The sequence below is a fragment of the Alteromonas sp. V450 genome (assembly GCF_001885075.1).
GTDB lineage: Bacteria > Pseudomonadota > Gammaproteobacteria > Enterobacterales > Alteromonadaceae > Alteromonas.
On sequence record NZ_MODU01000004.1, the window covers coordinates 519,043 to 634,385 of the forward strand.

A 115,343-nucleotide genomic window follows, 5' to 3' on the forward strand; every position below is an offset into this window, starting at 1 on the left:
GTTAAATTGTCCCACGCCAAGCTCATCGGGCAAATCTGCCTGATGCTTTGCCATGATAGATTGGGGCGAAACGGCAACACGCAAGCCCATTTCACTTTCTCTGCGCACAACTTCGCCACGCAGTGAATTGGTAAATACGTCTGTGATGTTGACATCAACGAATTCGCCTATCATGTCAGGCGTACCCTCAAAGTTTACTACTCGGTTATTCTCAGTACGTCCTGAAAGCTCCATCGGGTTTTTCTTCGACGGGCCTTCAACCAAAATTCGCTGCTCTGTGCCAACCATGTGACGAGCAATACGAAGCGCTTGCTGTGTTATACGTTGCTGCAATAAATGAAGGCGCTGCTTCTTTGTTTCTTCGCTTACGTCATCTACGGCGTCTGCTGCCGGTGTACCCGGGCGAGCACTGTATATGAAGCTGAAGCTAAGGTCGTAATCTACTGCCTGAATCAAATCCATGGTGGCTTCAAAGTCAGCATCGGTTTCACCTGGGAAACCAATGATAAAGTCGCTAGACAAACTAATGTTCGGGCGAATTTTCTTTAGCTTGCGCATTTTAGATTTGTATTCGATCGCTGTATGGCCACGCTTCATTAGGTTCAGTATACGATCAGAGCCGCTCTGAACTGGCAAATGTAGGTGGTCTACTAATTCCGGAATAGACGCGTAAGCTTCTATAATGTCATCGGTAAATTCAACCGGGTGTGACGTGGTGTAACGAATACGGTCGATGCCATCGATGGCCGCTACTAATTCAAGCAGCTCAGAGAAACGGCAAATAGTACCGTCGTAATTTTCACCGCGGTATGCGTTAACGTTTTGACCTAGAAGGTTTACTTCACGCACGCCTTGACCTGCAAGCTGAGCAATCTCAAGCAATACGTCGTCAACAGGGCGGCTTACTTCTTCACCACGGGTGTAAGGCACCACACAGAATGTGCAGTATTTTGAACAGCCTTCCATGATTGAAACGAACGCCGTTGGACCTTCAGCACGTGGCTCAGGCAAACGGTCAAATTTTTCAATTTCCGGGAAGCTTACATCAATAACCGACTTCGCGCCGCCTTGAAGTTCGTTGATCATTTCAGGTAAGCGATGCAGCGTTTGAGGGCCAAATACCAAGTCTACGAACGGTGCACGCTGACGAATGGTATCGCCCTCTTGAGAGGCAACACAGCCGCCTACACCGATAATAAGTTCAGGTTTATCTTGCTTAAGTGTTTTCCAACGGCCCAGCTGGTGGAACACCTTTTCCTGTGCTTTTTCACGAATAGAGCACGTGTTAAGCAAGATAACATCGGCCTCTTCAGCACTTTGTGCAGCACTGTAGCCATGCGTTGAGTCTAGTAAGTCTGCCATTTTCTCCGAGTCATACTCGTTCATTTGGCAGCCCCAGGTTTTGATATACAGCTTTTTAGTCATAACAACTATTCGATAACCTGTTAGTGTTCTTGTAAGTGAATTAAACAACGTTGTTGGTACCAAAATAGCTAATTGCTTGGTTGTCTCAGGCGCAAAAAGCAGTGGTATCTGTCAGTTACAAGAAGATGTTCAAAATAGCCGCATATTTTACCTGTAATGCAAACATATTCCCAGTGTCTTGCGACGATTCATGGATATTTGATGAGGGGCGCACTATTTCTCGGTATGGCCGCTATGTATAGCGATCAGATATGGCCCAATGATAGGTTTTTGTTTATTCGCTGCATAAAAGCCGAACTTAATACACTGAAGACTATTTAATAAGCCGATACCGATCCCTTTTTGTACTTTGCTTCGTTTTACTTCACACACCAAGGTGTTTTAAGACATAATGCTTGCGTGTTACAAAGGAGAGTAAATGGTAGATTTTTGTATCAACGGTGGCGGCATGGTGGGCGCTGCACTCGCGCTTGGGCTTGCTCAGCAGCACTACAATATCGTGGTCATTGAACCACACTTACCTGAAGACTATCATTTAGACGATGGCCCAGATTTACGCGTTTCTGCTATTAGCGATACGTCGGTTAATCTTCTTCAAGCGCTCGGGGCATGGGACTTTATCAAAGCAATGCGCGTGAAACCATACACGGGTTTAAGCGTGTGGGACGACCCAGCTCACAGAACCGATTTCACTGCCTCAAGTATCGATATACCTCAACTGGGCTTTTTTGTTGAGAATCGTATATTACAGCTTGGCTGTCACGCGGCGTTAAAGCAGTATAGTAACGTTACGCTGGTTGCCGGAAAATCGGTATCAGATATTTCGCTTGACGATAGAGCAACCATTTCACTCTCTGATGGCTCGGTTATTCAGGCGCAGTGGTTGGTTGGGGCAGATGGAGCTAATTCACAAGTAAGAGCGGCCTCGGGTATAGGGTGTTCTGGATGGCAGTACGCGCAACAGGCAATGGGAATTACGGTTAAATTAAACAATCCCGTTGAGGCGATTACGTGGCAACAGTTTACGCCAACCGGCCCTGTGGCATTTTTGCCAATGTTTGACAACTACGCGTCTTTGGTTTGGTATAACTCCGCGCAAGAGTTGCAACGATTAAAGGGGTTGAACAATACCCAGCTCACTAATGAAATTCTTAAGGCTTTTCCAGCAGACCTTACAGCCAACAACAACCACTTTTCAGTAATTGATAAAGCCGTATTCCCCCTTACACGCTCTCACGCTCACCAGTACATCAAAGGACAATGTGTGCTGTTAGGCGATGCCGCGCATACTATAAATCCACTGGCGGGGCAGGGCGTTAACTTGGGCTTTAAAGATGTTGAAGCATTTTTAACGGCCACTGCTAAACGTCATCCCCTTTCATCTAACGCATTTGTGCAGGCGCTGGAAACTTCGTTTGAATCACCGAGAAGACGAGAAAATTTAATCATGATGACGGCAATGGATGGTTTTTATACCTTGTTTAGCAATGATATTGGCCCCATTAAATGGGTTAGAAACCAGCTGCTATCCGTTGCTCAAAGAATGCATGGGCCTAAGCGGGAAGTGCTGAAATATGCAATAGGATTACGTTAATGGAAGTACTTATTTTACTTGCTGTGTTATTTGGTGCGCTGGCAATTGTTGTCCCGCTGATAGAGCGCTCTAAAATGCGTATCAGTAACGAAGATGCTGCAAAGTGGTCGAAGTGGATTTGGCCACTAATGGGAATTTTGTTAGTGGCACAGCTGTTAAGAATGTTATTTTCTTGAACATAAAGCGATGAAGTGTGTCATTGCAACGTGATTAATGTACTTGCTCGGCTGGCCATCGTCCTTTCAAGTCTGATAACACCTTTTCTATCATCGCGTTAACTGTTTTAACGTCATCGTTCATAACTGCAAAGGCGCGCATGCCTACGAATTGATTCTGTAACCAGTCAGCGGCAAAGGCAACAGGGGTTGTTTGCGGTATTTCGCTCGCATCTATTGCCGCGTTTATTATATCTACAAAACACAATTTAAGCTTGTTCATGCTTTCAATTACCACCGCACTTGCAGCGTCGCCAATAACATCAAGCTCTGCAATTGATCTAACTAACAAACACTGTCGCATGTAACGTTGTTCATTGGGGCTAATTAAAGCATTCTGGAAAAAATCTTTTAGTGCCAACATAGGAGAGTCCGCTAAAGCAACACGCTTTAGTTTTGCCTCGCTATTAGCTGCGTAGTGCTCAATAACTTTTTTAAAAAGTCCTTCCTTGCTTTGGAATTTCGCATAGATACTTCCGGGACGCATATCTAGTGCTTGCTGTATGTCGCGCATACCTGCAGCTTGAAAGCCACGTTGCCAAAATAATGTGGTTGCTTTTTCAATAACGTCAGTTTCATTATATTTCATAACCGAATACCTTATGCGCGATTGCTTTGAACATATGTTCAATTATCGCTTGAACGATCGTTCAAGTAAACCTATTATTCTCCTGACTAATAAAGTTGAAGACAACGCTTGGCTTTTCTTCACACTTCGAATTCATTTACAGGAGAGTGATATGAGCGAATTTACATTACATACAAAAGATACTGCGCCAGAAGCTTCTAAAGCTTTGCTTGATAACTCACAGGCAGCATTTGGCATGATCCCGAATCTTCATGCAGTTATGGCAGAAGCGCCAACGCTTCTTGAGGGGTATCAGGTTTTACACAAGCTTGCACAAGAAACATCATTTAATGCCGAAGAGCTTACCGTGGTATGGCAGGCTGTAAACGTTGAGCATGCTTGCCATTATTGTGTACCAGCACACACAGGTATTGCGAAAAGCATGAAGGTTAGCGATGACCTTATAGAGCAACTACGCAATGATGAAACGCTGAGCGATGCTAAGTTAAATACTCTAAAGAACACTGTCCTTGCGGTTACACGTGGACGAGGAAACGTGGATAAAAGTACGCTTAATGCATTTTACGAGGCAGGGTACGAGCATAAGCAGTTGCTTGAAATTATTTTGATTTTAGCGCAGAAAGTAATGAGTAACTACACAAACCATTTGGCGGATACGCCAGTTGACGAACCGTTCAAAAAGTTTGATTGGAAACCAGCGAAAGGCTAAGTATATTGTTGTTACAGTCGCTTATAACGTCGTGATTAACTTTGTTTACCTAGATTGCCAAGGGCTAAAAAGTCCTTGGCTTTTTTATCAAATTCAGTAGACCAAGCTGACGGAATAGCCGTTTTAACGTCGTTTAATATCGCTTCAGCAGGTGCTTTACTCTTGTTACCGGAGGCATAAGCGACGGTTGCCCACAGGTACGCCTTCGATATCAACGTCTCATGATGGTTTGGGTAGCGCGAACTAAGTTCGTAATATAAAAGTGCAGTTGGCAGATATGCTGGTTCAAAATGTTGACTTGCTGCCGTCTCATACCAATAAGCCGCTGTGGCAATATCTTTACTTATCGTTAACCCTCGATCATAAAATTGTGCCAAATACCATGCCGCTTCTGGTTGATTCATTGGGTCTGACAATGAAAGAAGGTTGTAAGCCGCGGTATAATCTTTGGCTAACAGCGTGCCATGAAAATACCACTTAGCCAAAACAAGTGATGCATTGGTATTTCCCGAATTGGAGGACTGTATAAGAAGCGCCACCGCATCTTTCTTGTCTTGCGGCGAGCCGTGTATTTGGATTTTAGCTATCTCAATTGAAGCGCTCAAAATACCCAAGCCTAAGGCTTTATTAAACGCGTTTAACGCACTGCTCAAATCAGGAGTTTTCCACGTTGCATCTTGGTAGCACTCACCTAATTTAAAAGCTGCCATAGGAACATCAAGCTGTGCAGACTTTAAGTACCACTGGCAGGATGAAGCACGACTAACAGGCACACCCCAACCGTAGTCGTTGATTAACCCCAAAGTAAATTGGGCTAGGCCATTGCCTCGTGTTGCCGCGTCAGTAAAAGCGATAATTGCTTTGTCAAACTGTTCGTTTTGCAAATATTGCTGTGCTTGTGACAATTCCCCATTCCAGTCTGTCTGCGTATTATCTGCTAAAACCGGCATTGGAAATAGCCACAAGCTCAGTGTAACGGCTGCAATTTGGCAGAATTGCATGGTTAACTTCTTGATGGGAATATTCCGTTTAGTACGATAACCTGGTACATACCAATGTACGGGTCTCGGATATTAACTGGCTGTCCTGTCCCAACAGATTGCTCGTTCACAGTAACATTGTGAGAAGATTCAACGTCAAGATTTAAAACAATACTATCAGCCGACATATCAACATTGGGAATGGCGTTGCTAAACTGCTCGCTTCTTCGTGGTGCATTAGACAGCACCGCACCAGTTGGATCGGTAGTGGTTGAGCGTGCGGCTAAAGCTTTTAATATTGCACTGCTGCCACTTGTGTCATTCGTTGTGCTAATTTGAACTTGAACACCGTGATTATGTGCAGGCATATTAAACGTTTGCAAAACAACGGTCTCGGCACCGCCTTTTTGCCCCCAACGAATGTCTTGCAATCCAGGCCCTCTGCCAACACCTACAATGCTCCTTCCTCTTGTGTCAGGTAATGCAAACGTCGTCCTGCCGTCGCCGCCATAAGTTGTGCCGAGTAATGAAAAAAGCGCTGTATATTGCGCAATGGGTAAAAGTTGCCCTTGAGTTAATGCAGTGCCGCGCGGCGCAAAGTTAAATCCTACGGTACATACCTCACCAATGTATGCATCGCTACCACATGCAAAGGTTTTGCTTGGAATAAAAGCGGTAATCAGCGCTGTTAACAGTGCAGTGTTTATTAAAGGTTTGTTGAGCTTGAAAGACATAGTGTTACCTTTTGCGTTTTAGTTGCATTTTAAAAAGTACTGTTAACAGCCCAATACACAGCACTATGAAAGTGTTTGGTGCGTTTACCGGCGAAGGGTCTTGAAGTTTTTCAGCGCTGTTTAAACCTATAGATAATATCGCCGTCCCAGCGGCAAAATCTCCGTCGACATAAGCGCCTAAAGACGTTGTAATTTGACTTTCAAGGAAAAGAGACTGACCTGGGGTAATAAGTACGTTAATGCTAACACCACCGCGCTCATTCATTGGCCCACCAAAATCAAGGAGATCTTGGTCGTTTCTGTAATTACCAAATGTAGTGTCAGACGAAATATCTAAAAACCACAGGTCAGTCAAATCGTTAATAAAATCCATTTCAATATCCGAATATGCATCATCACCTCCTGCTTCAAGCGCGACGCTATAAGCGATATTAAAAGTAAGTAAATAAGTATCAATAAGCGACGTGTTCTTTATGTCGAAGAAGGCATCAAAACCAAAGCCGGGTAGAATCGATTCATCAACTTGGCTGTCATTACTTACTTGCGTTCTAGAATCAATGGAAAATCCATCGTTCAAGTCTGTCAACACGGAAGAAACTCCGCTTGAGGGTGTACTTTGCGTACCGTCAACACTGAAACCATCGAATACGCCACCAACAATTACACCAGCACTGGCGATTTGTGTGCCGTTACCCTCAATTTCTCCACCCGGGCTATCGTCGAAATTAACTGAGACTACTACGTCGAGGTCTGAGGGTATAAGGGCAGCATTTGCGCCCACACCCCATAGAAGTAGAAGTGCTAACGCGAGTTTGGCTTTAGTTCCCATGGTATTATCCCTAATAGCAGTTGTGTGTTTTTTGGCCTGTATATTTATTAAGCATCTTATAAGCCACTATTTAAAATTGCTTAAGGTTCGGCAGCTTACGAAAGGAACATCTTTTTTTACGGCAAATGTAAACAGAATGTGTAAAAAATGTTGACGGCATAGAGTGCGAGATTGTGGCTAATAACATTACTGCGATTTGTTGAAATTAGAAGTGTCAGGTTTTTTAACACTGAATCGCGTGGCTATTGTGTTAAATTGTTAACGCTATGAAATGAATGCGTTTTTTACAGCGGCCTGTATTTTGCTTACAGAATTTTACTGACTACTTATTCAATGAATGTTGATAGATGTAGTAAAAGGTATGCTGCAGACACTTGCATGTGCTTCGCCCCCTTATTATTAAATTTAACGGAAATATCATGAAAAACGTTAAGATTTTCTTTTTCTTTTTGCTCTTATGCTCATCGTGCAAAACCCATGCGGGTTTAATAAATATAGAAATTGTGAATAAAGGAGGTTTGTCAGCATCACAAGCAAGTTTATACGACTCTGCCGTAAACTTTTGGGAGTCTTTTCTTATTGGCACGCAAGAAGATATCGACGTAAATTTACAAATTATTGCCCAAGGTTTATCCATTGACGGCGTGGGAAATATTTTAGGGCAGGCTGGCCCGCGTCAGGGGATATTTCATTCAAACGGTGTATACGTAACTTTAGGTGTCATGGAGTTTGATACTGCAGATTTAAACGCTTATGAACAGGCGGGTTTGCTTTTCGATATTATTGTGCATGAAATGGGGCATGTTATAGGGTTTGGAACGATATGGTCGTTCTTTAACGGCTTGTATGAAGATGGTACAGGGGAGTATAACGGGAAATATGCGCTGGAAGCTTATCGTGAAGAATTTGATGCTAGTGCCACCTTTGTACCGGTTGATATCGTCAGTGGGCCAGGGACAAGAGACGGCCACTGGGCTGAAGACTGGGCAGGCCCACAAAGTGACTTACTTACTGGGTTCTTAGAGGGGCCGACAACAATTAGTAACACTACATTGGCCTCTTTCGCCGACATCGGCTACGTAGTTCAACTTCCTAACGGTAAAATTATAGGGCGGGTAAATGCCCCCACTATGCTAAGTATGTTCATTTTATTTTCCTTTTTTGCTATTCGTCGGCGTAAACTCAAACTGTAAGTGGCGCCCTTTGGTCATTGAAATGTATATACATCTGTAATACATTCGCTATACGGACCGTGTTGTTATGCCAGTAGGCAGTGTATGTCTGATAAGAGAAGTAAAAAGAAGAAAAAGAATAGTCAAATGATTATTCGGATTAACGACGAAGAGCGCGCCCAATTTATAGACTTGTGTGAAACGCTTGATACGTCGGCCGCCCGAGAAGTAAGGCGCTTTATCAGAGAGTTCATTGAAAAGCATGAAAGTGCGCAGTAAGCGGTTTCATTAAAGCGCTCCATAAACAATAAGGATTAAAGAATGTCTAAGAAAAAAGAGCTTAAAAAAGAAATCAAAGTAACAAAAGCTAAAATTTCAAAGCAAGAAGGGAAGTTAAAAAAATTGAAGAAGAAGCTTAAAAAAGCCTAAGTATTCTTGTTCAAATAAAGCCTTGGTTAGTTCACTTATTCTGCCAAGGCTTTTTTGTTTTAAATACTTCTTCAACAAGCTAAATCTTCGCCTTACGTTGAAAACTTAACTTCGTTCGTCTAAACAGTTTACCGATATGATTTACTGTGCTTTCGAAGCGTCTTGTCGCTATAGCCTATTGTGGAAATTTAGGTGAGCTGCCAATTTTCACTCTTATTTTTTCAACCACCTTCGCATAACCTTTCTCTTCAAACCTTGAAAAACGCTAAATGAGTGTTCATATCGTATAGATCTTATTTCGCGATTTATAATAAGGAATAATTTTGGCACACACGCACTTTTATAAGCCTAGTGAAGGCCATGGTTTGGCGCACGACCCTTTTAATGCGATTATTGCACCACGCCCAATAGGTTGGATATCAACACAGTCAAAAGCTGGCGTACTCAATCTTGCGCCTTACAGTTTTTTCAACGCATTAAACTATACGCCACCTATTATTGGTTTCTCTGTAGTGGGTAGTAAAAAAGATTCGTTAATTAATGTGCAGGAAACAGGAGAGTTCTGTTGGAATCTTGTGTCGGAAGACTTGGTCAATGCTATGAATACGACCAGTAAACCTCTAGCGCCGGATGAGAGTGAGTTTGAAGATGCTGGCCTTCAAACGGTAGAAAGTGAAGTGGTACAAGTCCCGCGTGTAAAATCCAGCAAAGTGAGTATGGAGTGTAAACTTACACAAATAGTACAGCTTAGGTCAGCGTCCGGCGAAGACGTAAACAGTTGGTTTATTATGGGGGAAGTAGTAGGCGTACACATTGATAAATCACTTATCGAGAATGGCGTGTACAACACGTTGAAGAGCGCACCTGTTACTCGTGGTGGAGGGCGTGGCGATTACTACACGATATCTCAAGATAATTTTTTCGAACTACTAAGGCCTGAATAGGGGGGGCAGGAAATCATAATGTTGAATATGAATTTTGATGAGCGCTTATCTATTCATACGCAAACCCTTGACTGGCAAGCCTCGCCATCATCAACGGTATGGCGTAAGCCATTAGAGCGTGAAGCAAAGGAGTCAGGCCATACAACCAGCGTAGTGAAGTATGAGGCGGGGGCAAGCTTCAAACAGCATAGGCATCCATACGGTGAAGAAATATTCGTCCTTGAGGGGGTATTTTCCGACGAGCACGGCGACTATCCGGCGGGTACTTATTTACGCAACCCACCAGGCAGCAAGCACAGCCCATTTAGTAAAGAAGGCTGCGTGATCCTAGTTAAGTTAAACCAGTTTGATAAGCATGACTTAAGTGAAGTGCGTGTAAACACCAAAACAGCACAATGGCTTCAAGGTCAGGGCGGTTTACAAGTAATGCCGTTACACAACTTTGAACATGAACATGTCGCGTTGGTCAAATGGCCTGTTGGTGAAGTATTTAAGCCTCACAAACATTTTGGTGGTGAAGAGATTTTCGTACTCTCTGGGACATTTAAAGATGAACATGGTGAATATCCGAAAGGTACATGGATAAGAAGCCCGCACATGAGCCAACATCATCCTTATGTCGATGAAGAAACTGTTATTTGGGTGAAAACAGGGCACCTACCGGTGGCGCTTTAGATTACTATAAGTTGTTATAGCAGCACTATTGTGTGGTTTTTGTTTAAATAGCTAACTTTTAAGGTTTATCACCAGAAACCAAAAACCAAAAACCAAAAAGGCTAACAACGGTTAGCCTTTCATAATAAAAATTAACGGAAACTTTGTGATCTTAATCCCACACACCGTCTTCAGATTTGCCTTGTATTTCACAGTCGCCTGCTTTGTACTCGACACTTTGGCCACTGTCTTTTTTCTTAAAGTAATCTTTACTTATAGACACGATGGTAGGTGTCATCCATACAATAGCGATGATATTGATTACCGTCATTAAACCTAAAGCCATATCGGCCATTGCCCAAACCTGAGGAAGGGCTGCCTGAGCTCCCCAGTAAATCATGCCAAGATAACCGACGGTGTAAACGGCACGGCCGACTTTATTATCTAGCTTAAACATATGTAGGTTACTTTCGCCATATGCGTAGTTGGCAACCACAGACGTGAACGCAAACAGGCTAATTGCTGCTGCCACGAAGTCAGTGCCGCCTTCGCCTAAGTGACTGCTCATTGCATCTTGTGTTAAACGGATCCCTTCCATTTGCTCCGAGCTAGAACCACCAGCAAGTAAAATAATAAACGCAGTAGACGTACACAGCACTAACGTATCTAAAAATACGCCTAGCATCTGAATATAGCCTTGTGATACGGGGTGGTTAGGATTTGGTACTGCACTCGCTGCTGCATGTGGAACTGAACCGCTGCCAGCTTCGTTAGAATACAGGCCGCGTTGTATGCCGTTTTTAATGGCCGCACCTAATGCGCCTGCTCCGGCTTCCTGTAGCCCAAATGCTGATTTTATAATGTCTAGCAGCATGGCGGGAAGCTCTGAAATATTTATAAACGTGATAGCCAATGCCACAAGCACGTAACCTATGCCCATAAACGGCACCACAAACTCAGCAAATCGAGCAATGCCTCTAAGCCCGCCCACAACTATTAACGCTGCTAATGCTATGATGGCTAGGCCTACATATTCACTTGGAAAAGCGTAAGCATTATTTAACGCATCGGTAATTGTGTTCGCTTGAACTGCGCTAAATACAAAGCCATACCCAAAGAATAAACACAAGGAAAATGCCACAGCAAGCCATGTTTTATTAAGGCCCTGTTTAATGTAATAAGCGGGGCCGCCACGAAACTCACCGTTTTCGTCACGCACTTTGTATAGCTGACCTAATACACTTTCTGCAAAGCCTGTAGCCATACCTAAAAGTGCTATCATCCACATCCAAAAAATAGCACCAGAGCCACCTAGCGATATCGCCACTGCCACACCGGCCAAATTGCCTGTACCTACGCGTGCAGAAAGGCTAGTACACAAAGCTTGGAATGAGCTAATGCCGTCTTTGGTTGATTTGTTGCTACCTTTAAGTAGCGTAAACATGTGGCCAAAGTGTCTTAGCTGAACGCCGCCAAGTCTAACGGTAAACCAAATACCGCATGCAAGTAGCATAATGATAAGTACCTGGCCATCTCCCCACAGAATGTTGTTAACTAATGAAACGAATTCGTTTATCACGCACTTTCCTTCGTTATTGTTTTAATTGTTACTCGGCGTTTGAAAATGACCTGAACCTAAATTTTGAGGTGCCAGAACACACGCTTTGGTAAATGCATAACAAATGTTTGCTAAACCGCAGAATAAGCCGAGATAAATAGATAAAACCCCAATACTAGCACGACAGCCAAATTATTTGGCAGTGAAAACTCACATAACGAAAACGATTTACGCATGTTCACTATAAAGTAAGGGGATAGTAAAGCCGTGCCATCTTAAACGTAAAAAGCCGCATGATGCGGCTTTTAAATTCAATTAACTTTTTTTGTTGTAGCAAATTAGCTTTTCTTTGAACGGGCTCTAAAACCTGCAAAAGCTAGCGACAACCCAAAAAGTGCAAGAGTTGCGGGGGTGTTTACATTGACAGGGGTGTTGTCATAAACGTAGTTGATATCGATTGACGCAGCAGAACGAACAGAGTTCGACGTATCGATATCACCGCCAAAGTTACTTGTGCCGCCACCCGAAAGGGCAAACACGTTCAGGTCAATTTGGCCTGCACCAACAAATAAACTTAGTAAGCTGCTGTCTGTTAGCGTAACAGACTCTGTTGCTGTAATTGGGTTTGGTGCGGTTTCTACTGTTGCGCCAGAGGTGCCATTAAAGTCATTCGCGCCATCGAATACGTCAAGTGAAATTAAGCCCGTTTCAAATTCTGGCAGAACGTTAACTAAGCTTATACCACCAATGGTGAAAAGCTCTAAAAACGAAGACACAGAACCTCTTACTCTTGATGTTGCATTTTGGCTTTTGTTTTCAAAACCCAACGTGCCTTCCATAAATCCGTTTAGTGAAATATTAACACTGACAAGACTTCCTAGGCGCTCATCGAACTTGTCAACAGACAGCGTATAGTCGAAGTTAGGGTTAAGGTAATCTGCACTGGTAAGAACATTGTCGTTATTAACATCATTGAATGCAGATTGTGTTGGAGTGCTTATAAGCGCTGCATTAGCGTTAGCTGCAAACGCTAGCGTAAGTATCATCGCTGACAGCTTTAGCGATTTTTTAAACATCTTATGATCCTTAAACTAATTACTTCTTATTATATCGGTTTAACAACAAAATCATTGTATTGCCTCTTGTTTAGCAAAATTGATGCCTGTTTTTATATTTATGATTTTATTGGTTTTTTTGCTGTTGTTTGGAAGGTGTGTAAATTATTCTGACACCAAAGTGGTTAGTGTCATCCCTAACGGGGAGTGTCGATGTACAACCCATGCTAAGCAATCAAATGCAGCGTGGAGCAAAAAGGAAAACACGACAGGAGCGTTGAATAAAAAACAAGGTGCTGTGTTGGTGCTAGTTGAATACGCGGGGACAAATGAAAAAGCCGCTCAGAAGAGCGGCTTTTTCAGAAAATTGGCTGGGGTAACAGGACTCGAACCTATGAATGGCGGGATCAAAACCCGCTGCCTTACCAACTTGGCTATACCCCAATATTGGTGCGGAAGGAGAGACTTGAACTCTCACGCCGTGAAGCACTGGAACCTAAATCCAGCGTGTCTACCAATTCCACCACTTCCGCGTAGACGCTAGCTATAAAGTCATTCAAAAAAGAATGGCTGGGGTAACAGGACTCGAACCTATGAATGGCGGGATCAAAACCCGCTGCCTTACCAACTTGGCTATACCCCAATATTGGTGCGGAAGGAGAGACTTGAACTCTCACGCCGTGAAGCACTGGAACCTAAATCCAGCGTGTCTACCAATTCCACCACTTCCGCGCAGCTAGACTTTCCTAAAAGAGATAATTGAGAATTGGTGGCTACGGCGAGATTCGAACTTGCGACCCCATCATTATGAGTGATGTGCTCTAACCAACTGAGCTACGTAGCCTTACTATTCTCTTCCCTCTCAGGAAGTGGCGCGTATTATGCGTATATGACTGGCAACCGTCAACCCCTTTTTTACTAACTTTTTTTAAATGCTCATTATGTGCGCGCATTAGGATGAAATACGCACAAAAAGCCGTGAAATTGAACAACTTGCACGAAATAAGTTAGCTATTTACCACGCTTTGGTACTGGTTTTTGTTTGGTAATAACATACGTCAATAGGGCGCGGACCATACGTATTGTCATGAAAAAACGGGTTATCTAAGTTTCTTCCTGTGTTTGCCCGTTTTTTATATTCTTCATGATGCGGTGTTTGCAGAAAATAAGGTGTAGCGTTGTTTGCATGCACAAAAGCCTGCTTAATTTTGCTTTCTTGCGTTATATCATCTAACACACCACCTCTGTCCATATTTCCTCGCGGCAATTTTTGAAGTACATCCATGCCTTCGACTACACGACCAACGACCGACATATTTCTGTCTAAGTGACGTGGCGCTTGCCCAATCACAATATAAAACTCCGTACTGGCCGTATCTTTCTCGCTATTGCGAGCAAAAGCCACAACGCCTGGGCAGTGAAGCCCCCACATTTCTTTACGGCTTTGATCAATGCCTACTGGAAAGCCATCTAAAAAGCCGGTGTTAGGCGCAAACATGTCCTTGTTCTCAACTACGTTCACATTGCTGTTAAGTGGTTGGGTAAATTCGGCGTTAATTGGCTTAAGCAGTGCCGGAGGAAATTGTGAGGCGTCGTGACTATCGTTGCTGCCTGCCTGTGCCACAAATCCGTCTACCACACGATAAAACGCTTGTTCGTTATAAAAGCCTGCGTCTATTAAACTTTTAAACCTGGCCACATGTTTCGGCGCAAGGGTAGGGTGGAGCGCAATAATCACATCACCATACGCTGTCTTAAACGTCACTGTATTACCCTGAGGTACTTGATGCCACCTAGCGGTATTACTCGCCATTACTGGCTCTTTTTCAATAGCATCATTATTGATTTGCGAATTCACTGGGTTAGCTTGAAGTTCACTGGCAAAAGCAAAATTGGCAAGGCTTAAAAAGCACAACGTTTTAATTGAGGTTCTTAATAGTGAAAGTCGTCTGGCTCGCTGTGATTTGCCCAACGTAAAAGTAAAAGGGTGCGACAAGGTAAACTGATTTAAAGTCATTGCAAAGGCCATTAATTTTTTACTAGTTATATCAGGCCTATGTGCGCTTCACAATTGTTCATATGAAACAAAAAAGCCACCTTGCGGTGGCTTTAGTAAACAGTGCTAATTTCTACATCGAAATTACACGTTAAAACGGAAGTGAATAACGTCACCGTCTTTAACAATGTAGTCTTTACCTTCTAAACGCCATTTACCTGCATCTTTTGCACCTTGTTCGCCATTAAACTCAACGTAGTGGTCGTAGCTTACGATTTCAGCGCGAATAAAGCCTTTTTCAAAGTCGGTATGAATTTTACCTGCCGCTTGGGGAGCAGTTGAACCTTCAGGGAACGTCCATGCACGTACTTCTTTTACACCTGCGGTAAAGTAAGTTTGCAGTGTAAGTAGGCTGTAGCCAGCGCGGATAACACGGTTAAGCCCCGGCTCTTCTAAGCCCATGTCTTGCATGAATTCTTCGCGTTCGTCATCTTCAAGCTCGGCAATGTCAGCTTCAATAGCGGCACATACTGCAACCACGGTTGCATTTTCGCCAGCTGCAATTTCACGTACTTGATCTAGATATGGGTTATTTTCAAAACCGTCTTCGTTAACATTCGCTACATACATGGTCGGCTTAAGCGTAAGCATGTTCATGTAGCTAATGGCAGCAAGCTCTTCTTTTGAAAGCTCAAGTGAACGAAGTAGTAAACCTTCATCTAAATGCGGTTTAATTTTTTCAAGTACTTTCATTTCGTACTTGGCATCGGCGTCACCACCTTTAGCACGTTTCGCTACGCGATGAAGGGCTTTTTCAGTGGTTTCAAGGTCTGCAAGTGCAAGCTCAGTGTTAATAACATCAATGTCATCTTTAGGGCTAACGCGACCGGCAACATGCACAATGTTTTCGTCGTCGAAGCAGCGAACAACGTGACCGATGGCGTCAGTTTCACGGATATTTGCTAAGAATTTGTTGCCAAGGCCTTCACCTTTTGATGCGCCCTCAACCAAACCTGCTATATCTACAAATTCCATCGTCGTTGGAATTACACGCTGAGGGTTAACAATCTCAGCTAGCTTGTCCAAACGAAGATCTGGTACAGGTACAACACCAGTGTTTGGCTCGATAGTACAGAAGGGGAAGTTCGCCGCTTCAATACCTGCTTTAGTTAATGCATTAAAAAGTGTTGATTTACCTACGTTTGGTAGGCCAACAATACCGCATTTGAAACCCATGGTATGGATCCTTGTCTGGAAAAGTATTCACTGATGTAGGTTACGCTTTATGCGAGTGTAACCTGTTTTGCGCTTGCTTTAAGTCTTCTTTTAGCAGAATTTCTGTACAGCGAACCGCCTCATCGATGGCGCTTTCAATAGCTGCTTTTTCATCTGCTGGTGGCTTACCAAGCACGTGGCCAGTAACACGGCTTTTATGCCCTGGGTGACCTATGCCTATACGCAAACGCAAAAAATTCTTATTGTTACCCATTTTCGCCACAATATCACGCACGCCATTTTGACTAGAGCTGCCGCCTACTTTGTATTTTGCTACACCAGGGGGTAAATCTAACTCGTCAAACGCTACTAATATTTGTTCTGGTTCTATGCGGTAAAAGTTAGCCAGTGCTGCTACGGCCTGTCCACTTTTATTCATAAATGTAGTGGGGTAGAGCAAACGGATATCTTTGCCTGCAATCGTGATGCGAGCAGTTTTACCGAAGAATTTGGTTTCTGGTTTTAGCGGGGCGTTATAGGTGTCGGCAAGTTGGTTTAGGAACCATTCACCGGCATTGTGTCGGGTATTGTCATATTCGGGGCCTGGATTACCCAGACCCACGATAAGGCGGATATCAGCCAAGAGGATTATTCCTCAGAAGCTGCTTCTTCGCCGTCTTCTTCTGCATCAGCCGCTTTAGGCGCAGGCTTAACAGTTACAACCGCTAGGTCGTGAGCTTCGTCGTTCTTCGCAAGTTCTACAGAAGCAACGCCAGCTGGAAGCGTAAGGTCAGAAAGGTGAAGAGTTTGACCCATTTCAACCGCTGCCATGTCTACTTCGATGAACTCAGGAAGGTTCTTAGGTAGACAAGTTACTTCGATTTCAGTTACGTGGTGCTCAGCAATACCGCCAGCTTTAACCGCAGCAGACTTCTCTTCGTTTACGAAGTGAAGTGGAACGTTAGTGTGTACGTCTTGACCAGCAATAACACGTTGGAAGTCAATGTGCATGATTTTTGGCTTGTACGGGTGACGTTGCATGTCTTTAACCAGTACTTCAACTGCTTTACCGTCAACGTTCAAAGTAAGAACGTGAGAGTAGAACGCTTCAAAATCAGCAGCGTTGTTAACTTTGTTGTGGTCTAGCGTGATAGAAACTGGCGCTTCTTCACCACCGTAGATGATACCAGGAAGCTTTTCTTCGCGACGTAGGCGGCGGCTCGCACCTTTCCCTAGGTCTGTACGAACAGAAGCGTCTAGGTTAAAAATTGCTTCAGACATTGTCTGTCTCCAATATATAAGTCGAGTGATGTGAGTTTTTGCGACCAAAACTCACTGTAAATTGATGTTTAATGCGTACTTACATGACTTGTAAAGTACAACTAAACAACACCCCAAAATTTAAGGGCGGCGAATTCTAACACCACCTGCTAAAACATACAATTGAAACGCGCACAGAATTTATAGTTACGCTTATACTTGCGATGAAGTGGTTTATTATTTCGTCAGCACGATCCTGTAATGGGCTTTTCCTTTCCTTAATCGCGCAATTGCGTCATTCACGTCATCGAACTTGAACGTTTCGGTCACCGGTTCAATATTGTGTTGTGCTGCGAAATCTAGCATGGTTTTAATGGTTGCGGGGCTTCCCACTGGCGAACCCGACACACTTTTCTGACCACCAATTAAATTAAACGCACCAATATCAAGCGGTTCAAGGGTGGCGCCTACAAAGTGAAGTCGGCCTTTCGGTGCCAATGTAGATAGGTACAAATTCCAGTCTAGCTTTACATTTACGGTAGAAATAATTAAGTCAAACCGACTGCGCGCTTTTTTAATCTCGTTTTCATCGCGGCTGTTAATTGTATCTGATGCACCTAGCTGTAGTGCTTCCTTCTTTTTAGATTCGCTTGAGGTGAAAGCGACCACTTTGCATCCCCATGCATTTAAAAACTGCAAAGCGAGATGGCCTAAACCGCCAATACCCACTACACCCACTTCGCTGGTTGGGCTAATGCCAAACTGGACAAGAGGGTTGAATACAGTAATGCCGCCGCAAAACAAAGGGCCTGCTTTTGCACTGTCGATAGAATCGGGTAGGGGGATAACTGCACGGGCCTGGGCGCGCACTTTATCTGCGAATCCGCCGTGACGACCACCGATGGTCATCGTGGCGTCAGCACATAGATTATGATCACCTTCTTCGCAGGTTCTACAGCTATTGCAATAACCTGAATGCCAGCCTAAACCTACACGCTGGCCCACTTTGAGTGAAGTGACATGCTCACCTATTTGACTAATAGTACCAATAACTTCGTGGCCCGGTACAAATGGGTACTGGGTCATGCCCCATTCGTTGTCCAACATACTTAGATCGCTATGACAAATGCCGCAGCTTTCCACGTCTATCTCGACATCATGCGAGCTTAGTTTACCGGGGTCATACTGAAATTTTTCCAGCTTTCCACCCACTTTCATGGCGGCGTAGGCATTAATCATAACGGTATCCTCTTAAACGTTACTTATCATTTATGAGTTTGCTAGTGTCGAGTATTTTCACTTCCGTCACGTGAAGCACTGTGCCAAATTGTGTGAATGTCATCGCGTTGGGGTCTTTAATACCTTTTATTTCGGCTATTAACCCATTTTTTTTATATTCATCCCCTAAGTTGTAAAGCGTAAATCTCTCGCCCTGTTCGCTAATAAAGGCGTAAAAGCCGCCTTCTAATTCTTTGAAGATGATAGTGCCTTTTAGTGTCGTACTTTGTTGAGCTTTATCTTCTAGTTCGGCTTGTGATGTTGGCTCTGCCTTTAACGCTTTCGGGGCCTTTTCTATAGGCTGAGTAACCGTGACTTTCTTTTCACCCATGTCGGCGTTCTCCTGCAGTTCGTCTTGTGAGCACGCAGTAATACAAAATAATGTGGTAATACCAATGCTTAGATATGTTTTTAGATAGCGCATAATGAACCTATAGAGTAAAAAAACTGTTAAGAAGCTTTACGTTATATGTAACTTTTTGAAAAGGGAAGTGATATGTGATTTAAGCGGGAAGAAAGTAGGGGGTTATAATACCAGAGTAAAAACAGTATCTTTTAGGGGGAGATACGACAACGCCAAACACAAAATATGCATTTGGCGTTGTTATTCAGCAAATTGTGTTGCTTTTAATATTCAAACATTGCTGATATAGACTCTTCGTTACTAATGCGACGAATAGTTTCTGCAAGCATTTCAGATAAGGTAAGTTGTTTAACTTTACCCATCTTTTTCATTTCACTGCTTAACGGGATTGAATCAGTAACAATAATTTCGTCGATTACTGATTCTTTCAAGTTGGATACAGCGTTCCCAGAGAAAATAGCGTGAGTCGCATAAGCATAAACGCGACGTGCGCCATGTGCTTTAAGCGCTTCAGCAGCTTTCGCCAGAGTACCGCCTGTATCAATCATATCGTCTACAATAATGCAGTCTCTATCTTTAACATCACCAATGATATTCATTACCTGAGCCACGTTCGCCTTTGGGCGACGCTTATCGATAATAGCAAGATCGGTATCGTTAAGTAGTTTAGCAGTAGCACGTGCACGTACAACACCACCGATATCAGGAGAAACGACTACAGGATCGGCAAAGTCACGTCTTACCATATCGGCAAGCAAAATTGGTGTACCGAATGCGTTATCCACCGGAACATCAAAGAAACCTTGAATTTGTTCGGCGTGTAGGTCGATAGTAAGAACGCGGTCAACACCTACGTTAGACAGGAAATCAGCCACTACTTTCGCAGTAATTGGCACCCGGGCTGAACGTACACGACGGTCTTGGCGTGCATAACCAAAGTATGGAATTACGGCTGTGATACGACCAGCTGATGCGCGACGTAGAGCGTCGATCATCACGATAAGTTCCATAAGATTATCATTCGTTGGGGCACACGTAGATTGGATAATAAAAACGTCCGAGCCACGGACGTTTTCATGAATTTCTACGCTGATTTCACCGTCACTGAAACGGCCTACTTTGGCATTTCCAAGTTTGGTGTAGAGGCGATCGGCAACTTTCTGGGCAAGTTCTGGTACGGCATTACCTGCAAAGAGCTTCATATCTGGCACAAGTGGTTCCTCAGTGCGTTGATAAAAGAGGTTTGGCTGGGGTAGCAGGACTCGAACCTACGAATGGCGGGATCAAAACCCGCTGCCTTACCAACTTGGCTATACCCCAATATTTTTTAGTAATTGTCCGATGTGGCGTACACGCTATTTTTGTTGTTCTAATTTATCTAATAGTGGTGAGCGGTTCACACCTTTTGCGACGAAACTCTGCCAAGTTTTAGGCATTTGAGCCCTAACTTGTTCGGCTAAAGTGTAGTCAGAAAAAGTGGCAAACACACATGCACCTGTGCCCGTCATTCGCGACGGTGCGTAGTGTAACAACCACTGTAATAATTTTGCAACTTCGGGATAGCAATTCGCGACTAATTGCTGACAATCATTCCAAGTTTTTTCAAATTTGTAGTCTTCCCAGCGTATTGCGGGTGTATTTCTGGGCAAATCGGGAGAAGTAAATACTTCAGCTGTACTGACATGAACATTGGGATTGGCTACTAGAAAATACTGTTCTTTTTGAGGGGCTGGCGTGATGTCCTCTCCCACGCCGCCTGCGAAAGCCGTTAATCCTCGCACGAATATAGGTACATCTGCACCTAATGCTAGTCCTAAGTCGGCTAATTCGTCTTCGCCTAGCCCTGTACTCCATAAGTGGTTCAATGCTACCAGCGTCGTCGCTGCATTCGACGACCCCCCACCAATACCGCCGCCCATGGGAAGTCGCTTATCAATTGAAATAATGACGCCTTTATTACATTGTGTTTTTGTTGCCAGCAGTCGCGCTGCCTTTACTATTAAATTGTCATCGTCTGGTACGCCATCCAGTGGTGTTTCCATGCGAATGGTTGTGTCGTCTGTGCTTACATTAAAGGCGAGTGCATCGCCATAGTCGAGCATTTGAAATAAGCTTTGAAGCTGGTGATAACCATTGTCATATCGGCCGAGTATATGTAGAAAAAGGTTTAATTTAGCGGGCGAAGGCCACCAATCTTTTTGTTTAGAAACAGATGTGTTCACTACAAAGTCCACTGATAAATTTTAATTTTAAGCTGTGTTTTGGGCATATCTGGTATTTCTTTCTGGGTAAGCGTTATGCTGTGAGGCAGCCATACAGAAGTTCCATCATCTAGCTCAACACTACCGTAGTTGCCGTAAGCTACCTGCCAATTGCGGCAACCTTGGCAGTAACTTTCAAGGGTATCAACCAACCCTTTCTCGGTTAACGTGAATTTATCCCCCTTTAACGGTAAGCCTTTTACCCAAGAAAGAAGTGAATCTACGGGAATGATCATGCCCGTAATTTGATAAATAAGTGGTTCAGGTAGAGCGTCAACATAGGTTTCACCATCAGCCTTTAAAATCGACTGGTGCTGACTTACATCAAGATTAACTAAGCTTACCCCTAAAAAATTTGTTAATCGAAAATCAAAATCGCCGGAATCGTTTTTCCAGACTAAATTAAGGCTTGCCGCATCTTTTCCCTGACGGAATGCAATTTTTCCGCGCATTTCCCACTGCTGTACTTGGGCCACCTTCTCGAGTTGAACCGTGAGATTTACCGCATTTTCTGGGCCTTTGGGGGCGGTTGTACATGCACTCAACACAAAGCAATAAATTAACACTAAGAAAATAAAGCGAATCATTTAGGTACGTTACCCGTATAAAAAACAACGCATTTAGTCATAACATTATGGGAACACAGTTTCACCAACACTTTCAATCATTTTGGGTTTTTCGTACAATGCCGCTCCGACGTTGCCAGCACAGATTTTAATGACTTTACTCGCCCTCGGTATTAACCACAAAACAGCACCAGTAGCACTTCGCGAAAAAGTGGCCTTTACACCAGATTCTCTGGTGGAAGCGCTTGCGAGTTTAAAAAAGCTGGAAGGCGTAGATGAGTCTGTGATTGTATCGACATGTAACCGCACTGAACTTTACGTTAATACACAAGATGATTCGGGACAAAAGCTCCTGCGTTGGTTAAGTGACTTCCATCATTTAGACGTAGAAGAAATAGCTAGTAACAGTTACGTGCTCGCGCAAGATGAAGCGGTAAAGCATATTATGCGCGTTGCCAGCGGCCTCGATTCACTGATCTTGGGTGAACCTCAAATATTGGGGCAAGTAAAACAAGCATTTGGCGATGCTAAGCATTCGGGCATGATCAGCAGCGAGTTCGATAAGCTGTTTCAACACACGTTTTCAGTGGCAAAGCGTGTTCGCAGCGAAACAGATATAGGGGCAAATGCGGTTAGCGTGGCTTATGCGGCGGTGCAGTTGGCAAAGCATATATTTGCTGAGTTACCCAAGCGCTCTGTGTTACTTGTTGGTGCCGGTGAAACCATTGAGTTAGTGGCTCAGCATTTGAAAGAGCAGGGGGTAAGCTGTTTGGCTGTGGCTAACCGTACAGTAGCCCGTGCAGAAGCCTTAGCTCAAACGCTAGATGCCAGCGTTTTCACGCTTTCTCAAGTACCTGAGCATCTGAAAGATTTTGATATTGTAATAAGTTCAACCGCCAGTCAATTGCCACTGATAGGCAAGGGAATGGTTGAAAAAGCGCTTAAGCAACGAAGAAACATGCCGATGTTCTTGGTCGACCTTGCAGTACCTCGCGATATAGAGTCAGAGGTAAACGAGCTTGGTGATGCCTACCTCTACACGGTAGATGATCTTCAGCATATTGTTCAGAAGAATTTAGAAAACCGAGAACAAGCTGCGAAAGAAGCTGAAAAGCTCATCAATAAGCAGGCTGATGACTACATGACATGGAAGCAGTCGCAGCAATCAATAGATTTAGTAAGACAATATCGCCAAAAAGGCATGGCGCAGCGTGACGATATTGTAGAAAAAGCCAAAGCGCAGTTAGCTGAAGGCAAAAATGCTGAGGCAGTGTTGGAGGAAATGGCGTATAAGCTTACCAATGCGCTTTTGCATCCGACCACTTTGGCGTTACGTGAGGCAGCCATGCATGATGATCCGGCATTAAGTCGCTGGATGGGACAGGCATTAGATTTATCTGGCGTAGCGCCAGACGATAATAAATAAGGTAATAAAAAGCATATGAAAGAGTCGGTAGTGAGGAAACTCGAGCATCTCGTCGAGCGTTTCGAGGAAGTTCAGGCATTGCTAGGCGATCCTGAAGTTATCGGCGACCAAGACAAATTTCGCAACTTGTCTAAAGAGTTTAGTCAGCTTGAAGACGTGGTAGCAGGGTTTAACGCGTATCAGCAGGCTCAAGAAAACCTTGCGTCTGCGCAAGAGATGTTGAACGAAGACGATGCCGATATGCGTGAAATGGCGCAGGAAGAAATGAAAGAGGCCAAGGGCGAAATTGAACGTCTTGAAACAGAGCTTCAGGTTCTACTCCTCCCTAAAGATCCTAACGACGACAACAACTGCTTTTTGGAAATTCGCGCAGGCGCGGGTGGTGATGAAGCCGCAATATTTGCCGGTGATTTGTTCCGCATGTACAGCCGATATGCTGAAAGCCGTGGATGGCGTGTAGAATTGGTTAATGCCAATGAAGGTGAACATGGCGGTTACAAAGAGGTGATTGCTAATGTAAGTGGCGATGGTGTTTATGGCGTATTGAAGTTCGAATCGGGCGGACATCGCGTTCAGCGAGTACCTGAAACCGAGTCACAAGGTCGTATCCACACTTCGGCGTGTACCGTAGCCGTGCTGCCTGAGATCCCTGAGTCAGAGGCAATCGAAATAAACCCTGCAGAGCTTCGTGTTGATACTTTCCGTGCGTCAGGTGCTGGTGGTCAGCACGTTAACAAAACCGATTCTGCTATCCGTATTACTCACTTGCCAACGGGTTTAGTAGTGGAATGTCAAGATGAGCGCTCTCAACACAAAAACCGCGCAAAAGCGATGTCAGTTTTACAAGCGCGCTTGAACCAGATTGAAGAAGAAAAGCGTGCGGCAGAAGAGGCATCAACGCGTAAAAGTCTGGTGGGTAGTGGTGATCGTTCTGAGCGAATTCGCACCTACAATTTCCCTCAAGGGCGCGTGACGGACCATCGAATCAATCTAACTATTTATCGTTTAGATGAGGTGATCGAGGGGGATTTGAAACAACTGGTAGATCCTATCTTACAAGAGCACCAGGCTGATTTGCTAGCATCACTCTCTGATGAATAAAAGTCACTGGCATATAATATGCGTATAGACGAAGCGCTATTATGGGCAACGCAACAACTAGAGGGTGGTGAGTCGCCCTCTGTTGACGCCAAAGTGTTGTTAGCGCACATCATAAATAAATCGCAGACCTACCTTTTTACCTGGCCAGATAAGTTGCTCAATTCCAATGAGATTAATGAGTTTGAGCTAGCGGTTGCAAGACGGAAACAAGGTGAGCCAGTCGCCTATATCATCGGAAAGCGAGATTTTTGGACATTAACGCTGTTCACTTCACCGCATACATTAATTCCACGCCCCGACACGGAAGTACTAGTTGAGCAAGTGCTGGCATGTGTGAGTAGTGAAAAAGACAAACCACTTACCATATGCGACCTAGGTACAGGCACTGGCGCTATTGCCCTAGCTTTGGCAAGTGAACTACCTAAATCTCGGGTAGTTGGCGTTGACTTTCTGCAAGAAGCCGTGGAACTAGCAGAGCGCAACGCAGCACATAACAAAATAAAAAACGTGCAATTTTTTCAAAGTGATTGGTTTGCACAGTTGCAAGGAAACGTGTTCGATGTCCTCGTTTCAAACCCCCCCTATATAGATGAGGCAAGCCCATATCTTCATCAAGGAGACGTGCGCTACGAACCGAAATCAGCGTTAACCTCGGCTGAAAGCGGTCTTAACGACATTTGCCATATTGCAACTCATGCTAAAAACTATCTTACGCCAAAAGGTTTACTCGCCTTCGAACACGGATTTGACCAAGCGAAGCGTGTTCGCGAATTAATGAAAGCGTTGGGATTTGAAGGCGTGAAAACAGTGCAAGACTATTCGGGGATAGACAGAGTAACGCTTGGGTTTATGCCCGCTTGCTAATATTGAGAATTAATTTAGTATTCTCTTACATACATGCACAAAACGTTTAGCGGCTTTTTTGTTTATCGTTTCTTGTTAAAACACAAAGAGTCGTACTCTTTATCCGCTTAAAATGAGCACTCATGAATACAGGAAGTTGCAGATGAACGATGACTTTTTATTTGCCGACGATGATGTTGAGACTGAACTAGAGGATTTGGGAAGTTGGAAAGTACTCATTGTTGATGATGAGCCAGAGGTTCATGCGGTTACTAAGCTTGCGCTTAGCGACTTTGCCTTAAACGGTAAAACATTACAGTTTTTGAGCGCGTATAGTGGTGAAGAAGCAAACGCCTTGTTTAGAACACACAGTGACATAGCCGTTGTGCTGCTTGACGTTGTTATGGAAACGGACGACGCTGGATTAAAAGTGGCGGAGTATATCCGCAATGAATTAGACAATCATTTTACTCGCATTATTTTAAGAACGGGTCAACCAGGGCAGGCACCTGAAAAAGATGTCATCATTAACTATGACATTAATGACTATAAATCAAAAACAGAGTTAACTGCGCAGAAGCTTTTTACCGTGATGATTGCGGCGTTGCGTTCCTACCGCGATATTATCGTGATAGAAGAAAACCGCAGGGGGCTAGAAAAAATTATCGATGCATCGGTGGACCTGTTTTCTTCTCGTTCACTTGAAAAATTCATGCAGGGCATCATTCAGCAGCTAGCGTCAATTCTGGGGTGCTCGAAAGATGCGGCTTATATTACTACCGCAGTGGCTACAACTGCCAGAACGCTTAAAGCTTCAGCTGATGCGCCAGACCAAGATGAGCTGTATGTATTTGCTGGAAATGGGGAATATGCTTCTAAAGAAGGGCAGGCGCTTCGCAACGCAATAACTGAAAAAGAATACGCCCTTTGTGTTGAGGCAATGCGTGAAAAGCAGATTGTTTATGCTGAAGATCATGTAGTAGCCTACTGCAACAGCAAAACCCACGATGGTGCATTGCTTTACTTGTCCGGCTTGCCACGTAAGGTGGGAGCCAATGATAGACATTTAATAAAGCGTTTCTCCGACAGCGTTCAGTTGGCATTTGATAACGTCCTTAAATCTGTAGAGATTGAAGCCACACAAAAAGAAATTATTGAACGATTAGGTAGAGCATTAGAACATGAAACCAACGAGTCAAATCATATAAAACGTATGGTAGAAATGTGTGCGCTACTTGCTGAGAAAGTTGGCTTGCGTGAACACGAAATAGAACAGCTTAGACTTGCTGTCCCGTTGCATGATATAGGCACATCTATTGTTCCCAAATCGATACTTTATAAGACTGGACCGCTTGACGACGATGAAATATTTTCAATTCGCCGTCATGCAGAATTTGGGTATCAAATTCTCAAAGACTCAAGCAGACCTACCATACAGCTTGCCGCAACGCTAGCCAAACAGCACCATGAAAGATGGGACGGAGCTGGCTATCCCGACGGTATAGGTGGGCGCAATATTAAAATTGAAAGCCGAATTGCTACCCTTATTGACGTATTTGATGCACTGCTTAACGAAAGGCCATATAAACCGGCGTGGAGCGCTGATAAAGTTGAAGCCTTGCTATCAAAAGAAAGCGGCAAGCATTTCGACCCGTTATTGGTAGAGGCGCTATTAAGTGCTCTGCCTGAATTTTTAGCAATTCAGGCGCGTTTTCCTAACGGATAAATTGAAATGTTTAAACTGCGCGACGATTAACGCAGTAACGATAGTATTGGCGGGGGCTACAAAGCTCCCGCTTTTTTAGTGAATAAAAATGATAAATTAGGACAATGCTATGTACATGATGGCAAAACATCTTCACTTAACTGCGGTTGCTTTAAGTATTTTATTTTTTATTTTTCGGTTCATCTGGAGCCAATTTGATGAGACGGTGCTTGCGAAAAAGTGGGTAAAGATTTTACCTCATATAATCGATACGGTTTTACTCGCAAGCGCCATCTGGTTGTGTTTCATCCTTTCGCAATACCCTTTTGTCAACGCATGGCTTACGTTCAAGGTATTGGGTGTTGTACTTTATATCGGATTTGGGCTTTTCGCCCTGAAAAAAGCGAAAACCAAAATAGGTCGCTGGACTCATTTTGTGGCCGCTATTGTAGTGTTGATGGCCACGGCAATGGTTGCCGTGACTAAGCAGCCTCTTTTTTAAAAAATATTGGAATTTGATCATGTCTGAATCTCAACAGATTATCCGCGTTGGCGACGTAGAAGTTGCTAACCATTTACCATTTGTGCTGTTTGGCGGAATGAACGTGCTAGAGTCACGAGACTTGGCAATGAGGATTGCAGAGCACTATGTTGAAGTTACGAAAAAACTCAATATTCCTTATGTGTTTAAAGCATCATTTGATAAAGCGAACCGTTCATCAGTGACTTCTTACCGTGGGCCTGGCATGGAAGAAGGCTTACGCATTTTTGAAGAGATAAAGTCGACGTTTAACGTTCCGCTCATCACGGATGTGCACGAGCCGCATCAAGCAGCACCCGTGGCAGAAGTGGTTGATGTTATTCAGTTACCTGCCTTTTTAGCACGCCAGACTGACCTTGTGGTTGCCATGGCGAAAACAGGTAGCGTAATTAATGTTAAAAAGCCACAGTTTTTAGCGCCCCATGAAATGCGCCATATTATTGGAAAGCTAGGTGAAGCGGGTAATGATAAGGTGATCCTGTGCGAGCGCGGCAGTTGCTTTGGCTACAACAACTTAGTTGTAGATATGCTGGGTATGGACGCGATGAAAGAATACGCCCCGGTGATATTCGATGCAACGCACGCACTTCAGATGCCTGGTGGTCGTGCTACGTCTGCCGATGGTCGCCGTGCTCAAGCGGCACAGCTAGCAAGAAGCGGTATGGCGTTAGGTTTAGCGGGCTTGTTCATTGAAGCTCACCCAAATCCTGATGAGGCACTATGTGACGGGCCTTGCGCACTGCCTTTGGCGAAATTAGAGCCTTATTTGCAGCAGATGAAAGCGTTAGACGAGTTAGTGAAAGGTTTTGACGCGTTAGATACTAGCAATACCTAAGCAGGTGTTGATGGCGTATGCCGGTGCAAGCACCGGCATGCGTATCAGGTGTGTGAGTTGCTTATTCCGTTTCAGAAACGGTTACGCGCTCTTCACCTTTTGTCATTGCTAGTAAGTTTCTATGAAGCTGTACTTGCGTCTCTTCTGCTAAAATTGCCTTTGACTGCTTTTTTACAACGATATGTGCATCGTTTTCTGGCAATACTTCTGCCATTTTAACGCTAGTCATGGCGGTATTGATTAACGATTGTAGATTGATCTTTTCTGGTTGTGCGTTAGCATTTGCAGCAGCGCTTGCAAAAGCCATTACAGAAACACTAGCTAAAAGTAATTTTTTCATTTTCACACCTAATAAAAATAATTAAAAATTTGTTTATGGTTGTTAAAATGTTTAACATTTAAGCGCCATAATATACTGAAATTAAATGTTCTTTCTTAATTTCGGGTAAATTATAGTCAGCTGGTGGTGAAAGATAAAACGAGTAAAAGTATGGGTTGTCATTAGAAAAACTAATGTAATTGTCATGCTTCGGTCACACTGGATTAAAAACGATATATGCACCGACGTTTACCCCCTCTTAATGCCCTCAAATCGTTTGAAGCGGCTGCTCGCCATTTGAGCTTTACTAAAGCGGCTGACGAACTGTTTGTTACACAAGCTGCGGTGAGCCATCAAATTAAAGCACTAGAAGATTTCTTATCGATGAAGTTATTTCTTCGTAGAAATAGAACCTTGCTTCTTACCGAAGAAGGACAGGCATATTTCTTAGAGTTAAAGGACATCTTCAAAAATTTACAAGACGCGACAGAAAGGCTACTTGCGAAGGGAAGTAAAGGTGCTATCACGGTAGCTATGCCACCCAGCTTTGCAAGCCAGTGGTTGGTGCCCCGCATTCATAAATTTAGTTTGGCGCACCCAGACATTGACGTACGCATAAAAGCTGTAGATTTCGACGAAGGCTTTTTAGAAGACGATGTAGATGTTGCAATATATTACGGCAAAGGTCGTTGGGCGGGCCTGCAGGCTGACCAGCTTCACAGAGAGTTTCTAACACCGCTGTGTTCTCCAATGCTTTTTCAAGGCCCTAAACCTCTATCTAGCCTTTCTGATTTGCGGCACCACGTGTTGCTTCATGACTTAAGCCGTACCGCATGGAAAAACTGGTTGAAGCACGTAGGTGTGGTTGGCGTAAACGTTAATCAAGGACCGGTTTTCAGTCATTCCATGCTCGTTTTGCAGGCAGCGGCACTTGGTCAAGGTATCGCGTTGGGTAACACGGTACTTGCCAGGCCAGAAATTGAGGCGGGTAGGCTGGTCATGCCGTTTGAAGAACGCGTAGAGAGCCGTGATGCGTTTTATTTGGTGTGTGAAGAATCACAGGCTGAGTTAGGTAAAATAGCTGCATTTAGAGACTGGATCTTAGCGCTGGTTGAAGCAGAACAAGAGGACTTGCTGTAATATGAGTACATCGAATACCACTACTGAACAACCTAGTTTTGACATTGAATTACATGCAGCCGATAAGCCAGCAGCGTGCTTGATACTCGGTCACGGAGCTGGTGCGGGAAAAGAACACGAGTTCATGCAGGACATGGCGAAAGCCCTTGTTGCTAAAAATATATCAACCGTGCTTTTTAACTTTCCCTATATGCAAACCATAAAAGCTACCGGAAAGCGTAGGCCTCCCGATAAAGCTGATAAACTTATGTCACATTTTATTGCCGTGATTGAAAACTGCAGTAAAGATAATAAAGCTCTGCATAACTTGCCTGTTTTCATCGGTGGAAAGTCGATGGGCGGACGTATGGCGACCATGGTGTATGAAGCGGTGAGCAATGTAAAAGGCGCGATAGCGTTAGGCTATCCGTTCCACCCTCCTGGTAAGCCAGAAAAAACACGAACTGAACATCTGCAAACGGCGTCTAAGCCTTTGCTTATTATTCAGGGTGAACGAGATACGTTTGGTACAAAGAGCGAAGTAGAGGATTACAAAAAGCGCAGCGTTTTATCTAAAGACATTGAATGCGCCTATTTAGACGACGGCGATCACAGCTTTAAGCCTCGCAAAGCAAGTGGCAAAACGCAGGAAGAACATATTGTTACCGCTGCTAAGCTTACCGCTTCTTTTATTGAAGCCCATTTAAATAATTAATGGTTAATTAGAAATCAGAGCGAAAGACTAATTTAATGAAAACTGAAAAACTTGGGTTCGCCACCGTTGCTAAACCTTATCTTATTGTTGGGGCATTGCTAGCGGGCCTTTCTGTGGTACTTGGTGCGTTTGGCGCACATGGTTTAAAAAGCGTGTTAACTGCACAGCAGCTCAACACGTTTGAAATTGGCGTGCGTTATCAAATGTATCACGCATTAGCCTTACTGCTTTTACCTGCATTGTCAGGGGTTGTCTCATCGACGTGGGCTAATCGGGTAGCCTTTTGTTTCGTTACCGGTACGCTGTTGTTTAGTGGAAGTTTATACGCGCTAGGAATAAGCGGCATAAAATGGTTTGGCCCAATAACCCCTGTAGGAGGCGTGTTCTTTATTATTGGATGGGTGTTGTTAGTGTTTGGACTGATAAAAGGTCATGATTTAAACAAGCAACAAAAAGAAGAGCAGAACACAACTCACCACACGCCGGGGGCAGGTAATGACTAACATCAGTATTTTAGGTTATTGCCGACCTGGTTATGAAAACGATACAGCTAACGAACTCACGTCGCGTTACGGTGAAGCCCAGTGTTATGGCTATCCAGTATCTAAGAAGAACAGTGGCTTTGTACTTTATCATTTATATGATGGCTCGCAGCTTGAGCAAACCATTACCCAGTTTGCTGTTCACGACAGTATCTTCCCTCGTCAGCTGGTGGCTGTCTTTGCCACACTAAACGATATAGAGAAAGAAGACAGAGTCGGTCAAGTGCTCGAGGCGTTGAAAGAGGTTGAAAAACCATTTTCAATTTTTGGCGCTATAGACGTCGAGTACCCAGATACAGAAGAAGGTAAAACCCTCGCAAAGTTTTGCCGAAAGTTTACGGTTCCTCTTCGCCAAGCGTTAAGAAAAGCGGGGTGGCTTACGTCCAAGGAAAATCTGGGGAAACCTAAACTGCATATTTTCTTTGAGTCATTTGAAATTTGTCATATTGGCTATACATTACCCAGTCATGCCAGTAGCGATCACTTGGGCATTTGCCGATTAAAGTTCCCAAGTGACGCGCCCAGTCGCTCCACGCTTAAACTTGAAGATGCCTTAGTAAATATGCTGAGCGATAAACAGCAAGCTAAAGTACTTCGAAGCGGTGGACGTGCCGTGGATCTTGGTGCATGCCCAGGCGGTTGGACATACCAGCTTGTGAAGCGCGGAATGTATGTTGAAGCTATCGACAATGGACTTGTAGCCGATAGTTTAATGAGCACGGGGTTGGTTGAACATCACGCGGCAGACGGGTTTACATATAGACCACAATTTGGTCGTGTAGATTTGCTGGTATGTGATATGATAGAGCAACCCGATAGGGTAGCTAAATTGATGGGCGATTGGTTAGTTAAGCACTGGGCAACGCACGCAATATTCAATTTAAAGTTACCTATGAAACAACGTTATGAAACTGTAGTTGAAGCCATGACGTTGCTAAGAAGCCGATTAAATGCCTTGGAAGATGCATTTGCGGTGAAGGTGAGGCATCTCTACCACGACAGAGATGAAGTTACAGTAACAATTGTTCGCACTTCAAAAGATGAGGTGTGATTTTGTTATTTTTCAAAAAAGTGTCATGAGCTGTTAAGTTGTTGATACTTATAGAAAAGAATTGATGGTGGTGCGGATTTTAGCAAACGAATTTGAGGTTTATGCTAAAAAAGGTGTAAATCTGGTACAAAAATCCTTTATAATCCGGCCGTTTTTTTACTCTGAACCAATGAAAGTGAACTAATGTCAGACTTATCTTTATACAGAAACATTGGTATTTTCGCCCACGTAGACGCGGGTAAAACTACCACAACAGAACGTATCTTGAAGCTTACTGGTAAAATCCATAAAACTGGTGAGGTTCACGATGGTGAATCAACTACTGACTTCATGGAGCAGGAAGCTGAACGTGGTATTACTATCCAGTCAGCGGCTACTACCTGTTTCTGGAAAGATCACCGCATGAACATCATCGATACTCCGGGACACGTTGACTTTACAGTTGAAGTATATCGTTCACTTAAAGTACTAGACGGCGGTATCGGTGTATTCTGTGGTTCTGGCGGTGTTGAACCTCAGTCAGAAACTAACTGGCGCTATGCTAACGAATCTGGCGTTGCTCGCTGTATTTTCGTTAACAAGCTAGACCGTATGGGTGCAGACTTCTACCGTGTTGTTGGCCAAGTAAAGAAAGTACTTGCTGCTAACCCACTAGTAATGACGCTGCCAATCGGTATCGAAGACGAGTTTACAGGTGTTGTTAACCTTCTAGACATGAAAGCGTACATCTGGGACGATTCAGGTCTTCCTGAGAACTACGAAGTTGTAGATATCCCAGCAGACATGGTTGAGAAAGCAAACGAGTACCGTGAGCAACTAATCGAAACTGCTGTTGAGCAAGACGACGACCTAATGATGGCTTACATGGATGGCGAAGAGCCGTCTCTAGAAGACATCAAGCGTTGTATCCGTAAAGGTACTCGTGACCTAGCGTTCTTCCCAACTTACTGTGGTTCTGCATTTAAGAACAAGGGTATTCAGCTAGTTCTTGACGCAGTTGTTGACTTCCTACCTTCTCCAACAGAAGTAGATCCTCAGCCACTGACTGACGAAGAAACTGGTGAGCCTACTGGCGAAGTAGCAACAGTATCTGTTGACGAGCCGTTCCGTGCGCTTGCGTTCAAAATTATGGACGACCGTTTCGGTGCCCTAACGTTTATCCGTATCTACTCTGGTAAGCTAAACAAAGGCGACACTATTCTTAACAGCGCAACGGGTAAGACTGAGCGTATCGGCCGTATGGTTGAGATGCACGCTGACGAACGTACTGAACTTACTTCTGCACAGGCAGGTGACATCCTAGCTGTTGTTGGTATGAAGAACGTTCAAACTGGTCACACGCTATGTGATCCGAAGAACCCTTGTACACTAGAGCCGATGATCTTCCCTGAGCCAGTAATCTCAATTGCTGTTAAGCCAAAAGACAAAGGCGCTAACGAAAAGATGTCTATCGCTATCGGTAAACTAGTAGCAGAAGATCCATCTTTCCAAGTTGAAACTGACGAAGATTCAGGCGAAACCATCCTTAAAGGTATGGGTGAGCTTCACCTAGATATCAAAGTAGACATCTTGAAGCGTACTTACGGCGTTGAGCTAGAAGTTGGTCAGCCTCAGGTTGCATACCGTGAAACTATCACGCTACCTGTTGAAGACAGCTACACGCACAAGAAGCAGTCTGGTGGTTCTGGTCAGTTCGGTAAGATTGATTACCGCATCAAGCCAGGCGAAACTAACTCTGGCTTCAAGTTCACATCTACTGTTGTGGGCGGTAACGTACCTAAAGAATTCTTCCCTGCAATCGAAAAAGGTTTTGCAGGTATGATGGAAGTAGGTCCTCTAGCGGGCTACCCAGTACTAGACGTTGAAGTTGAGCTATTCGACGGTGGTTTCCACGCAGTTGACTCATCAGCAATCGCGTTCGAAATTGCAGCGAAAGGTGCATTCCGTCAGTCAATGCCAAAAGCAGGCCCTCAAATTCTTGAGCCTGTGATGAAAGTTGACGTATTCAGCCCAGAAGACAACGTTGGTGACGTAATCGGTGACCTTAACCGTCGTCGTGGTATGATCAAAGACCAAGAAGCTGGCGCTACTGGCGTTCGCATCAAGGCTGACGTACCTCTATCTGAGATGTTTGGTTACATCGGTCACCTACGTACTATTACATCTGGTCGTGGTCAGTTCTCTATGGAATTCAGCCACTACTCAGCATGTCCTCAGAACGTAGCTGACAAAGTAATTGAAGAAGCGAAAGCACGTAAAGCTGCTAAGTAATTAGCCTTTACTTACGTAAGCTGACCTTGGGTTAGCTTACGCTTCAAGAAATACTAAAAAGCCGGTCGCATGACCGGCTTTTTTATGTCGAGTGTCTCGTCCTGAAATACGTTTAGTACATCTTATACGGCAGAAACTTTCCTGACATCACTACGCTTACGCGGTCGCCTTTAGGGTCGTTTTCGCGCTGTAAATCCATCGAAAAGTCGATGGCACTCATTATGCCGTCGCCAAACTCTTCGTGAATTAATTCCTTTAACGTAGTGCCATACACATTTACCAATTCATACCAGCGATAAATAAGTGGATCGGTAGGCACTTCTGTGGGTAATGAGCCTTTGTAAGGCACGATTTGAAGCCAAGCAATAGCTTCGTCTGAAAGCTCAAGCAACTCACCTACGGCTTCAGCTTGCTGCTTTGTCATGGCCATCTGGCCTAAGCAAGCGGCAGTACTCCATTCCTTTGACTGACCAACAACTTCGGCAATCTGGCTCCACTTTATGCCTTTTAAAATTTTAGCTGATTGGATCATGTCGGTAACTTGGGTTCTCGATGTAATCATTTGTATTTCCTTAAAGGGTTAGTTAAACAAAATGAGCGTAGCTAGATTGCTGAGAATAAGTGCCAGTATCAGCACCTTGTAAACAAAAAGAGGGTGACGTTTTACTAAAGGCTCATAGGCCGTGTGTTGAGTTGGATTTGGATAGCGAAGCGAATAGAGGAATTCGGATAGTGTTGAAAAGCGTTTATCAGGGTTAACGTGTAAAGCGCGTTTCAGGGCACTATCAACCCAGGTTGGTATTGGGCGTTTTGGATCTAACGCCGTTTCATATTTTAGTTTTTTCTGTTCGGCAAAAGTGCGACAGTGAGCGAGTTTTGAATGATATGGGTAACGCCCGCAAAGAAGGTAGTAGGTGAGTACGGCTAGAGAGAATAGATCTGAGCGCTCTGTGCCTACATTCCCTAAAAAGTATTCAGGTGCGGCAAAAAGGACCGCGCCGGGAATTGGCGCACTGCTATAAAGGCTAGGCGAATCGGCTAAGGCCGCCGAACCAAGGTCAATAATAGTACAGTGGCCCTGTTCACTTATCATTATATTCTCAGGGCGTATATCTCTATGAAGAATGCCCTGACGGTGCATTGCTTGTAAGCCTTTCCCAACCTGCTCAATGATATCCCTAATTTGCTCCAATGATGGTGTGGGGTTATCAAAAGACCATTGTGCCAATGTTTGACCTTTTACATAGTCACTAATGCTGTAAAACGCTGTAGGTTTGTGTTTGAGCCCTAAAATTGTATATGTTGGGCTTTTAACAACATGCGTTGAGTTAACTCGCCTTGCAAACCAACTTTCTATCAAAAAACCGTTGAGCATTTCTGGTGACTGGCTAAAGTCGGTTGAGGGGGTTTTAACCACCACAGAATCTTGTTCATAACTTCTTTTATGAGCTTGAAGGGAGGCAATAAAAACATGACTACGGGCAGAGCTATAGAGCTGTCGCCCTAGTGTGATGCCGTCAATTTTATCACCGGTCTCTAGTTCTTCGAAAGCAGGCTTACAAAGATGAACGTGGGGTTCACTATTTTCACTCCCACTTTCATTACCGATTTGACACTTAATAAGTAGTAGAGTGAGGTTATCATCACTTCCCTGGTTAAACGCCTCGTGTACCACCAAAGCAGCTTGGTTTTCTGGTAGCGTGTTGGCATTATTAATTCTATTGAGTATGACCGATAGCGCTATGAATTCATGCACACCATCAGTGCTTATCGCAATAGTGCTCGATGTTTTTAAGGTTAACGAAGTATGGTCAATGTCGATACTCGCGGTTACACCTAATGCATTGGAGAGATAGGTTTGCGAAGGTACGCTATCAGACACGTGACGATGAGGCTGCGTAAGCAAAACGGGGTTTTGGTCACCCTCAGAAACAACCTGAATTTGACTATCACCTACATGAAATACGTCGAGGCGAGCGCCTGTTAAAATGGCAACGGAAAGCGTACATATATACCCTTTCTCAGGTGTGTAGCAAAAAGCGCTTTTCTGCGTTCGGGTATAAAGCCGTGCATTCAATTCTTTAATTATGACTTCGGCGCGCGTTTTTACCGACCACTGTTCAGGTGCAATATTAAAAAGCTTAACAAACTCGCTGGTAGCAAAATCGCTAGCTACCTGACTTACCGTACTGCTACTGACTCCGTCAGCAACAACAAAAATATGACTAGGGTTTAGCCTATCGGAAGAAATATGGTAAGCATAGGCATCTTGGTTAATTTGTTTAACGCCGCGCGTGGAAAACGCACTTACACAAACCTTGCAAGGTAGCGGATTAACCGGCGTTTTTTGAGCAGCTTGTTGATTCATATTTCGTTGCTTCTATCTATATCTATGACATCGACTCAACTATTTGTTTTCATACAAAGGGTAAGACAGTGCCATCACAACGTACACTTGAGGATTGCGTCATGATGGCTCTACGGTAGACGCTTTGATTAAATGGGAAGCGTTTGTGATGCCGCTGCTTTATCAACGGGAATTGTGCGCTTTGGCAATGTTTTTACGTGAGTGGTATAAAGGGTAAGCCCAGTAAATGCTAAACCGCCTACCAGGTTCCCCAGTGCTGTTGGAATTTCATTCCAGATAAAATAATCCATAACAGAGAAGTCGCCGCCCATGATCAGACCAAATGGGAAAAGAAACATGTTTACCACTGAATGTTCAAAGCCCATAAAGAAGAAAAGCATAATAGGCATCCACATAGCCAACACTTTACCGCTTACGTGCGTTGAAATCATTGCACCCACAACACCTAACGACACCATCCAATTACACAACATGCCGCGAATGAATATTGTAATCCAGCCAGCAACACCGTGTTCTGCATAGCCAAGGGTGCGCGCCTCTCCGATGCTGGCGACTTTCGTAGCAATCGCGCCACCGTCGACGTTATAGCCCATGGTAAAGATAAACGACATCATAAAGGCAACGGTTAATGCGCCGCCAAAGTTACCTAAGAAGACTAGGCCCCAGTTACGTAAAATCTGTTTAGGTGTAACCCCAGGACGCTGCGCAAGCCACGCAAGAGGTGTTAAAACAAACACACCAGTTAAAAGGTCGAACCCCATAAGGTAGAGCATACAAAAGCCTACAGGGAACAGCACTGCCCCGAGCAGAAACACCCCGGTTTGGACGGCAATTGTCACTGCGAAAACGGCAGCTAAGGCTAAAATAGCACCAGCCATATAAGCACGAATTAGTGTGTCTCGTGTGGACATATAAATTTTTGCTTCGCCTGCATCTACCATTTTGGTTGCAAACTCTGCGGGTAATAGATAAGCCATGGTTTTCACCTTCTCTTGTAGTAGTAAATGACTAACCCCGCGTTATTTAGGCAAAAAAAAGGCGACCGCAGCTCTCTTTATCAAAAGAGCTGTGGACGCCTTTGTCCTAAATCTCAGATTGTGAGGGGGCTGGTCTTAAACAAAGTGCCATTAAAAACGTTTTAACAACACACTAACTGCGTTACAAAAATAGAGCGGCAGTTATTCAGCAACAATAATTTAGCTAGAATAATGCCAACATTAAGGGTTTTGTGTAATATTGTTTTAAAACAGGTGGTTATTGATTTTTTTGACGCGCTTTGCTGTTTGTATACAATGCGTGAGCTGTGATGAATTGCACTGTTTTTGAGCTAAACAACTTGCGCCTGCACTAAATTTAATCGCTATGATCAGTATTTTGCTTTAAGCGCCTTGCGCATTTGCTTATGGTGATGTGCCATTGCTTTATTGACGTTGATGTCTTGCTTATCAGAGGTATAAGCGGCTGTTTCGAAGATTGTATTCATAAATTCCAATTCTTTATAAGCAACGGGGTTGATCAAAGGCCTGACTTTTTTTATGTATTGTCGGGGTGTCATGGTTAAACGAGGTTGCCCTGTAAAAGCCTCAACAAGAGCTAAGCTACTAAGTAAGCGCTGACGGTAAAGCGGCATCGTATTTTTTTGCCATGGCGGAATAAAATAAAAAGCGAGCATCGCGCTAATAAGGCCAACGACACCCAGTAAAACAAAGGTCATTTTCTGCGGTGTCAATGTTCCTAGCAGTTCCTCAAGCATGTCAGTTTGCTTCTTATTGTCAAAGCCTAGCACCCACTTACTCCAATTGTAGTCAAGTTGTTCAAGGTAATTTTGAATTTGTGAAAAAAGGCGCGTTTCGCTGATGTCTCCTAAAAGACTGCTGTCACGTTCTTCACCAAATTCAGCAAGCGCATCCTCAAGGCCAAACGTTAACCGCGATGGCGCCACCACGCTTGTCGGGTCGAATCTTAACCATCGCTCGTCAACAAGTAATTCAACCCAAGCGTGAGCATCGTACTGTCTGATCTGAAGCACACTATCACTTAACGCGGTACCGCCATGATAACCGGTTATCATTCTAGCAGGTACGCCAGCGGCACGAAGTGCAAATACCATTGCGCCTGCATAGTGAGCACAAAATCCGGCTTTTTCGTTAAATAGAAATGCATCGATAGGGTTGCTGGGCATGGGATTGGGGCTCAGAGTGTAGCGAAATCCCTCAGATGCAAAGAACTGCATTATGGTAGCAATAATTTCGGAAGGAGAATCATTTCCTGCCGCTATATTCCTCGCCCATTCACGTGTTTTCTCGTTGCCTTGAGCTGGAATAGTTAAATTGAGTTGTCGTTCGAAGTCACCTGCGGCATTGGTTATCTTTTCATTAGGTAGATAATCCAAGTAAAAAGCTTTTTTACTGGCTACAGGAGAATTAGCACGCAGCGTGAAATCAAATAAACTGCGAACGTTTGTATTGTTTAACGTGTTGTTTGGCACGGATACTTCTAGAGAAAAAACCCAGTCTTGCTGAGTAGGTTCTACAATAAGCTGATAAGGTATTGCGGTAACGGGTAACGCGTATTGAAGTACCTCAAGAGGTGAAGCCTTGTTTGCATACGCCAGCTGCTTTTCTACTTGCTTTCGTTGGTTGCTAATTGACCAGGTTTTTCCGTCGAATTGTTCCATTGTCATCGCGCGCCAGTAGCGCTGCTGAGGTGAGGGAAGGTCGCTTGCACGTTCAAACGTTGCACTAAAAGCGAGTTCGGAAGAACGCGCTAGTGATGCTATATCACCCGGTGTGACCGTTTCAGCTAGCCCTGTTTTCGTAGCTTTTGCTGAGGGCATTTGCCAAAGAGGCGGCAGTTGCGGCAGAACAAGAAAAAGCAACATCGCAATGGGCACACCTTGTGCGACCAAGCGCGTTACAAATTTAAGACGCCCAATTTTTACGCTATTGCCAGCGTGTAGGGCGGCAGTTGAAAATAATAAAGCTATAAGAACCGCGGTATAGCCAAGCCAAGCAAAAAAGCTGAAAGCGGAAATAAATCCACATCCAATTAAGAACAAGCACGTGCAAACAATAATGTGAAAGTCTCTTTTTTGTTGCACCTGCATTAACTTAAGTGCGCAAGCTACGGCCAGCAGGTTTATCATGCTGTTTAGCAATCCGATTGAAAAGCCAAACCAAACAAGTGCAAAAATAGACAGTACAGCAAGTAGGTTTACCGTTCGTACGCTTGGAAGGTGGTTATTGGTTATTGCGCCAGCCACGCGCACTGCTGTAGCACATAAACCTAATACAAGAACCCAAATCATTAGTTGAGAGGTAAGTGTGAAAAGCAATGTAGCGTAAGTAAGCGCAAGCAAAATGATAGAAAAATTTTTATTGTCCAGCACGAAAAGGTTAAGGAGGCGAATTCGATTTTTCATGCGGGCTTTCTTTTTTTGTGAGGCGTTATCACGGGACTGAACTCAAAAGTTGCCAATGACTCAAGGCACTGTTGAAGGTGTTTTGCTCCACAATTAGGTGGAATATTGATGTGATAAAAAGAAAGCCCAAAACTATTATTACGTGCTGCCTGTCGCTCAACGTTATGAGTAAGCAATGAAATTGCGTGTTCCACTTCTAACCCGGGTGGTGCTGATACAACAACAGTATCACTTTGTTGAGACGAGAATTGTTTTGTGACCCACTTTTCGTTTTTGGCAACATGTTTCCACGCCACGCGGTTAAGAGGCTGTCCTTCTTGGTAGTCAGTCAACGCGTAGAAATCTGAGGTACTTGCTTCATTTGGTGCCGCGCTTTGCTGCTTTGTGTCATTATTATCTAAATGGCGGAGTAATTGCGCTGGCCCCTCTATTGGTTGCGGGTAAACCCAGACTTCTTGATTGAAATCTAGATGTGTCCAACATTTGTACAGTCCAAGTGGAAAGTCACTAGTAATAGTAAGTCGTCCGAGTGAATGCTTGCCGCGCTGGGGAAACCGTATTGGCACCAAAACCGTTAATGGTACTTGGTTTTCATTTTGATAACTGTCGCCATCGGTCAACGCAACTTCAATGCTATCTTGGTTTTGCGCCGATTTAGAATCAGGTTGGCGCTGTGTGTTTGCGTTTAACCAGCGCAATGAAAGGTTTCCACTACAAGGCTTAAGATGGTCTTTGTGGTTAACTAGCGTCAGTTGAAAGGTACCCTGTTGATGACAGTAAAAAGGCTCAGGTGTACGTGCTTTTAATGCAAGGCGTGCAAAGTTTTGATGGCTATAGAAAAGTGTCAATAGCATTACACTCAGACAGAGATAACTAAGCAATAGCATTAAGTTGTTTTGGTAGTTAGTGCCAAGTAAAAACAGACAAATCGTCATGATTAGAAATGACCAGCCAAAGCCTGTTGGCAGAATAAAAATGCTGTTTAGTGTGAGGTGGTGTTCACTGTTGGCCGGAATGCGTTTATTTAGCCACTCACGCATTCGTTTATCTATCATCTTTTTCACGCTGCAATTGGGTCAATACTATCGAGAAGCTGCTGGCTTAAAGATTCATTATGTAGATGGCTGTTCGGTGTTGTTGCAAGAGAACCAGACTGAGAAGACGCTAGACGGTGAGCAGTAACCGCAATAAAAATAGCCTGTACGTCTTCGGGGATGACATAGTCTCTACCGGATATGAAAGCCCAAGACTTAGCGCCTTGCAATAATGCTCTGCTTGCTCTTGGTGAGAGAGGGTTGGGGTATATTGGGTTTTGACGGCTCTCGTTAACAAGGTTCAGAATATAATGCAAAATGGCATCGCTGACGTGTGTCTCGACAACCTGTTGCTGCATTGCTTTAAGATCATCTTCGCGAATTATTTGGTTTAGGGTTGCGCCGATATTCTTTTGCATTAACATCGCTTTTTCCGCTTCCCATGCTGGGTAGCCTAAAGAAATGCGCATGAAAAAACGATCTAACTGGGACTCAGGCAGAGCATAAGTTCCTGATTGATAACTGGGGTTCTGTGTTGCAATTACAAAAAATGGCGAAGGTAGGGGATAGGTTGTACCGTCCACACTCACTTGTCGCTCTTCCATCGCTTCTAACAATGCGCTTTGCGTTTTGGGGCTAGCGCGGTTAAGTTCGTCAGCAAGAACGACCTGGCTAAAAATTGGACCATGCTTGAAACTAAATTTTTTGTCAGGATCGACTTCATTCGCGTGGAATATGTTTACACCAAGCATGTCTGATGGAAGCAGGTCTGATGTAAACTGAATACGTGCATACTTTAATCCAAATACCTGAGATAAGGCGTGTGATAACGTAGTCTTACCCATGCCGGGTAAATCCTCTATCAATAAATGGCCGTTTGCAAGTAAACACGCAACAGCAAGTTTAAGCTGGTGCTCTTTGCCTATTATTTTTTCACTTAACGCATGTTGTATCGTTTTTATTTCAGGACGCATAAATTGTCGCTTAACTTTTGAAAAATACCGCTGTTAATGTCTTAAATAGCACTCTGCTGATCTATACGCATAACAGAAACTAACTGTTTAACTGTTCGCATGTTTTTGATACTCAAGCTTATAGCGATACGGTGCTTATTTGCAAACTAACGAACCATTACTCATGGTAGCAAGAGTAGTGGTAAAGGTTATACCGCCCCCTTATACATGGGTATGTTTGAATATTCGAAAAACCAAAGTGCTTGGATAACTACTCGCTCTTTGCCAAACGTTGAAGCTTAAACCGTCCGTACTCTTGAAGTTTTGCTTTTATACGCAACCACTATACATGCGGTAACACGCCGCGATTAAAAAAATGTTAATTTTGACTGGATGGGCAATGGCCTACGCGAACTGGTATTACGTAAGATACTGCAAATAGTACAGGGCTGGTGCATTGATGCCTTGTAATGAGCGCTTTTTCGGATTAAGTGCTGCGTAGTTTATCTGTGTTGTCTATAATAGGGCCTCTTAAAAAGGAAGTAGTTATGAAAAGCATTGAAATAGATGACGATTTATATGCCTTCATCGCCAGTCAAACTAAGCATATTGGCGAAAGTGCATCGCAGATACTAAGACGTTTATTGTTACCAGAAGATGGTGCCGTTTCTAACAACTCTTCTGTTGCTGCTACGAAAACGAGTGAAATAAAAAATGCAGCAGCGCAGATAGCCGAAGCAGCGACGGACACCGTCTCAGATAAATCTCGTGAGTCGGTGAAAACAACGGCAAAAACCGACAGTAGAACACCAGCGCAAGACAAAGCGGCGCCCAAAGTGAACGCTAAAAAAGCGGGGGCAAAAACGCCTGCAGGCAAGGTGGTCTCTAAGCCGGTTCGCAATGCTGAGCCTTCAGCTACCGCTGAACAGCACAACAAACGCGACATTATTGACGCTGTTTCAAAGGATGCATTGTCAACTTTTACAAAGCGCGTAGACCAATTTTTGTTTGTATTGAGTGCAGCCCATAAGCTTAACGCAGATGACTTTGAAGCAGTTCAAAGCATAAAAGGCAAAAACCGTACATATTTTGCAACAAGTAAGGAAGCGTTGTTGGAAAATGGCAGTAGTACGAATCCAAAAGCCATTCCGGATAGTCCGTTTTGGGTCGTGACAAATAATAACACGGCAAAAAAGACAGCTATGTTGGAACAGGTCTTGCGTATCCTAGGCTATAAAGACGATGTGATTGAAACAGTCATCGCACGTTTTTCTGCAGAAGGTAAATAAACTCATATTCTTTCTACAAGGACTTTTTCATGGCATTACACCCGCAAGCTGGACAGCATGCTGCAAAGGAACAATTGATAAACGTAGCGCAGTTGGTGAGTCAGTATTACAGCTTCAAACCGGATATTAATGATCCTGAGCAAGCGGTTTCGTTTGGTACCTCTGGACACCGCGGCACAGCATCGAATTATACGTTTACTGATACCCATATTAGTGCGATATGCCAAGCGCTTGTGGAATATCGTCAGCAAGAAGGGATTGCAGGCCCCCTTTTCGTAGGAAAAGACACGCATGCGTTATCTGAGCCTGCAATGGTTACCGCAATAGAGGTGTTGTGTGCCAACGGCGTTGATGTGGTAGTGCAGCGCGATGACAATGAAAGCATGGGATATACACCAACACCGGTTATTTCGCGCACAATTATTCGTTATAACCGCGCGGGTAATGAAGACAAAGCCGACGGTATTGTGATTACGCCTTCACACAATCCACCTTCTGATGGTGGATTTAAATATAACCCACCTCATGGTGGTCCTGCCGATAGTGATGTCACAAAACAAATTCAAGACCGTGCCAATGCACTGATTAAAGACGGCAATAAGGATGTGAAGCGACTGGATATTCGACAAGCAACAGAGCGAAAGTTGGTGCGTGTAGAAGACTTCATGGAGCCGTATATTGATGATCTTGCAAAGGTTATTGATATGCAGGTCATTGCCAGTGCAAACCTTAAATTGGGTACTGACCCCCTCGGTGGTGCTGGAGTGGGCTACTGGTCGCGTATTGCTGAGCGATATGGTCTAGATATAACTGTAGTTAACGACACTGTTGATCCGCAATTCGGTTTTATGCGTCGGGATAAAGATGGAAAGCTTCGCATGGACTGTTCATCCCCCTACGCCATGGCAGGATTAATTGAACTGAAAGATAGTTTCGACCTTGCATGGGGTAACGATCCTGACTTCGATAGGCACGGTATTGTATGTAAAAGTGCAGGGTTAATGAATCCAAACCATTATCTTGCAGTTGCAATCAACTATTTATATACGCATCGCCCAGCGTGGCCGCAATCTCTCAAAATAGGTAAAACGCTTGTCTCGAGCAGTATGATAGACCGCGTAGCGGACAGCTTGGGTAAGCCTCTTGCAGAAATGCCAGTGGGCTTTAAATGGTTTGTTGAGGGGCTGTCAAACAGTACGATTGGCTTTGCCGGCGAAGAAAGTGCTGGAGGGATATTCTTAGAGCGTGACGGCAGTACATGGGCCACCGACAAAGACGGCTTCATTTTATGCCTTCTTGCTGCGGAAATTTTGGCGGTTACTGGTAAAGATCCAGGTGAGCACTATGAGATGCTGACTGAGCAATTTTCAGCGCCTGTTTACAATCGCGTTGATGTAGCGGCCACGCTTCAACAAAAACAAAAACTGTCAGCGATGGATGCATCGGTTGTAACAAGTGATACCCTTGCTGGAGAGCCTATTGTTTCTGTTCAAACTCATGCACCAGGTAATAACGCCGCTATTGGTGGTGTAAAAGTGTCTACCGCTAATGGTTGGTTCGCGGCACGTCCTTCTGGTACAGAACAAATTTATAAGATTTACGCCGAAAGTTTTAAGGGTGAAAGTCACTTACAAGAACTTATAGGCGAAGCTGAAGAGTTGGTCGGAAAAATCATTAAATAAGTCCAATAATTAAGCTTAAAAAAATAAAAATGTAAATATTGTGTTAAAAAGCGCGTGAATGCATACGAATTCATGCGCTTTTTTGTAATTTTAACAAAATAATTACAACATTCGGTTTTTCTCACTGCTATATTGCTGTCATATCTGTTCGTTATTATGTAATTAAATTACGTTTTGGTGCATCGGGCACCTGGATGATTAAGAGTGAGACGCAAAATGAACGCAAAAGCGACCAAAACGCACCCCTCTCCGGCAATTGATAAAGCTGCTTTTAAAGCGTCGGTTATCAGACATCTTCACTGCACGTTAGGTACTGACGAAAATAAAGCGAATAACCACGCTTGGTGGAAAGCAACCTGTGCTGCTATTCAAGAACAAGTGCTTGAAGGGCTTCGTAAAACACAAAAAAGTCACTATCTCAACGACACTCGAGCGGTGCACTATTTTTCTGCTGAATTTTTGATGGGCCGTTTGCTGTCCAACAACCTGCAAAATTTTGGACTATTTGACGTTGCCAGCGGTGCACTCAAGGAGTTAGGGGTAGAGCTCTCTGATATCTTAGAAGAAGAACCGGACATGGCGCTTGGAAACGGTGGTCTTGGGCGTCTCGCCGCTTGTTTTATTGATTCGCTGGCGACAATGGAGATGCCAGCAATTGGTTATGGCATTCACTATGAACATGGCTTGTTCCGTCAAGAGATAAGAAGCGGAGCTCAAATTGAACGTCCTGACAGTTGGCGTGATTACGGTAACCCATGGGAAATTTGCCGTCCGGAATCTACGCAAGAAGTGTCTTTGTACGGTTACGTAGAGACTAAATACGGCGAAAATGGACGGGTCGTGAAAGAGTGGCATCCTGGCTCTATAGTAAAGGGGGTACCTTGGGACATTCCAGTTGTTGGCTATGAAGGTAAGACGGTAAATGTACTTCGCCTGTGGCAATCTGAAGCGTCAGGCTATTTTAACTGGGATGTGTTTAATGCAGGTGGTTATGTCGATGCGCAGCGTGAAAATGTGCAGGCTGAAACCATTTCGAAAGTATTGTACCCGAATGACGAAACGGAGGCGGGTAAAGAATTACGGTTAATTCAGCAATACTTCTTCTGTTCATGTTCATTGAAGGACATTATTCGTCGCTACAAGCGTGCACATGGTGATGACTGGAGCCGCTTTGCCGATCAGGTTGTTATTCAACTCAACGATACGCACCCAGCAATTGCAGTACCTGAATTGATGCGAATTTTAGTCGATCGCGCCGAGCTTGGTTGGGATGAAGCATGGGAGATTTGTACAAAGGTATTTGCTTATACTAATCATACATTGTTGCCAGAAGCCCTTGAAAAATGGCCTGCGCGCATGATTGAAAAAATACTGCCTCGTCATCTTGAAATTATATACGAGATTAATCATCGCTTCATGGCTGAGGTAGATAAAAAATGGCCTGGCGACAATGCCATGAAGGCAAAGCTTTCTATTATTGAAGAAGGCAACGAGAAAATGGTTCGAATGGGTCACCTGTCGGTGATTGGATCTTTTGCGGTAAATGGCGTAGCAGAAATGCATTCTCGTTTAGTAAAAACCACGCTATTCCCGGAGTTCGATGAGCTATATCCAGGTAAGTTAACGAACGTTACAAACGGCATAACTCCGCGTCGATGGCTAAAAGCATGTAACCCAGCACTATCAAAGTTGATCGACAAGAAGATTGGCGAAGACTGGCCTAAGGACTTGGATAAGCTGCAGGGACTGGCGAAATTTGCCACTAACAAAGCCTTCCAAAAACAGTTCATGAAAGTGAAGCTGGAAAATAAAGAATTGCTAGCGGAAGAAATTCGCAAGTCTCTGGACTTGGAAGTAGACGTTAACGCGATATTTGATGTTCAGATAAAACGTCTTCATGAGTATAAGCGTCAACATTTAGCGCTTCTGCACATCATGGCACTTTATCGCCGTATTCTTGAAAATCCAAATTACGATATGCACCCCCGCGTGTTCATATTTGGAGCAAAGGCTGCTCCGGGGTATAAATTAGCTAAAGATATTATCTATGCCATTAATAAAGTTGCGGATAAAATTAATAATGATCCTCGCGTAAACAATAAGATTAAAGTGGCGTTCTTGCCAAATTACCGAGTGTCGTTGGCTGAGAAAATGATTCCTGCAGCCGATGTTTCAGAACAAATCAGCACCGCAGGTAAGGAAGCGTCGGGAACAGGCAATATGAAGCTAGCGCTAAACGGTGCTGTCACGATAGGCACGTTAGACGGGGCAAATGTTGAAATCGCTGAGGAAGTAGGCGATGAAAACATCTTTATTTTCGGCCTCACCGTTGAGGAAGTTAATGCCCTAAAAGCGAGTGGATATAATCCGTATGACTTTTACTATAAAGATCCAGAGATTAAAGCCGTGCTTGATTGGCTGGAAACGGATTATTTCACGCCCGGAAAACCTGGTGCATTAGTGTCGATTAAGCAAAGCTTACTTGATAATGGCGACCCATATATGGTGCTGGCTGACTATCGCGCTTACTCCGATGCACAAATTGCCGTTGATGCCGCTTACAGAGATACCGAACGCTGGGCGGAAATGGCTATAATAAACACAGCGAAAATGGGTAAATTTACTTCAGATCGTTCTATTCGTGATTACGTTGAACGTGTTTGGAAACTTTCACCGTGTAAGATAGAGAGCTAATCGCACCTCGCTATACGAAAAACCCGGCAGTGATATACTCGTCGGGTTTTTTGTTATTAGCGCTTCATCGCGATGCACAATTTGACTATATTTTGAGAACGCTGGTTTATTGTGCTATTTGTTGTTTATGGCTATAAGCGTGTATTTAAAACTATACGTAACGGTGATTGCACCTTCACTATAGCCATGTTCTTATATAAGTAGTTGTTTTTATTACCTAGAAGCGTAAAGCTGCAGGAAAACTTCATGATCCGTCATACCTCATTGGCAACCATCCCCAACCGCTACGCATTTATCGACAGCGTTGCTAGACACGCACAAAATTGCTCTACGATGTCTTTAATGTTGATTGATGTGGTCAGGTTTTCTGATGTGACAACCAGTTTAGGTATTGACGTAGGAGACGAGTTTTTGCTCGCCATTGCAAACCGCATCCAAACGCTGTTTGGAGAAAATGCAAAAGTAGGGCGAATCAGTGGCGATGTGTTTGGTGTAGTATTTATTAACTTGAGTAACGAAACGAAACTCAGGGAAAAGTTTGAACACCTTGTAGAGCATTTTAAAACGCCAATGCATTACGAAGACAATGCATTCATTGCAGATTTTAACGTAGGCGTAACCACCAATAAGTCTAAAGATTTTAATATTACCCAATTTGTTTCGCGTGCTGAAGCCGCCCTTAAACAGGCTAAAGAAAGCAAACACGAAAATTATTTCTCGCTAACGAAGGAAGATAGTGCAGAAACAGGTCGCAGCTTAACGCTTAAAGCTGATTTAAAGCGGGCTCTGTCTTTTCACGAACTAGAGCTTTACTATCAGCCTAAAGTAGATTTGAGTTCTTTGAAGATAGTTGGGGCTGAATGCTTATTGCGCTGGAATCATCCTATTGATGGCGTGTTATTTCCGGGCCCTCTCATTGAAGCCGCAGAGTCTTATAATATGATGAGCGAGCTGGGATATTGGACCTTAGAACAGGCTTTTTCTACATTAACGGAATTTGAAGCCAAGCGATTGGAGCTTGTGTTATCTGTTAACATTTCACCTACCCAGCTTTACGATAATCAATTATTGCCTAATTTAGTTACGCTTAGTAAGCGTTACGGAATTGCGCTGTCTAAATTAGAGTTAGAGCTTACCGAAGACGTTGCGCTGTCTAACTCGCTAATGGTAAAAAAACAACTAGACGAGTTGAAAAACCTAGGCGTTGCAATTTCAGTTGACGACTTTGGTAAGGGTTATTCGAACTTAGCCTATATCCGTGATCTGGATCTAGATTCTTTAAAAATAGACAAATCTTTTGTTATGGAGTTAGAGCAGCACCCGGTTAATCGAGCAATAATTGAGGCTGCCCGAATTATTGGAAATGCAAAGGGATGTGATGTTGTCGCAGAAGGAATAGAAACTCTTGCTCAGCTGCATATTCTAAGAGAAGTAGGGGTAACACAGGGGCAAGGCTATCTGTTTTCGCGGGCTGTTCCGCTGAACGACTTTATTGAACTTACCAACAAAGAAATAATGGTTGGCAATTCCCCGATGCGTGCCCAGGCGTAATTCACCGTAAAGCACTACCGAAATTTACAGCTTTCTCGCGCTTATGTTCTGCAAATTAATGATTTTCAAAACTCGTATGGCTACACTATGACCCTCTGATATTACACGGGTTTAAACATGCAAGCACTTACTGATAGTGGCGAATTTCTCACGCTTTCTCGCCGCAATCCTGAATTATTCGACACGCCTTCTTCTTTTCTACTAAGCAACGGTATAGCCGTTAGTGTATCAGCCCCTGGTATTATTGAATTTAAGCCTGCAAACAGCAGTGAACTGAGTAAAAAAATCGTGCTGTCTTGTGGAGTCCACGGGAATGAAACAGCGCCGATTGAAATTTGTGATGAACTAGTAAAGAACATACTCACCGAAAAGCTTGTTATCGCTCACCATGTTCTTTTTTTATTCGGCAATTTACCGGCAATGGATATTGCTCAACGTTTTGTTGAAGAAAATATGAACCGGTTATTTAGCGGTGCACATTCTGAGGGTAAAGGGCTTATTAATGCTGAGCGCGTAAGAGCGAAGCAGTTGGAACAGGCTGTGAAAGTGTTCTTCGAACGTGGTGAAAGCCAAGCAATCCGATACCATTATGACCTGCATACCGCCATCCGAGCCTCAAAAAACGAGAAGTTTGCGGTATATCCCTATCTACACGATCGCAAGCACAGTAAGAGCCAGCTGGCTTTTCTTGCTGCCTGTGGAATTAAGACCATCATGTTGTCAGAAACGCCAACGACAACATTTAGCTATTATTCCTCATACCAGTTTAACGCCCATGCTTTTACTGTAGAACTGGGAAAAGTTAGACCGTTTGGCGAAAACGATATGTCGCGCTTTGAAGATGCAAAATGTGCAATTACTGCGCTTATTACGCAACTAGACTATACGCCTGATGTAGATATTGCTGAGTTAGATATATACCGTGTTAACCAAGTAATAAATCGAAACGAAGAAGCCTTTGAGCTTCATTTTGATGACGATACGCCAAATTTTACCGACTTTAAAAAAGGCACTGTGCTTGCCTCAGAACCCAAGACTAAATATGTCGCGCAATATGATGGCGAGGCCATCGTATTTCCCAACGCAAAAGTAGCGATTGGCCAACGAGCATTACTTACCGTTATACCGACTAAACTGGACGATTTAGATGTTTGAATTAGACCCTCGTTTACACAATGATACATTTTTTGTCTGTGATCTTTCGTTGTGTCGTGTACTGTTGATGAACGACAGCCAATTCCCTTGGCTTATTCTTGTGCCCATGAGAAGCAGAGTTTCTGAAATTATCGACCTTTCAGGCGATGATCAAGTTACGCTTTTAAGAGAGTCGGCGTTGGTATCTAAAGCGATGCAAGCCGCTTTTTCTCCGCTAAAATTAAATGTGGCAGCGCTGGGAAACGTGGTTAGACAACTTCATGTGCACCACGTCGCCCGTTATGAAAATGATGTGGCATGGCCTAAGCCCGTTTGGGGAGCCCAGCCTACAATAGCGTATCCGCAAACGCAGGCACAGGAGCGCATAGCGTTAATTAAACAGCACTTGGTACAAGTTTAAATTCACTTGCACGGGGCTGGTACTAAAAACCTTAGATTAAACGGAGTTACAGATGATAGTTTCTACTACCCCTACATTAGAAGGCCACAAAATTGAGGCTTACTACGGCATTGTTGTTGGTGAGGCAGTGATGGGAGCAAACATTGTAAAAGACTTGTTTGCTTCAATTCGCGACATTGTTGGCGGACGTTCCGGTTCATATGAAGAAGAGCTGACCACGGCTCGTAAGCTCGCTTTTACTGAACTAGAGCACGAAGCAAGAAGTATGGGGGCGAATGCGGTTGTAGGTATTGATTTGGATTATCAAGTAATAGGCGACAAGGGCAGTATGCTTATGGTAAGCATCAGCGGTACTGCGGTAAAAACCTCTCCGTTATAAACGATACATTCATTATCGACGGTACACTTTCCAACTCTAGTAAAGGAATAACCCATGTTTAAAAAGTGGATAGCGTTATGGCTTGTGGTGCTCGCTGGGCAGTCTTTCGCTCAAGACGCGCTGACCTATCAAAAACCACCTAAGGAAATACTCGATCTCGTTGACGTCACACTAGCACCTTCTACTTTGATGGATGATGCTCAGAACAATATGGTGTTGTTATACCGAGATAACTACAAGTCTATCGAAGCGTTGTCGAAAGAAGAGCTACGGTTAGCGGGTTTACGAATCGACCCAACAACAAATATCGGTAGTCGCGTAACGTATTACAATGATCTTAAGGTTCAAAAAGTGGGCAGCGATGAAAGCATGGTAGTCAAAGGCATGCCATCGTCTCCAAAACTCGCGAATTTTAGATGGTCTCCAGACCAACAATATATTGCTTTTACACATACCTCCAAAACGGGCGTTGAGCTATGGGTGTTGAACATTGCAAAAGCCGAGGCATATAAGCTGTTTGATAAGCCTGTTAATGCAAATATGGGCGACGCGATTAATTGGCAAGCCGATAGCAAATCTATGCTTGTAAAGGTTGTTCCAAGCAACCGTAAAGCATTGATAGACGCAGAGTTCGCCGTACCGACGGGGCCGACAATATCTGTTAGTGATGGTAAAAAAGCGCAGAATAGAACCTACCAAGATTTACTTAAAAACAAAAATGATGAGCAAAACTTTGAGCAGCTTGCTCGCTCAGAGATTTATACTGTTGGTTTAGATGGAAAAGCGGCAGCATGGTTGCCGTCGGGTATGTATGGCAATTTGAGTGTATCGCCAGCAGGCGATTATGTGATGGTTCAACAGTACAAGCGTCCGTTTTCCTATTTAGTGACATACCGCCGTTTTCCCCACAATATAGATGTATACACCGCCGATGCTAAACTTGTTAAAACAATCGCTAGCGTACCGCTTATTGAAGACTTACCTCAAGGCTTCATGGCGGTAAGAACAGGTATACGAAATGTGCAATGGCGCAATGACAAGCCCAATACGCTAGTGTACGTAGAAGCGTTGGATGAAGGCGACCCAGAAAAAGACGTGCCGTATCGCGACCAACTGTCTCAGTTAAGCGCCCCTTTTTCGGGTGATGCACAGCCTCTGCTAAAAACAGAAGACAGGTTTTACCAAGTTATTTGGCACGATGACAGCGTTGCGATAGCAATGGACTATTGGTGGAACAACAGAAACACAAAAACGTACGTGTTTAGCCCCGATAAGAGCAGGCCAACAGAAATTATCGCAGATAGAAATTATCAAGATAGATACAGCGATCCGGGGGCTTTTGTTACAACAAAAAACAAATTCTTCAGGAACGTATTAGCGGTTAAAAATGGACACGCATTTTTGATGGGAGAAGGTTTTACACCAGAAGGGCAGTTCCCTTTTTTGGATAAAATGAACCTTGAAACGCATGAAACAAGTCGTTTATATCAGTCTGAATTTACCGATAAGTTCGAAGATTTACGCGAGTACAATGTTAAGAACGACCGCTTGTTAGTTAGGATTGAGTCGAAGAATGATTACCCTAATTATTACTTTAGAACCTTAACTAATAACAAACTTGTACAGATAACGGATTTTAGTAATCCATTCCAGAGTTTGCAGAATGTTAAAAAAGAAGTAGTGAATTACAAGCGTGAGGATGGCCTTGATTTAACAGGGACGCTTTACCTTCCCACCGACTTCGAGGAAGGTAAGCGATACCCCATGATCTTGTGGGCATACCCTCGTGAGTTTAAAGACAAATCGAGTGCAGGACAAAATACCCAGAATCCAAACACGTTTACCTATCCATGGTACGGTTCTCCGATTTATTGGGTAACAAAAGGCTATGTTGTGCTCGATGACGCTTCTTTCCCTATTGTTGGTGAGGGTGATAAAGAGCCTAACGATACATTTAGGACACAGCTTGTTGCTAACGCGAAAGCAGCAATAGATGCATTAGACGCACGGGGTATCATTGACCCTGAGCGAGTTGCTGTAGGTGGGCACAGCTATGGTGCTTTTATGGTTGCAAATTTGCTCTCTCACTCAGACTTGTTTGCCGCCGGTATTGCTCGCTCTGGTGCATATAATCGAACGTTAACACCGTTTGGTTTCCAATCTGAGGAACGTCACTATTGGGACGCGCCAGAGGTTTACTATACGATGTCTCCGTTTATGCACGCGGATAAAATGAAAACACCGCTGCTATTGATCCATGGTGAAGCAGACAATAACTCTGGAACATACCCTATGCAGAGTGAGCGCTACTTTAATGCACTTAAAGGGTTGGGTGCAGTAACTCGCCTGGTAATTTTGCCAAAAGAAAGTCATGGCTATCGCGCAAAAGAAAGCGTACTACACACCCTGTGGGAACAAGATCGCTGGTTGGATAAATACGTTAAAAACAAAGGCAAATAAACGCATTACGGCGTGCTGTTATAGGCGTCGAAATTAGAAAAGGTGGCTGTTTAGAAGCCACCTTTTTTTGTCACTAATCGTTAAATTTAGTTAGTCAAGCAAGCTAAGTAAGCGCTGTCGACAAGTTTAGTCGGCACTATGTTCAGAGTCTTTTTGCTTTGCTGATGGTGGCACTTCTTTTTCATCGCTGTCGTAGGGCTTCGATGGAGTAGGAAACTTAAACTTCGCACTATATTTAAGCAGCGTGATGTTGCCAATCACAACTCCCAACACTAAAACAATAATAATAATGACCCAAGTAGTACTCATAAATATTCCGCAGGCTAGCCCCTTTTATACCAATCTATGCTGATTGGTATTATTCAAAACGTAGCGATTATACAAGGCTGGCAACTGTGGCAAAATACATGTTTTGCCTTCAATATCGCTTTTGCCTAGGGCGTTTATTAAACCGTTGACGTTTCGAGTATTCTCGAAGTCACGCGCTATGCTCTTAAAGCTTAGGTGCCATGGCTCTGGAGCAACGCCTCCGGTGTTAATTGAAAAAGGACGAAAAAATCCAAACTGGTCCATGGTTTCGTTAAGCCAACAAGACAGCGCATGGCATGGCCCACCCAATGTATATTCGCTCTCAACAAGATCAAATTTACCGCCCCACTTTTGCACTGCAGTCTTGTCGTATACGTCCATGTCCGTTCCCCAATGATGGCGGCTGCCACCTGGTAAAGCAGACCATGTTAATATTGCATGGAGCTTATCGTTTTCACTGAGCGAATTGAAAGCAAGCGCATCGCCATGTATATCGAGAAGCGGCGCTTGGCCTGTCCATTTTCGGTTGAAAATAACAGTTTGTCTGTTGAAATCACGAAAGCTACTGACTAATTGCAAGTCTAAACCGTCTTTCTGTGCCGCTTCTTGCATAGCAAGAAACGGCGCAACAACGTCTCGGTGCAGCTTGTGGCCGTTGCCAGCGTCAACAAGAAAGTCGTTTTTCTGGCCTAGCCACGCTTGTTCGGGTATCTGCTCCATAGCTAAGAATACCGATTATTTAGCCAGCAGACGTTCTAATATACCAAAGTACATATCGGCTAGCTGCTCCAAGTCAGACATTTTTACGCACTCGTCAATTTTGTGAATAGTGGCATTTACAGGGCCTAACTCAATAACTTGAGCGCCAGTTGGTGCGATAAAGCGCCCATCAGACGTGCCGCCAGCGGTGGACAGTACCGTTGGTTTACCTTTTACCGCCGCAATAGCCTCTTGCGTTGCTTCAAGCAGTGCACCTGTATCGGTTAGAAATGGTTGACCGTTAAATGTCCATTTTATTTCGTACTCTAGCTCATGGGCATCTAAAATAGCAGTAACTCGCTCAATTAGAATGTGGTCAGTCACTTCCGTTGAAAAACGAAAATTAAAACAAACGTGAAGTTCACCGGGAATAACGTTACCAGCGCCTGTACCGGCGTGAATATTTGATATTTGAAAGCTGGTGGGCGGAAAAAAGTCATTGCCGTTATCCCAGTGAGATTTGGCTAATTCATCTAGCGCTGCCATTGCGGTGTGTACAGGGTTTTTGGCCAAGTGAGGGTAGGCGACATGGCCTTGAACGCCTTTTACGATTAAATCGCCGGTTAATGAACCTCTACGGCCATTTTTAACGATATCGCCCACTTCGTTAGTAGAGGAGGGCTCACCAACAATACACCAATCAATTTTTTCATTGCGCGCTTCAAGGGTATCTATAACGCGTGTAGTGCCATTAATGAACGGGCCTTCTTCGTCGCTGGTAATAAGGTAGGCTATGCTGCCTTTGTGATCAGGGTATTTGTTTACGAATTCGCGGGTGGCTACTAACATGGCCGCAAGGCTACCTTTCATGTCAGCTGTGCCCCGTCCGTGTAAATAACCGTCAACTTCAGTTGCTATAAAGGGGGGCGTTTTCCAGGCGGCTTCAGGCCCGCTAGGGACAACATCGGTGTGCCCAGCAAAACAAAATACAGGGCCTTCTTTACCTCGGCGAGACCATAGGTTTGTAGTATCTTCAAAAACCATAGTTTCATTGTCAAACCCGAGTGTACCTAAAAATTCGCCCATGGCCTCTTGGCAACCTGCATCTTCTGGCGTTACCGAGCGGCGGTTTATCAATTGCTTTGCAATTTCAATCACAGAGTCGTTTAACAAAATATTTCCTCGTACTGAGCGGGTTTAAAACCAATATGGAATGCGTTGCGATGAAAGAGAATAGGGCGTTTTACCATAGCAGGGTACTGAACAAGCAACGCAAGGGCCTTTTCTCGATTAAGCTCTGACTTGTCTGCATCGTCTAGTTGGCGAAACGTGGTGCCTCGCTTATTGAGCATGGCTTCCCAACCAAGCTCCGATTCTGCTTTCTCGAGAAAATCGGAATCAATTCCGTCTTTGCGGTAATCGTGAAATGAATAGTCTTGATTATTGTCTGATAACCACTTTTTTGCTTTTTTAATGGTGTCACAGTTTGGGATCCCGTATAGGACTGTATTCATCTTTTTTTTCCGTACTACTTGTTGAATTACCCCATCATACAATTTGTTGGTTTATTGATAAACGGGCAAGCGAAAGAGATTCATATATACAGCGAAAAAAGCGGGTCCTCTCCTGCTTCAACATACTTGCGAACGGTGGGAAGTACACCGAGCAAAGCAGTAGCGTTCAATACTGTCATTATGCAATGGTTGTTCACATTTTGCTGTTTAAGCCAAGAAGCATTGACGGTGAAAAGGGCCTGTTTGGTAGATATTCTATCACCTTGGTGTAACGAGCATTGAAACTGTGCACTGTGTAGGTGATGAGTATTATTACCGTATTTGATTCTGCATTTCAGCCCTGCTGTAGACTGCAGTTCAACAGCGTAATCGAGGGGGGTTACCTTTTTTACTGTGCCGTCGAAAGGCGAGACGATCGTATTCGAATTAGTCATTACCGCTGCGCCGGGGCCAAAGACACCCGCATTAAGAAGTTTGTCATCTAATTCACTTAATGCAACCAATTGGCCAGTGACGGGGCTGAAAATATCAATTTTTTTCTTAAATGTTTCTGGGGCGTGGAACAAAAGCTTATCGTTCACTTCAATACTATTCTCTATTAATAAAATAACCGGCTGCTTCTAAGGCCGCCACCGCGTCTTCCAGTTTGTTATTTTTTACTAGAAAGAAATCGGTATCGAATGTAGAAACAACAAATATCGCCACCTTAGCGGACGCAAGAACCTTTCCGATTTGAGCCATAATCCCAACCATAGAAAGATGCAACGGCCCAAGTAATTCGAGTGCACGCCAACCCTCGTCACTGTCTAAAGAGGAAACTTCCACGTATTCAGGGACTACAATTGACAGTTCTTCTTCAGTCTTACCCAGAAAAAAAAGTGGGCTGCTAAGCACTGAAGAAGGAATGTCACTCTCGGGATCTAAACTGTGAATTGTAAATAACGATGTGCGTACAAGTAACGTTTGTTTAGGCATGTGAACTGCTAAATTGTAGTAACTACGGTGATGGTCACATTAAACCATTAACTGTGCTTAAGTGCTACGTGTTATCCACTTTATCTGTGGATAAGTTTGTTGAGTAGTTTGGGGAGTTCTTTTAACTAATTGAAATTAAAGCATTTAATAAACTGTACAAACAATGTTCAGTGGATAACATTATTGAAATAGCAAGCATTTTCCACAGGCTGTGTCTATAAAGAAAATAAAAAATCTTAGTTTTTTTTGCAAAATCTTAGCTTGACAAATAAGAGAGATTATAAAATTTTTGTGCGAGATCTAGTCAAGTGTACGCGCCTTAAATCAACGATTACTCCCATTTTCTGGCTTATAAGTTAAAGTGATATAAAGTTTTAAAGTACTGTTAACAACAATGGTTTTGTTTATTTAAGGGAAAGGAGTTTTTATGTCAGATTCGTCATGGTGTGATATTACAACTGAAAACGCAGAGTCTCTCGTTAATTTCTATGAAACCGTTATGGGCTGGAAAAAGGAGCCGGTAGATATGGGAGGATATCGGGATTATGTGATGTTAACGCCCGATGGCACACCCATTGGGGGCATTTGTCAAAAACGTGGAGTGAATCACGACGTGCCGGGCGGTTGGATAAATTACTTCACCGTTGAAGACTTACAAGTGTCGCTTGATCATGTTAAGTCGCTAGGTGGAAAGCAGGTAGGCGATATTCGTCGCCATGGAAGTGATTGTTTTTGCGTAGTGATAGATCCCAGTGGTGCGGCTTGTGCACTCTATCAAAAGGGTTAAAGAAGGCCAGTATCGCTAAACTGGCCATATCTTTATCTTTATCTTTACTCTGGTGCGTTAAATCATTATTTGGCAAGTACGCCACGATTTAATTGGTCACGTTCTATCGACTCAAACAATGCCTTAAAGTTACCTTCACCAAACCCATCGTCTTGTTTTCTTTGAATGAACTCAAAGAAAACTGGGCCGAACACGGTTTCTGAAAATATTTGTAACAATAGTCTGGGTTCGCCATTTTCAGTGGTACCGTCAAGCAATATGCCGCGTTTTTGTAATTCGCCAACATTTTCGCCGTGGCCAGGCAACCGTTCTTCCAACATGTCGTAATAAGTATCTGGCGGTGGCGTCATAAACTTCATTCCTTTTGCTTTGAGCTTATCTAAACACGCCACTAGGTCGTCGCAGGCAAAAGCAATGTGCTGAATACCTTCACCGTTGTATTTCATTAAGAACTCTTCTATTTGACCGCCGCCACCAACCGCTTCTTCGTTAAGTGGAATGCGAATTTTCCCATCAGGAGCGGTCATTGCTTTTGACAACAGTCCGGTGTATTCGCCTTTAATATCGAAGTAACGAATTTCTCTAAAGTTAAACAGCTTTTCATAAAAGCCTGCCCAAAAGTTCATACGCCCGCGATACACATTATGTGTTAGGTGATCCAGCGTGTGGAAACCACATCCCTCAGGGTGACGATCTACGCCCTCAATCCAGTTAAAATCGATATCATAAATGGTGTTTTCACCTTGATAGCGGTCAATAAGATAAAGCATTGCACCGCCTATGCCTTTAATGGCAGGAAGTTTCAATTCCATCGGGCCAGTATGCGTATCCATGGGCTGAGCGCCGCGCGCTAGCACTTCTTTGTATGCTTTTTGAGAGTCTTTCACGCGAAATGCCATACCACAAGCTGAGGGACCGTGTTCCTCTGCGTAATAAGAGGCATGACAATTTTTCTCGTAGTTACTTAAAAGGTTAATATCGCCCTGGCGCCACAGTTCTACTTCCTTCGACTTGTGTTTTGCGACACGAGTGAAACCCATTGCTTCGAAAATGGGCTCCAGCATGCCTTTCTTCGGTGCGGTAAATTCTAAAAATTCAAAGCCATCTAACCCAATTGGGTTTTCAAACAAATCTGCCATAGGGAATATTCCTTAACGTGGAGCTTTATATTTTGTTGGTTGATTGTAATCGCGGTGTAAAAATAGAGGCAACAGAGGCTGATTCGGCGCGTTACACGATTGGAAAGCAAAAGTGTAACGAATAGTTTTCATAGCAGTGCTTATGAAAGAATAATACCATGCGCTACCGGTGTATCTGTTTGATTTTGATTTATTTTGTCGTTTCGGTGCGCTTTGGGGTGTTGTTCACTTTTCAGTACGGCAAAGGGAAAAAGGCATACACCACCTTTCTCCCATTTGTTCTTAAAGCTTGCCGTCGAAGTACTTTTTCAGGCCTTTCCAGCATGCAAGGTAATCTTTTTGCCTGATATCACTGGACATAGCAAACGGTGTTGGTGCTATTGGGTAGCGAGACTCGAACATAAACGCAAGGGTATTTTCATAGCGCTGTGGCGTTAATTCTCCTTGAGACGCTTTTTCAAATACTTCAGCTTCAGGGCCATGTGGCGTCATGCAATTGTGCAAGCTCATTCCTCCTGGTACGAAGCCTTTTTCTTTAGCATCGTATTGCCCCTCAATTAATCCCATAAATTCACTCATCGTATTTCGGTGATAGTAGGGCGGGCGGAATGTGTTCTCAGCAACCATCCAGCGGGGAGGAAAAATAACAAAATCCACATTTGCGGTTCCCTCTAAATCGGAAGGAGAGGTAAGAACAGTAAATATCGACGGGTCTGGGTGATCGAAGCTTACGGTGTTCATTACATTGAAACGAGATAAATTATATTTGTAAGGCGCAGAATTTCCCACCCAGGCAACAACGTCAAAAGGCGAATGATCAAGCTTTGCCTCAAATAAGTTGCCGCAAAATTTGTTTACCATTCTATGCGGAGTATCGTTATCTTCAAACCACGCTGTTGGGTAGCAAAAATCTCGTTGGTTAGCATAGCCATTTGCACCTACGGGGCCACGCTCAGGTAATACAAAGGGATGGCCATAGTTTTCGCATATGTAGCCCCGAATAGCTCCGTCGATTGGTGTTACCGCGAAGCGGACACCTCGGGGAATAACGGCTATTTCACCCACCGATAAGTTGAGTTTTCCAAACTCAGTGGTGATAAGCATGTCGCCAAACTGTGGGACAAAAAGCAATTCACCGTCGGATGAATAGAAAACACGGTTTTGCATATCAGCATTGGCACTGTAGCAATGAATGCCCATTCCCAGTTGCGCTTTGGCGTCGCCATTAGTAGCAATTGTGACAAGAGAGTCTACAAAATCGATGTCTTTTTCAGGAAAGGGAACGGGATCCCATCTAAGGACATTGGGGGGGCAATGTATTTCGGTCTCGGGGGCAGTTCTTATCATGCCGTTGTCAATTTTTTGAAAGTCGCTCATTGCAATAGATGGACGTAGGCGATAAGTCCAGCTGCGACGGTTTTCTGCTCGAGGTGCGGTGAATGCGGTACTACTAAACTGCTCAGCATAAAGCTTGTAGTTAACCTTTTGGGGGCTGAATTGCCCAACAGGAAGTGCCCCTGGCAACGCTTCAGTTTCATGTTCGTTATTGAAACCCTTTAAATACAACAAATTATCCATACACCCTCTCTTAGGCAGTCACAGCTTTTGGCTTGATATCCTTAGCTAACCGATAAAATAGTTACAAATGAAACTATGTGGTTTAGGCTAGAGGTAAATAAAATGTAAATCAATATCAAGGGGTGAGTGGATGAGCTGGGACGAGAGTATTTTCTGGTGCGCTAGCTTTACACCTTTTGTTTTTAAGTCCTTATAACATTGCGTTTAATCAAGAGTGTTTACGTGTGTTACTGCCAACAGAAAAACATAGTGTTTATTCAACACGCCCCAAGAGTCGTATATTGAGTATCGTAAAAAAAGAGCAAAGACTATGCAGTTAGAAGACATGCTTGCTTATAAAGTGGCAATGCTTGCAAGCGATTTAAGCGATTCGCTTGCACAAGAATATGCCACATATCAACTTACAAGGTCTGAGTGGCGAATTTTAGCCACACTCGGGGCGTTAGGTAATAAATTGGGTAAGATTTCACTAACTTCTAAAGATATCGCTACGGAAACGCGACTTGATAAAGTTCAGGTATCTAGAGCACTTGAGCGCCTAGCTAAACGTAATGCCATTGAGAAACGTTCCAGCAAACGGGATAAACGGGCGACGTTGATCTCGCTTTCGGTAGAAGGCAGGAAAATTTACCACGCTCTTTTGCCTAAAGTTGTTTGTTGGCAAAATGAACGCTTAAAGAATATCACTGAAGATGAGTATCAAATATTTCTAAAAGTGATAGACGCACTTAAGCCTTAAAAAACGGGTAAAGCCGTTGATGGCTCTGGTCTGAACAGATGTAAGGCTATTGCTATAAAGGTTACTTTCGCTGCTTTAGCTGTTAAATTTCACCGAACTAGTCAATTCAGGTAGTTATTGTTGGATTTACAAATAACGGCATTTACTCCCTGAAATGGTAGCGCGATTTGTTAATAGCGCTTAATCAAAAAACGTTGCAAGGAAATTGAGTGGCCCCTTTAGAGATATACGCTGGTAAAAAAGCACGTGAGACCATAATGAAAAACGGGTTTTCACCTGAGTTATTTAGTTATTTCTTAGGTGCTTCAGGCGGCCCAAAATGGTTTTCATTGGCAGGCTTAGATCGCGTGCTTTTTCCCGAGTGGTTTGCCAACGTGAACCATCAAATACACGTAGTAGGTTCATCTGCCGGGGCGTTCCGAGCAATCTGTGCCGTTCAAGATGATCCATTGGCTGCCATAAACCGCCTTGCGACTTCTTACTCGACGACTACCTACAGTGAAAAACCAACACCAAGAGAAATTACCGCGAAAGCAGAGGATTTATTGTTGGAAATGGTTAACGATATTGGCAAACAGGAGGTGTTAACAAATTCACGTTTTAAAGCACACCTGATTGTAGCAAAGTGTTTAGGCGCGACACGGTTTGAGAGTAAGTTTAGACAACTTTCTGGGCTTGCCATGAGCGCAGCTGCTAACGCCTTTAGCCGTAAGAATTTGTCGCGTCTTTACACACGTTATGTTTTCTCTACGCCGAACACCGACTTTGTTATCAACGATCCTTACCACATACCTACGAAATACCATGATCTAACGCAGGGCAATATACATAATGCATTGTTAGCATCTGGCTCAATTCCTATAGTTATTGAGGGTATACCGCAAATAGAAGGGGCCCCTGAAGGCATGTATCGCGACGGTGGTATTGTTGACTACCACTTCGATTTATCATTTGGACCTGATGAAGGCTTGGTGTTATACCCGCACTTTTATGAAAAGCCTATTCCGGGATGGTTTGACAAAGGCTTAAAGGGTAGGGTGCCGCACCAATCGAGCTACGATAATGTTGTAATGCTCGTTCCGTCGTCATCGTTTGTTGCTAACTTGCCTTACAGCAAAATTCCCGATAGAAAAGACTTTGAGGTGCTCGATGCAGATACGCGCATAAAGTACTGGCAAACAGTACTGCAAGAAACCGACAGGCTGGGTGAATATTTTATGCGTGCGGTAAGTGATGGTACGTTAGTCGACGCTATCAAGCCGCTTCCCTTCAAGATGATTTAAGTATTGGATGGTTGGTGAAGAAAGTGGCTAATTGCTGTCAAATTAGTCACTTGAACTCGGTTTCGTGAAGTTTTTCTTGCAGGCAGCGCTTGTGCTGAGTATCATACGCGCCGTTGTTCGGCATTCGCTTACCTTTCAGGTGCAACACAATACAATATGCGTCTATAGCTCAGTTGGTTAGAGCGCTACCTTGACATGGTAGAGGTCCCCTGTTCGAATCAGGGTAGACGCACCATCTATTTTTCCAAAAATATTCATAGTAATTAAGCGCTTAAATGCATAGATTGTCCCTTGGTAATCTTTTTTTGCTAGTCCTCTGTGAAGAGTAATCCGTAAGCTTAGTTCAAATATCAGTTTTTTCGGCATATTCCAGCATTCTCGTGGGTTTCAAGGTGGAAGAATGTTACCGAGGCGCCCTTACTAGTATGACCACAAACCGTATTGGCTTCGCCTATTGATGTGAACGAAACGCCCATCACCTTTTGGGTTTATCCCGATACCGCGATACCCTCGCTCCATAAAGAAGTGAAGAAGTTTGATTACATCCTCACCAGCCCGCGCACAATCACCTGCGTAGACAGACTAATCACCAGACTATTTCTTGCACATTGAATTACCCTAGTTCATTGTCACTGACTGAAATGTTAAATAACAAGTCCATCCATTTTGCTGTACGAATTTACTAATGGCAGATAATAATTCTATCTAACAATCAATGGTAAGTTCGCTATACGGCAATCACTTTTCGATTTGGATAAATTTTTTCTACTGTCAAACAAAAAGTGTATGTTTTGCCTTCACAGGCTTATTTATCGTCCGCTAAAAGGAAACTAGCGCTTAAAGTAAACATTTGAATTTGGTTATATTTCGGACTAATTTGAACTTTCTTGAGTAATACACAGGAATAATTTTTTTATCACATTATTGCTTTAGCAAAGGAAAATAAGGATTTTTTATGAGACTTAAAATAAGTGTCATATTTTTTGTTTACTGATTTCAGATTTCTCGAATGCAGAAGGGAAGTGGGATAACTTTGGACAAGGTGCGTTACGAGAATTTAGCGCTTACTGCATAAGAATGCGTGATAAAAAGCAGAAATATGATTTATGTTCGGCAAACTCTATCGTGCGATGAAATGTTAGTCTACAGCAACCTTAACAAGTATGAGAAACAGCTGTTTTTATCGCAGGTGCCAAGGGCTGGGAAGAGATTGAAGACGTTGGTGATTTGCACTTCAAGTGGTTCACCGACAAAGGCTTATTCAAAAATAGTTTACCAGTACATGACACTATCGCTCGTGTAGTACCTAGAGTAGATATGGAGCAAATTCAGCGTTGTTTTATTGATTGGATGAAGTCAGTTACCGAATTATCAGACGGGGAACTGAGCCATAGGCGGTAAGCGGCTTTGTGGCTCATACTACTGTGAACACAGGCAATAAGCCATTTACATGGCGAACGCCTTTGCCACCGAAAACAACATAGTACTGGGTCAGGTCAAAACACAAAGCAAGTCGAATGAAGTGACGGCCATGCCCGCGTTACTTCAGCTTTTAGACATCAAGGGTTGCCTCATATCAATAGATTTCATGGGTTGCCAGACTGCGATTGTAGAGTAAATTGTCGATAGCGGCGGCGATTATCTGCTTGCCCTGCTTCACTATCCAATCAAATTGTTTCCAAAAAACTATACCTACATTCAGTAGAAGTTTGTTTTTCCTATTGCCATTATTGAACAAGCTCTTATTACGTTAGCACGCAGCGCTTTTATTTTTAAAAAAACTTTTTTTAAAGACTATCTATATGTCGACTTCAACATTATTGAATGGACTCAAAGTTGATTTCGTGGCGTTAAGATTTCTAGATGAAAATAGCGTTTTTGAATAAGGGTAAATGGAACCTAAAATATAAGGATATATTATGAAACTATTATGCAATTCGACTTACTGTATTACTGCCATCTCACTTCTGTTAAGCCCTTCGTTAGCTTTAGCTAATTGGCAGGCTGAATTTCCGGAGAATGCGGAAATTATCGAGGTTTCAACGCCATATTACAAAATGGCAGGTTGGGAAGAGGCATGCAGCGGCGGATTTGAATGCAGAAGTTTTCTCAATCAATTCACCAGCGCATTGAGTGAAAATTCTGTACTAGAAAACATGCGAGAGTTTGACGCGCTTTCAAAGGGCTTTGACGAAACAGACGCAGAAGAAGCCAATGAGGAATGTTCTAATGGTTATACTCGACAAGAAATGGCCGATGCATTTGTCGAAAAATCTCTTCATATAGCAAAGCTTAAAAGTACATGGGGATATTACTTGAACATTGAAGCAACGGTGGTGACGACGTATTACAAAAACACCATTTTGGGTGGGGGGTATAGAACTGTTATGGGTGGATTACTTACTTATCTTGGCGATTCTACGTCGGAAAGATTGAAAAAAGAGTACGAACAGGGAATGGCTACCTGTGACTAATTCTTCAACTCAAAAGCACGCGAGCGATTTATCTATCACTTACGAGGGAGTGTTATGATTCAGAGTATAAGCAATTGGCAGAGCAGCAGTGTTATAAATTTTGTAGAGAAAAGGACGGGTAAAAACCTGTCCTGCCCTCATAAAATTTTACTATTGAGCACTGTTTATGGGCTAATGACAGGCTTGATTATTTCTTCGATTGAAATGGTTATTTCATTTTTAATACATAACCGCCTCAGTCTCTCCTATGAGCCATCTATATTCTTGATATTGTTTTATCAAGGGGCGATTTTTGGTTTTTTGAATTTTACAGTATTGATTACGTCGCATGATATAAAGCGAAGGATAAAGATAAGCGAAACACACAATATTTTTCGTCTGACTTTAGTTTCAGTGTTGTCTACAGTTCTTATATTTCTGATAAGTTTTATCTATTTTGTATACTTCTCTCCAGCCAGATTTATTGAGGCGCCAACTTTATCTACACAGCATTGTCATGCCCCTCATTGTTTTACCGTTTCGCGCACAACGGCTGCAAGCGCCGATAGTACTCCTTTAGAGGATATGTCTTATCAACCAGCAGAAACTAGCGGTGGCATTGGCAATGCGAATAAATTCAAACACCTAACAAAAAAAGAGTTTGATGAATACCTCGAAGCCACAGGATTTGACGAGTTCAATATAGAAAGCACGTCAAAAAAAATAGCATCCTCAATGGGAGAAATAAGCCTTTTCTCGGAAAAAAGTAAGGTTGATTGGAACCAATTTTTAGAAGAGCTTGAACAAAGTACTATCGAAAGCCCTAGGTATGCAGATATTAAAATAATGTCTGCGCTGATAAATGAAGCGCCATTTGAAATAGTTTTAGAGATTATGAACAGAGGTCATCAGCTTAATGGTAGCCATCTGTTAACTCTTGCTTCTTACTTCAATGTAGATGAATTTAAAAAGCTCGAAAATTACGGGGTCGATCTTTCATTACCCTCTGGAGATGGTTCTAATGTGCTGGTTAGATCCTTACTAAACAAAGCGGGACCTGAATTATTTGAGTATTTACTTTCAAAAGATGAATTGGTACTCAATGATGATATCGATATTGTAAAAGAAGTACTAATGCTCTCTGGACGGTTAAACAGGCCTGTCAAATACGTAAAAATGTTGATTGAGAGGGGAGCGCCAGTTACGGAGGATACGAAAAAATGGATAGAAAGTGATTTAAGAGAAAATAACTTTAAATACTATGCGGTAGTAAAATCACGATTAATGCTCTGAATCACAGATGTTTTGCAACGCTGCGCAATTGAGGGTCTTTTCATAGCCAAGCGTTTTTGACGTAACGCTTGCTCTTTGGCTTTTTATTGAAGCTAACAGTCTACCTGTATTGATGTGATATCCTGAGTCACGTGATTCAAGGCATTGCTTAACTTAAATGTAATAGGAGAAATGCCCTCAATTTTTTTAAATTGAGAAGAAAAGTGTGAATGGCTACAGTAGCCAACGAGTATAGACACATCGCTGACAGGTATTCCTTTGCGAAGCAAAATCTTGGCGCTCTGGATCCTGTATTTTTCTATGAGGTCGAACGGCGATAATTTGAACAACCGCATGGACTTTCTGCGCAGTGAACGTTCTGACATATGCATACACACAGCAAAGTCCTTCACTCTAATTTCATTGTTATCAAAATTGTTTTCTAAAAATTTAGCGGCCTTGTGAATGCAAAGCCTAGTACCGCTATCTGCGTGAATCAAAGTTAACTCTCGATTTAGAAATGCTATTGCCTTCATGGTGTGCGTCCGTTCTACAGTTTTAGGTAAAGACGGTGCAATATCATTTTTGGGGTTAATTGAGTTCCAGTTTAAAACTGGTTAACTTTTTTTGGTTGTCTGGTATGTTAGGGAAACCTTATTTGTTGTTGAATCATTGCGCTACGTAACATGAATGACAGAGAACTAATAAAACAATATTTAAATGGCTCTGATAATGCGTTCGACCTTTTTTATAAGAAATATAAAGACAAGGTATTTAGGTATGCGCTTGGTGTTTTGTGTGATTACACTCAAGCGGAGGAAGTAGCCGCCATAAGCTGGAAAAAGTTTGTAGAAAAAGTCGAGACTATAAATGGCGAGCCAGGGGGCTACTTATTTGCAATTTTGCGGAGTAAGGTGCTTGATAGTTTTAGGTGTTCATCAATTAATAAAGGTGACGATGTTTGTACTGATGACCTAGAAGCATATGTTGGTAATATTGACCACGCAGAATTGGAAATTGTTTTTGAAGAGTTACGCGCGTTGCCACTATTACAGCGCGAAGTCGTGTTGCTCAAACATATCGGTGGCTACACGGTAAATGAAATTGCATCGCTCCATGATGTAAGTAACGAAACGGTAAAAAGCCGATTGCGGTATGCTTTAGAGAAACTGAGATGTCGGCTTAGATTAGTAGGAGGTTATGATGATTGAAGATAATCTTAAAAAGCTTGAGTCAGTTACCTCTTCTGAAAGGCTCGATAACGCTGTTTTAAGAGCAGCCCACAGTAAACAGCGGGCTCATACCAACAATACTCGACCTGCTAGCGTGTCCGGCTTTTCGCTGCTGGTGGGTTTCGCTTTTGGCGTTTGCTTTGCCTTTATTTTTGCCTTCAACTTTTTTGTTAATGAAGAGGTGCCCTTTGTTGTTGACGTTCCTACAATGACTACGCGAGGTAACACAATTCAAAATACGCAAATTGTTGACCTTCGTACGCTTACATTGCCTGAGCAAAAAGACTTGGCCATTGAGCTACTTATGATGGAGAAATATGAAGAAGCGCTTGTGGTGACCAATTGGATAGATCAACATAAAAAAGAAGACGAAGATGCTAAACCTCGTTAGGTGTTTCGTCGCTTTCATTTTACTTTTTTGTGTTATCGATACGGCTGGCGCAAAAACCTCTAGTCGCGTTGATGTTGGCGTGTTTCTTACGAATGAGCGAAAAATTGCCGAGCTATACGACAACGGGCGAGCCGATGATGCGGTTGAAGCGGCCAAACGCTTATTGTTAGAAAGCTTAAGCAGCAACAAATTCTCTGATAGGGAACTGATAGATGCTTACGAAATTTACGCCTCTTACTCCAATCGCTTACACCGTTTAAATGCAGACACATTAGATATAATGCGAGAGTACAATGCGCTAGCGTTGCGTGTTTTAGACCCTGACTCTCCAAAGGCGCTAATGGCATCCACCATGCTGGCAAAGAATTACCTCGCGCTTGATAGAATTGATGAAGCGTTTGCCTTATTAAGCGAGGCAGATAAGCACTTTTCAATAGATGATGATGGCGCAGGCGCTTATTATTTATATTCTTTTAAACATTCTTTTGCTACGTATTTCTTTAAACAAAGAGCGTACGAATCAGCACTAAAAGAATTTACAACGGCAAGGCGCATTGCAGAGAAATTTTTGAAAGGCCATACGCCGGATCTACAAATAAGCTTAAATAATATCGGTTTGACGCTACAAAAATTGAATCGACTTGATGAAGCCATTGATATTTACCGGCAGATTGAAGCGATGGCCAAGGCTGAAAAAAAGACCGACAGTCCAGAGCTCTTAGCGACTAAAATTAATATTGCTGCAATACATTATCGTTTGAATAGATTCGGCCAAGCGGCGCAAGAATTCGAAGCATTGCTACCGTTGTCCAATCTTTTACATGGCTATAATAGTCCAACTACTGCAACGCTGTTGAATAATCTTGGTGTAGTTTTCTCGAGATCAGGCAACTACGAAAAAGGCGTTGACTATCATTTAAAAGCGCTCGACTTAAGAAAAGAGCTGTTCGGTGCTAGTAGCGTTGTTGCGGCAAATTCACATGCTAATATAGCGAAAGGCTATCTCACTCTTGATGACAAGCGGGCAATCGAACATGCCCAAAAAACACTGGCTATAAGAGAAGAAAAGTGGGGTAAAGACTACCCCGATAGAGCATTAGATGAAATTGTACTAGCGCAAACCTATGAGCAAGCTAGCCTGCTGGATGATGCAAAAGATATTTACGATAGCATATTGGAAACGGAAAATGCTGCCGCGTTGAACGATGTGACAAAATTAATTGCGTTAACGAGGAGAGCCTCTATTGCAAAGCAGAAAGGTCAGCTAGACGAAGCTACCTTCTTTATCAAGCAAGCAATTTCGATTAAGGTAAAATTTTCCGAGCAAGGGTTAAAAAATGCCTTTGCAGAAGCTGCTGAAATTTTTCAGCTAAAAGGAGAGAGTAGCCAAGCATTACAATACTCAAATATTGCGGTAAGTTTCGCTTGGGAAGAATTTGCTGAGATGTTGAGTAATAAACCCGACATTTCACCGAGTTACGTAGAGCCAAATATTCATTTGCTTGAAAGTCACTTGTCGCGATTATTAAACCAGCCTCTATCTGAACAAGTTAAAGAAGAAGCATTTTTGTATTCACAGATCTTGAGGTTGTCTGAAACGTCTATATCGCATTGGAAGGGAATATCAAAAACATCCTCTTCTTCTGAATTAACGAATCTCAAATACCGTAAACAGCTGTTAGAACTTAAGCTATCAAAACTAAATAGTGAACTTTTTAAACAAATTAACAACCTAGAATTTGATGAATTACTGACTCAAGACTTGAACAAAGCCAATAAGCAACTGGCGGAAATCTCTGAAAAAATAAAATCGATAGAAAAAAGTGAAGATATGGTTGCGATGGTTTCTATTTCTGATGTGCAGTCCGTGCTTGAAGAGAACGAGGTGTTTGTTACATTCAATATTATCGACAATATCAAAATTGTATGGGCCATCTCTAGAGACGAAGCTGTGGTTAAGCATATTCGTAACGCGGTTGATATTGACTCAATGGTGAGCCAGTTAAATAGTGGGTTGCGTTTGAACGAATCAGGCCGACTTGCTGATACTCCCATTTTCAATAGCGAACTTTCATACGCGCTCTATGATGTTTTATTCACACCGATATTCGAAAACTTTGAACAGGTAGATGAACTCATTTTGGTGCCTGATAGAACATTGAAAGCCCTTCCTATTAACGCGTTGGTTTCGAATTTGAATGGCCAGAGTGTTTCACATTTTTCAGAGTTTTCTAATTATGGAAAAATGACATGGCTAATTGACGCTGTATCTGTTTCTTCCGTGTCTACGGCGGCAAATTTTTTGAAGATAAGAACGCAAGGATATAAAAACAAAACTGGTCTCCTAAGTTTTTCAGGAATAGGAGCACCAATTTCAAAAACACCCAATAAAGAAGGTGAGGCAACACTAAGAGCGGGATATGACGAGATTAGTGCGCTTCCGGAATTAAAAAATGCGAAGCAAGAACTACAGAGACAAGCTGAACTTTTTGAAAATCGCTCTTCTTTGCTCGTAGGTAAAAGAGCGACGATAGCGGCAACACAGAACGCGTTAGAAAAGTCGAACTCAGTGGTTTCATTTGCTACGCATTTGGTAGAAGGTGAGGAATCTGGTCTCTTATTATCTTCTGATGAGGCTTTTACGCTTTTAACAGCCGATGCCATATCTTCATTTGATATCCGTGCTGATGTGGTTTTACTTGCAGCATGCGATACCACACGTTTTGAGATAGCGCAAAATAGCTTGTATTCACCACTAATAAACAACCTGTTACGCTCCGGCGCACAAACGGTGGTTGCAACACAATGGAATGTAGAAGATGAAGCAATTTCCCGCATATCTGTGGAAATGTTGGAAAATGCATTATCCAAGGGTCACTCTATCTCTAAATCACTTTCATTGAGCATGAGATCTTTCAAAGCGTCGAACAAAAATACTTTCAAATCACATCCTGCATTTTGGGCGCCAGCTGTCATTATTGGTGATAATCGGGCATTCAAGCGGTAATTCTTTACACTGCAATATAAAGTAAGCTGTTACTTGAACGTCGTTTTTTATCTTCATGCTACAAAAATACGTTAATTCCTTAATGCCCTTTTGGCCGAATATCGAAAACGCTTTTTCAAATTCTATGACAAGCTAAATGCATAGTTGAAAAACAAACTTTGATAATCTCCGCTATAAGGGAATGACTATGAGACCGTATAAACGAATTAAGTTTGTACCATTTTTGTTACTTGCGTTATTGATTTCAGCTTGCGGTGGGGGAGGCGGATCAGATGGTGGGAGTACCCCTGTTCCACCACCTTCCTCTAATCAACCAGATTTTGATAACGATGGGATAGCAGATAGTCAGGATCCAGATGACGATAATGATGGAATTAATGATCCGCAAGACTTTTTTCCCTTTGACAGTAGCTTGCCTTTAACAAATCAAATTCTGACGAACAGACTATCGCAGCCGAATATTCAAGTTATTGACCCAGAGACTAACACTGTCTTAGCAAGTTTCACGACAACTGCAGCTCAAAGCGACTTCGAAAATGCCGCAAGTTTTGTTTTCCCAGCAGATCAATTATCGTTCTCAAATGATGATCCGAAGTGGTATCTACTAAAAGCATCAGGTGGTTTTGACATTGACGCAGATAACGATGGTGTAGCTGATATGAGCCCAGTATCAAATGATGGTGAATTTGTGATGCTGGTGAGCAAAGAGCAAATTAGATCTGGTGGAGTTAATTTCAACGTATTCGGCGATACCATCCTTACAGGGTTACCAGATAACTATGCTACAAATACATATGAAGAAAACCAGCAAACGCTTGACGCCCTAAGTGCTACTTTTGTCCCCGACATAAACAATGATGGTGCAATCGGTTACCAAGACATATTGGCATTTGAACCTTTGACCCACTCAGAATTAACGCTTCAGCCCTATCTAAATTACATAGCGATGTACATAGCCCCTATTCTTAACAATGATTTGGCTGACAAATTTTCACGCGTATCTGTAATCCTGAATATAGAGCGGCCTATTTCTGAAAGTTCTCAAATAGAGTTATATGGGAATGGAGAAGTCAAAAGTATTAGCAATATTGAGATTGATAGAGGTGACATTACCTTCACTACATCGCGTGCTACAAGTCAGGAAGAGATCATTGTCTCCTCATTCATCGAAAGTGGTGAAGGGATGTCAGCCGAAGTCGTTTTTATGGCAGATAATGTTCAGACATTTTTTATCGAACCTGAATCATTTGCTGAGTTAAGTAAATTGAAAGCAGTGAACAATAACCAAGGGTTTCGTCTAACTATCCCTAAAGAACTCATGTCGTCATGGGCTGCTTCGGGGGCCTTGGTGCAATCAATACATAATGATGTAGATGTTGTCGTTGTTGAAGACGACCCTATCGTCGATTTGATACTTGGCCGTGGCGACACGCTTCGGCTGATAAATACTGGATTGAGGCGTTCTGATGAGGATGCAATAGAATTAAGTGCAGACAGTTACAATGAATTTACTGTGGAACCTATTGATATTCGTTATCAAGTGCAGTTTGTCCTAAGAAATGTCGATGATAACGTTAGAGTTTATGGTTCAACAAGCATATTTGAGGATGATTCCTTTCTATTTCTTGGTTTTGATGATCCTATCGTACATCATCCTATTGATTTTCAAACTTCTCAATTAGCTGGTTTGAACAGTGATGTGCGTATTCAAATTGGAAAGTCTTCAACAGGGCTTATTGAATGGCATGCGCGAGATTTAGAAACGAATGATTACCTAGATGGAAATGTGCAAATTGGCCAACTAGGGTACTTTACTGGCCAATTTAGAGATTTTAACAATGGCTTCTTCAATCAAGACGCAGAAATTGGTGTAAATGCACGTCTATTTAGATTGGGTGTGACCGATCCACTACCATCTATCAATGCAGAATCAGATGAATCTGTTAGCGAAATTAAAGTATTGTCATACGACGAAGCCGAATTTTCTGTGACAGGTTTTACCAATGCTCCATGGGAGATAGGTGAAACAATTAGTGTAGATTTTACTGAATCTGGTATCCCTCAAAACGTCAAACTCGCTCTGTTCTATGTCGATCCAAATGCATCTTGTGGGACGCCAAATTGTCTTGCGAAGATGAAAGTATTGACGTCTGCTGATCGTAATCGTGGGAATTTTCAATGGCAGGTCAGTGATTTGCCGATTGACAGTGGACGGGTCACCTATGACTCACAATTTGAATCTAAATTTTGTGTTAAGGGAGCCGATTTTTCGGGTGGATTCACAACATGTGATGACATCGCAGTGCTTGTAGAAACTCCTGAATTCAGGTTATCAGTGTCTACTTCGGGGCAAGGAACAGTGACGAGTATGCCAGCCGGCATCAATTGTCCTGGTCAATGCAGTCAACCATTTGTAATAGGGACTTCTATAACTCTAACAGCCGTTGCCGAAGAAGGGTATGTTTTTGATGGCTGGAGTGGAGGAGGATGCTCTGGAAACAATACAAATTGCACAGTCAGCATTTCAGAAGAGACAGAGGTCCTAGCAAAATTTCAGCAGCGAGATTCTAGTTATTCTCTAACAGTGACTAAATCAGGTTCTGGTTTAGGTACGATAAAAAGTTCTCCAGCAGGTATTGATTGCGGAAACACATGTTCTGCGAATTTTCCAACTGATAGCATTGTAAGACTTACTGCTACACCTCTGTCAGGCTATGGTTTTTCAAAATGGCGTGGCGCATGCGTAGGAGCAGTCCGAACCTGCGATGTGACAATTAATCAAGCAAAAAATGTAGAGGCTGTTTTCAGGAAACTCTACTCACTATCTATTGCAAAGACAGGTGAAGGTAGGGTTTACGAAACCTTACGCAATAGAATTGATTGCGGAGACACTTGTAGTGCAAGTTTTCGTGAATTTACAAGAGTAGTTTTGGCAGCCGATGCTGCCACTGGATTTGAATTTGAAGGGTTTTCTCAAAATTGCTCTCGACTAACCGATAAAGGATGCGAAATTACGATCACAGACAATGTTACGGTTAGTGCACAGTTTAGAAGCGATAGCAATTCAGATGCTTTAGTCTACTTAAACTTCACTGGCCTTCCATCATCTAGTGCAGTTGATGTTAGCGCGCTAGTCCGAATAAACGGGCGAATTACTCTTAATGGTACAGCCGATACTGACAGACGAATACAATCGACCTTCGAGAGTCCCTACGATTCTGGTGACACATACACCCTTGAGGTTCTTGGAGTAAATAATGACAATTACACCTGCACTGAACGGTCCTCTTCAGGAACGCTTGTCAGCGGTGACAACGAACTTTATGTTGATTGTGAAGAGACTGACTCTAATGGCGACCCGAGATTTGTGGGAACTTGGACTGTCTCATCGCGTTTCAACACATGTGAATCGGAATGGCAAGTTGATGCAACAGGCAACTCATTTGAGTTTCACGTCAATGGCGAAATTTCTTCAACAACTTGCTCGTCGACATATAATGAGGCTACACAGTCATGGGTTTGTTTTGGACCTCGAAACACTGATGATAGGTTTGCAACGTGGGAAGTACTTAATTCAAACACAATAAAAGTTGGTGACTCCTCTCTGCCTTATGAGATCAACGGTAACAATCTTACCTTCAACCCGATATCTTTTACTTGCGATGGAGTAAGAATTACTGAACAGTTGGGGCATAGATACAATAAGAATTAGGTTGTCGGAGCTAGGTTATTGGCTATAGAAAATCCTTTAATACGATTGGCTGTTGATGAAGAATATCAAGAACAGGTAATACGAAGGGGGATGGGTAATAACTCAATATCCTTGTCAGAAAAAGCACTTCGATTGAAGTGCGATGGAGAGTATTTAAAACTGGAAAGCAAAGAGGCTAAGGACGAATTTTTGTCATTTTTGCGGTGTTTCTACGAGAAATATGGGCAAACTGAAAACAGAAGTTAATGAGGGTCTACGTCGATACTCCAACTTGGTAGGCAAGTCGGACATCAGCGCCTTTAATGGCTTTTTCCAAGATTGAAATTCCTTTGGCTAGCTGAGGGTTATTATCCAGACATCTCTTGATGTCTTAGGGACGTGGATAAAGCCGTGTTCAACAACATGTCCAGTTGCGATTCCTGAATAATTCGTTCTATGGTTTTAATATAGCGCTTAGTTGTTTTTACTCGGACATGACCTAGGTGTTGTTGCAGGATAGAATCGGCGTTAGCAATCAACATGCGGTTAGTATGATTTAGCCCAGTAAGAAGGCCGTTATTCTTAAGATATCGATATAACACCTGAGTCACACCAGTGTGTCGAAGTATATGTGGGTGGGCTTTTATATTTAGTCTTTCTGCGCATTCCTGCATGACTTTTTGGTAGGCCCTAACCGAAACAGGCGTTCCATTTTCAAGCAACCAAGTTGGTGTTTCTTCTTTACTACGACCTGAATTCTCAGCATGTTTGGTATTACAATAATCTTCGCGGTATTTCTTTAAGCGGCGATAATATGTTATGCCATCTTCGGGTTTCTCATATACGTTTTAGAACACATCCATTATGGTAAGTGGCACTAGCAGGCTTTTCGTTTTGCCACCTTTGGCTATTATATACCGCAGCTTTTGACTACTCAGCTTATCGCGCTTCATTTCTCTGTAACTTGACCAATTTGGGTTAAGCTTGTTTGGCCCCAGAGGAAAGCAATTTATCAGCGCTGTAACGCGGAGACATGCCACAAGTTCCACATACACCATTACAGCGTAGACCGCATCTACTTTGAACAATTCTGCATAAAGCAACCAGAACTGTTCCATGGTCAAAATATTGTCTTTATAGTCGTCTTGGTGTTCTTTCCAGGTTTGATCTACAGCTGCTTCCTCTTCTCCAAATTGATCGCCGCGATAGCTTGTATGGGATAGAAAGTCGTCGTCTTGTTCTTGCGCAATGGGAATTTCGTTGGTTTCTGGCATCAGCATTTCATGCTCTATACCCTGCAAGGTCAAAAATCGGTAGAACTGTCGCCATGCTTTCACATATTGCTCAATGCTTTCACCAACCCAATCACCTTCAAAATACATAGCGTTAATAAGCGGTTCCATATTTTCCCGGTAGGTTGCTGTTAGGTAGTTAATGTTTTTTACCATCAAGCTTTGCTGGCTTTTTCGATTGGTATTTGCCAAATATCAAAGAGCTATCATCGATTACAGAGGTTGCGTGCTTTAACCCGTCAATAAATACTGAAGTGTTCCCTGATACAGCCAACCATTGGTACTGGTCGAGCTCATCAGACTCCGAACAGGCTGAACGCGCGTGGGCTCAACATTTAGAATTAGGCGTTGTACGAGCACCGCTTAAAAATACGTTGGGGCATGTTCGGCTAGTGAGAGTAAACAAATGAACACTACCTAATGTAAATAGGAACTGATACCTCGGCTTTGCACTCGGTATCAGTGTGGAGTTGCTATCAACCCCACTATATATTGGTAATTTCCCCCTTAAAAAAGCCACATGATGAATGGTCTGATTTGATTGGTATTGTCAGTATTTAGTCTACACTTAATAATTAGACAATAAAATACAGTGCAAAACGCAGTATAAGCCTAACATTGTGTGGGGATAAATACTTGCAAGATAGTCGAGCGAAATCATCACTTAAGCGGCATGGCGCGGCAGAACAGCGGTTCTTGCAGTTGATTAGCGCGCTGCCTAAAGTTTCCGTTCAGGGATATGATAAGTTCCGACAGGTTATCTATTGGAACAAGTCTAGTACCGACATTTACGGGTACACTGAAAAAGAGGCGCTCGGACAGAAGTTAGAAGACCTTATCATCCCCCAAGCAATGCGTGAAGGTGTAAAGGTATTACATCAGCGTTGGCTTGATAAGGGAGAACCTATACCTTCCGAAGAGTTAGTGCTGCGTAAAAAAGATGGTACAGATGTTCACGTATTTTCTTCACATGTGATGTTAAACGAGGGTACTGACAACCCAGAAATGTTTTGTGTTGATATTGACTTGAGCGAGCAGTATGCATCCCGTCAAGCATTGGAGCGAATAGCATCTACAGACCTTTTAACAGGTTTGCCCAACCGTCGTCATTTGCAGCATTTTTTAAAAGAAAACATAATCAAAGCAAGTGCTTCGTCGTCTTCGTTTGCGCTGTTTTTCATTGATTTAGACATGTTTAAAGAAATCAATGACACATTAGGCCATACGTGGGGAGACGAATTGCTTCTTCGAGTAACAGAGCGTCTTCAACATAGCATAGGTAGAAAAGGCCTTATCACGCGATTCGGTGGTGATGAATTTGTTTTTGTTTCAAATGTAATTGAAGACAAGAATGAAGTTTATGGTTTGGTGAACCAGATGCATCAGTGCTTTTCCAATAGCTTTGAACTTGGTATTGAAAATGTGCGAATTACGTCGAGTATAGGCGTAAGCATTTTTCCTCATAATGGGGTAAAAGCTGAGGATCTTTTGAAACATGCAGACGCTGCGATGTATCAGGCCAAATCAAATGGGCGTAATCGATACCATTTTTTCACTGCAACACTTGGCGAGAAGCTTTACAAAGAACGTAATATTGCGTCAGCCCTGCATGAATCGTTGGACAAAAACGAATTTAAATTGGTCTATCAACCTCAGTTAGATCTTAAAACTGGAAATGTCATTGCGTGTGAAGCGCTGCTTAGATGGCAACCTAACGATAAAGCAAAAGCGGTGGCCCCAGACATTTTTATTCCCATTGCCGAAAAATCTGACTTAATTATTAAAATTGGTAGATGGGTGTTCGAGAGCGCCTGTGCACAGGCAAAAGTATGGAAAGAAAGAGGCATTAACCTAAGGGTTGACGTAAACGTGTCAGGAAGAGAATTTGAGCATGCAGACTATTTCCAATTTTTATCTCAATGCCGCGAACAGTATCACTTGGCGCCAACGGATATTGGTATAGAGCTTACTGAAAACGTCTTAATGCATTCTGACAATCATCTCATAGCACAGCTTAAAATACTAAGAAATATGGGTGTTGAAATATCGATAGATGACTTTGGTACGGGCTACTCGTCGCTGAGCTACCTCAAAAAGTTCCCTGTAAGCCATTTGAAAATTGACCGGTCTTTTTTAGACGGCGCAACGGAAAATGAATACGATAGCGCGCTAATGGAAGCAATTGTAACTGTTGGTCATAAACTTAACCTTAAAATTGTCATTGAAGGCGTTGAAACAATTAAACAGTCTAATTACTGCAAACAGCTCAATATCGAATTTGGTCAGGGGTATCTCTACGCCAAACCCCTTACGGCAGCCGGCGTAGAAGAGTATATTGAAACGCTTAAACACGTTTCTTAAACGGCATTGTTTTTGCCAATTTAATATACTGACCACATCGTAGGTTTTGCGAAATAATATCCCTGCTGGTGCGTTATATCTAACGTATTGAGCGCAACCGATTCCGCTTCATTTTCAACCATTTCAGCAATAACTTTAATATTTAAGGTTCTAGCAATACTGGTTAAGCTACTTACAAACAATTGATTGTCTTTGTTTGTGTGAATACTTTGGGTAAGTCTGCCAGAAAGTTTAACAAAGTGAGGCTGGATTGCCCGTAACCCTGATAATGAAGCAAAATTGTCGCCAAAATGCTCTACCGTTATTCTGCAGCCTAACTTTATTAAGTCTTTACACAAGGCAACGGCCTCTTGGTGGAAATTAATAAGCGCAGAATCCTCAATTTCAAACACAAGTCTAGGACAAATCTCATCTCGTTCTTTTAGCTGATCTACCAGCCACCTTCTGAATTCATCGTTTGCTATTGAGGCGTTAGTGATATTTATACCTACTTTTTGTGAGGTTACACCGAGCTTCTTAAGCACCATATTTGTTATCAGTTTGTCTACTTGCGGGACAAGGTCTAGCCTCTCTGACGCAGGGATAAGCTGAGACATTGGAATGATCTCATTGGTATGCCTATCTTTAAACCTACCAAAAGATTCAAAATAATCAGGCTTATTTAGCTCAGTATCCATCACTGGCTGAATGATTATGTCAGCATATTGCTGGGATATAATATAGTTCAGTCGTTCACGCCATCGTGCATTACTGTGAACCTGCGAGATTTCCGAAGAAAACTGCCAACCACGCTCTAGTTTCGTTGCCGCAATTAGCGCGCTGTCTGCGCTTTCCATTACTTCTTGAATTTCCATACTGTTGGTGAATTTCGTCACACCAATCCAAGCCGTTTTACTGCCATCTCGCATTGGGTTGGCTGCATTTAATTGCTTGCTAAGTGTAGAAAGTTTGTCTTCCATTTCGCCTTTTTCTATGGTCTCGGTGGAGACTGCAAAATCTCCACCAGAGATTCGAAATACATGGGCATTTTTAAATGATGCTTTGATAAAGCGCGCTAAAATTTCAGATACTGCTACAACATAATGGTCGCCAGCTTGTGTGCCTAGTTTTGTGTTTATTGTATTCAGTTTAGCCAAGCGTACAATCAATAGCTCTTTCTCCGCGTAGCCAGAGCCCCCGTTAAAAAAGGCTGCCATGTGGCGATCAAAGGCGTTTCTGTTGGCAAGCTTTGTTAGTGCGTCTTTACTGGCTATGAATTTAAACTGTTCTGCCTGGCGGGTGAGCTCTTGAAATTTTGTTTCCAACGAAAGCGATACATTATTTATCGCACTCAACAAGTAGCTGTAATCCGACGTGTAGGACTCTACTGGCGAGGACGTGAAATTGTGGTTCACGATATCGTTTAATTTCCTCGTTGCTTCATCAATGTCTGCGTGAGCGCGTTTTGAGATAAACCTGACGATAAGTACGCCGAACACAACAAATATAAACACAACTAAAAAGTTCGTAACTATTTGATGTATAAAGAGCGTTAACGCATGCTGTACGCTCGGCTTTAAAACAAGCGTTCCTTTGTTATTTGAAAGTCCAATTTGGCTACTTGCGTCATCTAGCCCTGTTAAAGAACCAAACCAATTGACTGCCGTTGTATCTTCCCCTTCTTTTTTAAATTCAAAAGCGGTGTTTTCATCGGCATCAATTATTTTAATTACAGAGATGGTGTCAATCGACGCGAGATAACGCAGTTGCGCTGAAATGCGTTGCTTAGTTTTCTCATTGTCATTCGATGCTTGGGCATAGACAAAATCAATTAGCGCCTTGTTTCGCTCTGTCTCGTTTTCTATTAGCTGAATGGCTGTGGTTGTTGTTCTATTAAACTCTAGGAAAGTTGTAAACCCAAGTACAACAACAGCAAGACAACATAAGCCTAAATTAATCTGGCTAGAAAGTTTCATTTAAGCAGTAAACTCCTTCAACCTATATTCCCTTTGGTTCTCTATCTATCCGTTGCTATATATTTTTTTAACACGCAGATGCATTTTTATTGTGATATGTGCATCGATAGCAACGTTTCAATGTGCTGCCAAACTAGGCAAAATCAACATCGAATAAACGGTACAATCCGTGTGGTCAATAAATGTACTGCATAACATGAAGTTATGCGAGTATTTTTATCTAATAATAGCAGCGTGAGAATGCTTGGGGTAGGTTGATATGGAATTACTTTGGTTCTTGCCACCATACTTTATTCGGCGCTTGAGCAGCACGTCTTATCGGTACTATTTCGCCAAACACAGGAATGCTGGTGGGAATACCCCTAGCACTGGTAAGATCTGTAATTTTTATTAAAGGCTCATTCCAGTTATGCAGCGCCAAATCAAAGGTGCTGTTGTGTACAGGCATCATAACACTGGCTTGAACATCAATATGTGCTTGCAGGCTCTCTTCAGGCAGCATGTGAATGTCAGACCATAACTCGTTGTAAGCGCCGGTTTCAATCATAGATAAGTCAAACGGGCCGTACTTTTCACCAATGGCTTTAAATCCGTCAAAATAGCCCGAGTCGCCGCTATAAAAAATGTTGGTATTCGCAGATTTGATAACCCAACTTGCCCAAAGGGTTTCGTCTCTATCAAATAAACCTCGCCCTGAGAAATGCTGAGACGGTGTGGCCACTATTTCAATACCGCTTACTTTTGTGCTTTGCCACCAATTTAACTCAACAATTTTATTTGCATTCACCCCCCAGTCGCGTAAATGATTGCCCACTTTTAAAGGTGTGATAAACACGTCGACCTTGTTTTTTAGTAGTTCAATACTGTTCTTATCTAAATGATCATAATGGTCATGACTTATAATAACAGCATCTAATTTGGGCAAATCTTCCAGTGAAATGGGCGCTTGGTGGAAACGCTTGGGTCCCATCCATTGGACGGGAGAAGCACGCTCACTGAAAACCGGATCAATCAATATATAACGCTCGGCAAGCTTCAATAGGGTAGTAGAATGACCTAGTTTTATCACGCTATCTTCTGCAATCGCATCAAGCACTTGAGGGGTAAGTGTCGATACGGGTATGTCAAATGTTGGCGCTGCGGCATCTCTGTTGTCGCGAAAGTACGCTTTGGTTACTTTCCATATGTCTTTCAACGTCGTTTTATATTCTATATGAGTGTTAGTGAATTTGTCAGGTTGTGACGCGCTTGCAGCATGAGTGTTTGTAGATCCACAGAAAGATGTCATAAATAAAACTCCAACAAGAAAGCGTGTGCGATTAAAAACGGGCATGCTCTCACCTTAAATTTAAAGTACACTGCACAGTGTAGTTTACTTTTAGTGTGTAAGTCTATAAAAAAGTAAACTTATTAGTGTAGTTTCTTGTTGGAAGTTAGCGTTGTGACTAAAAAATTAATTACAAAAAAGCTACTTAGCGCTAACTTGCAATTAGTTGACAGTATGCTTTTGCACGTGCAGGTGAATTAAAGCAACCTGTTAACACATAGCCAATGGTATTGAACTTATTGTCGAGCAGCCTTGCACTAACCCCATTATTACTTTGCTCTTCAATTACCCAACGATTGCGACCGCTAGGAGTATGAATGGGTAGCACCATGTTTATAGGATGACAGCTGGTTTTTACAACAATGGGCATAATGGGGTAGGACAAATGCGCGGGTTGCTTCCCGTTCATTTTCTCGTTGGCTAAGTTTGACGCCAGTAACTTAACTTGATTCAGTAATGGCGCGACATAGGGCAGTACTACGCCAACCCGCTCGGGCTTAATTTCAGCAACTATATGAGCGTCTGCATCGTCATGCTGTGTTGAAACTTGCGCACAGTCTCCCACGGCAAACACATCTGGCGCCGATGTTTCTAAGTTACTGTTGGTTAAAATGCCGCGCTGACACGAAATGTCAGCGCGCAACGCCAGCGCAATATTGGGTTTTACACCAATTGCTGACAGCACAAGGTCGCTTTTAAGTCGCTTGCCGTTAGCAAGCATCACTTCTACGCCCTGCCCATTATTTTCAACACGCGATACTGTAGTGCCAAAGTGAAATGCTGCACCTGCCTCTGCTAATGCATGAGTGAGTGAAGTAGAGGCTTCATTGGGCAGCAGCGCGCAGAGCGCACTGGGTTGAGGGTCGACAATACTCACATGAACACCTGCCTGCAGCAGGTTATCAGCAAATTCACAGCCAATTAAGCCCGCCCCCATGATCGTAATGTGGCGAGCATACGCGGCGTCGGTAATGAACTGTCCATAATCAGTGAGGTTATTCACAACGCGAATCTTGTGACTTGCATTACCCTCAATAGCTGGCGTCATTGCCGATGAACCTGTAGCTAGAACTAACTTGTCATAAGGTTGCTCTCCGCCACCTTGAAGTAACAGGCATTTAGCGTGCGTGTCGATATGTTCTACCAACGTATGAGTAAACAGTCTAACGCGGTATTGGCGTGAAAAATCCGAGGCCGAACTTTGCGTAAGCGTAGCGACACTTTTTTGTTGCGCGTAAGCATTAGATAGCTGAGGCTTGCTGTAAACCGCGCCATCATCTGCGCAGATAACAACAATGGGTGTATGTTTGTCGTGTTGACGGTACGACTTTACAAAGTTAACGCCCGCCATGCCCGAACCTACAACCACGATAGGAGCATCGCTTGCGTCGTTGTGCTGAGTTCCTTGGCTGACTAATGGTTTAGTGCTTGCAGCACCTTCACTGTTAAAGGGTGGGGGCGATGCCTTTTGAGTGTTTATATGCTCAACATCGCTCACTTCAGCCACTTGTCTCATTTGAAAATCGCGTTTACTAATACCGCATTCAGGACAACACCAATCGTCGGGAATGTCTTCCCATTTAGTACCTGGACGTAAGCCTTCTTCAGGGCAGCCTTGCTCCTCATCATATAGCCAACCACAAGCCTGACATTCCCATATTCTATACTGCGACATAGCTTCTACCTCACCGAGCCTTTTGTTTTATAGCCACTAAAGACAATTTTTTATGCAAAACAGTCGTTACACTGAAAGGAGTGCATCAAGCTCTTCATTAAAGGCGTGTAAAGCCCACTCATTCTTACCGTATTGAATGTAGGGCAGGGCGCCGCTTTCTAACGACGATTGGATAGACTCACCCAAAGCCCAATCCTCGTTGAGCGTGGTATTGGTGATGTCGTGGTTTTTCTGCCAATGACGAAGCTGATTAATATCGTTAAGATCGGCGCTCTTGGGGATTAAGGTCGTAATAGTAATTTCGGTTTCTCCCGCGCTAAGTGGGCGAAAGTTAATAAATTCTACGTGTTCTTTTTGTATAAGCAGTGCCGTATTCGGCAGCAACATGAACAGCGTGTGGCTATAGTCGTGCAGCGATAAATCATCTGTCGCCTGTGCTTTTTCTGACGAGAGGTTCTTTGTGGGCATAACTACCCGGTAATGCATATCAACCTTGTCAATTACCGCAACATTGTTGTAAAAAAACGGCGCAATGGTCTCTTTGTGGGCAAATGCAAAATGATAAGTCTCAAGCCCGCCCTCAGAAAAGAGTTTCCAATTACCCTTCCATACCTTAGTAAAGCGCTTGAAATGCGTTAGTTCATCTGCTTTAAGCCACTCAAGGTGCGCATTCATACCTGCCAAGTGTCCCGTTAAATGGGCTTTGATGTCTTCATTTTCACCAACGCTCGGGCATATCCATATAAAGCCATACATTTCAATGCTAGGCAGTGCGATTAAGCCATTGTCTGATTTATTGGTATTTGGAAAGCAATGCTGGTGACCAGGAATGTTGTTAAGAGCGCCATCAGTGGTATACGACCATGCGTGGTAAGGACATACGAACTGCTTACTGCACCCAGAGCCTTCAACTAATTTCGCACCTCGATGTCGACACGCGTTTCTAAATACGTGCACGAGGTTGTTCGAATCTCGGCTGACAATCAACGAGCCCATAGTTGTCTTAACTTCCTTATAACTGTCGAGCTCACCTACTTCAGAGGCATGAGCCACAATAGTAGGTAACGCATTAAACACCTTTTTTACTTCATCGCTGAATCGAGATTGACTGGTATACCTGTCGGTATCTGAACGAACCTCAATATCACCTAACGAGGTGGTTTTGTTGGCTACGTTTTGTTTCGCACTTTTTATCAACAATTTTTCGATATCGGTGTTCATGATGTCACTCCTAAACGGGAAGCGTATGTTTTGATAAATCAAACGCGGTATACGTATTCTAATTTACTTACCGGTTGGTAGGTTTTTACAAAATACCTACCAGATGGTAAGCTGTCAATATGCTATCTACACTTTTTGCTTTGGAATGATGAAGTGAAATTAAAAACGAAAGAGAAGTTATTAAGTACTGCCACAGTTCTTTTTTCAAAAAATGGTTTTTATGGCACAAGTATTAACGATGTTGCCGCGGAGGTTAGCGTTAGCAAACAAGGCCTGCTGCACCATTTCCCATCAAAAGAAAAACTTTATGCAGCCGTAATAGCGCAGGCGGCGCATCATCTCGTCGATCTGGTAGAGGAAATAAAAACTGAATCAGATAATGCGCAAAATCAACTCTTCGCACTATTTAAAAGGATGGTATGTGCTGATGAAGAACGGTTGAGAGTAATTATCTTGCTTATGCGTGAGTTACTTGATAATCGCGAACGTGCTGAACAGGCACATAAGTGGTTTCTACGCCCATTTCTTGATGATGTTGTGGCTATTGTAACGAACGGGCAGCAACACGGGTATTTTAAAGGGAAGGCTCCACTTGCTTTCGTATATCACTTGTTGGGCGCAACGCAGTACTATGTGGTTTCCCGTCCCACGCTAGACAAGCTTTACACGCAGGAAGAACGAAAGCTACACGAACAGCAGCACATGGAGATGTTGAAGGGGATTATTTTTGATGCATAACCGCCCCTAGCACGGTATTTCGTTAAGTGCTTCAATTTCTCGACGTGAATATTGACCCTTGATAGGGCCAATATTCAACCTGTTTCTACAAATGAAAGCTAAGGGAAGGCTATTAAAATACTCTCTCTTACGCCAACGGTTTGTTTGTTGCACAACCCTCAATTCCTAGTCCTACCAAAAATTTTACCACTTTTAAGTGATTAAACTTTTTAACAAATAATTTCATCACTGTTGACAACCTACCACATGGTAAGTTATTTCTATTTTGCCTACCGACTGGTAGGTTTTTGGTTCCCTCATGCCTAACTAACTGCCTAAGGATGCGAAATGATGAATGATGTACTCCCATTAAGTGCGCTAAGACACAACTTTAAACATCTTGCTGTGAAGCCGGCATTTTACCAACCTGATGGCGCAAGGCAGCGCATATGGACCTGGGAGGAGGTAGAAAAAGCGGTGCGATCGTTAATAGGTGGTTTGCATGATTTAGGACTGGGTAAAGGCGATGCTGTGGCAATTTATGGCAAAAACAGCGCCGAATGGATAATTGCTGACTGGGCGGTAATGCTGGCTGGTATGGTTTCGATCCCCATTTACCCGACGGCAAATGAAGAAACGCTGGCTTTTATTATTGAGCGTACAAAATGCAAGGCTGTATTCATTGGAAAACTTGACGATCACCAAGTAGGTCAGCGGGTATTTTCTTCTTCACTTGCACAGATAGTGCTTCCTTGTGATTCAATTGACGGCCCAATTGCATGGAAAGATTGGATGGCTCAAAAATCGTTTACCGGTGAGTTCTTTAAAGGGGCAGCTGATAGTGTTATCAGTATCATGTACACATCAGGCTCAACTGGCACACCTAAAGGCGTCGAACTCACCCAATCTGCATATGCATCAGCATGTGGTGATACTGCAAGGTGGCTTAACGTAAATCAAAGCGATAGGCTCTTTTCCTACCTACCTCTTGCTCATATTGCCGAGCGTGTTGTTACCGAAGGTATGATGATTTATGCTCCAGGTGCAGTGACTTATTTCTCTGAATCACTTGAAACCTTCATTGATGACCTGAAAGCGGCAAAGCCAACTGTTTTTTTCTCAGTTCCTCGCCTATGGGCCAAGTTCCTTGCTTCAATTTATCACACTGTACCCAAGAAAAAACTGTCATCACTGTTGAACGACCCTTCTGTAAATCAAAGTATTAAACGAAAAGTAAAATGTAGTTTAGGTTTCGAAGAAACAAGAGTTTGGGTATCGGCTGCCGCGCCAATCGCGAGAGAAATTATTGAGGAGTTTGAAGCCCTTGATATCTACATTTCTGAAGCCTGGGGCATGACTGAGGTAACGGGGGCAGGATGTATTAACTATCCGTTTAAATCGTCGATGATAGGTACAATAGGCAAGCCCTTTACTGATGCTCAGGTTCGTCTCTCACAAGATAATGAGATTCAGGTGAAGGGGCGCAATGTTTTTGAACGTTACCATTTAAATCCAGAGGTAACCGCTGAAAGTTTCACCGACGACGGCTGGTTTAAAACCAAAGATAGAGGTGAGTGGGATGAGCAGGGCGCTCTTAAAATCGTAGGGCGATTAAAAGACGAATTCAAAACGACAACGGGAAAGTACATCATTCCTTCTCCTATCGAGGCAATGATGTGCAATCACGACATTATAGAGCTTGCGTGTGTGATGGGAAGCAACAGGCCTCAACCTTTCGCTGCAGTTGTACTTAGCGACACTGCATCATTATTAGATAAAGATGCTATAAAACGAGAGCTTGAGCGGTTTCTTCAAAATATGAATGAAAGCTTGGAAAACCATCAAAAGCTAAGCCATATTCTTGTGGCAAGTGAACCATGGACTATTGAAAATAATATGCTTACGCCGACGATGAAAATTAGGCGCTTTGAAATTGAAGCAAGATATAAAGAAGCTGCGTCAGCACTTAATGATCAACAAAAAGTGTTGTGGTGTGAATAACCAGTAGCAATACTAGCACGTATTCAAACGACGTTATTTCTCAGCAAAAACACAAGCCACAATAGGGTTTGTGAGTGGGCGTTAGCATATACATAATAAAGCTGGCATCCTAAAAAAGGAGCCAGCTTTTTCTGTACAATTTGGTTGTAGACTTTTTACTCAGACTTAATACCGTGGAACGTACAGTGTAGCACTGGCAAGATGAGCAGTGTAAGCACCGTGGCAACGGTCAGACCAAATACAATAACCACTGCCATTGATGCGAAGAACGCGTCAGAAAACAGCGGTATCATACCCAAAATGGTTGTAATGGCGGCCATTGAAACGGGACGTACACGAGATACCGATGCTCTAACTACAGCATTAAACGCATCACTATTACCTTTAGCCTGCACGTTTATCTCTTCCATAAGCACTATGCCGTTTTTAAGCACCATCCCAATAAGGCTTAAACTGCCAAGCAGCGCCATGAAAGTAAAGGGTGCACCAACCAGTACTAAGCCGCCGATAATGCCGATAGTGGTAAGCGGTATTACGCCCCATATGGCTAACGCTTGGCGAAGCTTGCCAAACAGCAACACGGTAATAATAAACATGCCTAAAATACCAATAGGCATACTCGCGAAGAGGGCGCTTTGCGCGTCGGTTGATGTTTCATATTCGCCGCCCCATTCAATGCGATAGCCATCAGGCAGTTTAAGTTCTTCTACAAGAGGGCGAACTTTCGCTTGCACGCTCGCTGCCGTCTCGCCTGACAAGGGCATGGGCTCTGCGTAAACTGCCAGCATTCGCACTCGATTGCGGCGTTTTATGATTGGGTTATCAAGCGATACATCTACATTGCTGATAACGTCGGCCATGCTAACGTATTTTCCTTGTTCTTGGCTCCACACATTGAGTGAGGCAAGGTTGTCTATGTCATAGCGCTGGTTTGGATCGTTGCGCATGACAATAGGTATTAAATCGCTACCTTCGCGGTAAAGGCCCACAGTCTCACCTTCATTGTTCAGTAAAAATGCGGTGTGAACGGCATCTCGCGTTACGCCGATACGTCTTGCTTGTTCCTCTAGAAACACGGGCTCAACAAATGGGACTTTGTTGCTCCACGATAGCCGCACACTGTCCATGGTTCTCTCAGCTTGGAATATGGCTTCAATGTCGCTGCTTATTTCTCGCAAAACTTCAGGATCTGGCCCGTAAATTCGTGCTTCAATTGCCGCTTTTGCAGAAGGGCCCACTTGCAGTGCTTTAACCTTATATTGCACGTTGGGGAAGTCTTCCCGCACCAGCTCAATAATTTCTCGCATACGAGCATCACGAGACTCTACCGTGTTGGTTTCAACAATAAGTTGGCCATAGCTGGCATACCTGTCTTCTGGCGCATAAGTAAGGGTGAGGCGCTGTGCACCACCACCAATAACACTGGTGACGTTGGCAATATTCTCCATGCCTAGCACATTGTCTTCTAAGCGGCGAATAGACTGCTCAGTGGTTAAGATGTCGCTTCCCTCCGGCAGCCACAAATCTACAAAAAACAGCGGTGTGGATGAATCTGGGAAAAATGCGTTTTTTACAAACTTACCTGACGCCATGCTGCCTACCAGGGCAACAAGTACCAGAACTATTGTCACGTAGCGATGATTGATAGCAGCGGTAAGTACACGCTTGTATACGGTAAAAATAATGCCTTTGTACGGGTCGTCGTCTTCATCGCTGTTGCCGCGTTCTTTTTCAGTTTTAAATAATAAATCGAAAAAGAAAGGCGTTATGGTGAGCGCGGTGATCCAACTTAAAAATAGCGAGAAGCACAGTACCCAAAACAGCGAGCCGACGAATTCACCTGTGGCATCTGGCGACAGACCAATTGGCGCAAAAGCGGTTATGGCAATCACAGTCGCGCCAAGAAGGGGTAAACCATTTTGAGACACTACGTCTTTTGCCGCTTGAAGCTTGGTTTGCCCTTTTCTCACGCCAATTAACATGCCTTCGGTGACCACGATGGCGTTGTCGACTAGCATACCAAGGGCAATAATGAGCGCACCCAAAGAGATTTTTTGCAGCTCAATGCCTTTCACCGACATCAAAATAAAGGTGCCGAGAATGGTAAGCACAAGAATGAGCCCCATTAGCACGCCACTTCGCCAGCCCATAAAAAGCAGCAGAACGAAAATAACGATAGCCACGGCTTCAACAAGGTTTATCAAAAAGCCGGTAACAGAATCGTCCACCACCGTAGGCTGGTTGTAAACCGTATTCAGGCTCATACCAAGTGGCATGCGCTGCTCTAGCTCAGCAATTTTGCTATCAAGCCGTTTACCTACGTCAACTACATTGACCGCCGACGCGAACGACACGCCAATAGACAGAGCAGGGATGCCAGAACTGTGGTAAAGAATTGACGGGGTATCGTTAAGTTTGCGCTCAATAGTGGCAATATCCGTTAAACGAATAAGGCCGCTAGCCGGTGACCCAATCACTACCTGACCTAACGCTTCTAAGTTATCAAATTCACCAGTAGGCTGAATGGATAAACGTTTGCCCTGAACTTTAATTGAACCTGCGTTGCCTACCACGTTTTGCGCAGTTAACAGGCCGGCAATGGATTGAGCAGACACATTAAGGGTTTTCATTTTATCGTGATCTAAAGACACGATAATTTGTTCGCTTACCGTACCGGCAATAGAGACTTTCTTAACACCTTCAACAAGCTGAATTTCTCGCTGCATTAAATCAGCAAAATCTTCCATTTGCTTAAGGGAATAGTCTTCACTTTTAAGAGTAAGCAGCAGCCCAAATACGTCACCAAAGTCATCATTCACAATAGAGGTGCTGGTGCCAGGTGGCAGTGATGCTTGTGCATCGCCCACTTTACGTCGCAAGTTGTCCCAGTATTGTTCTAGGTCTTTAGCCTGAACGCTGCTCTTAAGCTCAACCGTAATCTGCGACAGTCCCAGCATGTTTACCGAACTTACGCGTTTTACATTGGGTATACGCTGAATAGCCTTCTCAAGCTGCAGCGTAACCTCTTCTTCCACTTGTTCAGGCGTTGCGCCGGGATATTGGGTTATAACCAGTGCGTTTCTAATAGTGAATTCGGGAAACTCTAGCTGACCTAAGCCTAGAAAAGTCACAATGCCGCCCACACCCAAAATGATAGCGACCATCCAGCTTATGACTTTTTGACGAAAAAAATACTCGACCATGATTTACAGGCCTCCTTCTTTCGTCCACTCAGTAACAGCTTGGCCTTCTTTTACAAGGTGTGCACCGGCAGCCACAATTTTATCATCGTCCTGTAGCGGCCCCTCTACAAGTAAGCCATTAGAAATGCCGCGTGTGATCATCACTTCTACTGCTTCGACTGTGCCTTTCTTGTTGTCGTCTTCATTTGGTTTAAACCGCCACACTATGGCCTTGTCCGGTTGCGCATTGTCAGTAACTACCGCACCAAAAGGAACCAACCAAAGCTTTGCGTCAGACTCAATAAGTTTCGACATGTCGAGTAATACGGTAGCGCTCATGCCTGATAGAATGTTGATATCGTCTGGCTCTGGAAGAGTAATCGTTACTTCGTAGCTAAGTTCTCCTTGTCGCGTGGTGCTTTCGTGATCTTTGTACATGGCCGCATAGCGTTTTTCTGGCAGGCCGGAGAAAGTGACCCACGCTATTTCAGTTGTGCTATTTTCCCGGGCACGCGATCGGTCAATCATACGCATTTTTTGCTCTGGCAACTGAAACGTAACGTCGATAGCGCCTGGCATATGAAGCTCGGCAATGGTTTGCTGAGGAACAATAACTTGATAGTTTTCAACAGGTACGGATGCAATAAGCCCTGCAAATGGTGCGCGAAGCTCTGTGTAACTTAGCTGGTCCTGCGCGTTGGTGAGGCTAGCTTTAGCCGCTAAAAAATTGGCCTTCGCTTCATCAAAAGTAGAGCGGCTAACCGCGCCCTTTTCAACCGATGCTTCCATCCGTTCAAACATAGCAGAAGACACATCAAACTGAGACTGTGCGGTGGCTAGCTGTGCCTTTGCATCTCTGTCGTCAAGACGCGCGATAAGCTGGTTCTCTTTTACTTCTTCACCTGCTTTCACGTTGAGTTCCTGTAGTTTTCCGCCAATGCGAAACGAAAGGTTTGAGTACTCGGCGGCCTCCACTTGCCCTGGGAATTTAGCGATGGTCTCGTCTGAATGCTGAACTTTATAAAGCGTTACCGGTGTTGATGATACAGCTTTAGGCGGAGTTGGTGCGTCTTCACAGGCGCTTAATCCAGCGAGTGAAGCAATAGCAACCACAGTGCGCAGGGCTAAGCTGTGAAAGAGGTTTTTTTCAGACAACATGGTAACTCTCCATTTAAATAGACCACTTTTTCCCATTTGTACTTTCACAATGGGTTAATTTAGTAATGCGCGCCCACATCGGCAAAAATGTGGTCAAAAATCAATTAACGCCAAGTTAGTTCTTCTTACAGGTTATAGCGTTATTTGTCGTTTTCGATCAGATTTTTATTCTTATTTACAAGCGCTAACCATTAGCTTTCCACCGATTTATTCAATACGAAATATGAATTCGCAAAGAAAAAGCATTCTGTCCGGCACGATCAAGTGTTGTTTCTATTTGGGTTTTCATCGGGCGCAAGGCTTTCAGCATAGCCTTTAGGCGGCGGAGTCCAGCCACGCATCTTCGAATGCTTGTCGTGTAAATCTGCTTTTAACGCATTTTCAATTAGCGACTCAAGTTCGATAAATAGCTTAAGATAGTTGTTATCTACTCGTTCTCCGCTGGCGTCATCTGCCCATGCATGATACAGCACGTCGTTTTGTTGAGACTCAATGTTTTTATATGCCATTTTTTGTCGTTCAACTTGGAATGGATGGACATTGAGTGAGCGAAGTGCCTCTGCGCCCATTTCAAGTGCACTGTGGTACGTTTCAGATACCACAAAATCGGCTCCCAATTGGCGCAAGCGATAGCCATGACCTCGGTCAAAGGCACGGGCTAGCACTTTAATATTGGGAAAAGCATGCTTTGCGTACTTCACCATTTCTGCAGCGGTTTCCTTGTCATCTATGGCAATAACCAATAAAGCGGCTTCATGCGCGCCAGCGGTATGTAAAATATCTGGTTTGGATGCATCGCCAAAATAGGCTTTAGTGCCAATACGCCTAATTAGATCTATCTGCTCAGAACGAATATCAAGCACAACGGTATTTACATCGTTAGCGACTAAAAGGCGATTGATGATTTGTCCAAAGCGCCCAATTCCAGCAATTACTACTGTGCCTTTCTCGTCAATCTCATCTTCAGCTCGCTGTGATTTCGCGTTTTTGTAGCGGGGAATAATGGCCTTATCGAAAAGAATGAACAGTCCTGGTGTTAAGAACATGGAGATAGCCACAACAAGAGACAGTACAGAAATTATGTCGCTGGGTAGCACGTAGTTTTGCGAGGCAAAACTCAATAGCACAAAACCAAATTCACCTGCCTGAGCAAGGCTTAGTGTGAACAGCCATTTATTGGTGCCTCTTATTTTAAAAATTAGGGCGATGATAAATAGCACAATGGCTTTCACAAGCATAACCGCCGCGGTTAACCCAGCTATTAACATTGGGCTTTCACTTAGCACAGAAAAGTTAATACCAGCGCCTACCGTAATAAAAAATAGGCCTAGCAATAAGCCTTTAAACGGTTCGATATTGGCTTCAAGTTCATGCCTGAATTCACTGTTTGCTAAAACAACGCCGGCTAAAAATGCGCCAAGGGCAGGAGAGAGCCCAACTAGCCCCATCAATGCCGCAATCCCAATAATTAGCATAAGCGCTGTTGCGGTAAAAATTTCTCGTAATCCTGATGCGGCAACAAACTTAAATAAAGGGCGACTTAAGTAATGTCCGCCAACAGTAAGAAAGGCAATTGAGCTAATGATCACAAGACCAGAAGCCCAAGGAGCAAGCCCTTCAACTAAATTAAAACTATCGTGTGACCCTGTATCTCCACCATGTGCATTTCCTGCTTCAACCAGTTCGGGTATGGCAAGCAAGGGAATAAGCGCAAGCATGGGAATTACCGCGATGTCCTGAAACAGCAACACGGAAAAAGCACTTTTGCCTCCTTCCGTTTTTTGTAACCCTTTTTCTTGTAGTGTTTGTAAAACAATAGCGGTTGAAGAAAGGGCGAAAATAAGGCCTATCGTAAGTGCAATGCTAAAAGGCTGTTCAAGTAACAAGGCTACGCCAGTGATAAGTGCTGTGGTTAGTGCTAACTGCAGGCCGCCTAAGCCCATAAGTTTAGACTTCATGGCCCAAAGTGAACGGGGCTCTAGCTCTAGCCCAACTAAAAACAGCATCATGACTACACCAAATTCAGCAAAATGCTGAATAGCGACAGTTTCGTCACCAACAAGGCCGAATATGGGGCCAATCACTAGCCCTGCTATTAAATAGCCTAGTACAGACCCTAAACCAAGGCGCTTTGCAATGGGTACGGCTATTACAGCGGCTACAAGGTAAATAAATGCATATAGAAAATAGCCAGTCACATTACTCTCCTTGAGGTGTACAAAGGTCTGCCAGATTCTCGATGCGCTTTGCTTTTTCTAAATCGAGGGTGTTAGTTGTTAGCTTTCTCAGCAAAGTTACCCACTTCTCTTTGTGTTGAATTACACGATGCTCTTCTTGGGCGGTACGCGAGCCGAATATTGCAAACGGTGCAATGTAGGTCATATGGGTAATTTGAGCCATTTGTTCTAAAGGCTGAAGCAGTTGCCTAATGGTATAGTGATTGAAGCCGTCAGTTTGATAGGCTTCTTCTTTGCCGCCAGCACTTAGTGCACAAAGAAACAATTTATCTTTAAGCGCAGTACCTTCGTGACCGTAGGCGAATCCATATTCCAACACTAAATCTTGCCACTCTTTTAATATTGAAGGCGTTGAGTACCAGTAAAGAGGAAACAGAAAAATAATCACATCATGGTCGACTAAACGCTGCTGTTCCCGTTCAATATCAATATTAAAATCTGGGTATTCTGCATACAAATCAACAGCGGTAACGTGTTTGTTTAGTTGAGCTTCATGAAAAAGAGGCACGTTCACTTCGGAACGGGTTTGTGCAGGGTGAGCAAAAAGGATCAGTACTTTCTTACTTCGTTTTGTATCTTCTATGGCGTCTAGGTTGGTCATACTTCTCTTCTCATCTTTACTGCCCGTGTCTCTAAGAATTTTCCTTGCCACTCTAATTTATAAAGCAACATAAACGCTTAGAGCAAATCAGAATTTATACTTCTTCAAAGTTATATGGTTACTAATATTTATTAGGTTGAAAAAAGTAACCTAATTACCATTATGAACTTGAAAACGGATTATTGCTATGACGGATCACTATTTTTTAACTTTGCTTAGAACCATATAACCATGAAAACATCATTAAAAACACTCGCACTCGCATTATCTTTACTTTCCCTGTTTGCAACACTTTCTACCCATGCTCTGCCTCAAGGTAGTGAACTCAAAGCGGGGGCTGCGGTATGGAATTTGTTTGATGACGCAGACCGGTACGCATTGCATGTGGCTTATGTCCACAAACCGCTCGAATCATTCTATGGCGTTAGACCAACTGTCCTCTTGGTAAACGCAGATCAAGGGCAACATTACTTCGCAGCGGGTTTGGCAAAAGATGTCTACGAATACAATGACTTTTCAATACGCGTTGCCTTTCACGCGGGCATTGTTGATGAATCTGAAAATCTAGGTGACACCATTGAGTTCTACTCATCACTTTCTGGCTTATACAAGCTCTCTGAGTCGCTCTCGCTAGAAGCTGAAGTTGGCCATATTTCTAATGGTGGGTTAGGGGATACAAACCCAGGCTCAGAATCGTTCGTATTAAGTGCTCACTATCATTTCTAATCTCGCCTAAACAAGTTGTGCCTACTTCTTTCGTTAAACAGCCCGCTTAAAACGCGGGCTGTTCAATTTCGGGCAAAGACTTTTTTAACTTAACTTTCTGTCGGGCAAGGTGCGCCGCCGTTAATCCACACAGACATCGCTTGTGAGAAATCTGCATGTGTCCCTGGTGCAGGTGTTCTGCCTGGACCGGGGTTCCATGCCCATCTCACTAATGGGTCGTCACTAACATGATGCTCAAATTCTTTTTTGAACGTTTTCATGTCATCTCTACCCCCACGTTGAGCAAGAAAAGAGTTCAAACGCGGGTTTAACCAATTGTCGCATAACTTTGAGGGGGTCATGTCGTTGCCAATAATCATGGTAGGAGGCGGCATGTGCCACACGAAACCAGGCATAAGGTCGTTTGCTGCGCCAGGCGGCCTGCCGGGTTCACGCGCATTTTCATCTTGGTGACACCCACGGCAGTTTACGGGGTGCGTTTCGCCAACCTGAACAAACTTTCCGTCTTGAACAGCCATTTTTAAGTTGTTCAAAGAGGTAATGTTCATCGGATGAGGTGTTTTGTTGTCGCCCACCGTTGGACGGTGAGCACCGTCCTCGATAATACCGTGACAATTCACACACCGTGGATGTGTTGCTACATCGAACAAGTAGTTGAATGCAGTCGTTGGGTTAGGATCTTGCTGATAAGCTTCAAAAGCAGGTGTTGAGTTACCCACTTGTGAAGCGTTAGCAGTTAAACTTTCATGATTGCTATCGTCATTTTCATGTAAGCTACACCCGGTAAGCATAAGTGCTAATAGGGCGCTTACCGCTAAAGCGGATATCATTCTCATCATACTGCCCTCATGCTTTTAATGCTGCGGTAACGTGTTGAGCAAGCATGGGCAAATGACGTAGCCGTACACCAATGGCTTGGTACACTGCATTGCCGATAGCCGGCGCGACACCAATAACGCCTGGTTCACCCAGTCCCACTGGAAACTCCTCACTTTCAACAAGCTCAATATCCATTTCTGGAACATCGTTCATGCGTAGAGGAAGGTAGGTATGTAAGTTTGTTTTTGAAACCTGACCGTTTTTCACTTCGTTATGCTCAAACAGTGCCAAGCTCAATCCCCACAGCAATGAACCCTCAAGCTGCGCTATTGCGCCATCTGGATGAATAACAATACCAGCATCAGAAACAACCCATAGCTTCTTGACCGTTATCTTTCCTGTGCGTTTGTTAACGTGAACATGAGCTGCAGTCGCGAGCCAAGCTGGCATAGTGCGTTCTTGACCTGCACTTACGCTATAGCCAATGCCTTCATCAGCACCAAGTTTAACATTCGCCGTCTTTTTCTTAAGAATCTCAAGAGTATTGGCAAGTCGAGTGGCACCGCCGACACTTTCTGGCGCTTTGCCCCCTTGTTTTCCTTTTCCGTCTAATATAGCAAGTCTGAAGTCGACGGGGTCTTTGTTCGCTTTTATTGCCACTTCGTCAATAAATGATTCTAAGCCCCATACAATCCAACCTTGACCTACCGAACGCAGCCAACCTGGCGTAAATGTATCTTGTGCTACCTTATTGTTAACCGCACGGGCGCGATGGTGAGACATGGTGTACCAATGGTCGGCGCCAGATGCCGAGAACATATCGACTTTCCCTTCGCCGCTTACTCCTGGTGCTAGAAAACCTGGAGCCATTTTTAGTGTTGGCCAGCCTGCCGCAAGCGCATGCTCCATGCCTAAAAACTGATTATTTTCATCGAACGACGCGTTAAACAGTGAGGTAGAGGCAGAGCGGGGTTGGTCAAACAATGTATCATCCGGGCGCATGAACACCAATTTGACTGGCTGGCCAGTAGCTTTAGCTGTAAGCAAAGCTGGAACAATCCAATCTCCAAAAAGACGTCGCCCAAAACCACCGCCAAGATAATACTGATGAAGGATTACATCATTTTCTGGCACTTCTGCGGCCTTAGCTACAGTAGGGAGTGTTAGGCTCTGCCACTGGTTACCCGTATGAATATGCCATTTACCACCTTTAAATTCCGCAATAGCGTTAAGTGGTTCTAGCTGGAAATGATTGGCAGTGGCGGTGGTGTATAAAGCCTCAATAGTTTGTGCCGCTTTTGATTGCGCCAGCTCTATATTTCCTTCATCTACAAAAACGGTGCCTTCCTTGCGATCACGTACAATTCTTTCGCCTTCTTTTTGTATATCAGCTTCAGAAACATTAGCGGTTTTACCGGCGTTATAGCTGACTTTCACCATATCAACGGCTTTAATCGCTGTGGGGTAGTCTGTAGCCAATACAGTAACCCAACCTTCGATAGTACCGCTCGGATCGGTGAGCACTTTATAACCTTTGTATCCCGGTAAGCTCTTAGCTTTACTGTCGTCCACATTCGTTACTGCGCTGCCATAACGAGTCGGAGGCAGAATGGGGCGTGCATAAAGCATATTTTCCACTTCCACATCAATGCCGTATACCGCAGTACCGTTAGTTTTAGGCGGGATGTCGAGTGCTTTATAGTCTGCGTTAACACCAATAAGGTGGCGTTTTTTACCTGGTTTAATTGGCAGTTCCGCGAGCTCATCTGCACTGAATGTTTTGTCGACGTTGCCGTTCGCTACAATATCGCCGTAGCTAATTTTCTTGTTACCCGAGATAACAAAACCTTTTTCTGCCTTGCAACTATCGGCGGGCACGCCAAGTAGTTTCGCACCTGCATCAATTAACACCATGCGGCCAGCGGCGCCTGCCTGAGACATAGGCTTGTAGGTATGGAAAATTGACCAAGAGCCGCCTGTTACCATGTAGCCCCACTTTGGGTCTGTATCAACGTGCACTATAGACACTTTATCCCAGTCGCACTCAAGCTCATCAGCTAAAATTCTAGCGATTGGCGTACCAATATGCTGGCCCATTTCCGCTTTGGCTATATTGACGATGACGTTGCCATCTGTATCCATTTCAAACCAGATATTTGGTGAAAACTGTTTAGTTTCAATACTTTCTTTCGCTGATAACAGAGATGGAATAGCGGCAGCACCAAATGCCATGAATAAAGATGTTTTCATTGACCCCACCATGAAAGAACGGCGAGATAAGTTGATCATGTCTTTCTTTTCTTGAGAGATGTTTTTCATGCTCATGCGTTTTCACCTTCTGATGAAGCATTTGGGTCAAAGTATTGAACTGAAGACGTTGCGGCGCGCTTGATCGCTTTTTTTATGCGCGCATAAGCCATACAGCGGCAATAATTTGCGCTCATGTGGTTAACGATATCCTGGTCGCTCGGATTTGGGTTTCTGTCTAGTAAGGTCGCTGCTTGCATAATTTGACCAGACTGGCAATAGCCACACTGAGGAACCTGCTCTTCTACCCAAGCAGATTGCAGCGGATGCTCATTGTTGAGGCTTTCGATAGTGTTTACGTTCTTGCCTTTAGCTAACGAAACAGGATATGAGCAAGAGCGAATAGCGTTACCGTCAATATGTACCGTGCATGCGCCACACATGGCAACACCGCACCCAAACTTGGTACCTTTTAATCCAAACTCATCGCGTATCACCCAAACGAGAGGCGTATCTGATGCAGCATCTGTCTGCACTTTTTTTCCATTTAATGTAAATTCAATCATGGTTTGTGTCACCGTGAAGTTAATGTTTAATATGCTCTCGCCAAGGCGCTTCACTTGGTTTGAACGGTCTGTTTTGCCTGTTTTAATTTGTATTATTAAAACCTGTCAGCGTTAGCTTTCTCTTGCTTAGCTTGTTGTTCTGAATCCCCTCTGCCAAAGAAAGCCTCAAAAGGTTCCGGAATAGTTAGTGCGCGCTGAGTTGCTTCGCGCTGATCAATGCGCTTAAACCATGCTTTAAGGTTTTCCAGACCCGAAATATCTACTTTTGCCCAATGATAGGCTCTGGCCCAAGGGTAGGTTGCCATGTCAGCAATAGTGAACTCGTCGTTCACTAAATAACTTCGACCTTCAAGCCTTGTGTTTAGCACTTCCAAAAGGCGCCGACTTTCTGAAACGTACCTGTCAATGGCGTAGGAGTTGTGCTCACCCTGTTTGGGCGCAATCCGCTGAAAGAACATGGCCTGTCCCATCATTGGCCCGATCCCTCCCATTTGAAACATTAGCCACTGCAGAACTTCTGATTCCTTATTGTTGTTCTGCGGAAGGAACTTTTGATACTTTTTGGCTAGATACCAAAGTATGGCGCCGGACTCGAAAACCACGAAGTTATTGTTAGATTTATCGATGATAGTTGGGATGCGGCCATTGGGATTGATGGCTATATATTCAGGCGACTTTTGCTGCCGAGTGGCGAAGTCAATGTGAGTTAAGTCGTAATCTACACCCGCCTCTTCTAAAAAGATAACGGGCTTCCATCCATTCATTGTGCTTGCGGTGTATAAATGAATATCTTTCATGGCTTACACTCCAAAGAGGCCTACAGTGAACCTTTTACATTGATATTAGACTAATTAGCTAAGGGTGAACGTAAAGGTAAACTTGCTTATGTGGTCTATTTTAGTTACCTTGTTCAAACAAACAATTAGTATACTTTTAGTAACTAGGTGGTTTTTTTAGGGAATTTGATGGAAAGTGAAATAAAAACAGACGCTAAGGGTAGAAAAACCGTTTTAAATACGTGCACCGAGCCTTGCGCGATTGAGCGCGGTATGCGCTTGATTGGTGGAAAATGGACAGGCTCTATTATTTATCATTTGAAAGATGAACCTGTAAGGTTTAATGACTTGTGCAGAATGCTTGGCGGTGCCAGCCGAAAAATGGTCGATCAGCGCCTCAAAGAGCTGGAAAACAACGGTATGGTCATTCGAAATGTTATAGAAACAAGACCGATTGCGGTAGCATACAGCCTAACTGACTTTGGGCGTTCAGCGCTGGATATACTCGAGCAATTACGCATATGGTCTGAGCGCAATAGCGAAGAGGCACAAGTTAGGTAAATCTTCTTACCAATCGATAAGCGGTGAAGTCAGCATATGCACTTTATTGGGGCGCACTCCTGAAGGGCGCCCCGATTAGTAACCAACTTTACAGAACGACTTTTGGAAGACGAACCACTTTATCAACTAATTTTTCAGCCGCTGCTTGGAATGACAAAAAGTGCGGCGTGGCTTCATGCTTGTCTAACGCTTCTTGATTTAGCCACTTTTCAGTAATGATAAAAAGCTCAGTTTCACTAGCGTGTAGGTCGTACATAATAGCGCCATCTTCCTTTTGACTCTCTTTCACAAGTGGCAAGAGCGCCTCTGCAAGTGCTTCGCTGCGTCCCTCTTTTGCATACAGCAATACTGAAAACTCAATCATAAAAACTCTCCGCGTTTAAAATAAACTCCTTTTGGAGCAGGTTCGTTACGTAGACTATGCAATCGAAAGAAGAAGTGGAATAGTAAACCGGCAACAGTGTATTTTTCTGAGGTCAGTAGCGTTCAGCATCACCTTTTTGACACTTTATGCCCAGCTTTAACTTCGGGGATAATAATTAGGAAGAGGGTCTCCTAAAACAATATACACACAATATACACGCCATATTTCAAACTTCATTTTGCGTTTTACTATTTATATTTATTTTTTGTACTACGCTAATAGAGATATTGTCTAATCAAAACTTCGGCGTTCAGGCGAATGATTGAAGATGTAAACCATTCAACAATAGCAACATAAGGGCGATGGAATGCAGTTGTTACAAAGGGCGCTAGCCCATGTTTGAAAAAACTTTTCTTTATTGTGCAGTCGGTCTTGCCCATGTAGGACTAGATGGCCGATTTATTAGGGTAAATCGAAAGCTCTGTGAATTTTTAGGATACAACGATAAGACGCTTACAACGTTGAGCTTTCAAGAAATAACAGCCCCAGACTTTTTAAATGAAGATATTGAGTATCTTACCCGGTTACTGAAAGGGGAAATCGATAATTATACATTGGAAAAGCAATATGTAAGAAGCGATGGAGAGTTAGTCTGGGGAAAGTTAACGGTATCGTTGGTGCGCGACAAGCAGGATAACCCTGAATACTTCATTTCGGTAGTTGAAGATATTGATGACAAGAAAAAAATAGAAACCGAACTTTTCCAAATCGATGCGCTTTTCAGTAAGATCGTAAGTGCTTTTTCTGAGCGAACGTTTATTTGGGTTGCCTCTCCAGATATGTCCAAGCTTTGCTACGTTAACGATGGATATAACAATATATATGGAAGAAGTGAATATGAACTTTATTGTAACCCAAGTGCATTTATCGACCATGTTCATGAAGACGACGTTGCTCGTGTCTCAAAAACATTCAACCAACGCCCCTTAGAGAACTGGGATATTCAATATCGAATTTATGATTCAAAAGGAGCGATTAAATACCTGCATGATAGGGGTAGCTTAATCTACGATAACAGAGAGTTACAAAGCTTGATTTTGGGGACTGCTGACGATATCACACGCGAAAAGTCGCAGCAGCAAGCGCTAATGAAAGCGGTCAATAAACTTGAATTATTGTCAAAAACCGACACGTTAACAGGCCTTGCAAATAGGCGAGAGATACTTGCTCAGCTAAGTAATGAGATTAGTCGTTTGGTACGGGGTCAAAAGTGCTCGACATTGGTATACCTAGATCTTAATAATTTCAAGGACATTAATGATAGCTATGGTCATAAAGTTGGCGATGATGCACTTGTCTATTTTGCCAATACAATGTCTGGTTTACTGAGAGAAAGTGACAGATTCGGACGCATAGGTGGAGATGAGTTTGTAGTTTTACTCTACGGCACAAACGAGGCTGAAACTGAAGCGTTCTTTCGCCGTGTACTTACTCATTCCTTTGTTTTGAAAATAGGTAATGGCATTTCACTACCCATTTCTTTTAGCATTGGCTGGGTGGAATGGGCACCAGATATTGAAAGTGTTCAAGAATGGTTAGATCGTGCTGATGAAGCTATGTATCGAAAAAAACGCTCATTCAGACACAGCGGGCAAGCGGAAAGTGCCAATTGAGCTATTTAACGGCGTGCACCAGTAACAGTGCCCGCCGTTGAAACTTAGTTTCGTTGAGTAAACCAGCGAGCTATGACTTGTCTTTCTTCTTCCGTCATCTTTGTTTTATTCAAAAATGGCATGTCTTTGGTCACAGTGGTTCTTCTAACCACTTGTGGCGCAAATCTTTCTATATCTGTCCACGAATCTAACACCACGCCCAACGGCGCGACTTTGAATATATCGTCGGTCGGTGTGCGCGAGTGACAGCTTACACAGTGGGTGGAAATTAAACTCGCGACGCGCTCGTTACTAATCACCGTCGATGATTCGTTTACCATTTTGTTAGTAGAGCCTGAAGATGCAATTAACTCAGGTTGATCCGCTGACTGTGTACTCATGGTTGAAGAGGATAGTGCATCGTCATGACTTAACGATTGAATTGAAGATACGTGCGGCCAAGACACCCAAAGAGCGATGGCGAGCATGGCGGCTGCGCCAGACACTAAAATACTTGGCTTGGTGGTTCCCACATGACGAAGATTAAAGAAATGTCGTATCCAGGCTGCAGCGGCCATAATAGCAATCAACACAAGCCAATTTTGTGGGTGCTGATATGTCATGGGATAGTGGTTTGAAATCATGATAAACAGCAAAGGCAACGTGAAGTAGTTGTTGTGTACAGAACGCAGTTTAGCGCTAGCTCCCCAATTAGGGTCGATGTCTTTTTTATCAGCCACCGCTGCCACCATTTTGCGCTGGTTTGGCATAATATTGAAAAAGACATTACCTGCCATAATCGTACCGATAAGTGCGCCTACATGAATATAAGCGCCGCGTCCACTAAACCATTGAGTAGACAGATAGCTAACAATACAAACAAGAGCAACTAACCCAATACCGAAAGCGAGCGGGTATTTTGCCAATGAGCTACGACAAGCAAACTCATAGACAGTTAGCCCACCAAAAATTAACCCAAGTCCTAGAGATATTGCCGTAGCAGGTGACATGGCATTGACTGACGGGTCGATGAGATAAGCGCTAGCGCCAAAGTAGTAAACAATGATGAGCAGTGCAAAGCCTGATAACCACGTGGTGTAGGCTTCCCACTTAAACCAATGCAGTGTTTCAGGCATTTTTTCTGGACCATAGGCGTATTTAGCAACTTCATAGAAGCCACCACCGTGGATTGCCCACAAATCGCCCTTAATACCTTTATCTTGTTTCCATTTAGGCGGGGTTCGCAAGTTGTTGTCTAACCAAATAAAGTAAAACGACGCACCAATCCATGCTACACCGGCCACAACGTGAAACCATCGTACGAATAAACTTATCCAATCTAGCCACGGCATTATTGTTCTCCTTATTTCGGGCCGTAAGGCCCGAGTGCAGCTTGTTTTTAATTATCTTCTTTCTTATAGCGGCATGTGCCGCTTATCCACGTTTGGTCGATAGCGCGGTCGTCACCTAAAATACTCAAAGCGAAAAACACATCGTCGAAGTCGGCATCTTCTTTTATCCGCAACTGTGTTAATTCGTCAAACCTTGGCTCAACAACGATGAAGTCAGCGGTAGAGCCTGGGTTTAAATTGCCAATTTCATGGTCAAGAGCATGGGCCACAGCTGCGCCTTGGGTCATAAGATAAAACCCTTCCAGCGGGCTGATAGGCTCATTGCGCAATTGACTTACCTTGTAAGCATCGCCGTAAGTTTTAAACATGTTAAACGTAGTGCCTGCACCCACATCGGTGGCCATAGCCACATGGACCTTGTTCGCACGCGCTGCACTCATATCAAAAAGGCCACTACCTAAAAACAAATTCGAAGTAGGACAAAATGCAACCGTAGCGCCGCTATCCCCTAAGCGCGCCCACTCATTAGGCGTAAGGTGAATGCCATGGCCAAAAACCGCACGTTTGCGCACAAGGTTATAGGTGTCATAAACATCCAGGTAGCCGTCTGCTTTTGGGAATAAACTTTTTACCCAAGCAATTTCGTCTAAATTTTCAGACAAGTGCGTTTGAATGAAAACGTCAGGATACTGCTTTGCAAGCTCACCTAATGCAGCAAGTTGCGCTTCTGTGCTGGTTGGCGCAAAACGGGGGGTTAGCGCGTAGCGGTTGCGGCCTTTGTTATGCCAGGTTTCAATTAACTGTGCGCTGTCAGCTTGCGCAGTATCCGGGCAGTCATTGAGCGCGCTAGGGCAATTTCTGTCCATGCACACCTTACCGGCCACAATCGCCATATCAATTTCGCTTGCGGCACTAAATAGTGCTTGGCTACTGCTTTTGTGAACGGTTGTAAAAACAAACCCCGTGGTGGTGCCGTTCTTTAACAGCTGTTTTAAGAATACTTTCGCAATCGTTTCACCGTGCTCACTATCTGCAAACTGCATTTCTGTAGGAAATGTGTAGTTCTCAAGCCAGCTAAGCAGCTGCTCGCCATAATGGGCTATGCTCTGCGTTTGCGGGTAATGTAAGTGGCTGTCGATCAAGCCCGGTAAAATCCATTTGCCTGAAAAATCGGTGACAGTGGCGGCAGGGTAGCGCTCAGCTACCTCTTTAAACGCGCCAACGTCTTTTATTTCTTTATTATCTACTAACAAACCACCGTCTTTAAAAATAGCGATGTCACTATCGAACTGTGTGGTTTGTTTAGGAAAGTGCGCAATGCTTGCACGAAAAAGCTGCATATTTGTTAGCTGCCTCTGTAGCTGCTGAAACCAAATGGAGAAATAAGCAGTGGCACATGATAATGGCCGCCATTCTCTTCAAGTTCAAACGTAATATCAATGTGAGGATAGAAACTACTACCATGTGTTTCTACAAGGTAGGGTTTGCAGTGAAAACGCAAAGTGTAAACGCCTGCAGCAAAACCATCTTCAATACCCCAGTTTTTAAAACGGCCGTCATTGTCGGTTTCGCCAGAAAGAGTATTTCCATCAGGTAACGTTAGCGTAAGCGCAATACCTTGTGCGGGTTTACCCAGTGTGGTGTCGAGTACGTGGCTTGAGAGCGTATTCATACTGTATTCCTTAATTTCTGTTCAATTCGCATAGCTGTTGCATTTGGTATAAACATGTCTGCTAACCAAGAACGCCACACTAATTTAATGCTTTATTAATACGTAATAGGGTTATCTTTATTTGCTGCGCGGCAGCATTTGAAATCTCTTGCTGCGTCGTATTCGGCAGCCTTGCTTGCAATGCTTCTAGCATGGTTTGCGCAGAAAGCCCGGTGGCGCAGATAATAAAAATAAACCCGTGCTTGTCTAAATAAGCCTGATTGGCTTCTTTTAACTGGTGAAGGGTAGCCTCAGACGCGCTAGCCGTACCCGATTGTTCCCCTGCTGCAATGGCTTTAGTATTAGCAAACTTCTTACGTAAAGAATCTACGTCGCCAATCATGGGGTGTGCCGTGAAAGCTTCAAGGTAGTCATCACTGCTACATTTAGCCCATGCGTTTTTAGCTTGGCTAACAAGCGCATCAATATCGCTATACGGGCGAGCTTCTACCATTTGGTAAATCCAGGTTTTCGCCGCGCAGCACTGTTCAAACCAGGAAGTTGCTTCTTCAGCGCTTAGCGTATTTAGTTCATTAAGTGTCACTGATGGTGTCCTTTTCTCTGAGAAACGCTGTTGCGGGCTTCTCACTGTTTCTTTTGCTATTGCCTGTCTTCGTTTCACTTAAATGCAGGCGTTCGATAATTTGCGCAGATATAGAAACGGCAACTTCTATAGGTTGCTTGCCAGGAATGTCCCGATTACCTATAGGCGTAAATAGCCTTGCCAGCGCGTTGTCGTCAAACCCGCGCTGAGTCAGCTTAGTAATAAAGCGCTTTGCCTTTGTATCTGACCCTATTAACCCAACAAAGGGTAGGGAAGGTTGCTTTAACGCCTGCTCTGTAATGCGATAGTCCAATTGATGATCGTGAGTGAGTATAATTAGCCAGCTATTCTCATCAAGGTGTCTAACCTCGCTCTCTGGCGCCTCTTCCACCACTTTTTGCACGTTGGATGGCAATGACAGTGGAAACAATTCATCGCGACTGTCTATCCACGAAATTCGCACGGGTAATTGAGCCAAAATAGGCACCAGTGCTTTTGCAACATGACCAGCGCCGAAAATGGCGATGTGCTGTTGATGAACATTACACACGTCAAATAGTACCTTTACCGCTCCGCCACAGCACTGCCCTAAAGAACTGCTTAGCGGGTAGCTGTGAAGCTCGGTATGCACTTCGCCTTTAGCAAGAAATTCACGGGCGCGGGCGATAGCATCAAACTCAAGGTGTCCGCCACCAATGGTATCGATGCTTTGAGAAGCGGTAACTACCATTTTACTGCCCGGTTCACGAGGCGTAGAGCCTGCAGTGCCTACCACAGTCACCAGCACATAACCTTCATTACGCGCTTGGCATTCGGCTATTGCCTCATGCCAGGTCGTTGCGCGAAATGATTGGGGGGCGCGAAATGACGTTGCTGACGCGGGTGTCATAGCGCACCGCCTCGGCAATCCGATTGCTGTATAGCAGCTACCGCGTTTAACACTCGTTCTGGCGTAGCTGGCGTGTCTAACTGCGGGTCAACGGTATAGCCAGAAAGACTAGAAATAGCATCTTTGAGTGCACACCACACTGAAATGGCTAGCATAAACGGTGGCTCACCCACGGCTTTTGAATGGTAAATGCTGTCTTCAGCATTCTTTCTACCGAACAGCTTCACATTAAATTCCTTAGGCGTGTCACCTATTGCAGGAATTTTATACGTTGCCATATTTTCACTTATCAGTTTGCCTGAATCGTTCCATTTTAAATCTTCCGTCGTCAGCCAACCCATACCTTGAATAAACGCGCCTTCAATCTGGCCAATATCAATGGCGGGGTTAAGGCTGTTGCCCACATCGTGAATGACGTTCACTTTATCTACGGTGTATTCACCGGTCAGTGTATCGACAGAGACTTCGCTCATTGACACACCGTAGGCAAAATAGAAAAACGGACGGCCTTCGCCTGTGTCACGGTTGTACTGTAATTTAGGTGTTTTGTAAAAACCGCTTGAAGATAAGGACACTCGGGCAAAATACGCTTGCTGAACAAGTTCAGTGAAGGCAATGCTGTGTTCATCTAACACAACGTGCTCATTAATAAACTGCACGTCACCAGCGCGGTCGTCTAAACCTAAGCTGTTGGCGAAGCACTCAGCCAAACGGGTTTTCAAAGTAATACACGCATTTTGTACAGCTTTCCCGTTTAAGTCAGTGCCACTTGATGCCGCTGTTGGTGAAGTGTTGGGTACTTTATCAGTGCGTGTTGCGGTGACCTCTATCATATCCAGGTCTAGGCCAAATTCATTGGCTGCAATTTGGCCTATTTTGGTATGTAGCCCTTGGCCCATTTCAGTACCACCATGATTCACCTGAATACTGCCGTCGGTGTATATGTGTACCAGCGCACCGGCTTGATTTAAGTGTTTTGCGGTGAATGAAATCCCAAATTTAACCGGTGTCAGTGCCAGCCCTTTTTTAACTAACGGACTTTGGCGATTAAAGGCCGTGATCGCTTCTCTGCGCTGCCAGTATTGCGCGCTTTCTTCTAACTCGGCAATCATATCGGATAAAAGGTTATGCTCTACCTTCATTCCATAAGGAGTCAGACTACCCGTCGTGGGGCCGTATAAATTACGCTTTCTTACCGATAGGGGGTCGCTGCCAATGGCGCGGGCAATTTTATCAATCATAGCTTCAGCCATGATCATACCTTGCGGGCCGCCGAAACCTCGATAAGCGGTGTGCGATACCATATTGGTTTGTAGTCTATGACCTACAATGTCGCTATCACCCAAGAAATAACCATTGTCAGCATGGAACATGGCTCTATCTACTATGGCGTCAGATAAATCAGGCGAGTGCCCACAAATCCCATTAATGGTCATGCGGGTAGCCTCAATTTTACCTGTCTCGTCAAAGGCCACGTCAAACGCGTTTTCAAACGGGTGGCGTTTACCCGTAACGTGCATATCAGTAAAGCGCGGTAAGCGAAGCTTAACCGCACATTGATTGCGCGATGCCAGTAAAGCCGCTAAACAGGCCCACTGTGCTGCTTGAGTTTCTTTTCCGCCAAAGCCGCCGCCCATACGTCGCATGTCTACCATTACACGGTGCAATTTTACATCAAGTACCTCGGCAACGAGTTTTTGTACCTCACTGGGGTGCTGACTAGATGTGTAGATTTTCATGCGATCTTCTTCATCGGGGATCGCAAGGCTCACTTGTCCTTCTAAGTACATATGTTCCTGACCACCAATACTAAGCTTGCCATGTACTTGGTGGGTCGCTTTTTCAAATGTACTTTCAACGCGGTCAGTATGTTGGCCAAACCGGTGTAGGGGACGCACAAACGTTTGCTGCTGGTGGGCAGCTTCTGCGGTAAGTATTGGTTCGGCTTCACTTACCTCAATGATTCCTTTTAGCGCTGCTTGTCGGGCAAGCGTTACTGACGTGGCAAGTACTGCGAATACGGGCTGGCCGAAGAATTTGATTTCGCCATTAGCGAGTAACGGGTCGCCTTCAAACACAGGGCCAATATCTTTATGACCTGGTACGTCGTTAATTGTCACTATATCTACAACGCCCTCGCTTTGGCGAACAGCGTCAAGGTTAATCGAGTCAATTGTGCCTTTTGCACATTGGCTTACACCAACCGCGGCGTAAAGCGTGCCCTGCGGTTCAATGACATCGTCTACGTAGTTCGCACAGCCTTGTACTTGGCGTGTCGCACTCTCATGCTTTTTGGAGACGTGAACAACACTCTGGTTGTCGTTTTGTTGCAATGGATTTGCGGCATCAATCAACTTACGCATGCTGCACCACTCGTGTTTCAATTTGATTTACTGTTTGATTCTCTAACCAGAAGCGATGCCACAGGTTAGCTAAAACGGTTTTGCGGTATTGGGCTGTAGCGCGCACATCATCAATGGGTGAAAATGCATCAAACAACACTTGTTTGCCCAATGTTAAACACTCTTTGCTGGTGAACTGCTTACCTTTTAACGCACTTTCAAGGGCGTCACAGGTTGAAGGCACGGCAGCAACACCGCCAAACCCACTACTAATCGATTCAACCTTGCCGTTTTCTACCGTGACATTGAAAACGGCACATACGGCCGATATGTCATCCTCAAAACGCTTCGATATTTTATAAGCCGCTAGCGTTTGATTAGGCTGTTTTACGGGAATTTCGATTGCGCTTATCCATTCGCCTTTAGCCAATGTTGTTTCACGATAGCCAGTAAAAAATGTAGTGATTGGAACTTTGCGAACACTATCGCCATTGTCCAGATGTAATATGGCATTTAGCGCGAGTAATAGTGGAGGCATATCACCGATAGGTGATGCGTTAGCCACATTACCGCCAATCGTCGCCTGATTGCGAATAGGTAACGACGCAAACCGAGTAATTAGCTCAGCCACTTGTGGAAATGCACTCAAAAGCAAGGGAGCAGCATCATTAAGCGGAACGGCTGCACCAATAGTGAGAGAATGTTCATTTTTGGTGCATTGTTTTAGTGCGTCAATATGCGTGACACTAATTAACGTTTGCACATTCTTTAACTGTTGAGTGAATTGCAGGCTTAAATCGGTACTGCCTGCCACTAGCTGTGCGGCAGGGTTTGTCTTTATTAGCGCTTTTAGTTCTTCACGGGATGAAGGCGTATATATATTTCCTGTACCCGATGGTTTCTCACCAGATAGCGATAATAACGTTGCAAGGGTAGTTTCCTGGCGCGCCGTGAACTGATCATCTGGTGTTTGCCCGCACACTGCTAATGTCGCGTCGATAATTGGGCGGTAGCCTGTGCAGCGGCACAAGTTGCCAGATAGAGCATGAAGCACATCGTCGCGGTTTGGTGTTGTATTACTGTGATACAAGGCAAACATCGACATAATAAACCCAGGTGTACAAAAGCCGCACTGTGAACCGTGATGGTCAACTAAGGCCTGTTGTACAGGGTGTAAGCTTTTACTATTGTTTAAATGTTCAACGAATAACAACTGCTTGCCATGAACTGCGCTCATTAGCGTGATACAACTATTCACAGTACGGTAGTTTAATATTGCTCCGCTATTGGTTGGCGCTGGTTCTACGAGTACTACCGTGCAAGCGCCGCAGTCGCCTGCCGCGCAGCCTTCTTTCGTACCTGTTTTCTTACGATGCTCGCGTATAAACTGTAGAAGGGTGAGGTCGGCTCGCGCTTCACTTAACTCAACAACATCGTTATTTATTAGAAAGCGAATCATACTCACACCTTCTCGTTATGTTCATTTTTGTATTCATTAATATAGCTGTATTTTTTCAATAAAAGTAGACCAATTGGTCAATTATTTGCTTATAAAAAATGGCCAACATAAAAAAGGCCATGATTTTGCGTAACTTTCACTAAAACTTAAATCAACGTGTCTGCAAAATTTATTTTGCTGTGCACTGTTACAAGTAATTTGACTTTTAGCATGCAAGATTCGTGCTAGATTTGGGGGGAGTGTAATTTTTGTGTTTTACATGGGCAAATATCTACGCTGAGCGGTATAACAACGCCCATGCATAACTTGCATGATCTATAAGAACATAGCAACGCGACATAGTTAAATGCTAATCTAACACTATAGCTATTTACATTTAATGTTATAGCGCGCTTGCAAAAAAGGTTGCAAAGGAATTTAAAAAAAAATGATTAAGGTAAAAAGTGCTGACGTAGGTGTTGGTGCTATGAATAGAAAAAAAATACTCCAAGCTGCTGAGAAGTGCTTTGCTCAGTTCGGTTTTAAGGGAACCGCTGTTCAAAAAATAGCGGACGAGGCCGGCCTCCCAAAGACCAATGTTTTGTATTACTTCAAAACTAAACAAGAGCTCTATGTTGCTGTTTTAGAAGAAACGCTCTCGTTGTGGAACTCCCGTTTTGATAAAGCCACGGTGGATGATGATCCCGCCGAGGTCTTTGCAGATTACATTGCCGAAAAAATGGAAGTGTCACGTACACATCCAATGGCATCGAAAATATTCGCAATGGAAATTATTAATGGTGCACAAAACCTTAGTGGTTATTTTGACGAAGAGCACGCGCTTTGGATGAAAGGCCGATTGGCAGTCATAGATGCTTGGGTTCAAGCAGGTAAGTTACCACCCGTTGAAGGAGAATATTTGCTTTACACCATTTGGGCTAGTACGCAACATTACGCGGATTTTTCTGCGCAAATTACGCGGCTGCGCGGCAAGAAGATGACGAAAGCAGATTTTGAAGAGGCTACCAAGCAAGTGGTGAAGCTTGTTCTTGGGGGGTGTGGGCTGCCTGTACCTGCAAGTTTCGAGGTGTAAAATGACGGAGTCTGTTTATCCCCGAGATTTGGTAGGTTACGGTCAACATGTGCCTCATGCGAACTGGCCGGGTGGTGCGAAAATAGCGGTTCAGTTCGTTTTGAATTACGAAGAAGGTGGTGAAAACTGTGTGCTACACGGAGATGAAGCCTCCGAGATATTCTTATCAGAAATCATTGGTGCACAAGCTTACAAAGACCGTCACCTCAGTATGGAATCTATTTATGAATACGGCAGCAGAGCCGGTTTTTGGCGCCTGTATCGCTTACTTAATAAATACGATATTCCAGTGACTGTATTTGGCGTTACTATGGCTATGCAGCGTCACCCCGAAGCGGTAAAGGCAATGATGGATTCAGGTTGGGAAATAGCCAGCCATGCCATGCGGTGGGTCCACTATCAAGAAATGAGTGAGGAAGATGAGCGCAAACAAATAGACGACGCAATAATACTTCATCAGCAGTTAACCGGTGCAAAACCCAAAGGATGGTATACTGGAAGAACAAGTCCTAATACGTTGAAATTGATTGCTGAGCGGGATGATATTTTATATTGCGCAGACTCTTACGCTGACGACTTGCCTTATTACGATTGCCATTACAGCAAGCCTTTATTGATGGTGCCTTACACGTTAGACACAAATGATATGCGATTTGCTACACCTCAAGGTTTTAATAATAGCGATCAGTTTTTTACATACCTGAAAGATGCGTTTGACGTGCTATACGAAGAAGGAGACGAAGCGCCTAAAATGCTATCTATTGGCCTTCATAATCGCATCATTGGAAGACCTGCAAGGCTGGCGGCACTGAAACGTTTTATCGAGTACGTAAAATCTCACGATAAAGTGTGGTTAGCTACCAGAGAGCAAATTGCTTGCCATTGGCTAGATACTCACCCTTTAACAGACAATACGTTCAAATAGCAAATATATACGACTCATTGTTTTCTATTGTTGGTTTAAAAAGAAAGGTGACGTTTATGGCCACCTTTCTCTATCGCTGTCTGAGCTTTCACGCGATACTATCAGCGCATGCTCGAAACTTATTTTAAATCGAGTAAGTATCTCAGCAAGAAAACAGCAGCTAGTGCATAAGTAAGTAATGTAACTTCTTTGAATTTCCCAGTACCTACCTTGACGCCAACATAGGTTATAAACCCAAGCGCAATACCTTCGCTGATACTGAAGGTTAAGGGCATAGCAATAAGTGCAACCGTAGTCGTTGCTAGTGCGCCTAAATCGTCAAAGTCAACTTGCCTTATTGATTCCATCATTAAAATGCCAACCATTAAAAGCGCGGGTGTTGTCGCCATTATAGGGATCACCTTCATTAGCGGCGTTAAAAAAAGTGACAAAATAAAACAGACCGAAACCACCACCGCGGTTAGACCTGTACGCCCCCCAGCGGACACGCCAGTCGCTGATTCGACGTAACTTGTTACAGGCGATGTACCAACGATTGCACCCGCCACACTAGCAGAGGCGTCGGCTGTCATGGCGGCGCCAATTTTAGGGAGTTTACCTTCGTCCGAAAGCAAGTTTGCTTTGCGAGAAACGCCAATGAGTGTGCCTATCGTATCGAACATATTAACGAACATGAGCGCGAAAATGAGGTCCCAGGTTTCTGCCAAATGATCAACAGCATACCAAAAATCCATCGCTAGAAATGTGTCAGTTATTGGCTCTGGCATACCGACAATGGCTTGCGGTGTTGCCGTTAGTGTACCGGTTTCGGTAGGAATAAAAGCACCGATAATAGTGAGCGTCACTATCGAAATAAGGATAGCACCAGTAACGCGTCTCACCATAAGTACTATAGTAAAAATGATACCCGCTAGTGCGAGTAATACGGCAGGGTCAGAGAGGTCACCTAGCTGAACAAAAGTCGCGGGGTTATCAACAATAAGATTGGCATTTTTAAGCCCGATAAACGCTATGAAAAGACCGATACCGCACTGTACCCCAATTTTCAATGACGGCGGTATGGCTTCCGCTATTTTCGTTCTGACACCCGTAAGCGACAATATAAGGAAAAGAATACCATTCCAGAAAACAATGCCAAGCGCGGCTTCCCAAGGTATTTCTCTGCCCAAACAAATAGTAAATGCAAAGAATGCGTTAAGCCCCATGCCCGGTGCAAGTGCTATGGGGTAGTTAGTCATGAGTGCCATCAAGAGAGTGCCGATACACGCTGCAATAGCGGTAACGGTAATCAAGCCCTCTATCGGCATGCCACTTAGCCCTAAAATACCAGGGTTTACGACAAGTATGTACGACATTGCGGCAAAGGTAGTCAGGCCGGCAATAATTTCTGTTTTTACTGTTGTGCCATGTTCTTGCAGTTTAAATAGCCGTTCGATTACGCTGTTAGACATCAAGAGTTCTCTAATTTTTATGTGTTTTCGTTTTGAAAGCAATAAACTGACCAATTAGTCAACTTGTTGGTGCGTTTTGTGCTACGTTATAATAGCCAGACGACACAAAGTCGGCAGCACGGTCATTTAAAACATAGATGATGTTATTAAAACCGCAAACAAAACCTGGATCGCGTCATTAACAGCGCGCAAAACAATAAACGAATTGCACCACTTCAATGCAGTCGCACTGGTGTGGTGCAAAAGGTGAGGGCCATGTCGTTATCTACCATAATTAGAAATATCCCCAAAGCCGAGTTGCATTTACATATTGAAGGCAGTTTGTCGCCCGAGCTGATGTGGCGCCTAGCAAAAAAACACAGTATAACATTACCTTACGCAAGCGTGGAAGAGATAGAAAAAGCGTATAATTTTCGTGATTTGCAAAGTTTCTTGGATATTTATTACGCTGGAGCAAGCGTTCTTAGAGAAGAAGAAGATTTTTTTGAATTGATGTGGGCCTATTTGTCAAAGTGCCATGAACAGAACATTGTTCACACTGAAATCATGTTTGACCCGCAGACCCATACTGAACGGGGCATAGGTTTTGATATCTTCATGCCCGGTTTTCTTAAAGCTATGGCCAAAGCAGAAGAATTATATGGTGTGACTAGCTTACTTATTATGAGCTTCTTACGTCACTTACCCGAGGCTAGCGCTTTCGCTACATTAGAAGCGGCCAAACCATATTTCGAATATATTACTGCTGTTGGTCTTGATAGCTCTGAGCTTGGCCACCCGCCATCCAAATTTGAACGCGTTTTTGAAAGCGCTAAAAAGTTAGGCTTTAAAATCGTAGCCCATGCAGGCGAAGAGGGGCCGGCGGATTATATTTGGCAAGCAATAGACATATTGGGGGTCAATCGAATCGACCATGGCGTTAGATGTCTTGAAGATGATGCCCTTACTCAGTTTTTAAAAGAGTCACAGTTGCCGTTAACAGTTTGCCCCTTGAGTAATCTTAAACTACGTGTCGTAGACGATATGAAAAAACATAATATCGTAACTATGCTCAACAAAGGGTTGTTGGTAACCGTTAACTCTGATGACCCGACATACTTTGGTGGCTTTTTGAATGAAAATTTTGAAGCACTCGTTGACGCTCTCGGGATTGATGAGGCAACAGTCAAGACGCTGGCAGCTAACAGCTTCAAAGCGAGTTTCATGCCAGAAGAAAAAAAGCGGCACTACATCGACTTGATCGACATCGTGTAAAATACACGATGACGATTAACGCTTAAGAGCTGATTTTTCTGCTACAATTTTTGCATCGCGTTAACAGTGTCGGCTATTAACGCATCTAGGGCGACCAATTCTTCTTCAATATTTTCTAGGTTGGCTTGTTTGGCCTGTATTTCAATGGAAGAGGCT

99 protein-coding genes, 7 tRNA genes and 2 pseudogenes (2 of these 108 only partly in view) are annotated in these 115,343 nt (G+C 43.5%); 47 read left to right on the forward strand and 61 right to left on the reverse strand.

The features are described 5' to 3' along the window. Positions 1-1,425, reverse strand: the 5' portion of a protein-coding gene (miaB, locus tag BK026_RS02300; RefSeq protein WP_071814365.1) for a tRNA (N6-isopentenyl adenosine(37)-C2)-methylthiotransferase MiaB. It extends 9 nt beyond the left edge of the window; the window shows 1,425 of its 1,434 coding nt (coding positions 1-1,425); its start codon is at positions 1,423-1,425; the stop codon falls past the left edge of the window. Between the two features lie 418 nt (positions 1,426-1,843). Between miaB and BK026_RS02305 the strand changes: the two genes are divergently transcribed. Together BK026_RS02305 and BK026_RS19600 are read left to right on the forward strand one after the other, a co-directional pair. After that, positions 1,844-3,019 carry an FAD-dependent monooxygenase gene (locus BK026_RS02305; protein ID WP_071814366.1) on the forward strand — a complete coding sequence of 392 codons (1,176 nt, stop codon included), beginning with the start codon at positions 1,844-1,846 and terminating at the stop codon, positions 3,017-3,019. Continuing rightward, entirely contained in the window at positions 3,019-3,195 is a 177-nt protein-coding gene (locus BK026_RS19600; protein WP_177247870.1) for a hypothetical protein, read from the forward strand. The genes BK026_RS02305 and BK026_RS19600 overlap by 1 nt, the downstream gene beginning before the upstream one ends. Positions 3,196-3,229: 34 nt before the next feature. Here BK026_RS19600 and BK026_RS02310 read toward each other — a convergent pair whose 3' ends face one another. After that, positions 3,230-3,823: a TetR/AcrR family transcriptional regulator gene (locus tag BK026_RS02310; protein WP_071814367.1), complete on the reverse strand. Its 594-nt coding sequence runs from the start codon at positions 3,821-3,823 to the stop codon at positions 3,230-3,232. Positions 3,824-3,974: 151 nt separating this feature from the next. On the opposite strand from BK026_RS02310, the gene BK026_RS02315 reads away from it, so the two are divergent. Then, positions 3,975-4,532 (forward strand): carboxymuconolactone decarboxylase family protein, encoded by a 558-nt coding sequence (locus BK026_RS02315; RefSeq protein ID WP_071817451.1) that lies wholly within the window; start codon positions 3,975-3,977, stop codon positions 4,530-4,532. 35 nt (positions 4,533-4,567) lie between these two features. Here the strand turns inward: BK026_RS02315 and BK026_RS02320 are convergent, their stop codons facing one another. From BK026_RS02320 to BK026_RS02330, 3 genes are read right to left on the reverse strand one after another with little or no spacing between them, the layout of a single operon-like run. Next, the gene (locus tag BK026_RS02320) at positions 4,568-5,533 is read right to left on the reverse strand and encodes a tetratricopeptide repeat protein (RefSeq protein ID WP_071814368.1); all 966 of its coding nucleotides are present in this window, start codon (positions 5,531-5,533) and stop codon (positions 4,568-4,570) included. A 2-nt stretch (positions 5,534-5,535) separates the two neighbouring features. Further along, on the reverse strand, positions 5,536-6,246 hold the full coding sequence (locus BK026_RS02325; RefSeq protein ID WP_083574977.1) for a phage tail protein: 711 nt from the start codon (positions 6,244-6,246) through the stop codon (positions 5,536-5,538). Between the two features lie 4 nt (positions 6,247-6,250). After that, the gene (locus tag BK026_RS02330; RefSeq protein ID WP_071814369.1) at positions 6,251-7,075 is read right to left on the reverse strand and encodes a hypothetical protein; all 825 of its coding nucleotides are present in this window, start codon (positions 7,073-7,075) and stop codon (positions 6,251-6,253) included. Positions 7,076-7,494: 419 nt separating this feature from the next. On the opposite strand from BK026_RS02330, the gene BK026_RS02335 reads away from it, so the two are divergent. From BK026_RS02335 to BK026_RS02345, 4 genes are all read left to right on the forward strand, one after another. Then, on the forward strand, positions 7,495-8,268 hold the full coding sequence (locus BK026_RS02335; RefSeq protein WP_071814370.1) for a hypothetical protein: 774 nt from the start codon (positions 7,495-7,497) through the stop codon (positions 8,266-8,268). An 84-nt stretch (positions 8,269-8,352) separates the two neighbouring features. Next, positions 8,353-8,526, forward strand: coding sequence for a hypothetical protein (locus tag BK026_RS19605; protein WP_177247871.1), 174 nt, complete (start codon positions 8,353-8,355; stop codon positions 8,524-8,526). Positions 8,527-8,999: 473 nt separating this feature from the next. Further along, positions 9,000-9,620 carry a flavin reductase family protein gene (locus tag BK026_RS02340; RefSeq protein ID WP_071814371.1) on the forward strand — a complete coding sequence of 207 codons (621 nt, stop codon included), beginning with the start codon at positions 9,000-9,002 and terminating at the stop codon, positions 9,618-9,620. Between the two features lie 18 nt (positions 9,621-9,638). Then, the gene (locus BK026_RS02345) at positions 9,639-10,295 is read left to right on the forward strand and encodes a cupin domain-containing protein (RefSeq protein WP_071814372.1); all 657 of its coding nucleotides are present in this window, start codon (positions 9,639-9,641) and stop codon (positions 10,293-10,295) included. Positions 10,296-10,446: 151 nt separating this feature from the next. Here the strand turns inward: BK026_RS02345 and BK026_RS02350 are convergent, their stop codons facing one another. From BK026_RS02350 to lolB, 17 genes are all read right to left on the reverse strand, one after another. Then, positions 10,447-11,853: a sodium:alanine symporter family protein gene (locus BK026_RS02350; protein WP_071814373.1), complete on the reverse strand. Its 1,407-nt coding sequence runs from the start codon at positions 11,851-11,853 to the stop codon at positions 10,447-10,449. A 317-nt stretch (positions 11,854-12,170) separates the two neighbouring features. Next, complete coding sequence (locus tag BK026_RS02355; RefSeq protein ID WP_071814374.1) at positions 12,171-12,908, reverse strand: choice-of-anchor E domain-containing protein; 738 nt, start codon at positions 12,906-12,908, stop codon at positions 12,171-12,173. Positions 12,909-13,255: 347 nt separating this feature from the next. Next, positions 13,256-13,331 (reverse strand) — tRNA-Gln (locus BK026_RS02360). Positions 13,332-13,335: 4 nt separating this feature from the next. Next, positions 13,336-13,420 (reverse strand) — tRNA-Leu (locus BK026_RS02365). A 34-nt stretch (positions 13,421-13,454) separates the two neighbouring features. After that, positions 13,455-13,530: transfer RNA gene (locus BK026_RS02370), tRNA-Gln, on the reverse strand. Between the two features lie 4 nt (positions 13,531-13,534). Then, positions 13,535-13,619, reverse strand: a tRNA-Leu gene (locus tag BK026_RS02375). A 35-nt stretch (positions 13,620-13,654) separates the two neighbouring features. Further along, positions 13,655-13,731 (reverse strand) — tRNA-Met (locus BK026_RS02380). Positions 13,732-13,902: 171 nt separating this feature from the next. Next, a complete protein-coding gene (locus tag BK026_RS02385) occupies positions 13,903-14,904 on the reverse strand; it encodes a peptidylprolyl isomerase (protein ID WP_071817453.1) in 1,002 nt (333 codons plus the stop codon). Positions 14,905-15,027: 123 nt separating this feature from the next. Then, positions 15,028-16,119, reverse strand: coding sequence for a redox-regulated ATPase YchF (gene ychF / locus BK026_RS02390; RefSeq protein ID WP_071814375.1), 1,092 nt, complete (start codon positions 16,117-16,119; stop codon positions 15,028-15,030). 40 nt (positions 16,120-16,159) lie between these two features. Continuing rightward, complete coding sequence (pth, locus tag BK026_RS02395; protein WP_071814376.1) at positions 16,160-16,741, reverse strand: aminoacyl-tRNA hydrolase; 582 nt, start codon at positions 16,739-16,741, stop codon at positions 16,160-16,162. Positions 16,742-16,746: 5 nt separating this feature from the next. Next, positions 16,747-17,379: a 50S ribosomal protein L25/general stress protein Ctc gene (locus tag BK026_RS02400; RefSeq protein ID WP_071814377.1), complete on the reverse strand. Its 633-nt coding sequence runs from the start codon at positions 17,377-17,379 to the stop codon at positions 16,747-16,749. A gap of 216 nt (positions 17,380-17,595) precedes the next feature. Further along, positions 17,596-18,597 (reverse strand): NAD(P)-dependent alcohol dehydrogenase, encoded by a 1,002-nt coding sequence (locus BK026_RS02405; protein ID WP_071814378.1) that lies wholly within the window; start codon positions 18,595-18,597, stop codon positions 17,596-17,598. 19 nt (positions 18,598-18,616) lie between these two features. Further along, complete coding sequence (locus BK026_RS02410) at positions 18,617-19,060, reverse strand: hypothetical protein (protein WP_071814379.1); 444 nt, start codon at positions 19,058-19,060, stop codon at positions 18,617-18,619. Between the two features lie 203 nt (positions 19,061-19,263). Next, positions 19,264-20,211: a ribose-phosphate pyrophosphokinase gene (locus BK026_RS02415; RefSeq protein ID WP_071814380.1), complete on the reverse strand. Its 948-nt coding sequence runs from the start codon at positions 20,209-20,211 to the stop codon at positions 19,264-19,266. A 33-nt stretch (positions 20,212-20,244) separates the two neighbouring features. Beyond that, positions 20,245-20,320: transfer RNA gene (locus BK026_RS02420), tRNA-Gln, on the reverse strand. A gap of 35 nt (positions 20,321-20,355) precedes the next feature. Beyond that, entirely contained in the window at positions 20,356-21,222 is an 867-nt protein-coding gene (gene ispE / locus BK026_RS02425; protein WP_071817454.1) for a 4-(cytidine 5'-diphospho)-2-C-methyl-D-erythritol kinase, read from the reverse strand. Beyond that, positions 21,222-21,848: a lipoprotein insertase outer membrane protein LolB gene (gene lolB, locus BK026_RS02430; RefSeq protein ID WP_071814381.1), complete on the reverse strand. Its 627-nt coding sequence runs from the start codon at positions 21,846-21,848 to the stop codon at positions 21,222-21,224. Before lolB ends, ispE begins: the two co-directional genes overlap by 1 nt. Positions 21,849-21,978: 130 nt before the next feature. On the opposite strand from lolB, the gene hemA reads away from it, so the two are divergent. The 6 genes from hemA (at position 21,979) to kdsA (ending at position 28,278) form a co-directional block, all read left to right on the forward strand. Next, positions 21,979-23,253 (forward strand): glutamyl-tRNA reductase, encoded by a 1,275-nt coding sequence (gene hemA, locus BK026_RS02435; RefSeq protein ID WP_071814382.1) that lies wholly within the window; start codon positions 21,979-21,981, stop codon positions 23,251-23,253. 15 nt (positions 23,254-23,268) lie between these two features. Further along, positions 23,269-24,354 (forward strand): peptide chain release factor 1, encoded by a 1,086-nt coding sequence (prfA, locus tag BK026_RS02440; protein WP_071814383.1) that lies wholly within the window; start codon positions 23,269-23,271, stop codon positions 24,352-24,354. Between the two features lie 18 nt (positions 24,355-24,372). Next, on the forward strand, positions 24,373-25,218 hold the full coding sequence (gene prmC, locus BK026_RS02445) for a peptide chain release factor N(5)-glutamine methyltransferase (RefSeq protein ID WP_071814384.1): 846 nt from the start codon (positions 24,373-24,375) through the stop codon (positions 25,216-25,218). A gap of 142 nt (positions 25,219-25,360) precedes the next feature. Beyond that, the gene (locus BK026_RS02450; RefSeq protein WP_071814385.1) at positions 25,361-26,923 is read left to right on the forward strand and encodes a response regulator; all 1,563 of its coding nucleotides are present in this window, start codon (positions 25,361-25,363) and stop codon (positions 26,921-26,923) included. A 109-nt stretch (positions 26,924-27,032) separates the two neighbouring features. Then, positions 27,033-27,404, forward strand: coding sequence for a SirB2 family protein (locus tag BK026_RS02455; protein WP_071814386.1), 372 nt, complete (start codon positions 27,033-27,035; stop codon positions 27,402-27,404). Positions 27,405-27,423: 19 nt separating this feature from the next. After that, positions 27,424-28,278 (forward strand): 3-deoxy-8-phosphooctulonate synthase, encoded by an 855-nt coding sequence (kdsA, locus tag BK026_RS02460; protein ID WP_071814387.1) that lies wholly within the window; start codon positions 27,424-27,426, stop codon positions 28,276-28,278. 61 nt (positions 28,279-28,339) lie between these two features. On the opposite strand, the gene BK026_RS02465 is transcribed toward kdsA, so the two are convergent. After that, positions 28,340-28,618 (reverse strand): hypothetical protein, encoded by a 279-nt coding sequence (locus tag BK026_RS02465; RefSeq protein WP_071814388.1) that lies wholly within the window; start codon positions 28,616-28,618, stop codon positions 28,340-28,342. A gap of 216 nt (positions 28,619-28,834) precedes the next feature. On the opposite strand from BK026_RS02465, the gene BK026_RS02470 reads away from it, so the two are divergent. The 5 genes from BK026_RS02470 (at position 28,835) to fusA (ending at position 34,295) form a co-directional block, all read left to right on the forward strand. Further along, complete coding sequence (locus BK026_RS02470; RefSeq protein WP_014949024.1) at positions 28,835-29,737, forward strand: transcriptional regulator GcvA; 903 nt, start codon at positions 28,835-28,837, stop codon at positions 29,735-29,737. 1 nt (position 29,738) lies between these two features. Continuing rightward, the gene (locus tag BK026_RS02475; protein ID WP_071814389.1) at positions 29,739-30,431 is read left to right on the forward strand and encodes an alpha/beta family hydrolase; all 693 of its coding nucleotides are present in this window, start codon (positions 29,739-29,741) and stop codon (positions 30,429-30,431) included. A 35-nt stretch (positions 30,432-30,466) separates the two neighbouring features. After that, positions 30,467-30,934, forward strand: coding sequence for a DUF423 domain-containing protein (locus BK026_RS02480; protein ID WP_071814390.1), 468 nt, complete (start codon positions 30,467-30,469; stop codon positions 30,932-30,934). Beyond that, a complete protein-coding gene (rlmM, locus tag BK026_RS02485) occupies positions 30,927-32,024 on the forward strand; it encodes a 23S rRNA (cytidine(2498)-2'-O)-methyltransferase RlmM (RefSeq protein WP_071814391.1) in 1,098 nt (365 codons plus the stop codon). The genes BK026_RS02480 and rlmM overlap by 8 nt, the downstream gene beginning before the upstream one ends. Before the next feature lie 183 nt (positions 32,025-32,207). Beyond that, positions 32,208-34,295 carry an elongation factor G gene (gene fusA, locus BK026_RS02490; protein ID WP_071814392.1) on the forward strand — a complete coding sequence of 696 codons (2,088 nt, stop codon included), beginning with the start codon at positions 32,208-32,210 and terminating at the stop codon, positions 34,293-34,295. Between the two features lie 112 nt (positions 34,296-34,407). Here the strand turns inward: fusA and cynS are convergent, their stop codons facing one another. The 6 genes from cynS to BK026_RS02520 all read right to left on the reverse strand — a co-directional run bounded on the left by cynS (position 34,408) and on the right by BK026_RS02520 (position 42,092). Then, positions 34,408-34,857, reverse strand: a complete 450-nt coding sequence (cynS, locus tag BK026_RS02495) for a cyanase (RefSeq protein ID WP_071814393.1) — start codon at positions 34,855-34,857, stop codon at positions 34,408-34,410. Positions 34,858-34,875: 18 nt separating this feature from the next. After that, a complete protein-coding gene (locus BK026_RS02500; RefSeq protein WP_071814394.1) occupies positions 34,876-36,663 on the reverse strand; it encodes a protein kinase in 1,788 nt (595 codons plus the stop codon). A 128-nt stretch (positions 36,664-36,791) separates the two neighbouring features. Then, positions 36,792-37,640 (reverse strand): formate/nitrite transporter family protein, encoded by an 849-nt coding sequence (locus BK026_RS02505; protein ID WP_071817455.1) that lies wholly within the window; start codon positions 37,638-37,640, stop codon positions 36,792-36,794. A gap of 389 nt (positions 37,641-38,029) precedes the next feature. Next, positions 38,030-40,084 carry a DUF3488 and transglutaminase-like domain-containing protein gene (locus tag BK026_RS02510; RefSeq protein WP_071814395.1) on the reverse strand — a complete coding sequence of 685 codons (2,055 nt, stop codon included), beginning with the start codon at positions 40,082-40,084 and terminating at the stop codon, positions 38,030-38,032. Next, a complete protein-coding gene (locus tag BK026_RS02515) occupies positions 40,081-41,139 on the reverse strand; it encodes a DUF58 domain-containing protein (protein ID WP_083574979.1) in 1,059 nt (352 codons plus the stop codon). Before BK026_RS02515 ends, BK026_RS02510 begins: the two co-directional genes overlap by 4 nt. Positions 41,140-41,144: 5 nt before the next feature. After that, positions 41,145-42,092 (reverse strand): MoxR family ATPase, encoded by a 948-nt coding sequence (locus tag BK026_RS02520; RefSeq protein ID WP_071814397.1) that lies wholly within the window; start codon positions 42,090-42,092, stop codon positions 41,145-41,147. Positions 42,093-42,619: 527 nt separating this feature from the next. Here BK026_RS02520 and seqA point away from each other — a divergent pair. The 8 genes from seqA to BK026_RS02560 all read left to right on the forward strand — a co-directional run bounded on the left by seqA (position 42,620) and on the right by BK026_RS02560 (position 53,681). Continuing rightward, positions 42,620-43,360: a replication initiation negative regulator SeqA gene (gene seqA, locus BK026_RS02525; RefSeq protein ID WP_071814398.1), complete on the forward strand. Its 741-nt coding sequence runs from the start codon at positions 42,620-42,622 to the stop codon at positions 43,358-43,360. A 29-nt stretch (positions 43,361-43,389) separates the two neighbouring features. After that, complete coding sequence (gene pgm / locus BK026_RS02530; RefSeq protein WP_071814399.1) at positions 43,390-45,042, forward strand: phosphoglucomutase (alpha-D-glucose-1,6-bisphosphate-dependent); 1,653 nt, start codon at positions 43,390-43,392, stop codon at positions 45,040-45,042. A gap of 216 nt (positions 45,043-45,258) precedes the next feature. After that, positions 45,259-47,736, forward strand: coding sequence for a glycogen/starch/alpha-glucan phosphorylase (locus BK026_RS02535; protein ID WP_071814400.1), 2,478 nt, complete (start codon positions 45,259-45,261; stop codon positions 47,734-47,736). Positions 47,737-47,982: 246 nt separating this feature from the next. Further along, complete coding sequence (locus tag BK026_RS02540) at positions 47,983-49,287, forward strand: bifunctional diguanylate cyclase/phosphodiesterase (protein WP_071814401.1); 1,305 nt, start codon at positions 47,983-47,985, stop codon at positions 49,285-49,287. 117 nt (positions 49,288-49,404) lie between these two features. Beyond that, on the forward strand, positions 49,405-50,442 hold the full coding sequence (astE, locus tag BK026_RS02545; RefSeq protein ID WP_071814402.1) for a succinylglutamate desuccinylase: 1,038 nt from the start codon (positions 49,405-49,407) through the stop codon (positions 50,440-50,442). After that, complete coding sequence (locus BK026_RS02550; protein WP_071814403.1) at positions 50,435-50,842, forward strand: HIT domain-containing protein; 408 nt, start codon at positions 50,435-50,437, stop codon at positions 50,840-50,842. The genes astE and BK026_RS02550 overlap by 8 nt, the downstream gene beginning before the upstream one ends. Before the next feature lie 52 nt (positions 50,843-50,894). After that, positions 50,895-51,221 (forward strand): heavy metal-binding domain-containing protein, encoded by a 327-nt coding sequence (locus BK026_RS02555; protein WP_071814404.1) that lies wholly within the window; start codon positions 50,895-50,897, stop codon positions 51,219-51,221. Between the two features lie 54 nt (positions 51,222-51,275). Next, positions 51,276-53,681 carry a S9 family peptidase gene (locus BK026_RS02560; protein ID WP_071814405.1) on the forward strand — a complete coding sequence of 802 codons (2,406 nt, stop codon included), beginning with the start codon at positions 51,276-51,278 and terminating at the stop codon, positions 53,679-53,681. A gap of 126 nt (positions 53,682-53,807) precedes the next feature. On the opposite strand, the gene BK026_RS02565 is transcribed toward BK026_RS02560, so the two are convergent. From BK026_RS02565 to BK026_RS02590, 6 genes are all read right to left on the reverse strand, one after another. Continuing rightward, a complete protein-coding gene (locus BK026_RS02565; RefSeq protein ID WP_071814406.1) occupies positions 53,808-53,990 on the reverse strand; it encodes a DUF2897 family protein in 183 nt (60 codons plus the stop codon). A gap of 24 nt (positions 53,991-54,014) precedes the next feature. Next, entirely contained in the window at positions 54,015-54,710 is a 696-nt protein-coding gene (locus BK026_RS02570) for a M15 family metallopeptidase (RefSeq protein WP_071814407.1), read from the reverse strand. A gap of 15 nt (positions 54,711-54,725) precedes the next feature. Continuing rightward, positions 54,726-55,862: a succinyl-diaminopimelate desuccinylase gene (gene dapE / locus BK026_RS02575; RefSeq protein ID WP_071814408.1), complete on the reverse strand. Its 1,137-nt coding sequence runs from the start codon at positions 55,860-55,862 to the stop codon at positions 54,726-54,728. After that, positions 55,856-56,203 carry an ArsC family reductase gene (locus BK026_RS02580; protein WP_071814409.1) on the reverse strand — a complete coding sequence of 116 codons (348 nt, stop codon included), beginning with the start codon at positions 56,201-56,203 and terminating at the stop codon, positions 55,856-55,858. Before BK026_RS02580 ends, dapE begins: the two co-directional genes overlap by 7 nt. 80 nt (positions 56,204-56,283) lie before the next feature. After that, on the reverse strand, positions 56,284-56,784 hold the full coding sequence (locus tag BK026_RS02585; protein ID WP_071814410.1) for a PTS glucose transporter subunit IIA: 501 nt from the start codon (positions 56,782-56,784) through the stop codon (positions 56,284-56,286). A gap of 7 nt (positions 56,785-56,791) precedes the next feature. After that, positions 56,792-57,178: an ACT domain-containing protein gene (locus tag BK026_RS02590; RefSeq protein ID WP_071814411.1), complete on the reverse strand. Its 387-nt coding sequence runs from the start codon at positions 57,176-57,178 to the stop codon at positions 56,792-56,794. Between the two features lie 427 nt (positions 57,179-57,605). On the opposite strand from BK026_RS02590, the gene BK026_RS02595 reads away from it, so the two are divergent. Further along, positions 57,606-57,965, forward strand: a complete 360-nt coding sequence (locus BK026_RS02595) for a VOC family protein (RefSeq protein ID WP_071814412.1) — start codon at positions 57,606-57,608, stop codon at positions 57,963-57,965. 65 nt (positions 57,966-58,030) lie between these two features. On the opposite strand, the gene hppD is transcribed toward BK026_RS02595, so the two are convergent. Further along, a complete protein-coding gene (gene hppD / locus BK026_RS02600) occupies positions 58,031-59,104 on the reverse strand; it encodes a 4-hydroxyphenylpyruvate dioxygenase (RefSeq protein WP_071814413.1) in 1,074 nt (357 codons plus the stop codon). Positions 59,105-59,386: 282 nt separating this feature from the next. Then, a complete protein-coding gene (hmgA, locus tag BK026_RS02605) occupies positions 59,387-60,682 on the reverse strand; it encodes a homogentisate 1,2-dioxygenase (protein WP_071814414.1) in 1,296 nt (431 codons plus the stop codon). A gap of 310 nt (positions 60,683-60,992) precedes the next feature. Here hmgA and BK026_RS02610 point away from each other — a divergent pair, with 310 nt between their 5' ends. From BK026_RS02610 to BK026_RS19475, 6 genes and pseudogenes are all read left to right on the forward strand, one after another. Beyond that, positions 60,993-61,421: a MarR family winged helix-turn-helix transcriptional regulator gene (locus BK026_RS02610; RefSeq protein WP_071814415.1), complete on the forward strand. Its 429-nt coding sequence runs from the start codon at positions 60,993-60,995 to the stop codon at positions 61,419-61,421. 209 nt (positions 61,422-61,630) lie between these two features. Continuing rightward, entirely contained in the window at positions 61,631-62,704 is a 1,074-nt protein-coding gene (locus BK026_RS02615; protein ID WP_071814416.1) for a patatin-like phospholipase family protein, read from the forward strand. A gap of 158 nt (positions 62,705-62,862) precedes the next feature. Next, positions 62,863-62,939, forward strand: a tRNA-Val gene (locus BK026_RS02620). A 947-nt stretch (positions 62,940-63,886) separates the two neighbouring features. After that, positions 63,887-64,319 (forward strand): annotated as a pseudogene (locus BK026_RS19750) (ISAs1 family transposase); the annotation flags it as partial. Between the two features lie 304 nt (positions 64,320-64,623). Beyond that, positions 64,624-65,178 carry a hypothetical protein gene (locus tag BK026_RS02630; protein WP_071814417.1) on the forward strand — a complete coding sequence of 185 codons (555 nt, stop codon included), beginning with the start codon at positions 64,624-64,626 and terminating at the stop codon, positions 65,176-65,178. A 54-nt stretch (positions 65,179-65,232) separates the two neighbouring features. Further along, positions 65,233-66,450 carry a hypothetical protein gene (locus BK026_RS19475; RefSeq protein WP_143142075.1) on the forward strand — a complete coding sequence of 406 codons (1,218 nt, stop codon included), beginning with the start codon at positions 65,233-65,235 and terminating at the stop codon, positions 66,448-66,450. Positions 66,451-66,542: 92 nt separating this feature from the next. On the opposite strand, the gene BK026_RS02640 is transcribed toward BK026_RS19475, so the two are convergent. Further along, positions 66,543-66,965 (reverse strand): helix-turn-helix transcriptional regulator, encoded by a 423-nt coding sequence (locus BK026_RS02640; RefSeq protein WP_071814419.1) that lies wholly within the window; start codon positions 66,963-66,965, stop codon positions 66,543-66,545. 150 nt (positions 66,966-67,115) lie between these two features. Here BK026_RS02640 and BK026_RS02645 point away from each other — a divergent pair, with 150 nt between their 5' ends. The 4 genes from BK026_RS02645 to BK026_RS02660 all read left to right on the forward strand — a co-directional run bounded on the left by BK026_RS02645 (position 67,116) and on the right by BK026_RS02660 (position 74,771). Then, a complete protein-coding gene (locus tag BK026_RS02645) occupies positions 67,116-67,640 on the forward strand; it encodes an RNA polymerase sigma factor (RefSeq protein WP_071814420.1) in 525 nt (174 codons plus the stop codon). Further along, positions 67,633-68,052, forward strand: a complete 420-nt coding sequence (locus tag BK026_RS02650; RefSeq protein ID WP_071814421.1) for a hypothetical protein — start codon at positions 67,633-67,635, stop codon at positions 68,050-68,052. Before BK026_RS02645 ends, BK026_RS02650 begins: the two co-directional genes overlap by 8 nt. Further along, the gene (locus tag BK026_RS02655) at positions 68,036-71,059 is read left to right on the forward strand and encodes a CHAT domain-containing tetratricopeptide repeat protein (RefSeq protein WP_071814422.1); all 3,024 of its coding nucleotides are present in this window, start codon (positions 68,036-68,038) and stop codon (positions 71,057-71,059) included. Before BK026_RS02650 ends, BK026_RS02655 begins: the two co-directional genes overlap by 17 nt. A 187-nt stretch (positions 71,060-71,246) precedes the next feature. After that, positions 71,247-74,771, forward strand: coding sequence for a hypothetical protein (locus BK026_RS02660; RefSeq protein ID WP_071814423.1), 3,525 nt, complete (start codon positions 71,247-71,249; stop codon positions 74,769-74,771). A gap of 827 nt (positions 74,772-75,598) precedes the next feature. On the opposite strand, the gene BK026_RS02675 is transcribed toward BK026_RS02660, so the two are convergent. Then, positions 75,599-76,198, reverse strand: a complete 600-nt coding sequence (locus BK026_RS02675) for a hypothetical protein (RefSeq protein WP_071814426.1) — start codon at positions 76,196-76,198, stop codon at positions 75,599-75,601. Positions 76,199-76,212: 14 nt separating this feature from the next. On the opposite strand from BK026_RS02675, the pseudogene BK026_RS02680 reads away from it, so the two are divergent. Together BK026_RS02680 and BK026_RS02685 are read left to right on the forward strand one after the other, a co-directional pair. Beyond that, positions 76,213-76,452, forward strand: a pseudogene (locus tag BK026_RS02680) (DUF1566 domain-containing protein); the annotation flags it as partial. Positions 76,453-76,678: 226 nt separating this feature from the next. After that, positions 76,679-78,403 (forward strand): EAL domain-containing protein, encoded by a 1,725-nt coding sequence (locus BK026_RS02685; RefSeq protein ID WP_071814428.1) that lies wholly within the window; start codon positions 76,679-76,681, stop codon positions 78,401-78,403. Positions 78,404-78,423: 20 nt separating this feature from the next. Here BK026_RS02685 and BK026_RS02690 read toward each other — a convergent pair whose 3' ends face one another. The 4 genes from BK026_RS02690 to BK026_RS02705 all read right to left on the reverse strand — a co-directional run bounded on the left by BK026_RS02690 (position 78,424) and on the right by BK026_RS02705 (position 84,581). Continuing rightward, positions 78,424-80,358 carry an EAL domain-containing protein gene (locus tag BK026_RS02690; protein WP_071814429.1) on the reverse strand — a complete coding sequence of 645 codons (1,935 nt, stop codon included), beginning with the start codon at positions 80,356-80,358 and terminating at the stop codon, positions 78,424-78,426. A gap of 265 nt (positions 80,359-80,623) precedes the next feature. Then, positions 80,624-81,646 (reverse strand): MBL fold metallo-hydrolase, encoded by a 1,023-nt coding sequence (locus BK026_RS02695; RefSeq protein WP_071817456.1) that lies wholly within the window; start codon positions 81,644-81,646, stop codon positions 80,624-80,626. 190 nt (positions 81,647-81,836) lie between these two features. After that, a complete protein-coding gene (locus tag BK026_RS02700) occupies positions 81,837-83,360 on the reverse strand; it encodes an FAD-dependent oxidoreductase (RefSeq protein ID WP_071814430.1) in 1,524 nt (507 codons plus the stop codon). Positions 83,361-83,426: 66 nt separating this feature from the next. Continuing rightward, positions 83,427-84,581 (reverse strand): aromatic ring-hydroxylating dioxygenase subunit alpha, encoded by a 1,155-nt coding sequence (locus tag BK026_RS02705; protein WP_071814431.1) that lies wholly within the window; start codon positions 84,579-84,581, stop codon positions 83,427-83,429. A gap of 153 nt (positions 84,582-84,734) precedes the next feature. On the opposite strand from BK026_RS02705, the gene BK026_RS02710 reads away from it, so the two are divergent. Next, entirely contained in the window at positions 84,735-85,319 is a 585-nt protein-coding gene (locus tag BK026_RS02710; protein ID WP_071814432.1) for a TetR/AcrR family transcriptional regulator, read from the forward strand. A gap of 327 nt (positions 85,320-85,646) precedes the next feature. Continuing rightward, on the forward strand, positions 85,647-87,299 hold the full coding sequence (locus BK026_RS02715; RefSeq protein WP_083574986.1) for an AMP-binding protein: 1,653 nt from the start codon (positions 85,647-85,649) through the stop codon (positions 87,297-87,299). A 155-nt stretch (positions 87,300-87,454) separates the two neighbouring features. On the opposite strand, the gene BK026_RS02720 is transcribed toward BK026_RS02715, so the two are convergent. The 4 genes from BK026_RS02720 to BK026_RS02735 all read right to left on the reverse strand — a co-directional run bounded on the left by BK026_RS02720 (position 87,455) and on the right by BK026_RS02735 (position 94,477). Then, entirely contained in the window at positions 87,455-90,502 is a 3,048-nt protein-coding gene (locus tag BK026_RS02720) for an efflux RND transporter permease subunit (protein ID WP_071814433.1), read from the reverse strand. 3 nt (positions 90,503-90,505) lie between these two features. Then, positions 90,506-91,639 carry an efflux RND transporter periplasmic adaptor subunit gene (locus BK026_RS02725; RefSeq protein WP_071814434.1) on the reverse strand — a complete coding sequence of 378 codons (1,134 nt, stop codon included), beginning with the start codon at positions 91,637-91,639 and terminating at the stop codon, positions 90,506-90,508. A gap of 260 nt (positions 91,640-91,899) precedes the next feature. Continuing rightward, entirely contained in the window at positions 91,900-93,837 is a 1,938-nt protein-coding gene (locus BK026_RS02730; protein ID WP_071814435.1) for a monovalent cation:proton antiporter-2 (CPA2) family protein, read from the reverse strand. Position 93,838: 1 nt separating this feature from the next. Continuing rightward, positions 93,839-94,477, reverse strand: coding sequence for an NAD(P)H-dependent oxidoreductase (locus tag BK026_RS02735; RefSeq protein ID WP_071814436.1), 639 nt, complete (start codon positions 94,475-94,477; stop codon positions 93,839-93,841). A gap of 231 nt (positions 94,478-94,708) precedes the next feature. On the opposite strand from BK026_RS02735, the gene BK026_RS02740 reads away from it, so the two are divergent. Beyond that, complete coding sequence (locus BK026_RS02740) at positions 94,709-95,203, forward strand: acyloxyacyl hydrolase (protein ID WP_071814437.1); 495 nt, start codon at positions 94,709-94,711, stop codon at positions 95,201-95,203. An 89-nt stretch (positions 95,204-95,292) separates the two neighbouring features. Here the strand turns inward: BK026_RS02740 and BK026_RS02745 are convergent, their stop codons facing one another. The 4 genes from BK026_RS02745 to BK026_RS02760 form a co-directional block, all read right to left on the reverse strand. Continuing rightward, entirely contained in the window at positions 95,293-96,042 is a 750-nt protein-coding gene (locus BK026_RS02745; protein ID WP_071814438.1) for a hypothetical protein, read from the reverse strand. Between the two features lie 7 nt (positions 96,043-96,049). Beyond that, positions 96,050-98,347, reverse strand: a complete 2,298-nt coding sequence (locus BK026_RS02750) for a xanthine dehydrogenase family protein molybdopterin-binding subunit (RefSeq protein WP_071814439.1) — start codon at positions 98,345-98,347, stop codon at positions 96,050-96,052. Continuing rightward, the gene (locus BK026_RS02755; protein WP_061485514.1) at positions 98,344-98,835 is read right to left on the reverse strand and encodes a (2Fe-2S)-binding protein; all 492 of its coding nucleotides are present in this window, start codon (positions 98,833-98,835) and stop codon (positions 98,344-98,346) included. The genes BK026_RS02750 and BK026_RS02755 overlap by 4 nt, the downstream gene beginning before the upstream one ends. Before the next feature lie 95 nt (positions 98,836-98,930). Continuing rightward, the gene (locus BK026_RS02760; RefSeq protein ID WP_071814440.1) at positions 98,931-99,632 is read right to left on the reverse strand and encodes a glutathione S-transferase family protein; all 702 of its coding nucleotides are present in this window, start codon (positions 99,630-99,632) and stop codon (positions 98,931-98,933) included. Between the two features lie 168 nt (positions 99,633-99,800). Between BK026_RS02760 and BK026_RS02765 the strand changes: the two genes are divergently transcribed. After that, the gene (locus BK026_RS02765; protein ID WP_071814441.1) at positions 99,801-100,172 is read left to right on the forward strand and encodes a helix-turn-helix domain-containing protein; all 372 of its coding nucleotides are present in this window, start codon (positions 99,801-99,803) and stop codon (positions 100,170-100,172) included. An 88-nt stretch (positions 100,173-100,260) separates the two neighbouring features. Here BK026_RS02765 and BK026_RS02770 read toward each other — a convergent pair whose 3' ends face one another. Continuing rightward, positions 100,261-100,536, reverse strand: coding sequence for a putative quinol monooxygenase (locus tag BK026_RS02770; protein ID WP_071814442.1), 276 nt, complete (start codon positions 100,534-100,536; stop codon positions 100,261-100,263). 395 nt (positions 100,537-100,931) lie between these two features. Between BK026_RS02770 and BK026_RS02775 the strand changes: the two genes are divergently transcribed. After that, the gene (locus BK026_RS02775; protein ID WP_071814443.1) at positions 100,932-102,209 is read left to right on the forward strand and encodes a diguanylate cyclase domain-containing protein; all 1,278 of its coding nucleotides are present in this window, start codon (positions 100,932-100,934) and stop codon (positions 102,207-102,209) included. Between the two features lie 44 nt (positions 102,210-102,253). Here BK026_RS02775 and BK026_RS02780 read toward each other — a convergent pair whose 3' ends face one another. The 7 genes from BK026_RS02780 to xdhA all read right to left on the reverse strand — a co-directional run bounded on the left by BK026_RS02780 (position 102,254) and on the right by xdhA (position 110,485). After that, entirely contained in the window at positions 102,254-103,540 is a 1,287-nt protein-coding gene (locus BK026_RS02780; RefSeq protein WP_071814444.1) for a urate hydroxylase PuuD, read from the reverse strand. Between the two features lie 47 nt (positions 103,541-103,587). After that, the gene (gene guaD, locus BK026_RS02785) at positions 103,588-104,880 is read right to left on the reverse strand and encodes a guanine deaminase (protein WP_071814445.1); all 1,293 of its coding nucleotides are present in this window, start codon (positions 104,878-104,880) and stop codon (positions 103,588-103,590) included. A 5-nt stretch (positions 104,881-104,885) separates the two neighbouring features. Beyond that, positions 104,886-105,212, reverse strand: coding sequence for a hydroxyisourate hydrolase (gene uraH / locus BK026_RS02790; RefSeq protein WP_071814446.1), 327 nt, complete (start codon positions 105,210-105,212; stop codon positions 104,886-104,888). A gap of 79 nt (positions 105,213-105,291) precedes the next feature. Next, positions 105,292-105,795: a 2-oxo-4-hydroxy-4-carboxy-5-ureidoimidazoline decarboxylase gene (gene uraD, locus BK026_RS02795; RefSeq protein ID WP_071814447.1), complete on the reverse strand. Its 504-nt coding sequence runs from the start codon at positions 105,793-105,795 to the stop codon at positions 105,292-105,294. Beyond that, entirely contained in the window at positions 105,785-106,684 is a 900-nt protein-coding gene (xdhC, locus tag BK026_RS02800) for a xanthine dehydrogenase accessory protein XdhC (RefSeq protein WP_071814448.1), read from the reverse strand. Before xdhC ends, uraD begins: the two co-directional genes overlap by 11 nt. Continuing rightward, positions 106,681-109,047 carry a xanthine dehydrogenase molybdopterin binding subunit gene (xdhB, locus tag BK026_RS02805; RefSeq protein WP_071814449.1) on the reverse strand — a complete coding sequence of 789 codons (2,367 nt, stop codon included), beginning with the start codon at positions 109,045-109,047 and terminating at the stop codon, positions 106,681-106,683. The genes xdhC and xdhB overlap by 4 nt, the downstream gene beginning before the upstream one ends. Then, positions 109,040-110,485, reverse strand: coding sequence for a xanthine dehydrogenase small subunit (gene xdhA, locus BK026_RS02810; RefSeq protein WP_071814450.1), 1,446 nt, complete (start codon positions 110,483-110,485; stop codon positions 109,040-109,042). Before xdhA ends, xdhB begins: the two co-directional genes overlap by 8 nt. A gap of 427 nt (positions 110,486-110,912) precedes the next feature. Here xdhA and BK026_RS02815 point away from each other — a divergent pair, with 427 nt between their 5' ends. Further along, positions 110,913-111,557 (forward strand): TetR family transcriptional regulator C-terminal domain-containing protein, encoded by a 645-nt coding sequence (locus tag BK026_RS02815; RefSeq protein WP_071814451.1) that lies wholly within the window; start codon positions 110,913-110,915, stop codon positions 111,555-111,557. Between the two features lies 1 nt (position 111,558). After that, entirely contained in the window at positions 111,559-112,482 is a 924-nt protein-coding gene (gene puuE, locus BK026_RS02820) for an allantoinase PuuE (protein ID WP_071814452.1), read from the forward strand. A 119-nt stretch (positions 112,483-112,601) separates the two neighbouring features. Here the strand turns inward: puuE and BK026_RS02825 are convergent, their stop codons facing one another. Then, positions 112,602-113,933, reverse strand: coding sequence for an NCS2 family permease (locus tag BK026_RS02825; protein ID WP_071814453.1), 1,332 nt, complete (start codon positions 113,931-113,933; stop codon positions 112,602-112,604). A 255-nt stretch (positions 113,934-114,188) separates the two neighbouring features. Between BK026_RS02825 and BK026_RS02830 the strand changes: the two genes are divergently transcribed. Then, positions 114,189-115,187: an adenosine deaminase gene (locus BK026_RS02830; RefSeq protein ID WP_071814454.1), complete on the forward strand. Its 999-nt coding sequence runs from the start codon at positions 114,189-114,191 to the stop codon at positions 115,185-115,187. Between the two features lie 41 nt (positions 115,188-115,228). Here BK026_RS02830 and BK026_RS02835 read toward each other — a convergent pair whose 3' ends face one another. Beyond that, a protein-coding gene (locus BK026_RS02835; protein ID WP_143142076.1) for an Hpt domain-containing protein crosses the window boundary here: on the reverse strand, positions 115,229-115,343 show its final stretch. Its footprint extends 245 nt past the window's final position; the window shows 115 of its 360 coding nt (coding positions 246-360); its start codon lies beyond the right edge, outside the window; the stop codon is at positions 115,229-115,231.

Bases quoted from the DNA above. Each gene is read 5' to 3' on its own strand.
- BK026_RS02305 (WP_071814366.1), top strand. From the start codon at position 1,844: ATGGTAGATTTTTGTATCAACGGTGGCGGCATGGTGGGCGCTGCACTC.
- BK026_RS19600 (WP_177247870.1), top strand. From the start codon at position 3,019: ATGGAAGTACTTATTTTACTTGCTGTGTTATTTGGTGCGCTGGCAATT.
- BK026_RS02310 (WP_071814367.1), bottom strand. From the start codon at position 3,823: ATGAAATATAATGAAACTGACGTTATTGAAAAAGCAACCACATTATTT.
- BK026_RS02315 (WP_071817451.1), top strand. From the start codon at position 3,975: ATGAGCGAATTTACATTACATACAAAAGATACTGCGCCAGAAGCTTCT.
- BK026_RS02320 (WP_071814368.1), bottom strand. From the start codon at position 5,533: ATGCAATTCTGCCAAATTGCAGCCGTTACACTGAGCTTGTGGCTATTT.
- BK026_RS02325 (WP_083574977.1), bottom strand. From the start codon at position 6,246: ATGTCTTTCAAGCTCAACAAACCTTTAATAAACACTGCACTGTTAACA.
- BK026_RS02330 (WP_071814369.1), bottom strand. From the start codon at position 7,075: ATGGGAACTAAAGCCAAACTCGCGTTAGCACTTCTACTTCTATGGGGT.
- BK026_RS02335 (WP_071814370.1), top strand. From the start codon at position 7,495: ATGAAAAACGTTAAGATTTTCTTTTTCTTTTTGCTCTTATGCTCATCG.
- BK026_RS19605 (WP_177247871.1), top strand. From the start codon at position 8,353: ATGTCTGATAAGAGAAGTAAAAAGAAGAAAAAGAATAGTCAAATGATT.
- BK026_RS02345 (WP_071814372.1), top strand. From the start codon at position 9,639: ATGTTGAATATGAATTTTGATGAGCGCTTATCTATTCATACGCAAACC.
- BK026_RS02355 (WP_071814374.1), bottom strand. From the start codon at position 12,908: ATGTTTAAAAAATCGCTAAAGCTGTCAGCGATGATACTTACGCTAGCG.
- BK026_RS02385 (WP_071817453.1), bottom strand. From the start codon at position 14,904: ATGACTTTAAATCAGTTTACCTTGTCGCACCCTTTTACTTTTACGTTG.
- ychF (WP_071814375.1), bottom strand. From the start codon at position 16,119: ATGGGTTTCAAATGCGGTATTGTTGGCCTACCAAACGTAGGTAAATCA.
- BK026_RS02400 (WP_071814377.1), bottom strand. From the start codon at position 17,379: ATGTCTGAAGCAATTTTTAACCTAGACGCTTCTGTTCGTACAGACCTA.
- BK026_RS02405 (WP_071814378.1), bottom strand. From the start codon at position 18,597: ATGATTAATGCCTACGCCGCCATGAAAGTGGGTGGAAAGCTGGAAAAA.
- BK026_RS02410 (WP_071814379.1), bottom strand. From the start codon at position 19,060: ATGCGCTATCTAAAAACATATCTAAGCATTGGTATTACCACATTATTT.
- lolB (WP_071814381.1), bottom strand. From the start codon at position 21,848: ATGATTCGCTTTATTTTCTTAGTGTTAATTTATTGCTTTGTGTTGAGT.
- hemA (WP_071814382.1), top strand. From the start codon at position 21,979: ATGACTTTACTCGCCCTCGGTATTAACCACAAAACAGCACCAGTAGCA.
- prfA (WP_071814383.1), top strand. From the start codon at position 23,269: ATGAAAGAGTCGGTAGTGAGGAAACTCGAGCATCTCGTCGAGCGTTTC.
- prmC (WP_071814384.1), top strand. From the start codon at position 24,373: ATGCGTATAGACGAAGCGCTATTATGGGCAACGCAACAACTAGAGGGT.
- BK026_RS02450 (WP_071814385.1), top strand. From the start codon at position 25,361: ATGAACGATGACTTTTTATTTGCCGACGATGATGTTGAGACTGAACTA.
- BK026_RS02455 (WP_071814386.1), top strand. From the start codon at position 27,033: ATGTACATGATGGCAAAACATCTTCACTTAACTGCGGTTGCTTTAAGT.
- kdsA (WP_071814387.1), top strand. From the start codon at position 27,424: ATGTCTGAATCTCAACAGATTATCCGCGTTGGCGACGTAGAAGTTGCT.
- BK026_RS02465 (WP_071814388.1), bottom strand. From the start codon at position 28,618: ATGAAAAAATTACTTTTAGCTAGTGTTTCTGTAATGGCTTTTGCAAGC.
- BK026_RS02470 (WP_014949024.1), top strand. From the start codon at position 28,835: ATGCACCGACGTTTACCCCCTCTTAATGCCCTCAAATCGTTTGAAGCG.
- BK026_RS02475 (WP_071814389.1), top strand. From the start codon at position 29,739: ATGAGTACATCGAATACCACTACTGAACAACCTAGTTTTGACATTGAA.
- BK026_RS02480 (WP_071814390.1), top strand. From the start codon at position 30,467: ATGAAAACTGAAAAACTTGGGTTCGCCACCGTTGCTAAACCTTATCTT.
- rlmM (WP_071814391.1), top strand. From the start codon at position 30,927: ATGACTAACATCAGTATTTTAGGTTATTGCCGACCTGGTTATGAAAAC.
- fusA (WP_071814392.1), top strand. From the start codon at position 32,208: ATGTCAGACTTATCTTTATACAGAAACATTGGTATTTTCGCCCACGTA.
- cynS (WP_071814393.1), bottom strand. From the start codon at position 34,857: ATGATTACATCGAGAACCCAAGTTACCGACATGATCCAATCAGCTAAA.
- BK026_RS02500 (WP_071814394.1), bottom strand. From the start codon at position 36,663: ATGAATCAACAAGCTGCTCAAAAAACGCCGGTTAATCCGCTACCTTGC.
- BK026_RS02505 (WP_071817455.1), bottom strand. From the start codon at position 37,640: ATGGCTTATCTATTACCCGCAGAGTTTGCAACCAAAATGGTAGATGCA.
- BK026_RS02510 (WP_071814395.1), bottom strand. From the start codon at position 40,084: ATGAAAAATCGAATTCGCCTCCTTAACCTTTTCGTGCTGGACAATAAA.
- BK026_RS02515 (WP_083574979.1), bottom strand. From the start codon at position 41,139: ATGATAGATAAACGAATGCGTGAGTGGCTAAATAAACGCATTCCGGCC.
- BK026_RS02520 (WP_071814397.1), bottom strand. From the start codon at position 42,092: ATGCGTCCTGAAATAAAAACGATACAACATGCGTTAAGTGAAAAAATA.
- seqA (WP_071814398.1), top strand. From the start codon at position 42,620: ATGAAAAGCATTGAAATAGATGACGATTTATATGCCTTCATCGCCAGT.
- pgm (WP_071814399.1), top strand. From the start codon at position 43,390: ATGGCATTACACCCGCAAGCTGGACAGCATGCTGCAAAGGAACAATTG.
- BK026_RS02535 (WP_071814400.1), top strand. From the start codon at position 45,259: ATGAACGCAAAAGCGACCAAAACGCACCCCTCTCCGGCAATTGATAAA.
- BK026_RS02540 (WP_071814401.1), top strand. From the start codon at position 47,983: ATGATCCGTCATACCTCATTGGCAACCATCCCCAACCGCTACGCATTT.
- astE (WP_071814402.1), top strand. From the start codon at position 49,405: ATGCAAGCACTTACTGATAGTGGCGAATTTCTCACGCTTTCTCGCCGC.
- BK026_RS02550 (WP_071814403.1), top strand. From the start codon at position 50,435: ATGTTTGAATTAGACCCTCGTTTACACAATGATACATTTTTTGTCTGT.
- BK026_RS02555 (WP_071814404.1), top strand. From the start codon at position 50,895: ATGATAGTTTCTACTACCCCTACATTAGAAGGCCACAAAATTGAGGCT.
- BK026_RS02560 (WP_071814405.1), top strand. From the start codon at position 51,276: ATGTTTAAAAAGTGGATAGCGTTATGGCTTGTGGTGCTCGCTGGGCAG.
- BK026_RS02565 (WP_071814406.1), bottom strand. From the start codon at position 53,990: ATGAGTACTACTTGGGTCATTATTATTATTGTTTTAGTGTTGGGAGTT.
- BK026_RS02570 (WP_071814407.1), bottom strand. From the start codon at position 54,710: ATGGAGCAGATACCCGAACAAGCGTGGCTAGGCCAGAAAAACGACTTT.
- BK026_RS02580 (WP_071814409.1), bottom strand. From the start codon at position 56,203: ATGAATACAGTCCTATACGGGATCCCAAACTGTGACACCATTAAAAAA.
- BK026_RS02590 (WP_071814411.1), bottom strand. From the start codon at position 57,178: ATGCCTAAACAAACGTTACTTGTACGCACATCGTTATTTACAATTCAC.
- BK026_RS02595 (WP_071814412.1), top strand. From the start codon at position 57,606: ATGTCAGATTCGTCATGGTGTGATATTACAACTGAAAACGCAGAGTCT.
- hppD (WP_071814413.1), bottom strand. From the start codon at position 59,104: ATGGCAGATTTGTTTGAAAACCCAATTGGGTTAGATGGCTTTGAATTT.
- hmgA (WP_071814414.1), bottom strand. From the start codon at position 60,682: ATGGATAATTTGTTGTATTTAAAGGGTTTCAATAACGAACATGAAACT.
- BK026_RS02610 (WP_071814415.1), top strand. From the start codon at position 60,993: ATGCAGTTAGAAGACATGCTTGCTTATAAAGTGGCAATGCTTGCAAGC.
- BK026_RS02630 (WP_071814417.1), top strand. From the start codon at position 64,624: ATGAAACTATTATGCAATTCGACTTACTGTATTACTGCCATCTCACTT.
- BK026_RS19475 (WP_143142075.1), top strand. From the start codon at position 65,233: ATGATTCAGAGTATAAGCAATTGGCAGAGCAGCAGTGTTATAAATTTT.
- BK026_RS02640 (WP_071814419.1), bottom strand. From the start codon at position 66,965: ATGAAGGCAATAGCATTTCTAAATCGAGAGTTAACTTTGATTCACGCA.
- BK026_RS02645 (WP_071814420.1), top strand. From the start codon at position 67,116: ATGAATGACAGAGAACTAATAAAACAATATTTAAATGGCTCTGATAAT.
- BK026_RS02650 (WP_071814421.1), top strand. From the start codon at position 67,633: ATGATTGAAGATAATCTTAAAAAGCTTGAGTCAGTTACCTCTTCTGAA.
- BK026_RS02655 (WP_071814422.1), top strand. From the start codon at position 68,036: ATGCTAAACCTCGTTAGGTGTTTCGTCGCTTTCATTTTACTTTTTTGT.
- BK026_RS02660 (WP_071814423.1), top strand. From the start codon at position 71,247: ATGAGACCGTATAAACGAATTAAGTTTGTACCATTTTTGTTACTTGCG.
- BK026_RS02675 (WP_071814426.1), bottom strand. From the start codon at position 76,198: ATGGTAAAAAACATTAACTACCTAACAGCAACCTACCGGGAAAATATG.
- BK026_RS02690 (WP_071814429.1), bottom strand. From the start codon at position 80,358: ATGAAACTTTCTAGCCAGATTAATTTAGGCTTATGTTGTCTTGCTGTT.
- BK026_RS02695 (WP_071817456.1), bottom strand. From the start codon at position 81,646: ATGACATCTTTCTGTGGATCTACAAACACTCATGCTGCAAGCGCGTCA.
- BK026_RS02700 (WP_071814430.1), bottom strand. From the start codon at position 83,360: ATGTCGCAGTATAGAATATGGGAATGTCAGGCTTGTGGTTGGCTATAT.
- BK026_RS02705 (WP_071814431.1), bottom strand. From the start codon at position 84,581: ATGAACACCGATATCGAAAAATTGTTGATAAAAAGTGCGAAACAAAAC.
- BK026_RS02715 (WP_083574986.1), top strand. From the start codon at position 85,647: ATGATGAATGATGTACTCCCATTAAGTGCGCTAAGACACAACTTTAAA.
- BK026_RS02720 (WP_071814433.1), bottom strand. From the start codon at position 90,502: ATGGTCGAGTATTTTTTTCGTCAAAAAGTCATAAGCTGGATGGTCGCT.
- BK026_RS02725 (WP_071814434.1), bottom strand. From the start codon at position 91,639: ATGTTGTCTGAAAAAAACCTCTTTCACAGCTTAGCCCTGCGCACTGTG.
- BK026_RS02735 (WP_071814436.1), bottom strand. From the start codon at position 94,477: ATGACCAACCTAGACGCCATAGAAGATACAAAACGAAGTAAGAAAGTA.
- BK026_RS02740 (WP_071814437.1), top strand. From the start codon at position 94,709: ATGAAAACATCATTAAAAACACTCGCACTCGCATTATCTTTACTTTCC.
- BK026_RS02745 (WP_071814438.1), bottom strand. From the start codon at position 96,042: ATGATGAGAATGATATCCGCTTTAGCGGTAAGCGCCCTATTAGCACTT.
- BK026_RS02750 (WP_071814439.1), bottom strand. From the start codon at position 98,347: ATGAGCATGAAAAACATCTCTCAAGAAAAGAAAGACATGATCAACTTA.
- BK026_RS02755 (WP_061485514.1), bottom strand. From the start codon at position 98,835: ATGATTGAATTTACATTAAATGGAAAAAAAGTGCAGACAGATGCTGCA.
- BK026_RS02760 (WP_071814440.1), bottom strand. From the start codon at position 99,632: ATGAAAGATATTCATTTATACACCGCAAGCACAATGAATGGATGGAAG.
- BK026_RS02765 (WP_071814441.1), top strand. From the start codon at position 99,801: ATGGAAAGTGAAATAAAAACAGACGCTAAGGGTAGAAAAACCGTTTTA.
- BK026_RS02770 (WP_071814442.1), bottom strand. From the start codon at position 100,536: ATGATTGAGTTTTCAGTATTGCTGTATGCAAAAGAGGGACGCAGCGAA.
- BK026_RS02775 (WP_071814443.1), top strand. From the start codon at position 100,932: ATGTTTGAAAAAACTTTTCTTTATTGTGCAGTCGGTCTTGCCCATGTA.
- BK026_RS02780 (WP_071814444.1), bottom strand. From the start codon at position 103,540: ATGCCGTGGCTAGATTGGATAAGTTTATTCGTACGATGGTTTCACGTT.
- guaD (WP_071814445.1), bottom strand. From the start codon at position 104,880: ATGCAGCTTTTTCGTGCAAGCATTGCGCACTTTCCTAAACAAACCACA.
- uraH (WP_071814446.1), bottom strand. From the start codon at position 105,212: ATGAATACGCTCTCAAGCCACGTACTCGACACCACACTGGGTAAACCC.
- xdhC (WP_071814448.1), bottom strand. From the start codon at position 106,684: ATGACACCCGCGTCAGCAACGTCATTTCGCGCCCCCCAATCATTTCGC.
- xdhB (WP_071814449.1), bottom strand. From the start codon at position 109,047: ATGCGTAAGTTGATTGATGCCGCAAATCCATTGCAACAAAACGACAAC.
- xdhA (WP_071814450.1), bottom strand. From the start codon at position 110,485: ATGATTCGCTTTCTAATAAATAACGATGTTGTTGAGTTAAGTGAAGCG.
- BK026_RS02815 (WP_071814451.1), top strand. From the start codon at position 110,913: ATGATTAAGGTAAAAAGTGCTGACGTAGGTGTTGGTGCTATGAATAGA.
- puuE (WP_071814452.1), top strand. From the start codon at position 111,559: ATGACGGAGTCTGTTTATCCCCGAGATTTGGTAGGTTACGGTCAACAT.
- BK026_RS02825 (WP_071814453.1), bottom strand. From the start codon at position 113,933: ATGTCTAACAGCGTAATCGAACGGCTATTTAAACTGCAAGAACATGGC.
- BK026_RS02830 (WP_071814454.1), top strand. From the start codon at position 114,189: ATGTCGTTATCTACCATAATTAGAAATATCCCCAAAGCCGAGTTGCAT.